General features: G+C 62.0%; 110 protein-coding genes, 1 tRNA gene, 2 rRNA genes and 3 pseudogenes (1 of these 116 cut by a window edge). 44 read left to right on the top strand and 72 right to left on the bottom strand.

Annotation, left to right across the window (positions count from 1 at the left end; genetic code table 11):
• The 3 genes from LDL32_RS15910 to LDL32_RS15920 all read left to right on the top strand — a co-directional run.
• Positions 1-1,173, top strand: a 23S ribosomal RNA gene (locus LDL32_RS15910); it begins 1,568 nt to the left of the window's first position.
• Between the two features lie 110 nt (positions 1,174-1,283).
• Positions 1,284-1,399 (top strand): 5S ribosomal RNA (gene rrf / locus LDL32_RS15915).
• A gap of 21 nt (positions 1,400-1,420) precedes the next feature.
• A tRNA-Met gene (locus LDL32_RS15920) sits at positions 1,421-1,497 on the top strand.
• Positions 1,498-2,271: 774 nt separating this feature from the next.
• On the opposite strand, the gene LDL32_RS15925 is transcribed toward LDL32_RS15920, so the two are convergent.
• Complete coding sequence (locus LDL32_RS15925) at positions 2,272-2,892, bottom strand: sterol desaturase family protein (RefSeq protein WP_233068425.1); 621 nt, start codon at positions 2,890-2,892, stop codon at positions 2,272-2,274.
• Positions 2,893-3,469: 577 nt separating this feature from the next.
• Between LDL32_RS15925 and LDL32_RS15930 the strand changes: the two genes are divergently transcribed.
• The 3 genes from LDL32_RS15930 to LDL32_RS15940 are packed head-to-tail and all read left to right on the top strand — an operon-like array spanning position 3,470 to position 7,533.
• Entirely contained in the window at positions 3,470-4,945 is a 1,476-nt protein-coding gene (locus tag LDL32_RS15930) for a beta-3-deoxy-D-manno-oct-2-ulosonic acid transferase (protein WP_233068428.1), read from the top strand.
• A 2-nt stretch (positions 4,946-4,947) separates the two neighbouring features.
• Positions 4,948-6,243 carry a capsule biosynthesis protein gene (locus LDL32_RS15935; protein ID WP_233068429.1) on the top strand — a complete coding sequence of 432 codons (1,296 nt, stop codon included), beginning with the start codon at positions 4,948-4,950 and terminating at the stop codon, positions 6,241-6,243.
• Positions 6,244-6,285: 42 nt separating this feature from the next.
• Positions 6,286-7,533, top strand: a complete 1,248-nt coding sequence (locus LDL32_RS15940; RefSeq protein WP_233068431.1) for a glycosyltransferase family 1 protein — start codon at positions 6,286-6,288, stop codon at positions 7,531-7,533.
• Between the two features lie 563 nt (positions 7,534-8,096).
• Here the strand turns inward: LDL32_RS15940 and LDL32_RS15945 are convergent.
• The gene (locus LDL32_RS15945; protein WP_233069004.1) at positions 8,097-8,321 is read right to left on the bottom strand and encodes a hypothetical protein; all 225 of its coding nucleotides are present in this window, start codon (positions 8,319-8,321) and stop codon (positions 8,097-8,099) included.
• Here LDL32_RS15945 and bcsA point away from each other — a divergent pair.
• The 3 genes and pseudogenes from bcsA to LDL32_RS15960 all read left to right on the top strand — a co-directional run.
• Positions 8,224-10,317: pseudogene (gene bcsA, locus LDL32_RS15950) on the top strand (UDP-forming cellulose synthase catalytic subunit); the annotation flags it as partial. The gene LDL32_RS15945 and the pseudogene bcsA overlap by 98 nt on opposite strands.
• An 82-nt stretch (positions 10,318-10,399) precedes the next feature.
• Positions 10,400-11,466, top strand: a protein-coding gene (locus LDL32_RS15955) for an IS630 family transposase (RefSeq protein WP_233064331.1) whose coding sequence is annotated in 2 segments (ribosomal slippage) — positions 10,400-10,886 and positions 10,886-11,466 — 1,068 coding nt in all. Because the reading frame shifts where the segments join, the coding sequence is not laid out codon by codon here.
• 70 nt (positions 11,467-11,536) lie between these two features.
• Positions 11,537-13,954 (top strand): annotated as a pseudogene (locus tag LDL32_RS15960) (cellulose biosynthesis cyclic di-GMP-binding regulatory protein BcsB); the annotation flags it as partial.
• A gap of 152 nt (positions 13,955-14,106) precedes the next feature.
• Here LDL32_RS15960 and LDL32_RS15965 read toward each other — a convergent pair.
• Entirely contained in the window at positions 14,107-14,937 is an 831-nt protein-coding gene (locus LDL32_RS15965) for an IS5 family transposase (RefSeq protein WP_233043143.1), read from the bottom strand.
• A gap of 60 nt (positions 14,938-14,997) precedes the next feature.
• Here LDL32_RS15965 and LDL32_RS15970 point away from each other — a divergent pair, with 60 nt between their 5' ends.
• The 5 genes from LDL32_RS15970 to msrQ all read left to right on the top strand — a co-directional run bounded on the left by LDL32_RS15970 (position 14,998) and on the right by msrQ (position 22,756).
• Positions 14,998-15,663 (top strand): SGNH/GDSL hydrolase family protein, encoded by a 666-nt coding sequence (locus tag LDL32_RS15970; protein ID WP_370636781.1) that lies wholly within the window; start codon positions 14,998-15,000, stop codon positions 15,661-15,663.
• A 42-nt stretch (positions 15,664-15,705) separates the two neighbouring features.
• Positions 15,706-16,866 (top strand): acyltransferase, encoded by a 1,161-nt coding sequence (locus tag LDL32_RS15975; RefSeq protein ID WP_233068433.1) that lies wholly within the window; start codon positions 15,706-15,708, stop codon positions 16,864-16,866.
• A gap of 7 nt (positions 16,867-16,873) precedes the next feature.
• Positions 16,874-20,815 carry a cellulose biosynthesis protein BcsC gene (locus tag LDL32_RS15980; protein WP_233068435.1) on the top strand — a complete coding sequence of 1,314 codons (3,942 nt, stop codon included), beginning with the start codon at positions 16,874-16,876 and terminating at the stop codon, positions 20,813-20,815.
• 358 nt (positions 20,816-21,173) lie between these two features.
• Positions 21,174-22,118 carry a protein-methionine-sulfoxide reductase catalytic subunit MsrP gene (msrP, locus tag LDL32_RS15985; protein ID WP_233068438.1) on the top strand — a complete coding sequence of 315 codons (945 nt, stop codon included), beginning with the start codon at positions 21,174-21,176 and terminating at the stop codon, positions 22,116-22,118.
• 2 nt (positions 22,119-22,120) lie between these two features.
• Positions 22,121-22,756 carry a protein-methionine-sulfoxide reductase heme-binding subunit MsrQ gene (gene msrQ, locus LDL32_RS15990; RefSeq protein ID WP_233068439.1) on the top strand — a complete coding sequence of 212 codons (636 nt, stop codon included), beginning with the start codon at positions 22,121-22,123 and terminating at the stop codon, positions 22,754-22,756.
• A gap of 35 nt (positions 22,757-22,791) precedes the next feature.
• Here msrQ and LDL32_RS15995 read toward each other — a convergent pair whose 3' ends face one another.
• Positions 22,792-23,751, bottom strand: coding sequence for a helix-turn-helix domain-containing protein (locus tag LDL32_RS15995; RefSeq protein ID WP_233068441.1), 960 nt, complete (start codon positions 23,749-23,751; stop codon positions 22,792-22,794).
• 217 nt (positions 23,752-23,968) lie between these two features.
• Between LDL32_RS15995 and LDL32_RS16000 the strand changes: the two genes are divergently transcribed.
• The 6 genes from LDL32_RS16000 to LDL32_RS16025 all read left to right on the top strand — a co-directional run bounded on the left by LDL32_RS16000 (position 23,969) and on the right by LDL32_RS16025 (position 31,628).
• A complete protein-coding gene (locus LDL32_RS16000; protein WP_233068443.1) occupies positions 23,969-24,934 on the top strand; it encodes a thiamine pyrophosphate-dependent dehydrogenase E1 component subunit alpha in 966 nt (321 codons plus the stop codon).
• Positions 24,935-24,964: 30 nt separating this feature from the next.
• Positions 24,965-25,993, top strand: coding sequence for an alpha-ketoacid dehydrogenase subunit beta (locus LDL32_RS16005; RefSeq protein ID WP_233068445.1), 1,029 nt, complete (start codon positions 24,965-24,967; stop codon positions 25,991-25,993).
• Between the two features lies 1 nt (position 25,994).
• Positions 25,995-27,137 (top strand): acetoin dehydrogenase dihydrolipoyllysine-residue acetyltransferase subunit, encoded by a 1,143-nt coding sequence (locus LDL32_RS16010; protein WP_233068446.1) that lies wholly within the window; start codon positions 25,995-25,997, stop codon positions 27,135-27,137.
• 301 nt (positions 27,138-27,438) lie between these two features.
• Positions 27,439-28,908, top strand: a complete 1,470-nt coding sequence (gene xylB / locus LDL32_RS16015) for a xylulokinase (RefSeq protein WP_233068447.1) — start codon at positions 27,439-27,441, stop codon at positions 28,906-28,908.
• A 170-nt stretch (positions 28,909-29,078) separates the two neighbouring features.
• A complete protein-coding gene (locus LDL32_RS16020) occupies positions 29,079-30,209 on the top strand; it encodes a major royal jelly family protein (RefSeq protein WP_233068448.1) in 1,131 nt (376 codons plus the stop codon).
• Positions 30,210-30,257: 48 nt separating this feature from the next.
• Complete coding sequence (locus tag LDL32_RS16025) at positions 30,258-31,628, top strand: sugar porter family MFS transporter (RefSeq protein ID WP_233068449.1); 1,371 nt, start codon at positions 30,258-30,260, stop codon at positions 31,626-31,628.
• An 81-nt stretch (positions 31,629-31,709) separates the two neighbouring features.
• Here the strand turns inward: LDL32_RS16025 and LDL32_RS16030 are convergent, their stop codons facing one another.
• Positions 31,710-33,092 (bottom strand): aminotransferase DegT, encoded by a 1,383-nt coding sequence (locus tag LDL32_RS16030; RefSeq protein ID WP_233068450.1) that lies wholly within the window; start codon positions 33,090-33,092, stop codon positions 31,710-31,712.
• A 44-nt stretch (positions 33,093-33,136) separates the two neighbouring features.
• Complete coding sequence (locus tag LDL32_RS16035) at positions 33,137-34,210, bottom strand: DegT/DnrJ/EryC1/StrS family aminotransferase (protein ID WP_233068451.1); 1,074 nt, start codon at positions 34,208-34,210, stop codon at positions 33,137-33,139.
• A gap of 530 nt (positions 34,211-34,740) precedes the next feature.
• Here LDL32_RS16035 and LDL32_RS16040 point away from each other — a divergent pair.
• Complete coding sequence (locus LDL32_RS16040) at positions 34,741-35,538, top strand: hypothetical protein (RefSeq protein WP_233068452.1); 798 nt, start codon at positions 34,741-34,743, stop codon at positions 35,536-35,538.
• A gap of 19 nt (positions 35,539-35,557) precedes the next feature.
• Here LDL32_RS16040 and rfbD read toward each other — a convergent pair whose 3' ends face one another.
• From rfbD to LDL32_RS16065, 5 genes are read right to left on the bottom strand one after another with little or no spacing between them, the layout of a single operon-like run.
• Positions 35,558-36,454: a dTDP-4-dehydrorhamnose reductase gene (gene rfbD / locus LDL32_RS16045; protein WP_233068453.1), complete on the bottom strand. Its 897-nt coding sequence runs from the start codon at positions 36,452-36,454 to the stop codon at positions 35,558-35,560.
• Positions 36,455-36,504: 50 nt separating this feature from the next.
• Positions 36,505-37,074: a dTDP-4-dehydrorhamnose 3,5-epimerase gene (gene rfbC / locus LDL32_RS16050; RefSeq protein WP_233068454.1), complete on the bottom strand. Its 570-nt coding sequence runs from the start codon at positions 37,072-37,074 to the stop codon at positions 36,505-36,507.
• A gap of 44 nt (positions 37,075-37,118) precedes the next feature.
• On the bottom strand, positions 37,119-38,141 hold the full coding sequence (locus LDL32_RS16055) for a glycoside hydrolase family 5 protein (RefSeq protein ID WP_233068455.1): 1,023 nt from the start codon (positions 38,139-38,141) through the stop codon (positions 37,119-37,121).
• The gene (locus LDL32_RS16060; RefSeq protein ID WP_233068456.1) at positions 38,138-39,502 is read right to left on the bottom strand and encodes a polysaccharide polymerase; all 1,365 of its coding nucleotides are present in this window, start codon (positions 39,500-39,502) and stop codon (positions 38,138-38,140) included. Before LDL32_RS16060 ends, LDL32_RS16055 begins: the two co-directional genes overlap by 4 nt.
• Positions 39,486-40,667, bottom strand: coding sequence for an acyltransferase (locus LDL32_RS16065; RefSeq protein ID WP_233068458.1), 1,182 nt, complete (start codon positions 40,665-40,667; stop codon positions 39,486-39,488). Before LDL32_RS16065 ends, LDL32_RS16060 begins: the two co-directional genes overlap by 17 nt.
• A gap of 311 nt (positions 40,668-40,978) precedes the next feature.
• Here LDL32_RS16065 and LDL32_RS16070 point away from each other — a divergent pair, with 311 nt between their 5' ends.
• The 15 genes from LDL32_RS16070 to rfbA all read left to right on the top strand — a co-directional run bounded on the left by LDL32_RS16070 (position 40,979) and on the right by rfbA (position 60,471).
• Complete coding sequence (locus LDL32_RS16070) at positions 40,979-42,088, top strand: polysaccharide biosynthesis protein GumK (protein WP_233068460.1); 1,110 nt, start codon at positions 40,979-40,981, stop codon at positions 42,086-42,088.
• Between the two features lie 47 nt (positions 42,089-42,135).
• The gene (locus LDL32_RS16075) at positions 42,136-43,287 is read left to right on the top strand and encodes a glycosyltransferase (protein WP_233068462.1); all 1,152 of its coding nucleotides are present in this window, start codon (positions 42,136-42,138) and stop codon (positions 43,285-43,287) included.
• Positions 43,284-44,489, top strand: a complete 1,206-nt coding sequence (locus LDL32_RS16080) for a glycosyltransferase (protein ID WP_233068464.1) — start codon at positions 43,284-43,286, stop codon at positions 44,487-44,489. The genes LDL32_RS16075 and LDL32_RS16080 overlap by 4 nt, the downstream gene beginning before the upstream one ends.
• Complete coding sequence (locus LDL32_RS16085) at positions 44,486-45,451, top strand: glycosyltransferase family 2 protein (RefSeq protein WP_233068466.1); 966 nt, start codon at positions 44,486-44,488, stop codon at positions 45,449-45,451. The genes LDL32_RS16080 and LDL32_RS16085 overlap by 4 nt, the downstream gene beginning before the upstream one ends.
• 538 nt (positions 45,452-45,989) lie before the next feature.
• Complete coding sequence (locus LDL32_RS16090) at positions 45,990-47,468, top strand: mannose-1-phosphate guanylyltransferase/mannose-6-phosphate isomerase (RefSeq protein ID WP_233068468.1); 1,479 nt, start codon at positions 45,990-45,992, stop codon at positions 47,466-47,468.
• A 368-nt stretch (positions 47,469-47,836) separates the two neighbouring features.
• Positions 47,837-49,339: an exopolysaccharide biosynthesis polyprenyl glycosylphosphotransferase gene (locus tag LDL32_RS16095; protein ID WP_233068478.1), complete on the top strand. Its 1,503-nt coding sequence runs from the start codon at positions 47,837-47,839 to the stop codon at positions 49,337-49,339.
• A 36-nt stretch (positions 49,340-49,375) separates the two neighbouring features.
• Positions 49,376-50,191 carry a WecB/TagA/CpsF family glycosyltransferase gene (locus LDL32_RS16100; protein WP_233068480.1) on the top strand — a complete coding sequence of 272 codons (816 nt, stop codon included), beginning with the start codon at positions 49,376-49,378 and terminating at the stop codon, positions 50,189-50,191.
• A gap of 41 nt (positions 50,192-50,232) precedes the next feature.
• Positions 50,233-52,407, top strand: coding sequence for a polysaccharide biosynthesis tyrosine autokinase (locus LDL32_RS16105; protein WP_233068482.1), 2,175 nt, complete (start codon positions 50,233-50,235; stop codon positions 52,405-52,407).
• Between the two features lie 16 nt (positions 52,408-52,423).
• Positions 52,424-53,575, top strand: coding sequence for a glycosyltransferase family 4 protein (locus LDL32_RS16110; RefSeq protein WP_233068486.1), 1,152 nt, complete (start codon positions 52,424-52,426; stop codon positions 53,573-53,575).
• Entirely contained in the window at positions 53,575-55,053 is a 1,479-nt protein-coding gene (locus LDL32_RS16115) for a flippase (RefSeq protein ID WP_233068487.1), read from the top strand. The genes LDL32_RS16110 and LDL32_RS16115 overlap by 1 nt, the downstream gene beginning before the upstream one ends.
• Before the next feature lie 8 nt (positions 55,054-55,061).
• On the top strand, positions 55,062-56,432 hold the full coding sequence (locus LDL32_RS16120) for an outer membrane beta-barrel protein (protein ID WP_233068489.1): 1,371 nt from the start codon (positions 55,062-55,064) through the stop codon (positions 56,430-56,432).
• 101 nt (positions 56,433-56,533) lie between these two features.
• Positions 56,534-57,085 (top strand): polysaccharide biosynthesis/export family protein, encoded by a 552-nt coding sequence (locus LDL32_RS16125; RefSeq protein ID WP_233068491.1) that lies wholly within the window; start codon positions 56,534-56,536, stop codon positions 57,083-57,085.
• A gap of 31 nt (positions 57,086-57,116) precedes the next feature.
• Positions 57,117-58,268 carry an acyltransferase gene (locus LDL32_RS16130; protein ID WP_233068496.1) on the top strand — a complete coding sequence of 384 codons (1,152 nt, stop codon included), beginning with the start codon at positions 57,117-57,119 and terminating at the stop codon, positions 58,266-58,268.
• Between the two features lie 230 nt (positions 58,269-58,498).
• Positions 58,499-59,575 carry a dTDP-glucose 4,6-dehydratase gene (gene rfbB / locus LDL32_RS16135; RefSeq protein ID WP_233068497.1) on the top strand — a complete coding sequence of 359 codons (1,077 nt, stop codon included), beginning with the start codon at positions 58,499-58,501 and terminating at the stop codon, positions 59,573-59,575.
• The gene (gene rfbA / locus LDL32_RS16140) at positions 59,572-60,471 is read left to right on the top strand and encodes a glucose-1-phosphate thymidylyltransferase RfbA (RefSeq protein ID WP_233068498.1); all 900 of its coding nucleotides are present in this window, start codon (positions 59,572-59,574) and stop codon (positions 60,469-60,471) included. Before rfbB ends, rfbA begins: the two co-directional genes overlap by 4 nt.
• A gap of 4 nt (positions 60,472-60,475) precedes the next feature.
• Here the strand turns inward: rfbA and LDL32_RS16145 are convergent, their stop codons facing one another.
• The gene (locus LDL32_RS16145) at positions 60,476-60,706 is read right to left on the bottom strand and encodes a hypothetical protein (RefSeq protein ID WP_233068499.1); all 231 of its coding nucleotides are present in this window, start codon (positions 60,704-60,706) and stop codon (positions 60,476-60,478) included.
• Between the two features lie 40 nt (positions 60,707-60,746).
• Here LDL32_RS16145 and LDL32_RS16150 point away from each other — a divergent pair, with 40 nt between their 5' ends.
• On the top strand, positions 60,747-61,517 hold the full coding sequence (locus LDL32_RS16150; RefSeq protein ID WP_233068501.1) for a glucose 1-dehydrogenase: 771 nt from the start codon (positions 60,747-60,749) through the stop codon (positions 61,515-61,517).
• A 75-nt stretch (positions 61,518-61,592) separates the two neighbouring features.
• On the opposite strand, the gene LDL32_RS16155 is transcribed toward LDL32_RS16150, so the two are convergent.
• Positions 61,593-62,570 carry a hypothetical protein gene (locus LDL32_RS16155; protein WP_233068503.1) on the bottom strand — a complete coding sequence of 326 codons (978 nt, stop codon included), beginning with the start codon at positions 62,568-62,570 and terminating at the stop codon, positions 61,593-61,595.
• A gap of 327 nt (positions 62,571-62,897) precedes the next feature.
• On the opposite strand from LDL32_RS16155, the gene LDL32_RS16160 reads away from it, so the two are divergent.
• The 3 genes from LDL32_RS16160 to LDL32_RS16170 all read left to right on the top strand — a co-directional run bounded on the left by LDL32_RS16160 (position 62,898) and on the right by LDL32_RS16170 (position 65,622).
• Entirely contained in the window at positions 62,898-63,440 is a 543-nt protein-coding gene (locus tag LDL32_RS16160; RefSeq protein WP_370636719.1) for a Dps family protein, read from the top strand.
• A gap of 263 nt (positions 63,441-63,703) precedes the next feature.
• On the top strand, positions 63,704-64,576 hold the full coding sequence (locus LDL32_RS16165) for a dimethylarginine dimethylaminohydrolase family protein (protein ID WP_233067065.1): 873 nt from the start codon (positions 63,704-63,706) through the stop codon (positions 64,574-64,576).
• Positions 64,577-64,680: 104 nt separating this feature from the next.
• A complete protein-coding gene (locus LDL32_RS16170) occupies positions 64,681-65,622 on the top strand; it encodes a glyoxylate/hydroxypyruvate reductase A (protein WP_233068507.1) in 942 nt (313 codons plus the stop codon).
• Positions 65,623-65,789: 167 nt separating this feature from the next.
• Here the strand turns inward: LDL32_RS16170 and LDL32_RS16175 are convergent, their stop codons facing one another.
• The 5 genes from LDL32_RS16175 to LDL32_RS16195 all read right to left on the bottom strand — a co-directional run bounded on the left by LDL32_RS16175 (position 65,790) and on the right by LDL32_RS16195 (position 70,728).
• Positions 65,790-66,620: a phosphoenolpyruvate hydrolase family protein gene (locus LDL32_RS16175; RefSeq protein ID WP_233068509.1), complete on the bottom strand. Its 831-nt coding sequence runs from the start codon at positions 66,618-66,620 to the stop codon at positions 65,790-65,792.
• Entirely contained in the window at positions 66,598-67,830 is a 1,233-nt protein-coding gene (locus LDL32_RS16180) for a Tm-1-like ATP-binding domain-containing protein (RefSeq protein WP_233068511.1), read from the bottom strand. The genes LDL32_RS16175 and LDL32_RS16180 overlap by 23 nt, the downstream gene beginning before the upstream one ends.
• Positions 67,827-69,020: an MFS transporter gene (locus LDL32_RS16185; RefSeq protein WP_370636720.1), complete on the bottom strand. Its 1,194-nt coding sequence runs from the start codon at positions 69,018-69,020 to the stop codon at positions 67,827-67,829. The genes LDL32_RS16180 and LDL32_RS16185 overlap by 4 nt, the downstream gene beginning before the upstream one ends.
• Entirely contained in the window at positions 68,995-69,291 is a 297-nt protein-coding gene (locus LDL32_RS16190) for a putative quinol monooxygenase (protein ID WP_233068514.1), read from the bottom strand. Before LDL32_RS16190 ends, LDL32_RS16185 begins: the two co-directional genes overlap by 26 nt.
• A gap of 75 nt (positions 69,292-69,366) precedes the next feature.
• Complete coding sequence (locus LDL32_RS16195; protein ID WP_233068515.1) at positions 69,367-70,728, bottom strand: PLP-dependent aminotransferase family protein; 1,362 nt, start codon at positions 70,726-70,728, stop codon at positions 69,367-69,369.
• A 440-nt stretch (positions 70,729-71,168) separates the two neighbouring features.
• Between LDL32_RS16195 and LDL32_RS16200 the strand changes: the two genes are divergently transcribed.
• On the top strand, positions 71,169-73,223 hold the full coding sequence (locus tag LDL32_RS16200) for a beta-N-acetylhexosaminidase (RefSeq protein WP_233068517.1): 2,055 nt from the start codon (positions 71,169-71,171) through the stop codon (positions 73,221-73,223).
• A 311-nt stretch (positions 73,224-73,534) separates the two neighbouring features.
• Here the strand turns inward: LDL32_RS16200 and LDL32_RS16205 are convergent, their stop codons facing one another.
• Together LDL32_RS16205 and LDL32_RS16210 are read right to left on the bottom strand one after the other, a co-directional pair.
• Positions 73,535-74,887 (bottom strand): cytosine permease, encoded by a 1,353-nt coding sequence (locus LDL32_RS16205; RefSeq protein WP_233068518.1) that lies wholly within the window; start codon positions 74,885-74,887, stop codon positions 73,535-73,537.
• 88 nt (positions 74,888-74,975) lie between these two features.
• Positions 74,976-75,500: a hypothetical protein gene (locus LDL32_RS16210; protein ID WP_233068519.1), complete on the bottom strand. Its 525-nt coding sequence runs from the start codon at positions 75,498-75,500 to the stop codon at positions 74,976-74,978.
• A gap of 90 nt (positions 75,501-75,590) precedes the next feature.
• Between LDL32_RS16210 and LDL32_RS16215 the strand changes: the two genes are divergently transcribed.
• Positions 75,591-76,427, top strand: a complete 837-nt coding sequence (locus LDL32_RS16215; protein ID WP_048856220.1) for an IS5 family transposase — start codon at positions 75,591-75,593, stop codon at positions 76,425-76,427.
• Positions 76,428-77,179: 752 nt separating this feature from the next.
• On the opposite strand, the gene LDL32_RS16220 is transcribed toward LDL32_RS16215, so the two are convergent.
• The 52 genes and pseudogenes from LDL32_RS16220 to LDL32_RS16475 form a co-directional block, all read right to left on the bottom strand.
• Positions 77,180-77,503, bottom strand: a complete 324-nt coding sequence (locus LDL32_RS16220; protein ID WP_233068520.1) for a hypothetical protein — start codon at positions 77,501-77,503, stop codon at positions 77,180-77,182.
• A 48-nt stretch (positions 77,504-77,551) separates the two neighbouring features.
• Positions 77,552-77,959, bottom strand: a complete 408-nt coding sequence (locus LDL32_RS16225; protein WP_233064630.1) for a hypothetical protein — start codon at positions 77,957-77,959, stop codon at positions 77,552-77,554.
• On the bottom strand, positions 77,956-78,225 hold the full coding sequence (locus LDL32_RS16230; RefSeq protein WP_233064629.1) for a hypothetical protein: 270 nt from the start codon (positions 78,223-78,225) through the stop codon (positions 77,956-77,958). Before LDL32_RS16230 ends, LDL32_RS16225 begins: the two co-directional genes overlap by 4 nt.
• Positions 78,222-78,560 (bottom strand): hypothetical protein, encoded by a 339-nt coding sequence (locus tag LDL32_RS16235; RefSeq protein ID WP_233064628.1) that lies wholly within the window; start codon positions 78,558-78,560, stop codon positions 78,222-78,224. The genes LDL32_RS16230 and LDL32_RS16235 overlap by 4 nt, the downstream gene beginning before the upstream one ends.
• Complete coding sequence (locus LDL32_RS16240; RefSeq protein ID WP_233064627.1) at positions 78,557-78,787, bottom strand: hypothetical protein; 231 nt, start codon at positions 78,785-78,787, stop codon at positions 78,557-78,559. The genes LDL32_RS16235 and LDL32_RS16240 overlap by 4 nt, the downstream gene beginning before the upstream one ends.
• Before the next feature lie 9 nt (positions 78,788-78,796).
• Entirely contained in the window at positions 78,797-80,035 is a 1,239-nt protein-coding gene (locus tag LDL32_RS16245) for a hypothetical protein (RefSeq protein WP_233064625.1), read from the bottom strand.
• Entirely contained in the window at positions 80,035-80,580 is a 546-nt protein-coding gene (locus LDL32_RS16250; protein ID WP_233064623.1) for a putative phage tail protein, read from the bottom strand. The genes LDL32_RS16245 and LDL32_RS16250 overlap by 1 nt, the downstream gene beginning before the upstream one ends.
• Entirely contained in the window at positions 80,577-81,659 is a 1,083-nt protein-coding gene (locus LDL32_RS16255; protein ID WP_233064621.1) for a baseplate J/gp47 family protein, read from the bottom strand. The genes LDL32_RS16250 and LDL32_RS16255 overlap by 4 nt, the downstream gene beginning before the upstream one ends.
• Complete coding sequence (locus LDL32_RS16260) at positions 81,659-82,144, bottom strand: phage GP46 family protein (RefSeq protein ID WP_233064619.1); 486 nt, start codon at positions 82,142-82,144, stop codon at positions 81,659-81,661. Before LDL32_RS16260 ends, LDL32_RS16255 begins: the two co-directional genes overlap by 1 nt.
• Positions 82,145-82,211: 67 nt before the next feature.
• Positions 82,212-82,775: a phage baseplate assembly protein gene (locus LDL32_RS16265; protein ID WP_233064618.1), complete on the bottom strand. Its 564-nt coding sequence runs from the start codon at positions 82,773-82,775 to the stop codon at positions 82,212-82,214.
• Complete coding sequence (locus LDL32_RS16270; protein WP_233064616.1) at positions 82,772-84,136, bottom strand: phage baseplate assembly protein; 1,365 nt, start codon at positions 84,134-84,136, stop codon at positions 82,772-82,774. Before LDL32_RS16270 ends, LDL32_RS16265 begins: the two co-directional genes overlap by 4 nt.
• Entirely contained in the window at positions 84,133-85,512 is a 1,380-nt protein-coding gene (locus tag LDL32_RS16275; RefSeq protein WP_233064613.1) for a DNA circularization N-terminal domain-containing protein, read from the bottom strand. The genes LDL32_RS16270 and LDL32_RS16275 overlap by 4 nt, the downstream gene beginning before the upstream one ends.
• Complete coding sequence (locus LDL32_RS16280; RefSeq protein ID WP_233064612.1) at positions 85,509-87,767, bottom strand: phage tail tape measure protein; 2,259 nt, start codon at positions 87,765-87,767, stop codon at positions 85,509-85,511. Before LDL32_RS16280 ends, LDL32_RS16275 begins: the two co-directional genes overlap by 4 nt.
• Before the next feature lie 164 nt (positions 87,768-87,931).
• The gene (locus tag LDL32_RS16285; protein ID WP_233064610.1) at positions 87,932-88,345 is read right to left on the bottom strand and encodes a hypothetical protein; all 414 of its coding nucleotides are present in this window, start codon (positions 88,343-88,345) and stop codon (positions 87,932-87,934) included.
• Positions 88,345-88,704, bottom strand: coding sequence for a phage tail tube protein (locus LDL32_RS16290; protein ID WP_233064608.1), 360 nt, complete (start codon positions 88,702-88,704; stop codon positions 88,345-88,347). Before LDL32_RS16290 ends, LDL32_RS16285 begins: the two co-directional genes overlap by 1 nt.
• A 6-nt stretch (positions 88,705-88,710) precedes the next feature.
• Positions 88,711-90,195, bottom strand: a complete 1,485-nt coding sequence (locus LDL32_RS18090; protein ID WP_233064607.1) for a phage tail sheath subtilisin-like domain-containing protein — start codon at positions 90,193-90,195, stop codon at positions 88,711-88,713.
• A complete protein-coding gene (locus LDL32_RS16300) occupies positions 90,192-90,446 on the bottom strand; it encodes a hypothetical protein (protein ID WP_233064606.1) in 255 nt (84 codons plus the stop codon). Before LDL32_RS16300 ends, LDL32_RS18090 begins: the two co-directional genes overlap by 4 nt.
• Positions 90,443-91,060 carry a hypothetical protein gene (locus LDL32_RS16305; RefSeq protein ID WP_233064605.1) on the bottom strand — a complete coding sequence of 206 codons (618 nt, stop codon included), beginning with the start codon at positions 91,058-91,060 and terminating at the stop codon, positions 90,443-90,445. Before LDL32_RS16305 ends, LDL32_RS16300 begins: the two co-directional genes overlap by 4 nt.
• Positions 91,060-91,482, bottom strand: coding sequence for a gp436 family protein (locus tag LDL32_RS16310; RefSeq protein ID WP_233064604.1), 423 nt, complete (start codon positions 91,480-91,482; stop codon positions 91,060-91,062). The genes LDL32_RS16305 and LDL32_RS16310 overlap by 1 nt, the downstream gene beginning before the upstream one ends.
• Positions 91,482-91,781 (bottom strand): hypothetical protein, encoded by a 300-nt coding sequence (locus LDL32_RS16315; protein WP_233064603.1) that lies wholly within the window; start codon positions 91,779-91,781, stop codon positions 91,482-91,484. Before LDL32_RS16315 ends, LDL32_RS16310 begins: the two co-directional genes overlap by 1 nt.
• A 3-nt stretch (positions 91,782-91,784) precedes the next feature.
• Entirely contained in the window at positions 91,785-92,735 is a 951-nt protein-coding gene (locus LDL32_RS16320) for a Mu-like prophage major head subunit gpT family protein (RefSeq protein ID WP_233064602.1), read from the bottom strand.
• A 9-nt stretch (positions 92,736-92,744) separates the two neighbouring features.
• Entirely contained in the window at positions 92,745-93,200 is a 456-nt protein-coding gene (locus LDL32_RS16325; protein ID WP_233064601.1) for a hypothetical protein, read from the bottom strand.
• A complete protein-coding gene (locus tag LDL32_RS16330; RefSeq protein ID WP_233064599.1) occupies positions 93,187-94,191 on the bottom strand; it encodes a phage protease in 1,005 nt (334 codons plus the stop codon). The genes LDL32_RS16325 and LDL32_RS16330 overlap by 14 nt, the downstream gene beginning before the upstream one ends.
• Positions 94,192-94,398: 207 nt before the next feature.
• On the bottom strand, positions 94,399-94,908 hold the full coding sequence (locus LDL32_RS16335; RefSeq protein WP_233064597.1) for a phage virion morphogenesis protein: 510 nt from the start codon (positions 94,906-94,908) through the stop codon (positions 94,399-94,401).
• Positions 94,909-95,044: 136 nt separating this feature from the next.
• Entirely contained in the window at positions 95,045-96,337 is a 1,293-nt protein-coding gene (locus LDL32_RS16340) for a phage minor head protein (RefSeq protein ID WP_233064596.1), read from the bottom strand.
• Positions 96,330-98,030 carry a DUF935 domain-containing protein gene (locus tag LDL32_RS16345; RefSeq protein WP_233064595.1) on the bottom strand — a complete coding sequence of 567 codons (1,701 nt, stop codon included), beginning with the start codon at positions 98,028-98,030 and terminating at the stop codon, positions 96,330-96,332. Before LDL32_RS16345 ends, LDL32_RS16340 begins: the two co-directional genes overlap by 8 nt.
• The gene (locus tag LDL32_RS16350; protein WP_233064594.1) at positions 98,030-98,275 is read right to left on the bottom strand and encodes an acyl carrier protein; all 246 of its coding nucleotides are present in this window, start codon (positions 98,273-98,275) and stop codon (positions 98,030-98,032) included. The genes LDL32_RS16345 and LDL32_RS16350 overlap by 1 nt, the downstream gene beginning before the upstream one ends.
• Positions 98,272-98,625: a hypothetical protein gene (locus tag LDL32_RS16355; protein ID WP_233064593.1), complete on the bottom strand. Its 354-nt coding sequence runs from the start codon at positions 98,623-98,625 to the stop codon at positions 98,272-98,274. The genes LDL32_RS16350 and LDL32_RS16355 overlap by 4 nt, the downstream gene beginning before the upstream one ends.
• Positions 98,622-98,852, bottom strand: coding sequence for a hypothetical protein (locus LDL32_RS16360; RefSeq protein ID WP_233064592.1), 231 nt, complete (start codon positions 98,850-98,852; stop codon positions 98,622-98,624). Before LDL32_RS16360 ends, LDL32_RS16355 begins: the two co-directional genes overlap by 4 nt.
• The gene (locus LDL32_RS16365) at positions 98,849-100,423 is read right to left on the bottom strand and encodes a hypothetical protein (protein WP_233064591.1); all 1,575 of its coding nucleotides are present in this window, start codon (positions 100,421-100,423) and stop codon (positions 98,849-98,851) included. Before LDL32_RS16365 ends, LDL32_RS16360 begins: the two co-directional genes overlap by 4 nt.
• Positions 100,420-100,995 carry a phage protein Gp27 family protein gene (locus tag LDL32_RS16370; RefSeq protein ID WP_233064590.1) on the bottom strand — a complete coding sequence of 192 codons (576 nt, stop codon included), beginning with the start codon at positions 100,993-100,995 and terminating at the stop codon, positions 100,420-100,422. The genes LDL32_RS16365 and LDL32_RS16370 overlap by 4 nt, the downstream gene beginning before the upstream one ends.
• Before the next feature lie 3 nt (positions 100,996-100,998).
• Positions 100,999-101,304 carry a hypothetical protein gene (locus LDL32_RS16375; protein WP_233064588.1) on the bottom strand — a complete coding sequence of 102 codons (306 nt, stop codon included), beginning with the start codon at positions 101,302-101,304 and terminating at the stop codon, positions 100,999-101,001.
• 2 nt (positions 101,305-101,306) lie between these two features.
• Positions 101,307-101,582, bottom strand: coding sequence for a hypothetical protein (locus LDL32_RS16380; protein WP_233068521.1), 276 nt, complete (start codon positions 101,580-101,582; stop codon positions 101,307-101,309).
• A 9-nt stretch (positions 101,583-101,591) separates the two neighbouring features.
• Positions 101,592-101,966, bottom strand: a complete 375-nt coding sequence (locus tag LDL32_RS16385; protein WP_233068522.1) for a hypothetical protein — start codon at positions 101,964-101,966, stop codon at positions 101,592-101,594.
• A 74-nt stretch (positions 101,967-102,040) separates the two neighbouring features.
• Positions 102,041-102,643, bottom strand: coding sequence for a glycosyl hydrolase 108 family protein (locus LDL32_RS16390; RefSeq protein ID WP_233068524.1), 603 nt, complete (start codon positions 102,641-102,643; stop codon positions 102,041-102,043).
• Between the two features lie 57 nt (positions 102,644-102,700).
• Complete coding sequence (locus tag LDL32_RS16395; protein ID WP_233068526.1) at positions 102,701-103,087, bottom strand: hypothetical protein; 387 nt, start codon at positions 103,085-103,087, stop codon at positions 102,701-102,703.
• Positions 103,084-103,284, bottom strand: a complete 201-nt coding sequence (locus LDL32_RS16400; protein ID WP_233068528.1) for a hypothetical protein — start codon at positions 103,282-103,284, stop codon at positions 103,084-103,086. Before LDL32_RS16400 ends, LDL32_RS16395 begins: the two co-directional genes overlap by 4 nt.
• A 200-nt stretch (positions 103,285-103,484) precedes the next feature.
• A pseudogene (locus LDL32_RS16405) lies at positions 103,485-103,616 on the bottom strand (ClpX C4-type zinc finger protein); the annotation flags it as partial.
• 2 nt (positions 103,617-103,618) lie between these two features.
• A complete protein-coding gene (locus tag LDL32_RS16410) occupies positions 103,619-104,077 on the bottom strand; it encodes a regulatory protein GemA (protein ID WP_233068530.1) in 459 nt (152 codons plus the stop codon).
• A 4-nt stretch (positions 104,078-104,081) separates the two neighbouring features.
• A complete protein-coding gene (locus LDL32_RS16415) occupies positions 104,082-104,243 on the bottom strand; it encodes a hypothetical protein (RefSeq protein WP_233068532.1) in 162 nt (53 codons plus the stop codon).
• 14 nt (positions 104,244-104,257) lie between these two features.
• A complete protein-coding gene (locus LDL32_RS16420; protein WP_233068534.1) occupies positions 104,258-104,923 on the bottom strand; it encodes a DUF3164 family protein in 666 nt (221 codons plus the stop codon).
• Positions 104,920-105,216, bottom strand: a complete 297-nt coding sequence (locus LDL32_RS16425) for a host nuclease inhibitor protein (protein WP_233068536.1) — start codon at positions 105,214-105,216, stop codon at positions 104,920-104,922. Before LDL32_RS16425 ends, LDL32_RS16420 begins: the two co-directional genes overlap by 4 nt.
• Before the next feature lies 1 nt (position 105,217).
• The gene (locus LDL32_RS16430) at positions 105,218-105,502 is read right to left on the bottom strand and encodes a hypothetical protein (protein ID WP_233068538.1); all 285 of its coding nucleotides are present in this window, start codon (positions 105,500-105,502) and stop codon (positions 105,218-105,220) included.
• Complete coding sequence (locus tag LDL32_RS16435) at positions 105,499-105,747, bottom strand: hypothetical protein (RefSeq protein ID WP_233068543.1); 249 nt, start codon at positions 105,745-105,747, stop codon at positions 105,499-105,501. The genes LDL32_RS16430 and LDL32_RS16435 overlap by 4 nt, the downstream gene beginning before the upstream one ends.
• Complete coding sequence (locus LDL32_RS16440) at positions 105,744-106,085, bottom strand: hypothetical protein (protein ID WP_233068545.1); 342 nt, start codon at positions 106,083-106,085, stop codon at positions 105,744-105,746. The genes LDL32_RS16435 and LDL32_RS16440 overlap by 4 nt, the downstream gene beginning before the upstream one ends.
• Positions 106,082-106,552 (bottom strand): hypothetical protein, encoded by a 471-nt coding sequence (locus LDL32_RS16445; protein WP_233068547.1) that lies wholly within the window; start codon positions 106,550-106,552, stop codon positions 106,082-106,084. Before LDL32_RS16445 ends, LDL32_RS16440 begins: the two co-directional genes overlap by 4 nt.
• Positions 106,553-106,575: 23 nt before the next feature.
• A complete protein-coding gene (locus LDL32_RS16450) occupies positions 106,576-107,559 on the bottom strand; it encodes an AAA family ATPase (protein ID WP_233068548.1) in 984 nt (327 codons plus the stop codon).
• 49 nt (positions 107,560-107,608) lie between these two features.
• Positions 107,609-109,600: a transposase domain-containing protein gene (locus LDL32_RS16455; RefSeq protein ID WP_370636721.1), complete on the bottom strand. Its 1,992-nt coding sequence runs from the start codon at positions 109,598-109,600 to the stop codon at positions 107,609-107,611.
• Entirely contained in the window at positions 109,600-109,932 is a 333-nt protein-coding gene (locus LDL32_RS16460; RefSeq protein WP_025813664.1) for a hypothetical protein, read from the bottom strand. Before LDL32_RS16460 ends, LDL32_RS16455 begins: the two co-directional genes overlap by 1 nt.
• Positions 109,932-110,390, bottom strand: coding sequence for a hypothetical protein (locus tag LDL32_RS16465; RefSeq protein WP_233068551.1), 459 nt, complete (start codon positions 110,388-110,390; stop codon positions 109,932-109,934). Before LDL32_RS16465 ends, LDL32_RS16460 begins: the two co-directional genes overlap by 1 nt.
• Positions 110,387-111,199, bottom strand: coding sequence for a ParB N-terminal domain-containing protein (locus tag LDL32_RS16470; RefSeq protein ID WP_233068553.1), 813 nt, complete (start codon positions 111,197-111,199; stop codon positions 110,387-110,389). The genes LDL32_RS16465 and LDL32_RS16470 overlap by 4 nt, the downstream gene beginning before the upstream one ends.
• A complete protein-coding gene (locus LDL32_RS16475; RefSeq protein ID WP_233068555.1) occupies positions 111,196-111,501 on the bottom strand; it encodes a helix-turn-helix domain-containing protein in 306 nt (101 codons plus the stop codon). Before LDL32_RS16475 ends, LDL32_RS16470 begins: the two co-directional genes overlap by 4 nt.
• 196 nt (positions 111,502-111,697) lie before the next feature.
• Here LDL32_RS16475 and LDL32_RS16480 point away from each other — a divergent pair, with 196 nt between their 5' ends.
• Positions 111,698-112,462: a helix-turn-helix transcriptional regulator gene (locus LDL32_RS16480; protein ID WP_233068556.1), complete on the top strand. Its 765-nt coding sequence runs from the start codon at positions 111,698-111,700 to the stop codon at positions 112,460-112,462.
• Positions 112,459-112,977, top strand: coding sequence for a hypothetical protein (locus tag LDL32_RS16485; RefSeq protein ID WP_233068558.1), 519 nt, complete (start codon positions 112,459-112,461; stop codon positions 112,975-112,977). Before LDL32_RS16480 ends, LDL32_RS16485 begins: the two co-directional genes overlap by 4 nt.
• Positions 112,978-113,095: the final 118 nt, after the last annotated feature.

Raw genomic sequence — 113,095 nt, forward strand, 5'->3', positions numbered from 1 at the left:
TAACTTCGGGATAAGCAAGACCCGTCAGTGGGCAACCATCGGCGGGTGGCACAGACCAGGGGGTAGCGACTGTTTAGTAAAAACACAGGGCTGTGCGAAGTCGAGAGACGACGTATACGGCCTGACGCCTGCCCGGTGCCGGAAGGTTAAGAGGAGGTGTGCAAGCACTGAATTGAAGCCCCGGTAAACGGCGGCCGTAACTATAACGGTCCTAAGGTAGCGAAATTCCTTGTCGGGTAAGTTCCGACCTGCACGAATGGCGTAACGACTTCCCCGCTGTCTCCAGCATCGGCTCAGCGAAATTGAATTCCCCGTGAAGATGCGGGGTACCCGCGGTCAGACGGAAAGACCCTATGAACCTTTACTGCAGCTTTGCAGTGGCATCAGAGACATTCTGTGTAGGATAGGTGGGAGGCTTTGAAACCGGGGCGCCAGTTCCGGTGGAGCCATCCTTGAAATACCACCCTGACTGTTTCTGATGTCTAACCGAGGCCTGTTAGCCAGGTCCGGGACCCTGCATGGTGGGCAGTTTGACTGGGGCGGTCGCCTCCCAAAGTGTAACGGAGGCGCGCGATGGTGGGCTCAGGCCGGTCGGAAACCGGCTGTCGAGTGCAATGGCATAAGCCCGCCTGACTGTGAGAGTGACAGCTCGATCAGAGACGAAAGTCGGCCATAGTGATCCGGTGGTCCCGCGTGGAAGGGCCATCGCTCAACGGATAAAAGGTACTCTAGGGATAACAGGCTGATCTCCCCCAAGAGTCCACATCGACGGGGAGGTTTGGCACCTCGATGTCGGCTCATCACATCCTGGGGCTGGAGCAGGTCCCAAGGGTTCGGCTGTTCGCCGATTAAAGTGGTACGTGAGCTGGGTTTAGAACGTCGTGAGACAGTTCGGTCCCTATCTGCCGTGGGTGTTGGAGACTTGAGAGGATTTGTCCCTAGTACGAGAGGACCGGGATGAACATACCTCTGGTGCACCGGTTGTCGCGCCAGCGGCACAGCCGGGTAGCTAAGTGTGGACGGGATAACCGCTGAAAGCATCTAAGCGGGAAACCCACCTCAAAACAAGGTCTCCCCAAGGGCCGTGATAGACCATCACGTCAATAGGCCAGGTGTGGAAGCGCAGTAATGCGTGCAGCTAACTGGTCCTAATCGCCCAATAGGCTCATTCCATAGCCCCCTTGAAAGGGCAACACACATGCACAGCAGTCATCCACTCTCAACACATGACAAAAAACACCAACCCATCCACATCCCCTCCCCATACCGGGGAGACTGGATGACCTGGTGGCAATGGCGGGGAATGATCCACCCGATCCCATCCCGAACTCGGCCGTGAAATGCCCCAGCGCCCATGATACTGTGCCTCAAGGCACGGGAAAGTCGGTCGCCGCCAGGTCTTCCAGTCTCCCCAAACAAACGCGGGGTGGAGCAGCCCGGTAGCTCGTCAGGCTCATAACCTGAAGGCCGCAGGTTCAAATCCTGCCCCCGCAACCAAAACTTATCCAATATCATCAGCATGTTAAGCCGTCCTCAAGGGCGGCTTTCTGCGTTTGGGATATACGCGCAGGATGCAAAGAAATATTGATGTGCGGTTTTATAACGACCTATCGCGCATGAGTTCGCTACCGGATCAACAACCTGTTCCCGCCCATACAACACTGGAAACTGCAGCATGGCGCAGGTCAGTCAGTTGGCAGCGCGTAATCGGCGGCGGTCTGACGGCCTGCTTTGAAGCTATATGGAATCCGCGTTGCAGAAGGGGCCAGCCCATCAGTGGCCGGACGGTCCGGCATGCGCCCGGGTAGAAAGCTTGGCTGATCGGCGCGCACCGTTTCCACCAGAGAACGAAAACACGCCCCCCAATCTGCCTGCCGATATATCTCATCCCCCAAGCTATTGGCCGCTGCGATCAAACTCCGCTGGGTTTGCGAACAGGCGCATAAGCAACGCAAGGAGGAACCGGGTTTCGATCACTTTGAGGGATGATCATGGACATACCTGTCCCGGCGCGTCCTGATGTTCATGATGACCCACGTCTTGTCCCGCTTCCAGCTACCTTACGGCAGCAGGGCAGAAAAAAAGTCACTGGCCTCCTTCCAGAGGCCAGTCTGCCAGCAATGCGACAGGCTATTTCTGATTACATCCTGCGATCACCCATCGGGAAGGCTGGCACTGTGGAAACTTTTTGTTCCAGCCTGCAAAACCGTATTTTGTCAGAGTAGTAATGGTCAGATGGAAATCCACGACTACTGCGCCGCATGGTGAAACTTATTTTGTCTTTGCGTCTGTTTTAAAAATATTATCAATAAATATACCGGTAATGGCATAATTCGCGTTATGGTCTTTATAATGGTGTTTGATGTGATGGGCTTTTAATTTCTTCAGCCATTTTGATTTCATAGGAAATTGATGGCATGAATAATGCACGATATCATAGCCAATATACCCACATATGAAACCGGTGGCGGCAGCGCTTCCGTTCCCTTTTCCCATGAACCAGACGCATCCGGCCCATATCAGTCCACCTAAAGGCAGGGATACGCTCAGGGGCATCAGATTGCGCAGTGGATGGTTCGGCTGCTCATGGTGATTGCCGTGAATGAGGAACACCATCGCTTTCACGAATACCGATGTCCCCTTCAGATGAAAGAGGAAGCGGTGCAGCAGGTACTCCGTCGGAAACCAGACAATCCAGCCGATCAGGAAACAGGCGGCAGAACCCGTTATCGAAGACGCATGGCGGAGCGCATAGAAAAGCGCGGCAAACACGATCACACCCCATATGGCCAGAAACATGGGGAAAGACAAAAGTGTCATGCGCTCAAAAACAGGATTTTTGAACAACCGGATCGGCATATTATCGGTTTCGTTCCTGCCTACCCGCCGCATGTAAGACGTCCTTGAAGTTGAATTGTGGTAATTGCACTGTGCCTTTTACTATTTGGCAGCTTTTATGAAGATGCCACATTTTCTATCATGAATCCTTGGCATAACCTACCACACAGTTTGCATGCCCCTGAATTGAGACGTGGGCACGGCATTCTTAATACACGATTATCCGGAACGCTAGCCAAATGCCTCTGCCGGATTGCACTTGACCCATGCTCCGCAGGGCGATGGTGCTGCCCATTCCGAAGGTCTGTCAGACCGGTGGAAAAAAAGATGGAGATGCATTAGGAACGGTTCCGAATATAGAGAGGAAACCGGATTGGCCTGCCCTAACCTGTTTCGTGCCCCGCCATTTCATGAAGTACGGCCGCCCCGCCTTGCCATACCATGCTTCCGGGCGGTTTCCTCCGCCATGGGTGACAGAACGGCCTGGCTGCAACACGCGGTCACGACCTGGCGGATAGGTGGGACTTTCTGGGCTCCGGCATGTCAATTGCATGGCTCATTTCCCGTTCTGGTGTGCGGTTCTGGTACGCAGGGTACAACATCCCGTGCCCTGATGCAGTTGCTTCAACACATGCTGCAAAAGTACAAGAATACCGATATTGTGCTCTTTCATCCTTCCAGGCATGGGCGGGTTGCAGCATTTGCGCGGCGACACAATATCCGCCATTTCTCCGCCCCGCTGGATCCGCATGTCCTGCTTGACCACGTCGAACAGGTTCATGAAGTCGGCAACGGAGATCTCGGGGCGCTGGCAGCCCTGCGCGGGCTTAAGGTCCTGCGCCATTCATCGCAGGGACATGGCCGGCCGCTTCCGCTGGAGGGAGAGGCCGTGGCACGCGCACTGCTATCGGACTGGGTCTATGTCGACCCATTTGATAAAACTTTAACTGATATTCATAATATAATAGAAATACTGACGCTATGGCGGCAGGTGATTGATGAAAACCGGCAGATCGGGGCATGTGTCGGCATGTCCCTGTGGAAACGGCGCAGGATTACGGATTTTCTTGCAACCCCTCCAGCCGGTCTTCGTTTTGCACGCTCTGGCCGGCGGGCGCTGAAGCTGTGCCGGGGGGATGGATCAGCAATCGCAATGTGGGCCACGCGCGTACCGCCCGGACTGGAAGAAAAGGCAAGCAGGGAAAATATTCCCCTATGGCGCGTGGAAGATGGATTTGTCCGGTCAGTTGGCCTGGGAAGCGGCCTGCAGGTCCCCGCATCCATTATTCTTGACAAGAAGGGGATATATTACGACCCCACCCAGCCCAGCGATCTTGAACATATCCTGGCAACGGCCCGCTTCGACCCGGCACTGCGTCAGCGGGCGCGTGCCCTACGGCATTATCTTGTCCACAAGGGAATTACAAAATATGGCAGGGCCGACCAGTCAGGCATGGCGGAATGGAATAACGCGGGACGCCGTACCATCCTCGTGCCGGGTCAGGTGAGTGATGACCAGTCCGTACTGCGTGGTGGCGGCCGGATCCGTGGCAACCTTGAACTGCTGATGGAGGTAAGATGCCATAATCCGGATGCTTTCATCATTTACAGGCCACATCCGGATGTTACATCAGGTCACCGTTCCGGGACATTGCGTGACGAGGACGTGCTGGCCTATGCCGACCATGTCAGTTATGGCGGTGCGATCACGGCGCTGATGGCACATGTGGACGAGATCCATACCCTGACATCCCTTGCCGGTTTCGAAGGTCTGTTGCGTGGGATCACGGTTGTCACCTATGGGGGGCCGTTCTATGCCGGCTGGGGCCTGACCCGGGACATGGGGGACGTGCCATGGGCCAGACGCGGACGCATGTTGCATATTGAGGAGCTTGTGGCAGGAGCCCTAATTCTTTACCCACGATACCTTGATCCACTGACTCGATTGCCCTGTGAGGCTGAAGTTCTTGTTAATCGTTTTGAAGAGCCGGCTTTGTGGCGTCCGACCCCGCTCATGCGCGCCAAGTTGGCGTATGGAAGGGTGAAGGTCATGGTATCGCAACATATCCGTCGGGGTGAACGGACCTGCAGGAGCCGCAGTAAATAATCATGGTACAAAACATGCAGGTACCTGCGCGGGAATCCCGCAAATTCCTTCTGTTCCAAGGATTGATGGGGCCTTTTTTCCGCCGGGTGGGCATTGCCCTGCGCAAGGCCGGATATGAAGTCTACAAGATCAACTTCAACGGGGGGGACCAGCTTTTCTGGCGCCTGCCCAACGGGTTGAATTTCACAGGCTCCAGTGCACAGTGGCCCGATTTCGTGCGCAAGGTCATTCGTGACCACGGCATTACGGATGTCATGCTGTTTGGTGACTGCCGGCCGCTGCATCGCGTGGCCATCAGCATCTGCCATGAAATGCAGGTCCGGGTCTATGTGTTCGAAGAAGGGTATATCCGCCCCGACTGGGTCACGCTGGAACTGGATGGCGTCAATGGCTATTCCCAGCTGCCCCGTGATCCGGAATGGTATGTGGAACGCGCGGCCCAGCTGCCGCCGCTTGCGCCGCATGTGCGCGTGCCGTCTTCCTTCCGGCGGCGGGCGCTGGAGGCTGTTGCCTATAACGCGGCGGATATCCTGACACGGTGGTATTTCAGCCACTGGAATGATTACCGTCCCTGGCATCCGTGGATAGAGGGGATAGGCTGGCTCAGGCGCCTTAAAAACCGTGAGGCCGCCGAGGACAGGACCAGAGCCACGATGGCCGAGGTCAGGGACAGGGCGCTGCCCTACATGCTTTTCCCGCTCCAGCTTGATGCGGATGCGCAGATCCGGCTGCACTCCGAATTCAAGGGCAACGAGGGGGCGATCGATTACGTACTCCAGTCCTTTGCCCGGCATGCGCCGCCTGACCTGTACCTGCTGGTAAAAGAGCATCCACTGGACAATGGCGTAAAGGACTGGCGCAAGCTGGTCATGCGCATTGCCCGGAAATATGGGGTCCAGGAACGGGTCCGGTATCTGGAATGCGGGGATATCGCCCTGCTGGTCAGGGAGGCGCGCGGGGTCGTGACCATCAACAGCACGACAGGTACCCTTGCCCTTGCATCCGGTGTGCCGGTCATTACGCTGGGGCAGGCGATTTACGACATTCCGGGAATTACCTATCAGAAGAATCTGAATGATTTCTGGTGCAATCCGCCGCCACCGGATGAAAAGATCTTCAATGCATTCCGCAGGGTGCTGATCGACCGCTGCCTGATTGAAGGCGGCTTTTTCTCGGAAGAAGGGCTGAGCCTGCTGGTGCGGGGCACGTTAAACCGTATCCAGTCCCCGGCACGTTCGAAGGATGGAGCGAGCTTTGTCACGTCGCAGCTGGAACGCCTGCAGGCCGTAAAGCGGTAAGCAGCCCCGCCTCCCTTGAAATGTAACAGGAACGTCTGCCGCATGTCCCCGCGTATCTTCATGGATCTGTCACGTCTGGTTGCGCGGGCGGGGGTACCTGTTCCTACGGGCATAGACCGGGTCGAGTATGAATATGCCCGGTATCTTCTGGCGCATGCGGCGCATCGGACCACTTTCGTTGTTTTCCATCCGGCAGGCCGGATCGGTGAAATTCCGTTTGAAGAGGCGCAGGATTTCATCACACGTACAGGTCAGGCATGGGAGGGGGCGGGGGGGCTCTCGTCCAGCCTGCGCTGGCAGGGGCGGCGCATGACATGGCAGGCGCTGAAGGCGGCGGATGCCGGGGCAAGCCCGTCCTCGCCCGGGATGTACCTGAATGTGTCGCACCATCATCTGACCCGCCCCCGGGCCATCGGGAATTTTCTGCATCGCTATGGTGTCGTTTTCATCTCCATGGTGCATGATCTCATCCCCATAGAATTCCCGGAATATGGGCGACCGGGGGAAAAGGAAAAGCATCTACTCAGGATGCGTACGGTCGCGCGACTGGGTGGCGGTGTCATTGTGCCTTCGCATGCGGTTGGCCGCTCCCTTGCGCCCTATCTGCAGCATCGCCCGGCCAGCGCGCATGTGGCGGTTGTGCCCCATGGCGTGCATCTGGGTGAGACCGTTCCTGAACGGAGTGTTTTCCAGAAGGACCTGATGCAGCGCGGGCGGCCGTATTTTGTCTGTCTGGGCACCATAGAGCCGCGCAAGAATCACCTTCTCCTGCTTCATGCCTGGCGCACAATGGCTGAGGACATGGGCTCGGATGTGCCCCAGCTGGTCATTGTGGGCAAGCGTGGGTGGGAAAATGAAAATGTGGTCGACATGCTGGAGCGGTGTCCGGCCCTGCGCGATTGCGTGCATGAATGCCAGGGACTGACCGACCCCGAAGTGGCCGCACTGCTGCAGGATGCAGCCGCCCTTCTGTTCCCGTCCTTCAGCGAAGGCTTCGGCCTGCCGCTGGCCGAGGCGCTGGTGCTGGATGTGCCGGTCATATGCAGTGACATTCCGGTTTTTCACGAATTTGCCGGTAGTGACGTATCCTATATCGATCCCACCGATGGTCCGGCATGGGAACGCGCCATCCGTGCGGTCTGTAAGGGCAATGTCCCGGCGGGCGATGGTCACTTCCGGGCACCCGATCTGTTCCAGTGGCCTGAACAGGTCTGCAAGGGATTGCGGGCAGCGGATGACATGATTGAAAACTACGCGCTTTCCGGTCTGATGCCTGGGTGGAAGACCTGATTGTATTCAGCACATCCAAATAAAAATACCAATCTGGGGCTGGTCGCAATATCAAGGCTGAGTCTTTAGTGAAACAGGAATATATTCCGTAAATTGTTACGATTTAGACATAAAATTATTTTTTGGAAATGATGAGGCATCAGGCAGGTATATGAAAGCAGCATCATGGTCACGATTATAAATAAAAAATACATAATCAATAAGATTAAATAAAAATAAACATCAATAACGTAAAAAAATAATTTCGCAAAAATAATAATTATTTATTTATAAATAAACTAAATTACCTAAAATATATTACCTGAAATAATGAATTATTTATGAAATATGTATGCAGGACTATAAATCTATTTCATATAACCTGATCTCAATAACCAGATTGCAGCATGAAAAATGCATTAATCGGGCGGACTTTCTTTCTTGACAAGCTGTTGAGGGAAAATTAACACTTCGTCGCTCATTCGCAGCATTAAGGCAATAAAGTGGCGTAATTGCGCTGAAATTATGTGGAAAGCAGGTCGGGCAAGCGGCTGTATGCTGACCTGGCGGGTTTGTGCGCCCGCTTATTCGCAATGCCGTTGTCCGGGGATTTCAGTCGTTTCGTGCGCGCTTTCTGTCACGTGGATTTGTGACCCCGCACCGAACGGACGTCCAATTTTTTTTGAGGTGTAGGCGTAGCTGACGGTGAGTATGGCGAAGTTGATGGCGGCGCGGATTGCCGAATTCATGGAACGAGCCGGTGCCGGCCGGGTGCCGTCATGGGTGCCCATCGTCACGGGCGTCGCCATGATGGGGTTCGTGGCTTCGGTGGCCCTGCTGCCGGACGTGCAGGGGCTGATTTCAATCGGCACCGTAACGCTTCTGCTTGTGCTCAACCGCATCAAGGGGCGCGGCATCACCATTTTCCTCATGATGCTGTCGCTGCTGGTCTCCATGCGCTACGTCGTATGGCGGCTGACCTCGACGCTGGAATTCCACGGGTGGATACAGTCCGTCCTGTCGGTCATGCTTCTGCTGGCCGAGGTCTATGCCCTTGTTACCCTGTGCCTGAGTTATTTCCAGATGGCATGGCCACTCCGGCGCAAGGAGCATCCCCTGCCCGAGGACACCTCCACCTGGCCGGAAGTGGATATCTATGTCCCTTCCTATAATGAAGAACTGTCCCTTGTCCGCTCAACCGTGCTGGGCGCGCTGGAACTGGACTGGCCGGAAGACAAGCTCAATGTCTACATCCTTGATGACGGACGACGGGTGGCCTTCCGTGACTTCGCACTGGAGGCGGGGGCCGGCTATATCATCCGCGCGCAGAACAACCACGCGAAAGCAGGCAACCTCAATCACGCGCTGCAGATAACCGACGGCAAGTTCGCCGTCATCTTCGACTGTGACCATGTGCCCACCCGCGGCTTCCTGAAAAGGACCATCGGCTGGATGGTGGCCGATCCCAAGCTTGCCCTGCTCCAGACCCCGCACCATTTCTACGCGCCCGATCCCTTTCAGCGGAATCTGGTCTCGGGTGCGCATGTTCCTCCCGAGGGGAACATGTTCTACGGCCTGGTGCAGGATGGCAATGATTTCTGGGATGCCACCTTCTTCTGTGGCTCATGCGCGGTGATCCGCCGGTCTGCCGTGCTGGGCATTGGTGGTTTCGCAACCGAAACCGTGACGGAAGACGCGCATACCGCGCTCAAGATGCAGCGCAGGGGCTGGCGTACCGCCTACCTGCGTGAACCGCTGGCAGGGGGGCTGGCAACCGAGCGGCTGATCCTGCATATCGGCCAGCGCGTGCGCTGGGCGCGTGGCATGCTGCAGATCATGCGGCTGGACAATCCCCTGCTGGGGCACGGACTGCGGTGGGAGCAGCGGCTTTGCTACCTGTCGGCCATGTCGCACTTCCTGTTCGCCATCCCGCGCGTGACGTTCCTGATCTCGCCGCTGGCATACCTGTTCCTGGGGCAGAACATCATTGCGGCCTCACCGCTGGCGATCAGTGTGTACGCGCTGCCGCACATCTTCCATTCCATCCTGACCCTGTCGCGTATCGAGAGCCGCTGGCGGTACTCGTTCTGGAGCGAGATCTACGAGACATCACTTGCGCTGTTCCTGATCAGGATCACCATCGTGACGCTCCTGCAGCCCCACAAGGGCACGTTCAACGTGACGGACAAGGGCGGCCTGCTGGAAAAAAGCTATTTCGACCTGCATGCCGTCTATCCCAACATCATCCTTGCCCTCGTTCTGTTCGTGGCACTGGTGCGGGGCCTGTTTGGCATCATATGGCAGTTCCACGACAGGCTGGCGCTGCAGTCCTTCGTGCTCAATACCCTGTGGGTGGTCATAAGCCTCATCATTGTCCTGGCCTCCATCGCGGTGGGGCGTGAAACGCGCCAGACGCGTACCGCGCCCCGCATTGACGTGGCCCTGCCGGTCAGGATTACCGACGGGGCAGGCCGTAGCTTCGCCGCGCATACGCGCGATATCTCGCTTGGCGGGGTGGGGGTTGACCTTCACTGGCCTGCGGACGTGGCGCAGCCGGACGAAGTAATGGTGGAATACAAAAACGAGCGGGACGGAATTCATGCCACCGTACCTGCAAGGGTCCTGTCCATGGGCGAACGCTCCATGCGCCTGCAATGGGTGTTGCGCAATCTGGAAGACGAAAGCCAGGTCGTTGACATGGTTTTCGGCCGGAGTGATGCGTGGGCGAACTGGGCCGATTTCCCGCCTGACCGGCCGCTGCGCAGCATTGCCATGGTGTTCAGGAGCATTGGCGGCCTCTTTAATACCAAGGGCTATTGTCTCTGACTCATCTGTGAAGTGACGCGAAGGGCCTGTTCTGATTCTGTTGTGAGAGGGAGGATCGGGAATGGCTGGTGCGATTGCTTTACGGACGGATTATACGGCTTCTGCGTTACGACGTCTGGCTTCTCGTACGCGGGATGCGAATGTTGCACGGCGCCTTTTGTCTCTGGCTGCGGTGCGCGATGGTGCCAGCCGTGGCGAAGCGGCGCGGATCGGCGGCATGGACCGGCAAACCCTGCGGGACTGGGTGCACCGGTTCAATGCTACGGGGCCGGATGGTTTGCGGGACCAATGGCGCAACGGGTCGGTCTGCCGCCTGACAGCGGACCAACTGGCAGAATTATCGGCGCTGGTCACGACAGGGCCTGACCGTGCCCGGGACGGTGTGGTGCGCTGGCGTCGGGTCGATCTTCAGCGGGTCATCGAAGAGCGTTTTGGCGTCTCCTATCACGAACGCCATGTCTCCACCCTGCTGAAGCGGCTTGGGTTCAGCCACGTCAGCGCGCGTCCGCGTCACCCCGGACAGGATCCATCCGTCATGGACGCGTTTAAAAAAACTTCCCCACGATCCTGAGCGCCCACACCGGACATCTGCCCAAGGGCAGGCGGATTGAACTCTGGTTTCAGGACGAGGCCCGCATCGGGCAGAAGAACGGCCTTGTCCGACAATGGGCGCGGCGTGGCACCCGACCACGCCAGCCGGCCGACCAGCGCTACGAGAATGCCTGGCTGTTCGGGGCGATCTGCCCGGCACTTGGCAAGGCGGCAGGCCTGGTGCTGCCGTTTACCGGCACGGCCAGCATGCAACTGCATATCGAGGAAATCTCACGCTGCGTCGCACGCGGCGCCCATGCCGTCGTCCTGCTCGATCGTGCCGGCTGGCATACGACACCCAAACTCAGACTGCCGCGCAACGTCAGCCTGGTCTTCCTGCCGTCCCGCGCGCCCGAACTGAACCCGGTCGAGAATATCTGGCAGTTCCTCCGCGCCAACTGGCTGTCCAACACCGTGTTCAGTGGCATCGAACACATCATCGAAGCCGCATGCACCGCATGGAACAACCTCACCGCCCTGCCACAGACCATCCGATCCATCGGTCTCAGAAACTGGGCTCATATAGGTCAAAGGTGATAGCCCTTGGTATAAGTGGCAGACGCGCGAGCCCCCGCGCGGTGTGGTGGATACGGAAGGATCCGCCGCGCCTGCCGTGGAAGAAAAACTGGAGAAACAAAGCCTCGTGCTGAAACCTGTTCGACGCAGTGCCCGCAATGGCGCTGCCGCATCCGCTGCCCTTTTTGTAGCCCTGACAGCCTTTGGCCCGGTAGCGATGGCCCAGGTGCGCTCTCCCGCCGCACCAGGTTCCATAACGGACCAGACGGGGGTCAGCGCCGAAACCCCGTTCGGGGACAGTAATACCGGCATCGTGCCTGATGTGGCGGTGGCCATCGACCCGGCAGCAGCGGACCGTATCAGCGATACGGAAGTGACGCGCACCCTGTCGTTCCGTAATCTCGGGGCAACGACCGGCCCGCTGACCCTGCGCGGTTATTCCCCGCTGCAGGGGCTGGATGTGATCGTACCTGCCAACCGGGTGGTCACGCATGCAAAGCTGACCATTTCCGGTGCGCTGTCTCCCTCCCTGCTGCCCGAAGCCAGCGCCGTTACGGTAACGCTGAACGAACAGTATGTCGGTACGATCAAGGTCGACCCCGAACATCCCCAGTTCGGGCCGCTCAGCTTTGATATCGACCCGCTTTACTTCACCGGCGACAACAAGCTCAATTTCCATTTCGCGGGCGAATACCGGCGCGACTGCAACGACCTTTTCAACGAGATCCTGTGGGCGCGTATCTCCGACATGTCGCAGATCACGCTCACGACCGTGCGCATCGCGCCCGAACGCAAGCTCTCGCAGCTGCCCACGCCCTTCTTTGATCCCAACCTGCGTTCAACCCTGCGGGTTCCGGTCGTGCTGCCCGACGTTGCTTCGAAAGGCAGTCTCAAGGCCGCGGGGCTGGTGGCTTCGTGGTTCGGCAAGATTGCCGATTTCCGCAAGCTGTCCTTTCCCGTTTTCACGGCCATTCCCGCTTCGGGCAATGCGGTCGAGGTGGGGGAAAACCTGCCTGTTGACGATACGGGCACGCGACCGAGCGGTCCCATGCTGGCGGAAATTGCCAATCCCAATGACCGCTGGGGCACCATTCTGGTCGTAACCGGACGGAACGCGCAGGAAGTGCAGGCAGCAGCCCGCTCGCTTGTGTTCTCGTCCGATACGCTGGGCGGTGTCACCTCCAAGGTCGTGAATGACGTGACACTGGAGACGCGCCAGCCCTATGACGCGCCTGCTTTTGTTCCGACCGACCGCGTGGTGCGCTTTGGCGAGCTTGTCGGTGCGGCGGACCTGCAGGGCGGCGGCTTTACGCCCGCGGGCATGACGCTGCCGTTCCACCTGCCGCCCGATCTCTATACCTGGCGGGGTCGTCCCTATCTCATGGACATGTGGATCCGCGCGCCCGGCGGCCCGGTGGTCGATCTGGAAACGTCGCGCGTCGATGTCAGCCTGAACAACAACTACCTGCAAAGCTATACGCTGTCGCCGCCGGGGCTGTGGCAACGATGGTCGCAGCGCCTGGTGAACCTGCATGCCGGGGCGGTGGGGCACACCACGGCGCTGCCTACGTGGCTTCTGTTCGGCCAGAACCAGTTGCAGTTCAATTTTGATGCCCGGCCGATCGACCGTGGGGCCTGCCGCCGCACCCCCGGGGATATCCGCATGAGTGTGGATTCGGATTCGACGCTGGACTTCCGCCGTGGTTACCATTTTGCCGAACTGCCCAACCTGTCCTATTTCGCCGAGGCGGCCTTTCCCTTCTCCCGCATGGCCGACCTGTCAGAGACAACGGTGGTCCTGCCTGCGCGCCCCGATGCCGGGACGGCGGGCGCCTTTCTGGACCTGATGGGCTTTTTTGGCGCCTCGACATGGTATCCTGCCACCGGTGTGCAGATCATGACGGCAGATCAGGTCGGCTCGGCGCAGCCCCGGGGGGATATCGTCGTGCTGGGCACGACGGCGCAGATGGGGGAAGCTTCCGCCCTCCTGTCCCGCTCCTCCTACGTCATCAGGGACGGGCATATCCAGGTGGGTGAGCATATGGGGCTGCAGGGCATCTGGTACCTGTTTCAGGACCGCGACCATGCGGGTCTCAAGAACGGCGTGACGGCCAGGCTCAATGCCCCGATCGTGGAAGCGGGGCTGATGCTGGCAGCCCAGTCGCCCTATGACAGCGCGCGCTCGGTCGTCGCCTTTACGGGCGATACGCCGGAGCAGATCCATGATCTGGTCCTCAGCCTGCGCAACAGGACCGACCTGCCTTCGCTGCAGGGTGATCTGGTTATCAAGAATGGCAGCCATTTTACCAGCTACCGCACGTCGCCCACCTATACGGTCGGTTCCCTGCCGATATGGGTGCGTATCGACTGGTACCTGACCCATCACCCCTTCGCCCTTTACCTGACCGGCCTGCTTGGTGCGGGTCTGGCATCACTGGGTGTATGGGGATGGTTGCGTGGGTGGTCGCGCAAGCGTATCGAAAATGACGACCTGACTGGTGAATTATGATAAAGGGAAGAAATTGAAAAAACCCACGTATTGATGGAAATCAAAATAGTCAGGATAAGCGGTTTATGTCTGATTTCCATTTGTAGAATAAATGATTTACATTATGGATAGGTAATTCATGAACGCTCTTCTTGCAGGTCTTACTGTCTGAATCAAAAAGCGACCTGATTGATTTTCCGCAGCACTCTGCGGATATGAGCGATCATAAGCCAAGCTTCAGATGAGGAGATTGTGGCTTCGACGTCCCTGGTGAGGCGGCGGCAACGTCCCAGCCAGGCGAAGCTGCGCTCGACGATCCAGCGCTTTGGCAGGACGACGAAGCCCTTGACCTGATCGGAGCGCTTGATGATCTCGATCGTCCACTGTCCGATTTGCGCCAACCCGTTTCGTAGCTTCTCACCGGCATAGCCGCCGTCGGCGATCAGGTGCCGCAACCAGGGGAACAGCGAACGGATCCGGGCTGCAACCATCAATGCCCCGTCACGATCCTGGATGTCGGCGGGATGTACGACGGCAGTCATGATATGACCCAGCGTGTCGGTGGCGATATGCCGCTTGCGTCCCTTGATTTTCTTGCCCGCGTCATAACCGCGAGGGCCGCCATTTTCAGCCGTTTTAACCGATTGGCTGTCGATAATGCCCACCGAAGGCGTGGCATCACGCCCGTCCTGCTCTCGCGACAGGATCACGAGAATATGGTTCATGGCTTCCCATCGTCCCTCGCGGATCCAACGGTAGAAATAGCCCTGCACGGTCGTGAAGGGAGGGAAGTGCCGGGGCAATTGGCGCCATTGGCAGCCGGTCGTAACAATGTACAGGATCGCCTCCATGACACGACGCAAATCGGTGCGCCGTGGCCTGCCCAGTCGCTTTCTCTCGGGCATCAGCGGCGCTATCAACGCCCATTCCCTGTCCCGCAGGTCGCTTGCATACTCCAGGTCGTCCCGGCGATACTGCGCACGGGTGATTTCAGTCCAGGCCATTTTGATCTCATCAGGTTGTCACAAACCCATGAATCATAACCTACTGAAATCACTCAACTCATTTTCGGTCAGACACTTACATTACTGATTATCGGTGATAGTCATGTAACTTTCAAAGACTCCCTTCTTTCTGTTCTGCCAGATGAATTTACCCGGCAGGGGGCAAAGGTCGTGGCTTACGGTGTCTGTTCCTCCACCGCGGCGGACTGGGTTGTTCCCAATCCCAATAACGGGTGCGGTGCCGCGCAACGCATTGACGATGCGCCAATCGGCGCACCCGACATGAAGCCTGCCGCGCCCCCGCCCATCAAGGACCTGATCGAGAAGTGGCATCCCGATGCCGTCATGGTCGTGCTGGGCGATACCATGGCGGCCTACGGTCAGAAGGCGATGTCTCCGAATTGGGTGGAGGAGCAGGTCCAGAGCCTTACCTACACGATCGGCAAGACCGCGTGCATCTGGGTCGGGCCGACCTGGGGGCAGTTCAGCCCACGTTATGGCAAGACCGACCAGCGGGCGGCGGAAATGGCGCAGTTCCTGAAAAATGAGGTGACGCCATGCACGTATATCGACGGCACGGCGCTGCTCCGGCAGGGCAGTGTCACGACGACGGATGGCATTCACGCCACCGCGCAGAGTTACCGGGACTGGGGCAATGCAATCGTGCAGGCTTCGCTGCCTGAACTGGAAAAGCTGAAGGCTGCCGCCCCCGTAGCGGGGCAATAGCCCTTTGTGCCGGATACGGGTGCCATGTGTGGAAATGTGTTGATGCCGCAGACAGAGCAGACCGTCCCGCGCGCCAGTTCGTGGCGGGACAGGATCAGGGAAGAGTTCTTCCCGCGCAATCGCCGGCGCGATATCGACGGCCTGCGCGGTCTTGCCATCACCTTTGTGGTTCTGTTCCATGCGGGGTGGCTGCAAGGCGGCTTTATCGGCGTTGATATCTTCGTGGTGATCTCTGGTTACCTGATGGGGCGTTCGGCGCTCATGCAGCATCCGTTCCAGCCGGTACGCTTCGTCTGCCGCAGGCTTTACCGCCTGCTGCCAGCGCTGACGGTCATGATCGCGGTGGTCTCGGCCAGCATGCTGTGGTGGGTGCTGCCGGGGGACCGGGCCGATATCGCGCTCAATGGCGCCTATGCCCTGACCTACCTGTCCAACATATGGGCATCCGGGCATGTCGGTTATTTCGAGGGGCAGAGCATTGCCTATCCGTTCCTGCATACATGGTCGCTTTCGCTCGAGATGCAGTTCTACGCGCTGGTCTTCATCATGGCGCTGCTGCTGCCGCTGACAAGGCACCGCAAGTTCGTGCTGTCCGCCATCTTCGCGCTATCGCTTGGTTACTGTCTGTTCAGTCATTTCAAGGGAGAGACGCAGGCTTATTACAATATATCTGATCGTATATGGCAGTTTTCACTGGGTACGCTGATCTGGATATTTCCGCGTCCGAACCTGTCCGTGCGGGCTGCCGGTCTCATCCATGCCATGGCCCTTATGGTGCTTGTCGGGGCGGGCCTGTTTTATACGCTGGCCTTCGCCTGTCCTTCCGGCATGATGGTTTTCCCCTGCGGGGCGGTGGCCGCCATCCTCATGCTGCCCGAAACATGGCTTGGCAGGCTGTGCCTGGTACCGCTCTCGCCACTGGGGGTCATGTCCTATTCGGTCTATCTCTGGCACTGGCCGGGCCTTGTCATTGCGAACTATCTCCTGCCCGCGCAGGTCTATGGGCTGACCATTGCGGCGGTGATGGGCATCGTGCTTGTGATCAGCCTGTTAAGTTACCTGTGCATTGAGCGTACCGGCCTGGATTATGAGGAGGCGGTCCCCGTTGTGGTACGCAATCGTGGCGCGGTCATGCTGGTGGGGGCAGGCATGATGCTTGCTGCAATCCTGTTCTATATTTCGTATGTATCCCGTGTTCATTAGGAAATACATGACACAAGAGTACTGTCCCGCCAGCGGGCCGCCTGATGCCCGGGCATGGCGGAACGCGCCTGCGGCATGGGTCATGATGTCCGTGCATGCATCATCGGATGCACAGCCTGCCCTGCGGCGGGCGACCGGGCTGAAGGTCATCTGTGGCATGATGGCCGGGATGATCCTGTCGGTTGATGCCGCACAGGCGGAACCGGCAACGGATACGGGCGCCACGCCCGCCAGTAACGGCACGCAGATGACCGTCACCCCGGAAACGGCGGCCAATGCCGCGATGCTCAACGCGCATCTGGCGCATGCTGCGGCCGTGCGGGAGCTGCTGCTGAACCAGGGGTATTACTGGCTGGGTCATCATAACCTGCCCAAGGCGCGCGAGACGATACAGCGTGTTCTTTCCATTGATCCGAATAATGATGAAGGTCTTTTCCTGCAGGGTCGGCTGCAACTGGCGGAAGGGCATGCGCATCTTGCTTCCGAGACGCTCAACAGGCTGATCAGCAATGGCGGGTCGCCCGGGCTGGTCGATGACCTGAAAGCCCAGATTGCGGTTGGCCAGATCGATCTGGCGGTGCTGGAGCAAGCCCGCGGCCTTGCCGCGTCGGGCAAGATGATGCCTGCCATGCTCAAATACAGGTCCCTGTTCAAGGATGGCGAGCCACCACCCGACCTGGCACTGGAATATTACAGCGTGCTGGGCGGCACGACCCTTGGTTACCAGGAAGCATGCACCAGGCTTGCCGCATGGGTGGCGCGCAACCCGCATGACCTGGATGCGAAACTCGCGCTGGACCGGGTCCTGACCTATCGCGATACCTCACGTGATGAGGGGCTGGACGGCCTGCGCAGGCTTGCCCGCTCCCAGGCCACGGCCGCGATCCGGGACAGCGCCATGAACGCATGGCGTGATGCGCTTTTGTGGGAGCCGGTCGTGGGTACCAGCATTCCACTATATGATGAATGGCTGGATCTGCATCCGGGCGATGCGGAAATCATTGAACGCCGCCACCAGGCAAACCAGGCGCAGGGCGCCATTGATGCCGGCAATTACCGTCTGCAGGGCTATGCGCTGCTCGCGCGCCACAACCTTGAGGGCGCGGCCCAGTTCTTCCACCGTGCGCTCGCCATTGATGCCCATGATGCCGATGCGCTGGGGGGCATGGGGCTGGTGGCGGGAGCGCGTCAGCAGATGGCCCTGGCCAGGCAGTATTTCCTGCAGGCCATACAGGTGGACCCGGAATCCGGCCCGCACTGGCGCGCGGTCATGAAGGCGATGGAATCGGGCGGCGGCATGGACCCGCTGGTCGCGCGTATCATACAGGCCATCAATTCCGGGCGTTATGACGCGGCACGGACGGACCTGGCAGTGCTGGGCCGCCGGGGCAACACGCTTACGCTGCTGTCGCTGCAGGGCATGCTGGAGCGCAGGCAGGGCCATCTGGCGGAAGCCGAGCGCCTTTACCGTGACATCCTGCATCGCGCGCCCGGCAATGTCGATGCGCTGTTCAATCTGGGCGGCATACTGATCGAAACCGGCCGTGCAACAGAAGCGCAGGAGATTATCGAGCACCTCAGGCATGTGCGGCCCGTCCTGGCGCAGCAACTGGAGGTTGCCGTGCTTTCGGCCCAGTCGGACCGGGCGCGAAATAATGACGAACGCCTTGCCTTGCTGAACCGTGCGCTGGCGCTGGCACCGAATGACCCGTGGGTCCGGCTCAAGCTGGCGCGCACCCTTGACGATATGGGCAACCACGCGCAGGCTCAGGCGATCATGGATGATGTGACCAGTGGGCGCACCGTTCCGGCCGATAACCTGCAGGCCGCGATCATCTATGCCATGGGTCGGCACGACATTGCCAAGGCCGAACAGTTCATGGCGCGCCTGCCCGCAAGCGGTCGCGGCCCCGGCATGGAGCGGGTTGCCGAGCAGATCGAGCTGATCCGCCGCATACAGGAACTCAATCGTCCGCCGCGTGCGCCCAATGCGCTGCTTGTCGCGCTGGCCGACCGGCCTGACCCCACGGGTGAGCGGGGCATGCGTATCGCAAATGCATTGCTGGACCGCCATGCCCCCGAGGAGGCACAGCAGGTGCTGGAAGCGGAAGAACGTCTGACCCAGCCCGCCCAGCCATCCCAGCTGCTGGCCTATGCGGGTGTATACCTGCGGTTGCAGTCCACGCTCGATACGGCCCGCTGTCTCAACGCCTTTGATGCCCTGGCCAGGGCCAGACCCAATGAGATGACGGTCGATCAGTACGCCCTGCGCAGCCAGATTGCGATCGGTCTTGCCGTGCTGACGGCAGACGGGTTCAACCGTTATGGCCAGACCGCGCAGGCCTATCAGGTACTGGCGCCGGTACTGCAGGCGCATCCCGATTCCGCCGAGGCCCATCTGGCCATGGGGCGCATATACCAGACCCGCAACATGGCCCGCCGCGCGCTGGAGGAGGACCAGATTGCCCTGCGTCTCAAGCCGCACGACATCTACGCCCTTGCCGCCGCCGCGCGTGATGCGGGCGGGCTGCACCAGATGGGGGCGGCCAGGGACTATTCCACCCGCCTGGCGCAGGAAGACCCCGATGGCCCGATGAGCTGGGAAGTCCGGTCCGATATCGAGCGCCTGGAGGGAAACACGCGCGGCCAGCTTGCCGATGTCGAACATGCGCGCCACGCTCAGTGCGCGCTTGATGGCGAAGGAACCTGCGGCGGGCATGAAAGCTTCCTGCCCGATTACCGCTGGCCGGAGATCGACAGCAACTACATCAACCTGCATGGCGCGACCCTGCCTGCAAGCTATCATTACATTCCCGAAGATGACGGGCCGGAGGCAATGGACCGCCAGATCGTCTATCTGCGTGATTCCGTATCACCCCAGATCGATGCGAATTCCTATGTCCGCAGCCGAACGGGTACCGCGGGGCTGGGCCAGCTGACCGAATTCGCCATTCCCATAACCGGCACGCTGCCGTTTGAATCATGGGAACACAGGCTGTCCTTCTCGATCGTGCCCACGCTGCTGTTTACGGGCAATCCGCTGGCCAATCCCTATTCCGCGCATGAATTCGGTACCTATGCCATCAATGGCGCGCTACCGGGTTCTTCCCATCATTATTATACGCAGGGCGTAGGGCTGAGCCTGAATTACGTCAATCACTGGTTCTCGGCCGATGTGGGGTCGTCACCGCTTGGCTTCCCCATCACCAATGTGGTGGGTGGGGTTGAATTCGCGCCACGCCTGACCCGCAACCTTGGCCTGCGGATCAGTGGTGGCCGACGCATGGTGACGGATAGCGAACTGTCCTATGCGGGTATGCGCGACCCCGGCACGGGCCGCGTATGGGGCGGGGTCACGCGCATGTTCGGCCATGGCGCGCTTGAATGGGGTGCGCCTACATGGAACCTGTATGCAGGTGGCGGCTTTGCCTATCTCAGCGGTACGCATGTCATTGACAATACGGAAGCGGAAGCCAGCGCGGGCGGGAGTGCCACGGTCTGGCAGATGAACGACCGGCAATGGCTGCGGGTCGGGCTGGATCTGATGTATTTCGGATACAAGCGAAATACGTATTCCTTTACATGGGGGCAGGGGGGTTACTTCTCGCCCCAGCAGTATTTCGGCGCCATGGTGCCGGTCGAGTGGTCGGGGCATGACAGGCGGTGGACGTGGTTCCTGCGCGGTGAGGCCGGTTTCCAGCATTATCACAGTAATGGCGCGCCCTATTACCCGACAGATTCCCGCCTTCAGGCACTCTCGGCATCGTCACCGCCCGATTATTATGGTGATGAGGGTGAAAGCGGCCTGGCGGGCAATGTGCGTGGCCGTATTGTCTACCAGTTCACCCATCGCCTGCGTGTGGGCATGGAAGGGGGCTACAGCCGGGCGGGTAACTGGTCGGAGACCAGTGGCATGTGGATGGCGCATTATACTTTTGATGGACAGTAATGTCATAAGGCATGCCTGACCGCACGGACCCGGTACCGTCGGGAAAGTGCATTGCATGAAAACATATGCGTAAGGTTTCCCGCCCGCATGCCGCGACCATGCAGGATCGCAATGGCAATGCCGTGCCGCCTGACTGAAACGTTGCCGGTGGCGGGGCACGGAGACCCGGAATGCCCGATAAAAGCGCCCTGGCTGTGCCCCGCCGGGCATCAGTCCGGCCGGGGCGGGAACATCGTGCAAAGCCATGACATGATCCGGGACGGACACGCGCGGGCGGATATCCCTCTGTCCGTGGGGCGACAGGTCGCGATGGCGTGCGTTAGTATCCTTTTACCCGGTCCCGAGCAGGAGGCATATCATGGCGCAGTGGTCCTATCCCCGGCCCCCGGCAGGCGAGATCACGCCACGTTCGGCGTGGCTTTCGCGCCGCCGGCTGCTGGCTGGCGCCGCCATGGGGGTGGCGGGCAGCCTTGTCGCGCCTGCTGGCGCCACAACATTGCAGACCCGTCCCGGCCCCTTTCAGGCCACGGAAAAGCCGACCCCGCTGTCGGATGTCACCCATTACAACAATTTCTATGAATTTGGCCTGGACAAGGGGGATCCCGCAGCCCTTTCCGCCGGTTTTGCCGCGCGGCCATGGACGCTTTCGGTCGAGGGACTGGTGGCCCATCCACGTGTATGGGACATCGACCAGCTTATCGCCGCCATGCCGATTGAGGAACGTCTCTACCGCATGCGCTGTGTCGAGGCATGGTCCATGGTCATCCCGTGGGATGGCTTTCCGCTTGCCAGCCTGCTGGCGCAGGCCGAACCGCTGAGCAGCGCGCGTTACGTGGCCTTTGAATCCATTGTACGGCCCGCGCAGATGCCCGGCCAGCGCGCGGGGCTTGATTCGCTGGAATGGCCCTATGTTGAGGGCCTGCGGCTGGATGAGGCGATGCACCCGCTGACCCTGCTGGCCGTGGGACTGTATGGGGAGATCCTGCCCAACCAGAATGGCGCACCGGTGCGGCTGGTGGTACCGTGGAAATACGGGTTCAAGGGCATCAAGTCGATCACCCGCATCCGGCTGGTGGAAAAACGGCCGCCCACCACATGGAACCGGATGAACGCGGATGAATACGGCTTCTTCGCCAACGTCAATCCCGAAGTGGACCATCCGCGCTGGAGCCAGGCATCGGAACGGGTCATTGGCGCGGGTGGCTTCTTTGGCGGGGCGCGCAGGAAAACCCAGATGTTCAACGGATATGGCGAACAGGTGGCGGCACTGTACGGCACCATGAACCTGCGGAGCAATTACTGAACATGCCCCGGCTTGCAGGCGCGGGGCGCAACCGCCAGCTTGTGCCGTGGCGGGGCGAGACATGGGTGCTGACGCTGGTGGGCCTGCTCCCGGCCATCATCTATTTCTGGTACGGCGCGCATGACGCGCTGGGGCCGGACCCGGTCAATGTATTCGAGCGGTGGCTGGGATTATGGGCGGTGCGTTTCCTGCTGGCCGCGCTGGCGGTCACACCGCTGCGGGCCCTGACCGGGCTGGGCCTGATGCGCTACCGGCGCATGCTCGGGCTGCTGGCCTTCTGGTATGCCTGCCTGCATGTGGGCGTGTATGTGGGACTGGACCAGCGCGGTGATATCGGTGTGCTGGTGCGGGATGTGACAACGCGCCCGTTTCTCATGATCGGTTTCGCGGCCTTCATGCTGCTGGTACCGCTGGCCGCCACGTCCACCAACGCGGCCATGCGCCGGCTGGGCAGGCGATGGGGCAGGCTGCACCGGCTGGTCTATGGTGTGGCGCTGCTTGTGGCCGTGCATTTCCTCATGGCGTTCAAGACCTATAATGCCACCAGCGTCACCTATGCCGGACTGCTGTGCGCCATGGTGGCGTGGCGTGTCCGGGCGGCATGGCGCAGGCCCCGGCCCGGGAAAGTGGTATCCTGAAGTCCGGCGGGTGAGGCCACAGGGCCGTTGCGGGATCAGGAAACGGAGCCTTGCGTGGCGGCCAGGTCGCGGATTTTGCGATGCAGGGTCGAACGGCTGACGCCCAGCATGCGGGCAGCTACCGCCACCTTGCCCCGCGCGCTGGCCAGCGCGGTCTGGATGGCCATGGCCTGGGCTTCCCGCAGGGGAGTGGCGGAATCGGGGGCTGTCGTGTCATTGAGCAGGCAGAGATTGACGTCCTGCGCCGGGGCAATGCCCATCTGCATGCGTGCGGCAAAGGTGGCGCCCACCACATGGCGCCCCCGGTCCAGCGCCACCATGGGTACGGAAGACCCGATGGCCGCCCCCAGCAGCATGATCGCATGGCCGCGGTAGCGGTCCATGAAGCAGGTCCGTTCGATCTGGCGGGCGGCCTGGAGCAGGGCGGAGGCAAGCAGTGCGCCCATGGTCCCCTCTGGCGTGGGGCGGAACGAACTGGCATTGAGCGATGCCGCCATCACGCCCGATGCATCGTAAACCGGGGTGGCGACACCGGCCAGCCCGTGCAGGCCGCTGCGCCAGTGCTGGTTGCGGTGCACGCTCACGCTGCGCTGTTCGGCCAGGCAGGTGCCAATGCCGTTGGTGCCCGCGTGGCGTTCATGCCATATGGCGCCGGGCCATAGATGCCACCGACGACAGCCGCGCCGTATGGGGTGTGCGGTACGGTGGTCCAGCACCACGCCTTCGGTATCGGCCAGCATGACCGTATAGCCCACGGGCTCCAGCGCCGCGTGCAGCAGGTCCATTTCCGGTGCGGCAAAATGCAGTACCCGCCCCGCACGCTGGCAGCACTGGCGCAGTTCGGCACCGGACAGCACGCTGGGCAGCACGGGGGCTGCCGGGTCCAGCCCGTACTCACGCTGGCAGCGCCGCCACGAAGCCTCCAGCCCGGTTCCGGCCGAGGGGATGGCCGCAATGGGCGGGACAGGGAACAGGAAACGGGAGCCATGCAGCATGCTGTTTCTTCAGATCCGCAATAATGGGGATGATGGCAGGTAAAGGGCGCCCACCTGTCGCAGTTTCGCGACACTTCGTACCATCCCTTTCACATGGACGTGAAACCTGTCTGCCGGCGTGTTGCTGGCAGGGTGGCAAAGCGTGTGTGCTGTCCCCGGCCCGCCGCATGCCCGTATGCATGAGGGGCGGAGGCAGAAAAGAACAGGGGAAACACCCATGCAAATAGCGCGTGAAACGCTGCTGCGCTCATACCGGGCGATGCGCACCATCCGCATGTTCGAAGAGCGGCTGCATGTTGAATTCGCAACCGGCGAGATACCGGGCTTCGTGCACCTGTACTGCGGCGAGGAAGCCTCGGCCGTGGGCGTGTGCGCCAACCTGACCGACAGCGACACCATCGCCAGCACCCATCGTGGTCATGGCCACTGCATTGCCAAGGGCGTGGGCGTGGCCGGCATGATGGCCGAGATCTATGGCCGCAGCACCGGCGTATGCCGGGGCAAGGGCGGGTCGATGCATATTGCCGACCTGACCTGCGGCATGCTGGGGGCCAACGGCATTGTGGGCGGTGGGCCACCGCTGATCTGTGGGGCCGCCCTGTCGCACAAGACGCTGGGCGATGGCGCGGTGGCCGTGGCCTTCTATGGTGATGGTGCTTCCAACGAAGGCACCACGCTGGAAAGCCTGAACCTTGCCAGCGTCTGGCAGCTGCCCGCCGTGTTCGTGGTGGAGGATAATGGCTATGGCGAGGCCACGGCCGCATCCTATGCCTGTGCCGGCACCCAGCAGGCACGCGCGGCGGCATTTGGCATGCCCTATATCGAGTGTGACGGCTCGGACTACTTTGCCGTGCATCAGGCGGCAGGCGAGGCGATTGCCCACGCACGCGGCGGCAACGGCCCGGCCATGCTGCATGTGCACCTGCAGCGCTGGTACGGCCATTTTGAAGGCGATGCCATGACCTATCGCGCCCCCAATGAGGTGGCCGAGGCCCGGCGCGACCATGACTGTCTCATGCTGTTCCGTGACCGCGTGACCCAGGCGGGCCTGTTCGAGGGCAGCGCACTGGATGAGGTGGATGCCGCCGTGGCGGATGAAATCGAGGCCGCCGTGATGCGCGCCAAGGATGACCCGCTGCCCCAGGCGCCCGACCTCATGGCCGATGTCTATGTCCGGTACTGAGCCGGCCCCGCAGCAGGAAGGAAACGTATAATGAGCAAGAAAAGCTTTCGGCAGGCAATCAATGAAGCCCTGCGGCAGGAAATGCGGCGTGACCCGACCGTCATCCTGATGGGGGAGGACGTGGCCGGTGGCCGTGGCGGTTCCGCCGGCGTTACCGATGCCTGGGGCGGTGTGCTGGGCGTGACCAAGGGGCTGTATGAGGAGTTTGGCGCAACCCGCGTGCTCGACACCCCCATTACCGAAGCCTCCTATATCGGGGCCGCGGCAGGGGCCGCCGTAACCGGCCTGCGCCCCGTGGCGGAACTGATGTTCGTGGACTTCGTGGGCTGCTGCCTTGACCAGATCATGAACCAGGCGGCCAAGTTCCGCTACATGTTTGGCGGCAAGGCGCGCACGCCGCTGGTGATCCGCGCCATGTACGGCGCGGGCTTCAATGCCGCCGCCCAGCACAGCCAGGCGCTGTACCCGCTGTTTACCCACATACCGGGGCTGAAGGTCGTCATCCCGTCCTCCCCCTATGAGGCAAAGGGCCTGCTGATCTCGGCCATACGTGATGATGACCCGGTCATCTTCCTTGAAAACAAGGTGATGTATGACGAGGAGGAGGAAGTGCCCGACGAGGCCTATACCATCCCCTTTGGCGAAGCGAACCTGACGCGTGAAGGCGATGACGTGACCATTGTCGCCTTCGGCCGCATGGTGGGGATGGCCAACCAGGCCGCCGACCGGCTGGAAAAAAAGGGGATCAGCTGCACGGTCATCGACCCGCGCACCACATCGCCCCTGGACCGCGACACGATTCTGGAATGTGTGGCCGATACCGGGCGGCTGGTGATTGTTGATGAATCCAGCCCGCGCTGCAACATGGCGACCGACATCGCGGCACTGGTGGCGGAGGAAGCGTTCGATACCCTGCGCGCGCCCATCCGCCGTGTGGTGCCGCCGCACACGCCCGTCCCCTTCGCCACGGTGCTCGAGAGCCTGTACATGCCCAATGTGGAGAAGATCGAGGCCGCCGTCACCGCCACCATGAACCATCGCGTTGCGGAGAAAGTCTGACATGGCACACGACATCACCCCCATCACCATGCCCAAATTCGGCCTTGCCATGACGGAGGGCAAGATTGCCGGCTGGCTGGTCGAACCTGGCGCCACCATCACGGCGGGCGAGGAACTGGTCGATATCGAGACCAGCAAGATCACCAACACGTTTGAAAGTCCGCTCGCGGGCACCTTCCGCCGCCAGGTCGCGGCCAATGGCGAGATGCTGCCCGTGGGCGCGCTGATCGGCGTCGTGGCCGATGCGGCGGTGGCGGATGCGGATATCGATGCGTTCGTTACCCGTTTCCAGGCCGAATTCGCCGAAAGTAACGGAACGGCGGAAGGCGGGGAGACAGCGGACGAACCGGTGACTGTCACGGTAGGGGACCATACCCTGCGCCTGCATGAACGCGGGCAGGGGGACGAGACACCACTCGTGCTCATCCATGGCTTTGGCGGTGACCTGAAAAACTGGATGTTCAACCATGCCGCCCTGGCGCAGGGGCGGCGCGTCATTGCCTTCGACCTGCCGGGCCATGGTGGTTCATCAAAGGACGTGGGACCGGGCACGCTGGAATTCTTCGCACAGGTAACCATGCAGTTACTTGAGCATCTTGACCTGCCGCGCGTGCATGTCATGGGTCATTCGCTGGGGGGAGGGATCGCGCTCACGCTTGCGCGCATGGCCCCGCAGCGTGTGGCATCCCTCGTGCTGATCGCGCCCGCCGGCATGGGGCGGCAGATCAACATGGACTTCATCAACGGCTTTATCGAAGCCGACCGGGTGCGTGCCCTGCAGGACGTGCTGAAATACCTGGTGCATGACAAGTCATTGATCGGCCGGCGCATGGCCGATGACGTACTGCGCTACAAGCGTCTGGACGGGGCAGAGGCGGCTTTGCGCACGATTGCCGCCGCCTGTTTCCCCTCGGGCCAGCAGGGTGATGACCTGCGCCCCGACATCCAGGCCGCCGACATGCCGGTCACCCTGGTATGGGGGCAGATGGATGAAGTGATTCCCGCCGCGCAGGCCGATGGCCTGCCCGCCGCCATCACGCGCCACATGCTGCCCGGCATCGGGCACATGCCCCAGCTTGAGAGTGCCACGGCCGTCAACACGATTGTGGAGGAATTCATCAAAACCAGGGTCGCCACGACTTGAGGAATGGCGGGGAATGAATAATCCATAAGTAAAAAGATCCTTTGTTCCGTCTGGGGAAAGGCCGGTCCGGCCTTTTCTTTTTTCATGAACGGGGGAACTGTTGCGGTAGTGTAATATAAAAACCGTTCCCGCCCCATGCGGCACGCACCGGCACGTCATGCCCGGCAGATGCGGTCACCAGAAGGTGTGCAGCCCGTACTTGCGCTGTTGCGGTCATTATGCGTTCACTTGAATGATACGAACGCGGCAAAGCAAGAATAGCCGGGCTGTTTACCCCAGACCCGGCACGGGAATAATAATAATGTTTGTCGGGATTGATCTGGGCACGTCAGGCCTGAAGGCCGTTCTGGTTGATGAAATGCAGCGTGTCATTGCCAGCCACACATACCCCCTGCATGTCAGTTCCCCCCATGCGGGATGGAACGAACAGGCGCCACAGGACTGGTGGACAGCACTGCTGGCCGCCATGGACGCGCTGGCCGCCAGTCATCCGCGTGAAATGGCGGTGGTCCGGGGCATCGGCCTGTCGGGGCAGCAGCACGGGGCGGTGCTGCTGGGCGAAGGGGGGCGGGTGCTGCGTCCGTGCATCCTGTGGAACGATATGCGCGCGGTGGCGCAATGTACGCAGTTCGAGCGCCGTTTCCCGGAATTCCGGCAGGTCTGCGGCAATATGGCCATGCCGGGCTTTACCGCGCCCAAGCTGATATGGGTGGCGGAGCATGAACCCGGCGTGTTCCGCGCCACCCGGCATGTCCTGTTGCCCAAGGCCTGGCTGCGCTACCGCATGACCGGGGACATGATCGAGGACATGTCGGACGCATCGGGTTCCCTGTGGCTGGATGTGGGCAGGCGCTGCTGGTCGGATGGGGCGCTGGCGGCAACGGGGCTGGAGCGCAATGCCATGCCATCACTGGTCGAAGGCACGGCGCAGGCGGGGGCGCTGCATGCCGATCTGGCACGGCGCTGGGGCATGAAGGTGCGCCCGGTGCTGGCGGGGGGCGCGGGAGACAACGCGGCGGGCGCGGTGGGGCTGGGGGCGGTCACCCCGGGCTCATCCTTCCTCTCGCTGGGTACATCGGGCGTATTGTGGATTACGACGGAATGCTTCCGGCCACACCCGCAGGGCGGCATCCATGCCTTCTGCCACGCCGTGCCGGACATGTGGCACCAGATGGGGGTCACCCTGTCGGCCGCGTCTTCGCTGGCATGGTGGGCGCGCACGACCGGCATGACGGAGGCGGCGCTGCTGGCCGAACTGCCTGATCGGATCATGCAGCCTTCCCCGGCTATTTTCCTGCCGTACCTGTCGGGTGAACGCACGCCGCATAATGATGGACGCATCCGGGGTGCCTTTGCCGGGCTGTCGCATAACACGACGCGCGCGCAGATGACGCAGGCGGTGCTGGAAGGCGTGGCCTTCTCCTTTCGTGATGTGGTGGATGCGCTGGCGGTGGCGGGTTCGGTGGTGAAGAAAGCGGATGTGATCGGCGGCGGCTCGAACAGCCGTACATGGGTTTCCATCCTGGCCAGTATAACCGGGCTGTCGCTGCACCGCCTGGCGCATGGCGAGCAGGGGGGCGCATTTGGCGCGGCCCGGCTGGCCCGGCTGGCGGTAACGGGCGAGCCGGTGGAAAGTGTATGCCTGCCACAGGCGCGTGAGGAGACACTGGCACCCGACCCGGGGCTTGCTTCCGCCTATGCCGCCCCCCTGGCGCGTTATCGCGCGCTCTATCCCGCCATGCGCGCCGCGATGGAGACATCGCCACGATAATGGTGCGCGGCAGCGTGGCGGGCCGCGGGTTTCCCATGCCAGTGCGACACCCCGCGCGTGGGCTGCCGGCACGGCCGCCGGCCCCTATCCCGACCCGGGCGAAAGGCTGATATAGCATGGAGTGGTCATATCGCCCCGTTGGGCAAGAACAGGAAGACGGATCAACCAGCATGAAAACAGGCCTCCTTTCCACAATTTTCCATCGCGGCGCATGGACGTTCGCACTGCTGTCATGTCTTGGCCCGGCTGCCGTGCGGGCCGCTGACAGCGTTGACCATGGGGCGGCGGCCACGGGCAATGTCAGCGTTGTCGCGCGCTTTGCCGACATGCAGCCCTCCGGCATTGCCGCGCTGCCCGACGGGCGGATCGTACTGGCCTTTCCGCGCAGTGCGGCCGACCACAAGGGGCCACGCCTTGGCCTGCTGCGCGATGGCAAGGTTACGCCTTTCCCCGATGAGGCGACGCAGGCCCGCCTGATCTCTCCCCTTGGCATGACGGTGGACGCCTCGGGAAGGCTGTGGATCGTGGATGAGGGAACGGTTGCCGGACAGAAAACCCCGCCCACCCCGGCACTGATCGGCATGGATGGGCATACGGGCCAGATTGTTGCGGATATCGCGCTGGGCAACGGGGCGACGCTGGCGGACAGCCATGTCAATGACGTGCGCGTGGACATGACGCATGGCGCGCAGGGCACGGCATATGTCAGTGATACCTCGCTTATGGATCACCCTGCCATCATTGTGGTGGATATTGCCACCGGCCATGCCCGCCGCGTGCTGGAAAACGCGCCCTCCACCCGTGCCGAGCCGGGCTTCGCCATGGAACTGGATGGCCGGATGCTGCGCTATGACATGGCGCATCCGGCCATGGGGCAGGGGGGGATTGACGGCGTGACGCTGAGCACGGATTCCAGCAGGCTTTACTGGCAGCCCCTGTCCAGCCGCAGGCTGTACAGCGCACCGACCGCCCTGCTGGCCAACCCGGCCACCACCCCGGCCCAGCTGCAGCGTTCCGTGCGTGATGAAGGCGAGGACGCAGTGGTGGATGGCATGGCCACCGGGCCGGACGACACCCTGTACCTGACCGATATCGAGCGCCATGCCGTACTGCGCCGCACGGCGGACGGACATCTGGATGTTGTCGCCCATGACCCGCGCCTGATCGCGCCCGACGGGCTGGCGCTGAAGGATGGCGCGCTGTGGCTGACCGTGGGCCAGTGGGGGCGGCTGCCCATATTCCACGACGGCCACGACATGGAAGAGCGCCCGTGGATCGTGGTGCGTATTCCGCTGAAGTAAAACCAGCCGGCACACATACGGACCGGCAAGCTGAAAGAACGCATAATAATGGCGCATGACAGGCATATGGCTTCCCCCGGTTCCGGTATTATCAACCTGATCGCGGGGGTGGCGGCAACGGGCGGGCTACTGTTCGGATATGATACCGGGATCATATCGGCGGCCCTGCTGCAGATCACCCCGGATTTCGCACTGGGTACGCTGGGGCAGCAGATCGTGACATCGGCCATTGTCGCCGGTGCGCTGGGGGGCTGCCTGATTGCCGCCCCGCTGTCGGACCGGCTGGGGCGGCGCTACATGATCATGTTCGCGGCCCTGGTCTTTATTGTGGGCACCCTGGTGGCATCGCTGGCGCCGGGGGTGGGGCTGCTGGTATGTGCACGTTTCATACTGGGGCTTGCGGTTGGCATGTGCTCGCAGATCGTGCCGGTCTATATTGCCGAAATTGCCCCGCGTGAAAAACGCGGCCAGATGGTCGTGCTGTTCCAGCTGGCGGTGGTGTCCGGTATCCTGATTTCGTTCATTGCGGGATATCTGTGCCGCAACCAGTCATGGCGGCTTATGTTCGGGCTGGGGATCATACCGGCGGTCATCCTGTTCGGTGGCATGTCGGTACTGCCGCGCAGCCCGCGCTGGCTGGCCATGAAGGGCAACCTTGAAGGCGCGTTCGAGGTGCTGCAACGCCTGCGGCATGACCCGCAGGCCGCCCGCATGGAACTGGATTCCATCATCGCCATGCATGATGTGCAGGCGCCGTGGTCGGCGCTGCTGCAGCCATGGGTGCGGCCTGCGGTCGTGGCGTCGGTCGGGGTCGCGCTGTTCTGCCAGATCACGGGTATCAATGCGGTGCTGTATTATGCGCCCACCATCTTTGCGGGCGTAGGGTTCGGGCAGAGTTCGGCATTGCTGACCTCCATCGCCATAGGGGTGGCCATGGTGCTGTCCACCGCCTTTGGCAGCTGGGCGGTGGATGCATGGGGGCGGCGGCGGCTGTTGCTGCGGCTCATGCCCGGTGCGGTCATATCGCTTATGGTGCTGGCCACCATGTTTGGCATCGGTTCGACACAGGGCATCAATACATGGATCACGGCGGCGGCCGTGGTGTGTTACGCCATATTCAACGTGGGCAGCCTGTCGGTTGCCATATGGCTGGTGGGGGCGGAGGTCTATCCCCTGTCATGCCGCAGCAAGGGCATGAGCCTGGTCGCCGCGACACACTGGACGGCTGACCTGCTGATTTCGCTGACCACACTGTCGCTGGTGCAGGCGCTGGGGGCGGCGGGTACGTTCTGGATGTACGCGGCCATCAATCTGGTGGCGGTTGTGTTCGTGTGGCGCTACGTGCCCGAAACGCGCGGGCGCTCGCTGGAGGATATCGAGGCCGCGCTGAAAAATGGCACCTTCAACAGATTGACCTGAAGCATGTAGAAGCACGACAGGCTGCATGCGCGGGGCGCGCGCGATGCAGCCTGTGTGAAAAAACAGTGCTACGGCAGGGGATCAGTGATGGATGCCCTGCCTGGCATTGAGGGCGGACGGAGTTGCATGGGCAAGCGGGGGCAGGGGGGCTTCCTCTGGCATGAGCTGGGAGAGGATCTTCTCCCCGATGGCGTTCTGCCATAGCCACAGGCTGTTGACCTGCCCATGGAAGCTGCTTTCCCCCCCCATCGCGCCGGAAGGACTGTAGCCCGAAGCCAGGCCCAGCCCGAACAGACCCGGAATTTCACGGCCCGACCCGTCCAGAATGCCGCAGTTCCCCCCGGTCAGGCTGCCGTCGGGGTGGTCCATGGCCAGCGCCATGGGGTGGGCATGCCGGTCCATGATCATGACACGCCGGGGGCGGTAGCCGAAGCAGGCGATGATGGCGTCGGCCCCGTCCAGAACCGCGCGTACGGCTGCATCATTCTCACCGGTAATCTGCATCGTGCGCAGCCGGGGTTCGGGCGGGGCATTGGCTATGCCCATCAACTGCATCGCAAGATCGCGCGAATCATAACGCAGGCCGCCAAAGCGGTACACGAACTGGCTGATCGGGCAGATATCGGCTGGCCCGAAATCGTTGTAGCCATCGGCAATGGCTTCCTCTGCCGTACGGTAGAACAGTTTCAGGGGGGATTTGTGCAGCAGTGTCAGGTTGCCCGGCGCAATCAGGTCTTCCATATCGCGCAGGATGACACGCGCCACGGACAGCGCACTGCTTGCGCCGCCGACTATGGCGATCTTCGGTTTCCTGCCCCCGGCGACCATGGCGCGGAGCCGGCCTATGCCGTCGGGGGCCAGCAGATCATCGGATTGCATGAGCCTGTCATGGTAATGCGGCAGCAGGGGCTGGCCGCCAACCCGTTCATCACGGAGCCGCTGTTCCGGCTGATGGGCACCCAGTGCCAGGATGACCCGCCGCGCAATGACATGCTGCGTCTGTTCACCGCAGGTGGAAACAAGATGGGCAGCCCAGCTTTCCCTGCCGCTCTGGCGCAGGCTTGCCAGCCGCCACCCGGTCAGCAGTCGTGACGCGGGATGCTTCCTGATCAGATCGGTCAGCACATGCCCCACCAGGTCCTGGAAATCCGCCACGACCCGCAGGGGGAGCGGGCGCTTGCCATGGCTGCGGATCATTTCCACCAGGGGGTGGTGCTGCAGCCGGGCCAGTTCCGGTACCGGGTTGTCGACAAGGGTGTCGACAAAGGTTTCCGATGCGCTGTCCGAGTTGATGACATAGCGCCCCAGCATGCCTGAACCGATATGGGGCGCCTGCTCAACCAGGGTGATGCCTTCATCAAGCAGGCGGGGGAGTTCCCCGATGCGTGCTGCTGCAAGCAGCAGGGCAATCCCCGCCGGGCCGCCACCGGCGATCAGGACGGGTGTCGTGGGATAGGATGGCATGGCGTATGGGTCCGTTTTCCGCAGGGTTGAGGGAGCGGGGGGGCTTACATATCGTGGGCCGCGCAGGCGTTCAGGAACTGCTGGCATACGTAATGCACCATATCGGGTGTCATTTCGTGCCATAGCGGCAGTGACACGATGGAAGATGACAGGGCGCGCGTTGCACTCAGGTCACCAGCCCTGCAATGGGTGGCGAAATAGCTCTGTTCATGCAGGTGGGGTGAAAAATAGGTGGATGTCCCGATCCGCTTCTGTTTCATGCGCTCGAGTATGGCGCCACGGTGGGGGACAAGGTGTTGGGGCAGGCGTACCGGCAGGAACTGGTAGGATGTACGCGTGCCGCGCTGGTGCTGGAATTCAAAACCGGGCAGATGATCATAATAAAGCTGTTCTATCGCACATTTTTTCCGGACCACGGCATCCAGATGCTCAAGCCCCGACAGGGCAAGCAGCGCCCCGATTTCCGGCAGTTTGGAATTGAGGCCCGGCATGGTGGCGTGGCGGACCTGCCCGAACCCGAAATTCCCCATGGCGCGCAGGGCCTCGATCATGTCGGGGTTGTTGGCGTATATGAAACCGCCTTCCCCAATTCCCATTGTTTTTGTTGCATGCAGGGAACATACGATGGCATGTGGCGAGCCACATCCAAATCCCTGCCCGCGTGCATCCTGTGCGCCCAGGGAGGCTGCGGCATCTATGACGACAGGAATGCCGGTTTTCTTCTCAAGTTCGGTATAATGCGCGATATTGGTGGCGTTGCCGAAGGTTGCGTACGGGAAGATGGCGGCAACCTGGCCTTCGTAATCTTTCAGCAGCTGGTCTTCCGCCTGGTGTGAAGCCATCCAGTCCGCCGGATCAATATCACAGAACAGTGGTGTAAAGCCTGCCCATAATACAGCATGGGCGGCCGCGGCAAAAGTAAAGGACGGCATGATGATATAAGGCGTTCTGGATGCGGTGGTGTGGCGGGTGACGTATTTAAGCGCCATCATCAGTCCGATCGTGGCGTTGCATACCGTTACGCACTGACCGACACCACCGAACATCTGCTCGATCAGGCGTTTTTCGAACTTCTGGTTGATCGGACCATAGTTTGTATAGATACCGGACTGTTCCATCGCGATAATGCCATCGGATAACTGGCTTATTTTCGGAATATTGGAACGAATGAATGATATTTCCGGATACGACATTTCTGTCATTTCTATATTCCGCTTCCTGAAATCCGATGGCCGTGCCCGGACATCTACCTGAAGCCTCGGGGAAAACACCATGCCCCGCGCAACCAACACTAAACACGGATATCGGGTACAGGTTCAATCCGAATATAAATATATTATTTACCACACGTTCATGTTACTGGCCAGTTATGTCGAAATATACAAATTTCGGGAAAAGCCAGTCCAATTCATGAAAGATGTAAATCAATGAAATTTTCGTGCTGGCGGAATATATGTAAAGCATAGTAATATAATAAATAATAAGATTCCGTTTTACACATAAATCAATCCAGCCATGTGGAGTGCCGAACGTGATCGCAGCGAAAAAATGCGCGGTTGTGATGAAGACATATGCATGGGACAGTTTTGTCCATCGTCAGCTCAGACGCCTTCAGTCCGTTTTTCCCGGTACGGATATCTTCGTATCCATGGATGAGACAAACGGCTTTGTGGGCACCATTGCGCATGATCGCGTCCTGCGCACCTGCAATGCCGACATGCTGGCCCTGGGGTTTGCCAACCGTTTTGAAAAAGGCAGCCTGATATGGTGGAACGCCGATTACACCCACTATCAGGTGCATGACCGCATCCCGGATTATGATTATTATCTGTTCGTGGAATATGACGCGTGCATCGGGGGGGATGGCAACCGCCTGCTGGCGGACATGATGGCGGATGATGCCGATTTCGTGGCCCAGCCCATTGATGCGGGACCGGGGTGGTACTGGGCACGTTTCCACGCGGCCAGCTATCCCGATACGCAGCTGCGTGCATCGCTTAACTGCATTTCGTTCTTTTCGGCCCGGGCGCTGAAGCATCTGGCGCACAGGCGGCGTGTCATGTCAGCACCCGATGGGCCACACATCCCGTTCTGGCCGCTGGGTGAGGCGTTTGTTGCATCCGAAATTGCGGCGGCCGGCATGTCATTCATGCCGCTGGCGCGATATGGGGATGTATCGCGTTATCGCTGGTTTCCACCGGTGCTGGAAACGGACCTGGTACTGCCACAGGCCGGGTGTGCCTTCATCCACCCGGTGCTCGATCGCAAGCGGTATATTGCCAGCCTGCTGCGCCATACCCATTTCGTCCGGCATTACTTCATGCGCGGTAGCGCATTGCGCCGGGAACTTGCACGTTTCCCCGGTGAAGTCTCGCGCGCCCGGCTGTATCGGGCCGCGGCCAGCCGTGCACGGGAACGCCTGCGGCTGGCCTGCGGTGGCATATAGGGCAGGCCCCTGTGTCGCGTCAGGATTGCGGCTGGGGTGCGCGGTGCGCCATCAGTTCACCCACAACCCGCCTGACTTCCGGCCGCCAGGGGCCCGGCGCACAGCCGAACACCTGCTTCAGCCGCGTGCAGTCAAGCCGCGCATCATGCGGGCGGTGCGCGGGTGTGGGCCAGTCCGCCGTGGTAATGGCTTCAATGGCTGGCCGGGGGTTGCCGTGTCGCGCTGCCATCTCGATTGCAGCGCAGGCCAGTTCGTACCAGCTCGCCTGTCCTTCCCCTGCGGCATGGTAGATCCCGGCATAGTCCGCTTTCCATCCCGTATCGCGGATGCGGGCGATGATCTTCATGATCACATCGGCCAGCGCATCCGCACTGGTCGGGTTGCCGATCTGGTCACCGACCACGCGCAGTTCCGGACGCCTTGCGGCGGCCTCGACCATCGTGCGGACGAAATTACGATTATAGGGCGAATACACCCATGCCGTGCGCAGGATGATGCTGTCGGGATGCGCGGCCAGCACGGCCTGCTCGCCCTCGGCTTTCGTGCGGCCGTAGACCGAGCGCGGGTCAACCGGGTCGGTCTCCACATAGGGGCTGCCCTTGTCGCCGCTGAAGACATAATCCGTCGAGATATGGATGAACGGAATACCCAGTTCACGGCACACGGCGGCCATGCGGGCGGGGCCGGTGTGATTGGCCCGCTCGGCACCATCCACATTGGTTTCCGCTGCATCCACGGCGGTCCAGGCGGCGGCATTGACCACGATGGCGGGCCGGTTCACCCGCAGGACGGTGTCAATCGTGTCCGGGTGGTCAAAGTCAAAATCCGGACGGCCGACCCGTATTACATCCGCATACGGCGCAAGCGCGGATGCAAGCTGGCCAGTTCCACCGGTTACAAGTATTGATGAATGCATCTTGATCTGTTTTCTTTCTCAATTTCAGTTAAAATACGGAATGGGTGCCGTCATGCATCCACCGTGTGCGTGAACCAGTCATCCACGCTGGAAAAAGCCAGTCCCTCGGCATCCTTGGCGGATACGATCGCCTCCCCGGCGGTAACAGGCCAGTTGATTGCCAGCAGCGGATCATCCCAGCGCACGGAGCGTTCGCATTCACGGTTCCAGAAGTCGGTGCATTTGTACTGCACCTCCGCATTGTCGCTCAGGGTGCAGAACCCGTGCAGGAAGCCCGCGGGGATCCAGAGCTGCGCACCGTTTTCAGCGGAAAGCGTTTCTCCCACCCATTGCCCGAATGTGGGGGAACCCGCGCGTATGTCCACACCCACGTCCCATATGCTGCCCCGGGTGCAGCGGACCAGCTTGCCCTGCGCATGCGGCGGCAACTGGCAATGCAGTCCGCGCACCACGCCGCGCTGGCGTGAAAGGCTGTGGTTGTCCTGTACGAAGGGTTCGGTAATGCCGATTTTTTTCAGGCGTGCGGCGTTATAGGTTTCCGTGAAATAGCCACGGTCATCTTCAAACCGGGGTGGCGTCAGCAGCATCATGCCTTTGATGTTGAAAGTCTTTATGTCCATGATTGGATTCCCGTATCGCGGTTGTTGATGGCGTGATCTGAAATTCAGTGCTGCCTGCCAAGGAAGGGCCGGATGGCCTGCATCTGCGGGCGGTCGGCGCCGTGGTCCGGTTCAAGCGTGAACATGTAATTGCCCCATAGTGGACCCGCCGCCCAGTACGTCCAGCCAGACCAGACATCGGCATTGTCGTGCATATGGGTAAGAAGGGGGGCGAGAAGCGCCACGCATTCGGGCTGGCGGCTGACCCCGAATTCCCCAAGGAAGCCGTGGGCCCTGTGTGCATGCAGCCAGTCGGTAAAGGATTTGATCCGGGCCAGCGCCTGGTCCTGTGGCACGCAGGCCGGCTTGGTGCCCGAGGCATCGGTGTCGAAATATTCATGCACCTCGTAGACCAGCCTGTGGGCGGGATCCACGAGTGTGCCAAGGGCCGGCCCGTTGAGGGAGGCGAAAGACTGCGCCCCGTCCCACCCGATGCCGGGAACCAGTATGACATTATGGCTGCCCGTCTTGCGGATGGCGTCAATGGCGGCCTGCACGCTGTTTTTCCAGGCTTCGGCGGAGTGCTGCTGGGGTTCGTTCATCAGCCCGAACAGCACATGGTCATTCCGGCCGAACACCTGTGCCAGCCGTGACCACAGATCGGCAAAGGCCGCATCGGGAACCGCGTCGGATCCGACTTCCTGCCCGCGGTAGCGGCCGTAGTTGTGAATGTCGAGTACCGTGCTCGCACCCTTGCCCTGTGCGTAACTGACAAACTGCTGCACGCGCTGCAGTTCCCTGTCGTCCAGCGGGCCGTTCAGGGTGGGTTGCAGGCGCTCCCACAGCACGGACAGGCGGAATGTGTTCATGCCAGCCTGGGTAAAGTAATCCACCTCGGCAGGTTTGGGGTAAAGATAGTCATACCCGTAACGCCCTGGCAGCTTGGATGATGAATAGCCGGCCCCCGCCAGGTTTACACCCCGCCAGGTCTGCGCGGTAGCGGGATGAAGGGCGGGCAGCACAAGGGCCGCCCCCGCAACACAGCCTGTGAGCCAGTTGCGGACACGGCGGGAAAAGGGTCGTTTCATGCAGTGTGCTCCGGTGAGGGGGAAAGCCTGCTGAAGCGCAGCGACTTCACGCGTTCGGCCATGCCCGTCGTGGCCGCAAGCGCATCCGATGGCGTGATGACACTGTTGGTCGTGCCATACAGGAACCACAGCAGGGCCGACGTCTTGATGGTGAAGACCGAGGCGCCGATGCACAGCGAGGTCGCGAAATACAGCGAGATCATCGCCTTCATGGACACGGCGGCTTCCGTGCGGGCGGGATGCATGGTGAACAGCGCCACCAGGAATAATGTCAGCGGCAGTCCAAGGTTGTTGATGATGTAGGCGTAACCGGTATCGGCCGTATAGACCTGTGATGGCGCCATGGCGAACCATTGCGGCAGGTTCCAGTAATCCAGCAGCCGCCCGGAAAACAGCAGCCGCCCCGAAAAATCGTCACCAATGATGGAAGGCAGGATGCCCGGCATTTCATGGTTGGCCCCCTGCAGCATGAGCCCCATCATGACCGTGACCGGCATGGCGAAGACCACGAAGCGCGAGCGGTAGAGGGGGGTCATGCGCAACAGGATCATGGCCATGGCGCAGCCGGAAGCAAAACGGGAATCCGCCAGCACGAAGCACAGCGCCGACAGGAAGAACAGGAACGCATGGCGCAGGCGGGAGCCGACACGGGTGCTCAGGCACCACGCAAAGCCGATGGCGGAGAAGTTGCCCAGTGAGTCCGGTTCCAGAAACAGGGAGGACACGCGGTGCGAACCGAATATCGACTGGAAAAAGGTGCGTGACGCCGCGGCACCGCGGTTGCCGCTGATGAACAGGTTGGTATTGCTGTAATTGACCGTGCCGCTGCTGATCACGCCCTTGTTGACATAATAGGTCCAGACATCGAACACCGTGCCGAACAGGTTGGTGAACAGCAGTTCGAAAAACCCGATGAACAGGATCATCGCCATGAGCGTCCACATGGTCCGCTCACCCGAGCGCAGGGTGGACCGCGTGCCAAGCTGGTAGAACAGGTAGGCGATGGCAAGATCGTGCAGGATCTTCAGATCAAGGCGGGGATTGATGAACTTGGCCCCGATCTCGAAACACAGCATGACCGCCGTGATCCGGACCACGGCGGGGGAGATGGTGTTGCGCACTTCCAGAAAGGCCAGGAAGATGATGCCCAGTTCACACAGGGCGATTTCGGAACTGTGCACCGTGATGACATGCCGCGTGTTGATGAAGCACAGGACAAGATTGAACACGGCTCCTGCCACCACCAGCCACGAAATGCCATCGGCGCGTGACAGGGCGGGCGCGCGGGTGGCGGGCTGGATGGCGGCGCGTGCGGGACGCGGCGCGTACACGAAAGGTGTGGTGTCAGACGCGAGAGACATGCGTGTCCGTTCCCTCTCCTGCGGTAATCGGGCGGATGCTGGCGGCCGCCGGGCTGAGTATGGCGCGCCCCAGCCTGCGCCCCATGTTGTGCAGCGGCAGTTCCAGCACCGTATAGGTCAGCGCCGCCAGTGTGGTTGTGAGCACGACTGTCACCATTCCCAGCCCGAACTGTGTAAGCGAGGGGTGGGAGAGCAGGGTGGGTGCGCCCATCATGCGTCCCGCCAGGCTGAACACGATCAGCATGACCGGCAGGTGCAGAAGGTAGATGCCATAGGACAGTTCGCCCACCGCAATGACCGGTTTGCTGAGCAGGAAACGGTACTGCCGCCCCGACGCATACAGGTCGCGGATGACGACAAAGGCGGCTGCCGTTTCGATCATGTCGGGGATGCGTTCGGGCAGGTTGAGCGGGGCAAGGGCGTAGCGGTCATATAAAAGTACGGCCACCGCCAGCAGCGCATACAGCCCGTGGTGGCGCGGCAGGGTCGTGGGCAGCAGCGGAATCAGCGCGCCCAGCCCGAAGCACAGGGCAAAGACCGTGCCCGTCTCATGCGGCAGGGGCAGCAGGGCGATGGCGGCCAGTGCGGCCAGTGTCAGTACCCGCAGCCGGGGCGCACGGACCAGCACGAACAGCAGCGGGAACACCACGGAATACATGAGTTCGACACGCAGCGACCACATCGGCCCGTTATAGCGGGTGAACAGGCCGGATACCGATGCAAGGGTATTGCGGATGGAAACCGGCGTCTGCAGGTTGCGTGACAGCCAGCCCACGAACACCCCGTCCGCCACCCAGCCACGTGCAATGACCATGCTGGCAATGGCAAGCGCTATGGAAAACCACAGCAGCGGATAGATCCGGAACAGGCGCTTTACATAAAAGCTGCCGACAATACGCCCGGTCATGTGCGTGTATTTGCGCAGAGACAGTGAAAGTACGCAGCCGCTCAGTACAAAAAACAGCACGACCGCCGCTTCCGCGTTGAAGGCATAGGTCACCAGATCATGCACGACCGCCAGACCCGGGGGCCGCGTGGGCTGGCTGTAGCGAAAGACCTGTATGGCATGACCGAACAGCACGACCAGGCAGGCAACACCGCGCAGGGAGGTCAACTGGTGCAGATAATTTCGTTCCGTTCCCGAATTTTCCGTCACGGATGACATTATTCAGTTCCCCCGGTGTATGAATGACGTGTTTGTGGTGATGGCATGTCTATGCAATGGCGGGCAGAGCGTAACAGAATATAAATGTATAAAACACGTAAAATATGCCAACACAATTCTTTGTCCCATCGCCTCTGTCAGGGCACGAACTTGTCATCATCCTGCCTTAATCCCGGCGTGGATTCAGGCGTTCCACAAGATCAGGGTGCTGTGGCCCTGCCACGACCACGCACATGCGGCAGAACCGAGCGCCGCCCGCCTTCGCATGCATATGGCGCAGGTGGGGGCGCAAAACAGGAGCAACTTTTTCCATGACGCGGTCCCTGTTCATTTCCGTTCATGATTTCCGCAGTTTACGCAAGGCAAGTATTCATTTCATTGCGACAGAGATGGCACGCAGGGGGCCTGTCGCATTCCTTTCCATCGGGCTCAGTACGCTCTCGTTACGGCGGGGTGACACGCGCGCAAGCCTGGTCGAACGCGCCAACCGGGTCGAGATGGTCGATGGGGTGGAATGCTACCTCTGGCGCATGCCCTGGCATCCGTTCAACATGCGCCGTGCCGCACTTGCGCCGGTGGAGCGTGGATTGTTCTGGCTTTACAGGAAGATGCTGCCCACCATCGCCCGCAGATGGATCCGAAGCGCGGACACGGTTTTTATTGAATCCGGCATGGCGCCAATATTTATTTCCGATGTGCGGAAACTTAATCCGACGGCGCGCATTATTTATCTGATGTCCGATGACCTGGAAGTGGTGGGCTGTGCGGATACCATCAAGAATGATTTCGTACGTAACTTTGACATGATCGATACGGTCCGGATGCCATCGCGTTATCTGCTTGAGCGTCTGCCCCATGCACGCTCCGCCGTTTTCGCGCCGCATGGCATCGACCGCAGCATTGCCGACAGGACGTACCCCAATCCCTATCGGGAAGGGCGCACAAGCTGTGTCTCGATCGGTTCGATGCTGTTCGACAGGACATTTTTCGAGCTTGCCGCCAGGCTGCGCCCCGACATCGATTTTCATATCATTGGCGCGGGCCATGCCACCGACGGGTTGGACGCGCCCAACATCATCATCCATCCCGAAATGGCATTCGAGCGCACGCTGGCCTATCTCCAGCATGCCAGTTTTGGCGTGGCGCCCTATCGTGACGCCAATACGCCACGCTACCTGCTTGATACATCGCTCAAGCTGCGGCAGTTCGCGCTGTTTGGCATTCCCGCCGTCTGTCCGGACTTTGCGCTCAATGACACGCCCGGCCGGTACGGTTACCGCCCCGGCAATGCGCAGTCCATTGGCCAGGCGATCGAAGCGGCCCTGCATTCCACCGAGACAATCGAACTCGATGCCCATAGCTGGCCCGAAATCGTGCAGCGCATCCTGACGCCACAAGATTATCCCGACACACGTGTATGACCCTCCGCAGGCCATGCCTGCGCCGGGGAGAGGAAAGAGCAAGACCCATGAGCGAGGAAGGTAACAGAACAGACGGGCCCGGCATTTCGGTTGTCATGGCAACATACAATGGCGCGACCCATATCCGTGAACAGCTTGACAGCCTGGCCGCGCAGACCTGCCTGCCCGTTGAGCTGATCATAACGGATGACGGATCAACCGACGCGACACTGGACATCGCGGCGGATTTCGCGCGTACCGCTCCCTTTCCGGTCCGGATTCACCGCAATCCGGTACGGCTGGGCTACAAGGGCAATTTCATGCATGCCGTCAGCCTGGCATCAGGGGATCTGATTTCCTTCTGTGATCAGGATGATTTCTGGAAGCCCGACAATCTGGCAAAGGTGCGCGATGCCTTTGCCAATGATCCCGACGTGATGATGGTCTTTCACAACGCACGTCTGGTGGATGAACGGCGCAGGCCCATCTCCACCTTCTACGCCACGCCGCCCACACCCGCCGTCTCCCGTCCGCTGACATTGCAGCCATGGAGCTTTTCTTACGGGTTCATGCAGACATTCCGCGCGGTGCTCAGGCCCGCATCGGTATACTGGCCGCGCATGCGCGATCATTACAATCCGGGCAAGGAAATGGGGCATGACCTGTATTTCTTCCTTGTCGCATCCGGCGTTGGCAGCATTGTCTACCTTGATGACGAACTGGCCGAATACCGTATCCATGGTGGCAACACGGTCGGTTCGGGCAAGCGTACCAAGCCCACGTTCATCGACCGCTGGCGCTACCGGCTGGAAGACCGGGCCGATACGTATCGCTACCTTGCCCGCATGACCGTGCAGGACAGTGCCCTTTTTGCCGATCTGGCGCGCGACCCGGCGCTGCCCGAGGCGCTGCGGACCCGCGCGCGCGCGGCTGCCGCGGCATGGAGTTCGCTGGAGCCGCTGTACAGCGCCCGCGCGGAGGTCTGTTCCGCCAGCCTGCCACGGCGGATCGCGGCCTTTGTCCGGCTGGTACGCGCCGGAGGTTACAGCGAGCGTTCATTCTGGACGTTTGGTGGCCGGGCAATGAAAAAGGATGCCGTGCTGGGTGTCCTGCTTGCCCCGCTGGTGCGGCGGTTCGGCCATGAATCATCGCGCACGGACCGGGCCTGCCACCGGGGCAATGCCTCTGCCGTGGCCAGCCCGCGGGCCCTGGCAGCATGAACACCCCGGTACCGACGGGGGCGGGTACATCCCGGTCCGGCGCATCCAGCCCCTGTGTTGCTGTCTACCGTACCCAGATCCTGCCCATTTCGGAAACATTCGTCCGCGACCAGGCCCGTGCGCTGCGGCGCTGGCGGCCTGTTCTGATCGGTGAGCGTACGATCGGACAGCTTCCGCTTGATGGCATGATGGTCCGGGCGCTGCATGACGGACCACCCACCCTGTTCCAGCGCCTGGTCGGCATGGGGTCGCGTTATCTGGAGCGCCCCGTGCCCGGCATGCTCCGGCTGGCGCGCAGTGTGGCGCCGGCACTGGTGCATGCCCATTTCGGCTTTGACGGGGTGGAGGCATGGCCGGTGGCGCGCGCTCTGGGCGTGCCCCTGCTGGTTACGCTGCACGGGTCCGATATCACGACGCACATGCACTGGTTCGCATCTGGTGGCGGGGGGCGGCGGTGGCGTGCCTATCCGCGCCGGCTTGAACGTCTGGCTGCAGAACCGCAGGTCGGTTTTATCGCTGTTTCCCACAGTATCCGCGAGGCCGCGATCCGCGCTGGCCTGCCCCCGCAGCGCATCCATGTCTGTCCCATCGGCATTGACGTGCAGCGCTTCCGGCATACAGGCCGGCCGGTGGCGGCACGTGACCCGGTCATCCTGTTCGCGGGGCGACTGGTGGAAAAGAAGGGTTGCCGCTACCTGATCGAGGCCTTCCGCACCGTACGCGCACAGATGCCCGATGCGCGGCTGGTCATTGCGGGCGATGGCCCCGAGCGCGGGATGCTGACCTCCATGGCGGCGGATATCGGGGGCATCACGTTCCACGGCCGGTATGCCGCCGCACAGATGCAGCCGCTGCTGGAGGAAGCCCGCGTGTTCTGCCTGCCCAGTGTCACGGCACGCAATGGTGATGCGGAAGGCATGGGACTGGTACTGCTGGAAGCCCAGGCCTGCGGGGTGCCGGTTGTCACCTCGGCGCGCGGGGGTGCGACCGAGGGCATCATCGACGGGGAAACCGGTTTCGCCTTTGCGGAGGGGGATGTCGCGGCGCTCAGCGCCCACCTGCTCGCCATCCTGCGCGATGATGCCCTGGCCGCACGCATGTCCGAAGCGGGGCCGGCCTTCGTGGCCGCGCGGCATGACCTGTCGCGCTGGGCCACCACACTTGAAGATATCTACGACAGTATGACAGGACGCATGCCATGAACGCTCCCATGTCCGTCAGCCTCATCATTACCACGTATAATGCGCAGGCTTTCATCATGCGGGCCATCAGTTCCGCATTGGAACAGACACGGCCACCGCTGGAAATCATCGTGGTTGATGACTGCTCCACGGATGGTACGCCCGAACTTCTCCACCGGCTGGAGCGCGGGCATGACAGTATCCGCGTCCTCTCCACGCCGTATAATGGCGGTCCGTCGCTTGCGCGCAATGTGGGGCTGGCCGAAGCGCGGGGCGACTGGGTGGCCTTCCTTGATGCCGATGACGCCTTTGCCCCCGAAAGGCTGGAGGTGATCATGGCGCGCGCGGCACAGGGTGACTGTGATTGCGTGGCCGATGACCTGGCCTACTATGACGCCGTGGCGGGACAGGTAACGGGCCGGGCGATGGGTGCGGGCAGGGTGCCCGCCACGCCTGTCAGCCTGCGTGACTATATCGGCCACAACCTGTCAGGCGGGAACGGTTTTGACTGGGGGCTGCTCAAGCCGGTCTTCCGGCGGGAATTCATGCAGGCCCATGCCATACGTTATGACCCCGTGGTGCGCCATGGGGAGGATTTCCTGCTCATGATCACCTTCCTCATGGCGGGGGGGCGGTTTTACCTGACGGACCATGCGACCTATCTCTATACCCAGCGGCAGGGGAGCGTGAGTGGACGGGCATCCGGCATGTCGCGCACGACCATTGCCTATCGGGACATGCGTGACACGGCGCTGGAACTGGCGCGTGATGCGCGCATCCGTGACAATCCGGAACTGGTCGACCTGCTGCACCAGCGTGCGGCGGGACTGCAGCGGCTGGATGACTCCCATTTCGTATCCGTGGCACTGCGTTCGGGCGCGGTAGGGGCGATCATGCAGCGGATCATGAGACGGCCTGCTTTCCTGCCCGCCATGATCCGCCAGATAGCAATGGCGCTCAGGCGCAGGTTCTGCCATTCCTGAGCACGGGCATCCCCCCCCCGCCGTGTTCTTTACGCTGGCTGCATCGATACATGCCGGCATTTGGGCCAGAAGGCGGAATCTGGCGGTTTTTATTGTCAATCTGAAAAATTTATTCTGCGCCACTGAACCCGGGCATGCCCTGCATGACCCGGGTTCAGTGCGTCAGGTGCGCACATCGTGGCCGGTATCCCGGTTCCCGGCTGGCCGTCAACGATCCGGTCGGGCAGCGTGAATGCGGTTTTTCCCGGTCATATCTCGCGACCTGTTGTCCGGAACCGGCCCGAACCGAAAGCTGCCAGAGGCGTTTGAATGGAACCCGCAGTAATGATGGGAGCGCGTTCCGCAATGCGGACTGTGTCATGCAGATGCCACACAGGGGCACGATAACGACCGAAATATGTTTGCACACCACATTCTTGACAAAAAAAATCGGCTTAAGTTCCGCTTCTGACACGGATGGCCGACATGACCGCTGCCGCTTCGAGGCCGGAGCCGCGGATGCGCACACCATGAAACATGCAGCACGGAGTTGCGATCCATGACGTTTATGACAGCAACGGATGTACCCATACCCCCAGGCCAGGCCCGGAGCCACACCATAACGCCCGTCATCCTGTCCGGCGGGACAGGAACACGGTTATGGCCTGTTTCACGCGCAAGTCACCCCAAGCAGTTCTGGGCGCTGGCGTCACGGCGCACCATGATTGGCGAGACGCTGCAGCGCGCGGCGGGGGAGGCATTTGCTCCCCCGATTGTCGTATGCAACCAGGATCATCGTTTCCTTGTTGCCGAACAGCTACGCGAAAACGGGTGCGAGGACGGACGCATCGTGCTGGAGCCCGCCGGGCGAAACACCGCTGCCGCCATTGCCGCTGCCGCCCTGCTGGCTGCGCAGGATGACCCCGGAACCCTTTTGTGGATCATGGCGGCGGATGCGTCCTTCCAGCATCCCGAACGTCTGGCGGAGGTGCTGGAAAAAGGGGCGCAGGTGGCGCGCGAAGGGTATATCGTGACATTCGGCATGAAGCCCACCGCGCCTGAAACCGGATATGGCTACATCCGCGCCGGTGCCCCCCTGCACCCCGATGGCGGCAGGGATGACGCGCACCGCGTGGCGCGCTTTGTTGAAAAGCCCGACCGCCTGCGCGCGACCGAAATGCTGAATGAAGGCGGATATCTGTGGAATTCCGGCATGTTCATGGCCCCGGCATCGGTCATGCTGGAGGAACTTGAACGCCATGAACCTGCCGTGCTGGATGCCGTGCGCACGGCCATGGCCCATAGCCAGAGCGACCTGACCTTCCTCAGGCTGGAGCGTGACTCATTCATGCGCAGCCCCAGTGTCAGCATTGATTATGCGGTCATGGAGCGTACCGAACGTGCGGTTGTCATTCCGGCGGATCTGGGCTGGGCGGATGTCGGCAACTGGAATTCATTGTGGGAACTGGGTGACAAGGACGCCTGCGGGAACGTGGTGACGGGGGATGTGGTACTGGAACAGTCCCATAACTGCTACGTGCGCAGCGAGGGGATGCTGGCCGCGGTGGCGGGACTGACGGATGTGGTGCTGGTTGTCACATCCGATGCCGTACTCGCCATTCACCGTGATTATGCGCAGGATGTCTCGGCCCTGGTGGCGCAGCTCAAGGCCACAAGCAGGCCGGAGGCCGAAATCCACAACCGCTGTTACCGGCCTTGGGGCTTTTATGAAGGACTGATCCAGGGGGAGCGGTTCCAGGTCAAGCGGATCGTGGTGTACCCTGGGCAGAAGCTGTCGTTGCAGAAGCATTTCCATCGCGCGGAACACTGGGTGGTTGTCAGCGGCACGGCCAGCGTGACACGCGATGATGAAAATCTTCTGCTGCAGGAAAACGAAAGTGTCTATCTGCCGTTAGGTTGTATGCACCGGCTGGAAAACCCCGGTCGTATTCCCCTGACCCTGATCGAGGTCCAGTCCGGGCCTTATCTGGGAGAGGACGATATCGTCCGTTTCGAGGATACATACGGCCGGCAGTAGGTGGAAATGCGCCCCCGTCATGGACCGTAACGGGTTTTATGGCGGGGAATGGCACCGTTGACTTCGGGACGACGGTAATGGAAATGGCAGCGTAATTCGTTGCTATATAATAACGGCTTGAAAAGTTGGTTAATTTTTTATGAATAAGATGTGAAGGGATGGTTTATATTTTGGTATTTACTGCGTGACATATTTTTGCCCTAAAATACACAGAGTATAGACAAACCGGTCCGGGTGATTCCGAGTCCGGAATAACAACAATAAAGTGGGAGTTTTTTTTCGCACATGATTGTGCAGTGCGGAAAATGACGGGCAGAGCCTTAACCCGGCGTCAGGTCGTATTCCGCGTCGACAGGAGATGTTTCAAAATGAGCGAGGCACTCAGGCAGTTGAAAAATGGCGAACCCGACCTGTCGCTATCCGCGATAGGCGAAAGCAAGGTCCACCGCCCTTACAGGAACCGCCCGGTGGATGATGGCGGCTTTTCCTACCGTCATCCCGTGTTGCCACAGGTGGTGGTCCTGTCGGATGCGCTCTGTGTCTGCCTTGCGGTCGTGGCCTGCATTGCCTGGCAGGGTGTCCATGACATGTCCTATGGACTGTCCGGTGCGCTCCTGCTTGCCAATATCATGGCGGCGGGGGCGTTCATCCTGTTTCCCAGGAATGTCCCGCTCCTTGACATCCCCGATGTCACGCGGCTTTCCGCACAGCTGCGCTACCTGCTGCCGCCCGTCATCTTCGGGGCGGCAGTTTTCTGTATTGTCCTTCTCATGCTGTCCTGGCCCGTCGCGGCCACGTTGCGCATGGGGGCGGACTGGCTGGTGTTCGTGGCGATCATGCTTGTGGTGGAGCGTACCATCGGCACATATGTCCTGAACACGGATGCCATGGCCCACCGGCTGGTGCGCCGGGTCGCCATTATCGGTTCCGGCATGGAAGCCACGCAGATGGCCACGCGCATCAATACGCGCATGACACGCGTGTTCCGTCTTGCCGGTATCTTTGATGATAAGGGCAGCAATGTTGACGGCACGATAGAAGACCTGGTCCAGCGTGCGCGTGAAGACGGGATTGATGCCGTCATCATGAGCTTTTCCCCCGAAGAAGGGGGGCAGCAGCATGTCATGGATGAACTGTGGCGGCTGCGCGGCATGCTGGCGGATGTCTATGTCGTGCCGACCCTGATGACCGAGGACTGCCACGGCTGGCCGGTCGAACGCTTCGGGCCGTTCTCGCTGACCGTGCTGCAGCGCCGCCCCCTGAACGAGTGGGACATGATGCAGAAGCGTGCCTTTGACCTTACGGTCGGCGCGCTGCTGCTGTTTGCGCTCTCTCCGGTCCTGCTGCTGGTGGCGCTGGCGATCAAGCTGGACTCCCGCGGGCCGGTCCTGTTCTGCCAGCCGCGGCAGGGGTTCAATAACCTTTACTTCAATGTATTCAAGTTCCGCTCCATGTATACCGACATGTCGGACCGTGACGCGGCGCGGCAGACATCGCGCACCGACCCGCGGGTCACGCGCGTGGGGCGGTGGATCCGCCGGCTGAGCATTGATGAACTGCCCCAGCTTCTCAACGTGCTGCGTGGCGAGATGTCGCTTGTCGGGCCACGCCCCCATGCACCGCAGACACGCGCCGGCGGCCAGCTGCTGCATGAGGCGATGGAAGAATATGTCGCCCGCCACCGGGTGCAGCCAGGCATTACCGGCTGGGCGCAGATCAACGGCTCACGCGGCGAACTGGTCACGCGCGACGACCTGCGCCGCCGTGTCGTGCTGGATCTTGAATACATCCGCGCCTGGTCGATCTGGCTGGATATCAAGATCATTTTCCTGACCATCAAGCGCGAGATTTTCAGTCGGAACGCATTCTGAATTTCAATTTCTCCTGATGATGAACGGTGTATTCAAATGAACGCAAATACTGAAATCGTGGTGGATGACACGGTTGTCGATGTCATGGGGCTTCCTCTCAACGACATATCAAGGGAAGAAATAGTCGAGCGCGTGATCGACGCCGTGCGGGCGCGCAGGAAAATGGTCATCGTCAACGCCAATGCCCATATGGCGGTGGTGTCGCAACGGCAGACCTGGCTGCGTTCCCTTTTCCGCCGGGCCGATATCGCGTTCTGTGACGGGGCGGGGGTGCAGCTTGCCGGCATGGTGCTGACGGGCCGCCACCTGCCGCGTACCACCCCGCCGGAATGGATCGGCCCCGTGCTGTCGCGGCTGGGGCCGGAGGCATCGGTTTTCTGGATTGGCGGCAAGCCCGGCGTGGTGGAAAAGGCCGCCCAGGCGTTTTCCGCGCGTTATGGCGTGCGCACGGCGGGCACCCAGCACGGCTTTTTTGACCAGACCCCCGGATCGCGTGAATCTACACAACTGCTTGAGCGCGTGCTGAAAACCCGGCCCGACATCATCCTGCTGACCATGGGCATGCCGCGCCAGGAAAGCTGGCTGCGTGACAATATGGACCAGATCCCCACGGGCGTGATGCTGACGGCGGGGGCGCTGGTCGATCATGCGGCGGGGCATGTGCACCGCCCGCCCCGATGGGTGGCGGACATGGGAATGGAGTGGCTGGTGCGGCTTGTGCGCGAACCGCGCAGGCTGTGGCGGCGTTATCTGTTGGGGCTGCCGGTGTTCGGCTTTTACGTGCTGCTTTACCTGCAGCGCAGGGCGCGTGGCAGACCCGTATCATCCATCTCGCGGAAACTCGCCGGGTAATCAGCATGAATTATGTTTCCATACAGGGACGGGCCACTTCAATGTCATGGACAGCGCAGGATGTGGGCCTTGTCATTCGCCAGACGGTCCGGGCCTTTCTGAGGCACCGGCTCCTCTTTGTGCTGACGGTGCTTGGCGTGCTGGTCGCGGGTAGCGCGGTCATGCTGACGCTCAAGCCACGCTATACCGCCACGGCCACGGTCGTGGTGTCGGGGCGTGCGCAGCAGGACCCGCTGGCCCCCAATGGCCAGCAGCAGAACCAGGCCCCGCCGGATGACTCGCTGGTCCAGACCGAGGCGGCGATGATCCATTCGCGTGACGTGGCCGCCGCCGTCCTGGCCCAGCTGCCGCCACCGGCGGCAGCCCCGCATGTCGGCCTGCGCGACCGGCTGTGCCACATGGGTATTGGCTTCCTGTGCCACGCGGCGCAGGCGGTTGATCCGGTGGCCCAGCGCGTGCGTGATGAGGATGCCTTCCTCAACAACCTGACCGTAACGCCCGAGGCGCATACCCAGATACTCGACATCAACGTGGTGGATGGCGATGCCGCCCGCGCCGCCGCCCTGGCGGATGCGGTGGTCACGAACTACCAGCGCCTGGCCCTTGCGCGGCAGACGGCGGATATCAACCGCGTGGCCGCCTGGCTGGACAGCCGCACGGCGGAACTGCGCCAGCGCTGGATGGATGCGGTGGAAAAGGCCAATGCCTTTGACAACGCCCACGGGCTGACCAATACGGGCGAGGGCGGCACCGCCAGCCCCCTGATCGAACGCCAGATTGCCGATACGTCCGCCAATCTCAGCCAGGCGCAGGGCAGGCTGGCCGCGGCCCAGGCGCGTGCCGATGCGCTGCGTGACGCAGCATCACGCGGGGATGCACGGGCGGCGGTCGCCCTGTCACAGGAGCCGATCCTTGTCGCCACCGCCAATGCGCTCATGCAGTTGCAGAGCACCCGGCAGGAGGAGGCTGCAACCTACGGCCCGCAGCATCCGCGCCTGCGCGCGCTGGACCAGCAGATCGCAACCACGCGCGCCAGCCTGTCGGCCGAGACGCAGGCCGCGCTGAACTCCATCCGCGAAGACCAGATTTCCGCCAAGGCGGAGGTGGACCGTCTGAGCGAGAACCTCGATATCCTGCGCCAGAAGGCAGGCGGCCAGAGCGCGCCCCAAGCCGAATACCGCACGCTGGACCAGGAAGCGCAGAGCGCGCGCACGGTGTATGAAACCTTCCTGGAGCATGCAAAGGAAGTGGTGGACCGCGCGGCCCTGTTGCAGCCGCCCATCGCCCTGGTGTCGCACGCTTCCGCGCCGGAGGTCCCCAGCTTCCCCAACCGCAAGAAGATCGGCATGGGCCTGGTTGCGGTGGCCCTTGCCGCGGGGGCGGGTATCGTGCTGCTGCGTGATTACTTTACCGCGGGCTTTACCGAAATCGAGCGCCTGCGCGCCGCCGTGCCGCTGCCGCTTATGGCCGTGGTGCCCCGGGTGCGCGCACGCACCGAACAGGGTGTGCGCCGCCACGTGATCGACCATCCCTATTCCCGCGCCACGGAAGCGGTGCGCAGCCTGGTCATGCAGTTGTCCATGCGGGTGCATGACGGGGGCCAGCCGCTCTGCCTTGCCATTACCTCGGCCGGGCCGGAGGAAGGCAAGAGCACGCTGGCACTGTGGATGGCAACCATTGCCCGCCGGGGTGGGCAGAAGGTGCTGGTGATCGATGCCGACCACCGGCGCGGGATGCTTGACCAGTATCTGACCGATGTCACGTCGGGCCGTCCCTCGCTGGGCATGAGCGATCTTGTGACCACCGGCGCGCGGGTGGAAGATGTCATCCGCACCGACCCCGATACCGGCTTTGACTACATTCCCGCCGGCCGCACGATGGAGCATGCCTTCAGTCCCGTCGAGATCCGCCGCCTGCGCGCCATACTGGCGGAACTGAAGCGGTCGTATGAACTGATCATCATCGACTGCCCGCCGCTGCTGGGGCTGAGTGATGCGCTGGTGCATGCGAACATGTCCGATCAGGTGATTTTCGTGTGCCGGTGGAAGAGCACGGCGCAGCGTGCCGTCATGGCCTGCCTGGAACGACTGGAAGCCAGTGGCGCGCCGCTGGCCGGGGTGGTCGCGACCATGGTGGAGGACAATGCCATGGACGTGATGGGCTACAGCTACGGCAACCGGGACATCAAGATCCTGAGCCGGTTCGATGATAAATGAACGAGGGGACGAAACATTGAAAATCCTGCATATTTGCCGTCAGTTCAGTCCCTCTGTTGGTGGATTGGAAGATTCGCTGCTCAACCTTGCACGCAGCCAGCGCCAGAAGCTTGGACTGGATGCCCAGGTACTGACGCTCGACAGCGTGTTCGGCCGCCCCGGGAAGCTGCCGCATAGCGATGTGGTGGACGGCGTGCCCGTCACCCGCATCGCATGGCGCGGTTCCACACGGTACCCGCTTGCGCCCGGCGTGCTGCGCCATATCCGCTCGTTCGACCTGCTGCATGTCCATGCAATCGACTTCTTCTTCGATTTCCTTGCATGGACATGGCCGCTGCATCGCAAGGTCATGATCGCCTCCACCCATGGGGGCTTTTTTCATACCGGGGCGCTGCGGCGCCTGAAGGAAATCTGGTTCCGCACCATCACCCCCGTTTCCGTCCGTGCCTATGCGCGCATCGTGGCGTGCAGCTACAGTGATGCCGACATGTTCCGCACCGTGGCGAAGGGACGCCTGCAGACAATCGAGAACGGCATCAACCAGACCCGCTTCCGTGATGCGGCTGCCCGCACGCCCAATCACACCATCCTTGCCTTCGGGCGGTTCGCGGTTCACAAACGATTGAACCTGCTGTTTGAACTTGTCGCCCGCCTGCGCCGTGACAACCCGCAATGGAAGCTGATCGTGGCGGGGCAGGATTCCAACCTGACCGCCGATGACCTGCGCCAGCAGGCCCGTGCCTGCGGGATCGGGGACAGCATGCGCATCGTGCCCGGCCCAAGCGATGCGGCGCTGCGCGACCTGATGGGGGAGGCCAGCTTCTTTGGCTGCCTGTCCGCGCATGAAGGCTTTGGCCTTGCCGCGGTGGAAGCCATGTCCGCCGGTCTTGTGCCGATCCTTAGCAATATCACGCCCTTTGTCCGGCTCATGCAGCAGGGTGCCGCGGGCGTGATGGTCGACCCTGCCGATATGGCCGCCGGCGCACGGGATGTCGAATCGCTCGCCACCACCCTGCCGGAGACGGCGGATGCCCTGCGCGCACGCAACATGGACGTGGCCAGCCGGTACGACTGGAACAGCGTGGCGCGGGAATATGCAACTGTATACCAGCAGGTTCTTGGCGGTTCCGGTTCCCGGTCCGCCATGGTGACAGCAGGGGCGGAGTAATGGCACAAAGCAAGTTCTCCACCAATTTCCTTTTCAACGTATTCGGTTCCATCTTTCCCATTATCGTCTCGCTGGGCACGGTTCCGTTCTATCTGCGGATGATCGGCACGGACCGGTACGGCATTGTCGCGATATCATGGATATTGCTGGGGTATCTCGGGTTTCTCGACTTTGGTCTGTCCCGTGCTTCGGCCAATGCGCTGGCGCAGCTTGGCCATGCCACGTCGCGCGAGCGCTCGCCCGTGCTGATGACGGCCTTTTACAGCAATCTGGGCCTGGGTGCGCTGGGTGGGCTGATCCTGTACCCCATTGGCGACGTGGTGCTGATGCATTTCGTCCGCATACCGCCAGACCTGCTGACGGAAACACGCCATGCCTATCCATGGATGGCGGTCATGCTGCCGCTGGGCATGATCAATGGCGTGGCCACTGGTGCGCTGGAATCCCGGGAACGTTTCCTGCTTTCCAACATGCTCAATTCCAGTACCACCATGGCAGGACAGATCATCCCGCTGATCTGCATCTATCTGTGGGGGCCACAACTTACGGTTGTCCTGCCCGCCATCGTGCTGTCACGGCTGGGGATGATCATGCTGTCCTACTGCGTGGTCATTGCGCTGGAATGGCCGATCCGCCCGCTGGATTACGACGTGGTATGGCTCAAGCGCCTGCTGGGCTACGGGTCATGGGTCAGCATTTCCAGCCTGATCAACCCGCTGCTTGATACCTCCAACCAGCTGATCATCGGTGCCACGCTGGGGGTGACATCGGTGGGGCAGTATACGGTGCCCATGAACCTGGCCATGCGCTCGCAGGTGGTGGCCACGGCGCTTGCGCGCACGCTGTTCCCCCGCCTGTCGCGCGCGGACCGGGCAGAGGCGGTTGACCTGACCCGCCGAGCCACGGCCTCGCTTACCTATGGGTTCGGCATGATCTGCGCGCCGGGCATCCTGTTTTCGGGTGCGTTCCTGCATCTGTGGGTAGGGGGCAATTTTGCTGATGTCTCCCGCCCCGTGGCCGAGATCCTGATGTTTGGCGCGTGGACCAACGGGATCGCCTTCCTGCCTTACGGACTGATTCAGGGGCAGGGGCGGCCGCACATCACGGCCAAGGTGTCGATGGTGGAGATCCTGCCCTTCTTCTGCGTGCTGTGGCTGTTCATAAAATGGTGGGGGCTGCCCGGTGCCGCGGCCGCCTGGACCCTGCGGGTCACGATTAACCTGATTGCCCTCTATCTTCTGGCGGATTGCCGCTCCAGGCAGACTTGGCGGCTTGTGCCGGGAATGGTAATCATGACAGGGGCACTTATCCTGAGTCTGCTGGTACCCATGAACCTTGTGGTTTCTGCCTGTGCGGCCACGGTAGCGGGACTTGCCATGGCTTTTGCTGCATACCGGTTGGACCCGGGCTTGCGTGATGTCGTGCACCGGTTTGTCCAGCGTGCGGGAGGTAACTCCCGTGTTACGATCACAGGTTAGGATGCGGTATGAAGGTCAGGCGGTTGCGGCGCGGGGGCACAATGGGGCGGTGCCTGTCGTGGGGGCCGGTCAGTATCATGGTGCTGGGAATGGGGCTGCATGCCAGCAAGGCGCATGCGCAGCTGATTCAGCAGCTTTTTCCATCGGATGTACCAGGGTACGCCACCGATATGACCGGTTCGGTCGTGACGCGCCAGATGATGGGCCAGCAGAGCGACGGGATCGGGCTGGGCAGCTGGCTGTTGCGGCCCACGGCATCTGAAAACGTGGGCTACAACACCAACACGCTGGGTATTCCCGGTTCGGGCAGCCCGGCGGTGCAGACATCGGCCAATGTCAGCGCCAATTCACGCTGGCGCCGGCATGCGCTGGGGGCGTCGGTCGGGATGGATGATCACCGTTACCCCACGCAGTCCATTGCCAGCTATACCAACTGGCATGGCAGCATCGGTGGTTCGCTCAACCTGGGCCATGACACGCTCAGCGCCGCTTTCTCGCATTATCAGTATCACCTTTCCGCGACCAATCTGGGCGTGTACGGGGTGGTCTACCCCGTACCCTACCAGGTCAATGACGGGCGGCTGACCTATACCAAGACGTTCGGGCGCTTCAGTCTGATCCCGGCCTTTGATTATCAGGACTTCTCCTTCGGGACGGCACCGGGGCCGATTTCCATCGATTACGGCACCATCAGCCACAAGGTGGAAACGGGGTCGCTGACTTCGCGCTTTGCGTTCTCGCCGGGTAATTCGGCGGTTGCCGTCCTGCGTGGTTCGGCGGCGCAGTACGATGCCGCCATTCAGGCATCAACCAACAATTATGCCGACGGGGCCGGGTTTGTCGGGGTGGACTTCCGCAGCGGGCAGGTGTGGCAGTACCGCCTGCTGGTGGGCGGTGAGACGCGCAGCTTTGCCAACGGTTACAGCCCGTCGGTCAGCACGCCCACGTTCGAGGTCAACGTATCGTGGATGCCGCGCAGGATCGACACGGTCAACCTGACGGCAGGCCGCCACCTGAGCGACCCCGAAACCCCCTTTGCCCGCAATCAGGTCATTACCGACGTGCGGCTGCAATGGGATCATGAACTCCGCCACAACGTGTTCCTGCGCGCCTATGGCGAGTTCGGGGAGAGTGATTCCCAGTCCGGGATGCAGGTTACGGGCGCGACCGCCACGCTTGGGGGCAACCGGTTGCAGAAGCAGATCCATTTCGGGGGGTCTGTTTTCTGGAATATCGACCGCCATGTCCGCGCGTCCCTTACCTACAACTATGTCAATAACGCCACATCGGGCGGAAACGTGAATTATCTGAACATCCCGGGACGCCTTTCGACGTTTACAAGCAATACCGTACTATTGGGCTTTTCCTTCTCCGGTTAGCGAGAGGCCCTTTGGGCCATCAGAATGGGGAAAGTCGCATTTATAATGATTTGGGAGTGGCCATGTTTGCAATGATACGGAGTACGTGTCGGCCTGGAGTGATGCAGGCAGTCGCCGCTACAGCCCTGCTGACACTGGGTTCATGTGCGTCGGCGCGGGAACAGTCTTTTGAAGCGGTTGATACCAGTACCTATCATCTTGGTCCGGGTGACCAGGTGCGTGTCATTACCTATAACGACCCGCAGTTGAGCAATACCTTTACCGTAAGTGACAACGGAAATATCGACTTTCCGCTGCTGGGCGTGGTGCCTGCGGCAGGGGCTGCGCCACGGGATCTGGCGCAGCGCATTTCCTCCAGTCTGGAAAGCAAGGGCATCCTGTTCCAGCCCAGTGTTTCGGTGGAAATAGCGCAGTACCGGCCCATCTACATACTGGGTGAGGTCAATCATCCCGGGCAGTATCCCTACCAGCCGGGCATGACCATGCTTACGGCCGTGGCACTGGCGGGCGGGTTTACCTATCGCGCCATAACCACGCATGCGACCGATGTGCGCCACGAAAACCTGACCACACCTGCGCATGAAGGCCGCATTACACGTGCGACCGAACTGCTGCCCGGTGACGTCGTAACGATAGATGAAAGATTTTTCTAAAGCCTGAACCAACATGCAATAAGGGGATAACATGCCAAGGGCCCGTTCCATCCCCAGCCTGACCGGTGTGCGCGGTGTTGCGGCGTTGTGGGTCTTCATGACCCACTTCTACGGTCTGGCTGCCGACATGCTTCATCAGCCATGGATGCTGAATTCACTGTTTCTGTTCAACGGTTTTCGCGGCGTTGACCTGTTTTTCGTGCTGTCGGGCTTCATCCTCATGCATGTGCATGAAGGGCAGTTCGTGCAGTTGCGCTGGCATGTCATCCGTGACTTTTTCATTATCCGTTTCTTCCGTGTCTATCCGCTCAATACCTTTATCCTGCTTGCGCTGGTTCCGCTTGTACTGTTCGCCCCCGGTTACGTTGCCATGCAGCGTCATTATACCGATCCGGCCTTTGCCTACCGCGCGCATAACCTGTCCGTTGCCGGTTTTGTCCAGACCCTGCTGCTGGTACAGACCTGGACAGTGCTGAAACTGGGGGAGTGGAACATCGTATCATGGACACTGAGTGCTGAAGTGCTGGGCTACATCCTGTTCCCGCTGCTGGCCATGGCGGCCATGCGCATTGCCAGCCTGCGCAGTGCCGTGGCGGTATGCGCGGCAAGCCTGGTCACACTGGTGGCCATCCTGTTTGTCTGCCACCATGCCAATAACAATCCGACCGGTACGTTTGGCGCCATCCGCATGTTCTTCTGCTTTACTGCGGGGATTGTACTGTACCGTGTCTATAATTTGGCCCCTGCGGGTACGGAGCGGCACGGGGCGGCGATTACAATGGGGGCGGTTGCATTCATTGCCCTTACCCTGTTCTTTCCGGTTGTTCCGGTATGTGATGTATTTGGTTTTACGGCCCTTATATTTGGTCTGGCCTATCAGCGCGGGGTGATCAATACGTTCCTGTCATCTGCGCCGGTCATGTGGCTGGGGCGGATATCGTTTTCGTTCTATCTGGCGCATTACCTGATTATCGGCATCCTGTCGTGGGCCATGGGCCAATGGCTGCGTAATCTTGGTTCTGTCGGAAGCATGACGGCAACAGTTGCAATATTCGCCCTGTGCCTGCTGGTTGGCGTGGTGTGTTACCATCTGATTGAACGGCCATCACAGCGGCTGGGCCGCCGTGTCATGCAATGGGTCGAGGCGCGTGATGCCCGCGCGGGTGTGCAACGGATTGCATGAACATTTTATTGATAAAATCCCGTTACCACCTTCATGCGTTACCATTTTCAATGATCGGGGGTATGAGGCACACATTTCTGACACACACGACATATTACAGTCACACGATGCTCTTATATTACAGTTCTGTCTGTCGTTATCCGGTTGGATCCTGATCAGTAATGCTCCCGCCTTCTGTCATGGTCGGGTGGGGCAACGTGTAACGACACAGGGGAGGAAGGAAGCAAGGAATGCGTATACTGATAACGGGCGGGTGTGGATTCATCGGCTCGGCGGTCGTGCGGCATCTGATCAGCCAGACCACGCATGAAGTCCTGAACGTGGATGCCCTGACCTATGCGGCCAGCGAGCAGGCCACGCAGGCCGCGGCAGAGAGTGGCCGCTACCGGCTGGAAGTCGCCAACATCATCGATGCCGGTGCCATGGACCGGGTCTTTGCCGAATTCCAGCCCGATGCCGTCATGCATCTGGCTGCGGAAAGTCATGTTGACCGGTCGATTGATGGCCCTGGTACTTTTGTCAGTACAAACATCGTCGGTACCTATACATTGCTCGAAGCTGCGCGGCGCTGGTGGTCCGGACTGGATACAGCGCGGCAGAAGGCCTTCCGTTTCCATCACATTTCCACCGATGAAGTATTTGGCGCACTGCAGCCGGGTGATCCGCCCTTTACCGAACAGACACCCTATGACCCGCGCAGTCCCTATTCGGCCAGCAAGGCATCATCCGATCATCTGGTGCGGGCATGGTACCATACCTATGGACTGCCCACCTTCGTCACCAATACCACAAACAATTATGGTCCGTGGCACTTCCCGGAAAAGCTGATCCCTCTTGTCACCATCAACGCGATTGAAGGGCAGGAACTGCCCGTCTATGGCGCGGGGCAAAATGTGCGCGACTGGCTGTTCGTGGAAGATCACGCCGAAGCGCTGGTGCGCGCGGTGGAGCGCGGCCAGCCGGGCGAGACCTACGCCATCGGTGCACGCCAGCCCCGTACCAACATGGAAGTGGTTCAGGCGATCTGTTCCATTCTTGATGAATTGCGGCCCGACCCGGCTGGCCCGCATGCACGCCTGATCCGCCATGTGACGGACCGGCCGGGGCACGATTTCCGTTACGAAATCGATCCGTCCCATGCCGAGCGTGCGCTGGACTGGCACGCGAAGCATGATTTCGAACATGGCATCCGTCGCACGGTGCAGTGGTATCTTGATAACCGCGAATGGTGGGAAGCCATCCGCGCCGCACGCTATGGCGGGCAGCGCCTTGGGCAGGCAGGAAAGACGATGGGAACAGCAGCATGAGTAAAGACGCACACCAGAAGCCGACCAAGGGTATACTGCTTGCGGGCGGGTCGGGAACCCGCCTGCACCCGATGACACTGGCGGTCAGCAAGCAGCTGCTGCCGGTTTATGACAAGCCGATGATCTTCTATCCGCTCTCCACCCTTATGCTGGCGGGCATACGCGATATCATGATCATTTCCACCCCGGCGGACCTGCCGCAGTTCAAGCGCCTGCTGGGTGACGGGTCGGATATGGGTGTTACCTTCACCTACCGTGAACAGCCGTCACCCGATGGCATTGCCCAGGCCTTTGTCATAGCCGATGACTGGCTGGATGATGCGCCCTGCGGGCTGGTGCTGGGGGATAACCTGATTTTTGCCGACCATCTGGGCAAGCAGATGCGTGCGGCGGCCACGCGCCCGGTCGGGGCCACGGTCTTTGCCTATCAGGTGCGTGATCCCGAACGTTATGGCGTGGTCAGTTTTGGTGAAGACGGCCACGCACACGACATTGTTGAAAAACCCCAGGAGCCGGAATCGAACTGGGCCGTAACGGGCCTGTATTTCTATGATGGCAACGTGCGTGAATATGCGCGCAACCTCAAGCCATCGGCACGCGGGGAACTGGAAATTACCGACCTTAACCGGATCTACCTGCAAAAGGGCCAACTGCATGTCCAGCGCCTGGGGCGTGGCTGCGCATGGCTGGATGCCGGCATGCCTGACAGCCTGATGGAGGCAGGCCAGTTCGTGCATACGATCCAGTCCCGGCAGGGACTTCTGGTCGGTTCCCCGCACGAGATCGCCTTCCGCATGGGCTTCATAGATGCGGACCAGCTGAAGGCCTATGCCCAGCGCATGATCAAGACCGAACTGGGGCGGATCCTCATGGAAATAGCCCAGGGCGAATCCTGAACCGTCAGCCCGTCCCGCAGTCCTTGATGGCGCTGCGGGCAGGCAGGCTGCCGTTGCGCCTGTTGCCTGTCATGTCATGACGGAGCATGGCGGCAGACGGGGGGGGGGCAGGCCAGTTCCCTGCCTGCCTGGCTGCCGCCAGACCCGGTCGCTGTGCAAGGATTGCGGTACCATCAAAAAGCCGTGTGGCCGGGAATGGATCAGTGCCGCCAAGTCCATGGTGGTGCAGGTTCATCCGGTTGTTTTTGCAAGACTGATATAGTCAGGAGACTGTTATGGGACGGGTATCGGGGAAAGTGGCGCTGGTGACCGGGGCCGCGCTGGGCATTGGCAAGGCGACGGCCCTGCTGCTGGCGCGTGAAGGGGCCAGGGTTGTCGTGGCCGACATGAAGGAGCAGGAAGGTCACGCCGTCGTGGCGGAAATCGAGGCGGCGGGCGGAGAGGCCCTGTTCGTGTCCCTCAACGTGACGGTGGAGGAAGACTGGAGCCAGGCAATGGCCGCGATCGAAAAGCAGTTCGGGCGGCTGGATATCGCGGTCAACAATGCAGGCATCGCCTATACCGGCACGGTGGAATCAACCAGCCTGGCGGACTGGCGGCGGGTGCAGGCGGTCAACCTTGACGGCGTCTTCCTGGGTACCCGTCATGCCGTGGAGGCCATGAAGCCACATGGCGGGGGATCAATCGTCAATCTTTCCTCCATCGAGGGGCTGGTGGGCGATCCCACGCTGGCTGCCTATAATGCAAGCAAGGGCGGCGTGCGGCTGTTCACCAAGTCCGCTGCCCTGCACTGCGCGCGTTCGGGCTACAAGATCCGGGTCAACTCGGTCCATCCCGGCTATATCTGGACCCCCATGGTGCAGGGGCTGACAGCCGAAACACCCGACCAGGTGGCGGCGCGGCAGAAACTGATTGACCTGCACCCACTTGGTCATCTGGGCGAGCCGGATGACATTGCTTACGGCATCCTGTTCCTGGCATCCGATGAATCCCGCTTCATGACCGGAAGCGAGCTGGTGATCGACGGCGGGTATACCGCACAATAAAGCCGCGACATGACATGAAACGGACCTGTCCCCCGGCATGCCCGGGCGGACAGACCCGTATGTACCCGATGGCCATCAGGGGCAGCGGCGCGGCACGTAGGACACCACGCGGTCAAGCAGCGTGTTCATTTCGGGCCGTGTCACGGGGTCCAGGCAGGTGGCGACGTAGGCGCGGGCGCGCTGCTTGATCATGTTGGCGGAGCGCAGATTTATGGCCAGCATGTCACTTTCCGCAACCAGGTCGGCCACTGTCATGTGGCGGTGGAAGGCCGTGCGCGTGATATCAAAGGCCAGGTGGTCCACCACCGTCTTCATCTCCGCCTTGCCAAAGGCGGAGTGGCAGTTCAGCAGTTGTGTATGTGCCTGCGCGTAAAGCCTGATCTGGGGCAGATGTCCGCTGCGATGGAAATGCCGCTGGTGCCACGCCCGTGCCCATATGTGTTCGCGGTGGGCGGTCTCGTATTCATGCATGTCGGCATTGTCATCGCAGATCAGGGCATGCACCGCGTGCGCCGCCAGCCATGCGGATGCAAAATCCGGATAGGCCTGCCCGTTCCATAATGGCTCCGCATTGCCGGAACTGGTGGCAAAGCGGAAATTACGCTGCCCATCCACACCATACAGGATGCAGATACCCTGTGTCGTGGTGGTATCACGACCCAGTACAAGGATATGCCCCCCGTCACCTGCATGCATGTGGCGCTGCAGGGTGAACAGGTCGAACAGGGTCTCGTCATCAGCCGATCGTCCGGTATGGGCCTTTACATAGGTCAGGAAGAGCGGATTGTGCACGCCGGTCACGCCACGGGGGCAGAAATCAAACCGCCACCAGCGTGACATCTTGACCAGATGGAACGCCAGTGCGTTACGCAGCCGGGTCAGTTCCGGCGGGTGGGTACCCGCTTCGCACAGGGCCTGTACATCACGGAACCGTCCGGCCAATGTGTTGATCTGCCGGGCAAAGGGGCGATTGGGGTCAAGATAGCCGAGAAACCGGTCGGGGGCGGAATGTTCAAGGTGCCAGTCGGCCGTGCATCCTGTGCTTTCACTCATGATTGACATGATCCCTGCATGAAAAAAAGAAGTGCGGCATCACCGCATGACGGCGATGCCGCATAAGGTTTCACGGCCTGGTGCTGGGAAATCGACGGTTGGGAAAACTGTCCTGGAATGCCGTGAGTGTTTTTCTGATATTGCAAACGAATATCAATTGCAAATAAAAAAATGACATGTCCCGCATGCCCGTATCGTGACGGGCGGGGCACTGGGTGCCGTATGGGAACCATTCAGGGAACTTGTGGGCAGGCGGGCGCTTAAGGGGGCGCAGCCGGGTGACCGGCGCCTGCGTGCTTTGCAGGTAGATCGCAGAAAGTGGAGATGATGATGACAACCAAGGCAGCTGAAGCCGGCAAGGCTCATGTCCGGACCTATCTCGGCACTCCGACGGACCTGGAGCACGACGCGGTGCATGAAATCGCAGCCGGGCTGAAGACGGTGCTGGCAGATGTGTTTGCGCTCTATATCAAGACCAAGAACTTCCACTGGCATATGAGTGGCCGCCATTTTCGTGACTATCACCTGCTGCTGGATGAACAGGGTGACCAGATCTTTGCCATGACCGACCCCATGGCGGAACGGGCGCGCAAGATTGGTGGCAATACGCTGCATTCCGTGGGCGAGATCGCACGGCTGACCGGTGTGGCTGACAATGATGCCGACTATGTCACGCCCGAGGACATGCTGGCCGAGCTGCGTGAGGACAACCTTGCCCTGACCGCCCGCATGCGCGCGGTCCATGCCGTATGTGATGAAGGCAATGATGTCGCCACCGCAAGCCTGCTGGAAACCTGGATTGACGAGACCGAGCGGCGCACATGGTTCCTGTTCGAAGCCACCCGTCCGGCCTTTGGCAGTAATAACTGAACCAGCATTCCCTCCGCAGGGGTAAAAGGGCGGCAACCCGCCCTTTTTTCATATCCGGGCCATGCGCAGGGCATCCGTGTCCGCAGGGTCCGGCCGCATGGGCTGCGGAAATATCCGCCCCGCCTGCGGCCCGTCGCGCATAAGCCTGCGCCGCATATGGCGGGGCGTGCATGGTCATGCCCTGTGCGGGCGGGCGGTCCCTTGCCTCATCCCATATATCCGCTATCGTAACGTTTCCAACCGGGCAGGGACATGACGGGACCATGGGAACGAACCGCTGGTTTGTGGACAGTGAAACCGGGGAACTGGCGGACGTGCTGCTGTGCCCGCCGGACCATTATGCCTGGATTCCCAGCAACGACATCGCCATCCAGAGCATGGCATCGGGTGCGACCATCGACCGCGCGGCGCTGCGGGCGCAGTTTGACGGGCTGGTCGCCACCCTGCGTGAAGCCGGGGTCAGCTGCCATTTCCTGACCCCGCATGAAGGCATGCCCTACGAGGTCTATACCCGCGACAGTTCCCAGACCACGCCGTTCGGCACCGTCGTCACCCGCCTGTCACGCCCCGAACGCCGGGCGGAGATCGGGCCGGTGCATGATTTCTATGGCCGCGACGCGATCTGGAAGACCTGCACGAAGGGGCATATCGAAGGCGGTGACATCCACATCATCCGCCCCGGCCTGCTGGCGGTGGGTGTAAGCGGTGGCCGCACGGACGCCGCGGGTGCGGCCGAGTTCATGGGCTGGTTCGAGGATGCGGGCTGGACATGCCGGATGATCCGTTTTCCCGAACATTTCCTGCATCTCGACGTGATCTTCACCATGGTGGCGGAGAACCTTGCCATCGCGGCGGTGGACGTGCTGTCCGATGCGGATCTGGACTGGTTCCGCACGCAGGGCATCCGCCTGCTGCCGGTCAGCTACCGCGAGGCCATGCGCGACATGGGCTGCAACGTGCTGGCGCTGGGGCGCGGGCGCGTGATCAGCCCGCGGCACTGCACGCGCATCAACCAGATGCTGCGCGCGGAGGGGCTGGACGTGCTGGACCCCGAACTCGACCAGTTCTCGCAGGGCGGTGGCAGCATCCACTGCATGACCATGCCCCTGCGCCGCCGCTCGCTCCTGCCGGGATAGGCCGCCGGTGGCGGGGGCTCTGGCTGGGCAGGGACGGGGTCAGCCGGTAGCATGGACCCGGGATGTCCGCGCCGGTGCGCGGGGTGAAGCAGGGAGAAGGTTTGATGGTAAGGCTTGTCATCAGTTCGGATGGTCCCGCCGCCGTGGGGGGCTGGCGCGCTGCGTTCCGTGCGGTTGCTCCGCATCTGCAGACCTGTTCATGGTACGACCCGGCATACCGGCCGGGGCCGGATGATTATGCGCTGGTATGGCATCCGTCCTCGGCTGATCTGGCGCGCATGGGGGGATTGCGGGGCATCATATGCACGGGTGCAGGGGTCAATCAGTTGCTGGGCGACCCGGCATTCCCCCACCACGTGCCACTGGTGCGCATGGGTGGCGCGCAGACGGCGGCGCTGATGGCGGATTACGTGCTGTGGGCGGTGCTGGGTCTGCTGCGCGATGCACGGACATGGGCCATCCAGCAGGATGCCCGGATATGGCGTGAAAACCATGTCTCACGTACCAGCGCGGAAACGCGGGTGGGTGTCATGGGCATGGGGCATCTGGGTGCGCATGTGGCGGGACACCTGCGGCATGCCGGTTTCATGGTATCGGGCTGGCGGCGTTCGACGCAGGATGTGCCGGGCATCAGGGTTTTCGCAGGAAGGGAGGCGCTGCCTGAATTCCTGGCCAACGTGGATATTCTGGTCAATCTGCTGCCCAGTACGCCACAGACACGTGGCATGATCGATCATGCCCTGCTGGCGCGGCTGCCGCGCGGGGCAGGGCTGGTCAATGTCGGGCGCGGAGATCATGTCGTGCAGGATGACCTGCTGCGCGCGCTGGATGACGGAATGCTGGGTGGGGCGGTGCTGGATGTCACGACGCCCGAACCCCTGCCACCCGATCACCCGCTATGGCGGCATGAACGGGTAACGCTGACCCCGCATGTGGCGTCCTGGGCCTCGCAGGAGGCACAGGCGCGTTACGTGGTGGAGGTGATCGACCAGATGGAACACAATGAGCGCCCCGCCCTGCTTTATGAACCGGCGCGCGGCTACTGACGGGAGACCGCGCCGGGCCACGTGCCCGTGCATGGATGGCTGCGCTTTCCGCCATGGCGCGGGCGGTCCGTGCCTGTAACATGCGGCACGCACCGTGGCTTACGGGTTCGTGCCCCGGACAGGGCACGCCGTGTCCTGTCTGTGCCCCGTGCGCCAGAATCCTGCCGTCAGCGTGTCAGGGCCTTGAAACTGCGGGTCTGTTCGGTCAGTGCCCCTTCGACAGGCAGGCGCTCCATGCTGGATGCGCCATAGAAGCCATGGCAGTCCGGGCAGGCCGAGAGTACTTTCTGCGCATCCGCGGGCATGGCGATCGGGCCGCCATGGCACAGGATGATGATATCGGACCGGACAGCGCGCGCCGCCTGTGTAATCTCGTTGATGCGTTCAATCGAGTCCTCCAGCGTGAAGGCGGTTTCCGCGCCGATGGCCCCGCCGGTGGTCAGCCCCATATGCGCCACCAGCACGTCCGCTCCCGCCTTGGCCATGTCCACCGCCTCGGCCGCGTTGAACACATAGGGCGTGGTCAGCAGGTCCTTGTGGCGCGCGCGGGCCACGACATCGACCTCCATGCTGTAGCTCATGCCGGTTTCCTCAAGGTTCTTGCGGAAGGTGCCGTCAATCAGCCCTACGGTCGGAAAGTTCTGGATACCTGAAAAGCCGACCCGCTTCACATCATCCAGAAACACGTCAAAATCCACGAACGGGTCCGTGCCGTTCACCCCCGCCAGCACCGGGGTATGTGGCACCACGGGCAGGACTTCACGCGCCATTTCCATCACGATCTGGTTGGCGTTGCCATAGGCCAGCAGTCCGGCCAGCGAACCACGCCCCGCCATGCGGTAACGGCCGGAATTGTAGATCACGATCAGGTCGATCCCGCCCGCCGCCTCGCACTTGGCGGACAGGCCGGTGCCCGCGCCACCACCCACAATGGGCGTGCGTGCTGCGATCATGCTGCGGAACCGGGCAAGGATATCACTGCGGGGGATGCTGGGCATTATCTGTATTCTCCTTGAATATGCTTGAAAATTCATGCGCCAGCGCATCGGCGAAGGCCGGGTCGTTCAGCGCATGCGGCAGGCGGATCAGCCTGCGGCGCGGTGTCTGGTCCAGTGTTTCGGACAGGGCCGCCAGGAAGGCTTCATCCGCGTCGGGGTCGTAAAAAGGGGCCCCCGGCTGGTCGAGCAGGGAAAAACCGCCCTCGGGATAGAGAAAACGCACTTCTCCCGTGCACCGGTTCAACTGGTGGCCGATCATGTGGCCCATGGCCCGGCATTCCGCCGCGCTGGTACGCATGAGGGTGATCTGCGGATTATGCTCGACAAAGGTGCGGCCGGCATAGCGTTCGGGCACGCTGGCGCGCGCGCCGAAATTGACCATGTCCAGGCCGCCGCAACTGCCGACATAGGGCAGCCCGCTGCGGATGACAGCACCAAGCCGGTCGCTGTCGCACGGGAATATGCCCCCTGCCACCCGGTCACAGAACTCGGTCAGGGTCACGTCGATGAAGCCGCGCAGCATGCCTTCATCCGCCAGCCGTTCCATGGCGCGGCCACCCGTGCCGGTGGCGTGGAAGACAAGGCAGTCGAACCGCGTGTCCATCTGCCGCACGATATGGTCCACGCATGGCGTGGTCACGCCAAACATGGTCAGCCCGATGGCAGGACGCGGGTCGGGCGCGGGCAGGCAGGGCGTGCGCACCATGCCCGCCATGGCATGGGCGGCATTGCACAGGATAAGGCGTGACAGGCGGTTCAGCCCTTCCATGTCGGTCACGGAATACAGCATCGCGATGTCCGATCCACCGACATAGGGCGCGGTATTGCCCGATGCCACAGTGGAGACAACCAGCTTGGGCAGGCCAAGCGGCAGGGCCTGCAATGCCGGGGCCACCAGTGCCGTCCCCCCCGAACCGCCAATGGCCAGCACGCCCAGCATGTTCCTGCGCGTGGACAGGTAATGACGCAGCGCCTCCGCCATGGCGGCAATGGAGCGCCCCCTGTCGCCACTGAAGACATGGGCTTCACCGCGTGGATGGAAACCGGCCACCGTACGGGCGCTGACATCGGCCTGCCCCGCGTGGTCACGCGTGCTGACATCCACGATCCGCGCGTCGATCCCGCCTTCGTGCAGGATCTGGCGGATATAGGCCAGTTCGGCCAGCTTGGTGTCGCATGTGCCGACAATATGGACGTAACCCGCCGTCATCCCGCCCGTGCCTCCCTTTTGCGCGCGTTCAGCAGTCCAAGGACGATGCCCACGCCACCCGTGGCGCACAGGCCGCCCAGCAGGAACACGATGTCATAGCCAAAACGGTCCGCCAGCAGTCCGGCCACCGGGCCGGTCGCGCCATAGGCCAGATCCTGAAAGGCGGCGAACCCGCCCAGCGCCGTGCCGCGCATGTTGGGCGGGACCAGGCGCACCACCTCCACCCCGAGGGAGGGATAGACCATGGAGCACCCGGCCCCCGTCAGCACCGCCCCCGCAAAGGCCAGCAGCGGGGAGGACGCACACCACAGCAGGTACTGCCCCGCCGCCTCGATCATGAGCGAGAACAGCGCAACCTTCAGCCCGCCGATGCGGTCGGGCAGGTGCCCGCATGTCAGACGCCCGGCAACGAACGCCACCCCGAAGCATGTCAGCCCCAGCCCGGCATGGGACCAATGCGCATGGATGAAACGCAGCGGCAGGAACGCGCCCAGTGCGCCAAAGCCCACGCCCTGCAGCGTTACCCCCATGCCCTGCCAGCGGATGGTGCCCAGAATGCGCCAGAACGGCGGTCTGGCACCGGCATGCGGGGTGGAAGCGGGTACGCCCTGCACCAGCGCCAGCCCCATCAGTGGCAGCAGGGCCGATACCAGCATGACTGTCGCGATCCCGCCATGTTCATACAGGCTCAGCCCGATCGGGCCACCTGCGGCAAAGGCGCCGTACATGGCCGCCCCCGTCCAGGCCAGCACGCGGCCCGCGCGTTCATGCCCCATAAGCCCGATACCCCAGCCGAGCATGCCGACAATGGTCAGGCTCTCGCCTACGCCCAGCAGGAGCCTGCCCGCGATCAGTATGGTGTAACGGGCGGCAGGGGGGAGCATGGACAGGCCGGCCAGCGCACAGATCAGGCTTGCCGCGGCATACAGCGCCAGGCCCGCGCGCATGCATGGCCGCCCGCCCCGTATGTCGGCATAGGCGCCGGAGTGGTTGCGGCTGAGGATGGTGGAGAAAAACGCAATGCCCACCGCCAGCCCCGCCAGCCCGTTGCCATAGCCCGGCCAGTGCAGGACCGCGACCGGCAGGGCCGCCAGCGGCAGCGCCACCGCCATGTAGGACAGGAACAGGGCAATGGCCAGTCTTGCCACCAGCCGGGGGGCCGGATCAGATTTCACGCGTGATCCGTACATGCAGCGGTTCGGCCAGCGCGGTGCGGAATACTTCCGCCATGGCGCGGAAATGTGGCGTGGTTTCATGTTCCGCCAGTGCGGCGGGACTGGCCCAGCGTTCGACAAACACGAATATGTCCCCATCACCGATGTCGCGGTGGCACTGATAGGAAATATTGGTCTTTTCCAGCCGTGATTGCGCAACGCAGTGGCGGATGGCGTCCAGCGCCGCCCGTTCATGACCGGGGCGGATGCGGATGGTGGCGATGACCGTAATGGGCTGTTCTGTCATGGGCGTATCTACCGGATGCTGTGACTGTGCGGGCATGATAGGCGGCTGTGACACTTTTCTGCCATGGGGAAAGTGTCACGTGACACTTTTGCCCTTTCCCGCGCACAATGCATGCAGGCGGTGCAGGGCTTCCGTCAGGTCCGGCAGGCTGGCGGGGCCAAGGCACAGGCGTATGCCCGCCCTGCCCGGGGAGTGCGGGCTGGCCATGAAGGGACGCAGCGGTGTCACTTTTACGTCGTGCAGCGCGGCTTCGGCCTCGAAGCGCATGGCCTGTTCCACCGGCATGGGCATCCAGGCATGGAAGGCGTCATACGATGGCGGGACAAGATGCGGGCCAAGGCGCTGCATGGCCAGTTCCCTGCGCCGCCGGGCTTCCGCACGCAGGGCCTGCCGCACGGAAGCCGCGGTGCCATCCAGCATCCATTGCGCCATCATGGCGTAGGACAGCGGCGCGATCATGAGTGATGAATTGAGCAGCGCCTCCCGCGCCGCCGCCATGAAGCGCTGCGGGGGCGCCAGCGCGCCGATGCGGAGACCGGGGCTTAATGTCTTGGACAGGCTGCTGACATAAAAAGTCCGCTCCGGCGCCAGCGTGACCAGCGGGGGTAGCCTGTCATCGGCTGCGCAGTCATACACGTCATCCTCTATGATTAGGGCATCATGGGCGCGGCACAGGCGTACGATGTCCTGCCTGCGGGCACGGTCCATGGTGGCGGTGGTGGGGTTGTGCATGGTGGGCGTGACGTACAGCACGCACTGTCCCGGCGCGTTGTCGCGCAGCGCGCCTTCCAGGGCCGTGGGCATCAGGCCGGACTCATCCATCTCCAGCCCGCGTGGGGCCAGTCCCGCCTGGCGCAGCAGGGTCAGCATGCCGGGATAGGTCAGTTCCTCGGTCAGGATGACACGGGCTTCGCGCGTACTGGCGGCCAGCGCCACGCCCAGCGCCTGCTGTGCGCCACTGGCCAGCAGCAGTCCCTCGGGCGCGATGTCCACACCCAGTTCCGCCAGCCAATGGCCCATGATCCGGCGGTGTTCGATATGCCCGGCAATGGGGGGATAGACATTGAACAGCGTCGGGTCGACCGTGCGTGCCAGGCGGGAAAGCGTGCGGGCCAGCGCGCGGTCACTGAACATGGGTGGCGGCATGTTGGCGGACAGGTCGATGACGCAGCCCCTGCCACCGGGGTGCGAGGCCACGAAGGTGCCGCGGCCACGCACGCTGCGTACCAGCCCGCGGCGTTCAAGCATGCCATAGGCACGTGTGACGCTGCCAATGCCGATATCCAGCCGCCATGCCAGGTCACGATGGGCGGGCAGGCGGTCGCCCGCGTTCAGTTTTTCGCCCAGTATGTCGCCTGCCAGCGCATCGGCCAGACGTTCGGCAGGGGAGGTATCGCCCGCGGGCAGATGGGGATGCCATGGGGAATGCAGGCGCATCGGGCCAGCCTGTCCTGTTGAGGGATGCGGCAAGCCATAGCAGGTCGGGGGCCGGGGTGGAATGTGGGGTGATGCAACAGGGTGCGGCGCATTGCGGCCATGATCCCTGCATCCGAACGGTCTGTCATTATCGCACGTTTTGTATTTTATATATGGATCGTGCGCATGGTTCCCGGGTCGTACCCCACGGATCTGGCGCTGCCGGCGGCCGATCCGTGGGGTACGAATGGGGCCTGGTCCTGCTCGGGCGGTAGATGATCGGGCCGGTCCGGATACGGGCTTGGGGCGGGCGGCATAATGGGGCAGCATGGCTTCCTGTCCCCAGTCATGGAAAACCCATGCCCATGTTTCCTGTCCGCCGCGCCCGCTTTTGCCTGTCACTGCTATTTACGCTGGGGGTGTTTGGACCCATGGCCCATGGGGCCGCGGCACCAGCCCTCATGCCGCAACCCCTGACCTATCAGCCGCAGGGTGACGCGCTTGCGCTGGATGGCGGCGTAAGGGTGGAATGGCAGGGCATGCGTTCGGCCATGCTGGACAGGGCGGTGGTGCGTTTTGCGTCGCGGCTGGCAATCCTGTCCGGCCGGGATGCGGCGCCGGGCGGGCAGGGCGGTCTGATCCTGCGGATTGATTGCGCCAGTCCTGATCCGGGCCTGCTGTCGGTCCATATGCGCGAGCATTACCGCCTGCGGACCGGGCCGGAGGGGGCAACGCTGGTGGCGGACGGCCCGGCTGGCGTGCTGCGTGGCCTGAGCACGCTGCTGCAACTGGTGGAACAGCCTGACACGGGGCCGGTTCTGGACGGCGCCATTATCGATGACGGCCCCCGTTTTGCATGGCGGGGCCTGCTGGTCGATGTCAGCCGCCATTTCATGTCGGTTACGGCGCTGGAGCGGCAACTCGACATGATGGAACTGACCCGGCTCAATGTCCTGCACCTGCATCTGTCGGACGGGCAGGGATTCCGGGTGGAAAGCAGGCTGTTCCCGCGTCTTCAGCAGGTTGCCGGGCCGGGGCGCTACTATACCCGGCAGCAGGTGCGTGCCCTTGTGGACTATGCATCGGACCGGGGAATCCGCATCGTGCCGGAGTTTGATGCACCGGGTCACAGCTACGCCATGCTGCGTGCCTATCCGCAATATGCCGCCCGGCCCGTGACCACGCCCATGGACCCGAAGCGGGTGGTGCGGGCCGCGCTCGATCCGTCCAACCCGCAGGTCTATGTGTTTCTGGCGCAACTCTATCATGAAATGGCCGGACTGTTCCCTGATGCCTGCTTCCATGTTGGCGGGGACGAGGTCCGGCCGGATGAATGGACGACGAACCCGAAGATAAGCGCCTTCATGAAGCAGCATGGCTATGCTGATGCACCTGCCCTGCAGGCGGCTTTCACGCAGCGGGTACAGGCCATCCTGGCGCATGAAGGCAAGACCATGATGGGGTGGGATGAACTGATCCAGGCCCCGGTGCCGGCTTCCATCGTGATCGAACCCTGGCGGGGGTCGCGCTATACGGCGCAGGCCACGGCGGCGGGGCATCCGGTCGTGGTTTCGGCCGGGTACTATCTCGACCTGCTGCTGCCCGCGGTGGAACATTACCGTGTTGACCCGCTGGACCCGCAGGGCAACGGCCTGCCGCCAGAACAGGTGGCCCAGGCGCATGCGCCCTTCCTGGAAGCCTTTGCCCTTGATCCCACAGCCCGTATGACTCCGGCGCAGGACCGGCTTGTCATGGGCGCGGAAGCCGCGTTGTGGACGGAAATCGTGACGGAGGAGATGCTCGATGGCCGCCTGTGGCCACGTGCGGCGGCCCTGGCGGAACGGTTCTGGTCGCCTGCTTCCGTGCGGGATGAAAACAGTCTTGCCGCCCGCCTGCCCATGATCCAGTCGGAACTGGAGAAACTGGGGAACCGCGCCACGGCCGACCGCCAGCACATGATGGAGCGGCTTGCCCCCCATGGTAAGGCCCCGCTTGCCACGCTGCTGTCCGTGACCAGTCCCGTGCGCAATTACGCCCTTAACCACGTGTTCGGCCCCGGCCGCGTAACCCCGACCGAGAACCCGCCCCCCTTGGACCGGGTGGCGGATATTGCAACGCCCGACAGTTTCGTGGCGGCGGCCTTCGTGCGCGATGTGCGGGCCTATCTGGCGGGCCGGCATGATCTGGCCGCAGGCCTGCGCGCCCGGCTGGAAGACTGGCGCGATAATGACGCCCGCCTGCGGCAGGTGGCGCAGGTCGATGCGGGTGTGAATGATGCATTGCCCGCATCCGCCCTGCTGGCGCAACTGGCACAGGCGGGGCTGGATACGCTGGATGGCACACGAACCGCATGGCCTGCGGGGGGACCGGCGGCGCTTGCTACGGCACAGAACCAGTTTGCGGCCAGCCGTTCCATTCTGGCGGTCAGGAGCACGCCCCAGCCCGCAGGTGACCTGCTGCAGGATATCACACCCGGTATTGTTGCGCTGGTTCAGGCAGGCAGGGGCGGCAGGTAGTCCGGCCTGTCCACCACCACATACGACTTTGATCCCTGCCTGCGCCTGCCCCGTCATATCCGGTGCGGGGGCTGCTTTCCGCCATCAGGATCAGGCGTAATGCCCGGCTGTCGGAAATGGTTGCTGTCGGCCCCGTCCTGCGGCCGGAGGCGACACGCAGCGTGGCATGCAGGTCAGGTGCCGGTGCCCGGATGCCGCCTGTCTCCATTCAGCGATGCGAGTGCTGGCAGGCTGCTGACCGGGGCGGGTGGAAGCCCGTTTGGCCGGTTCCGTGCCGTCGGGCTGACGAGGCATGCGCATGTCGCGGCCCCTCACGTCTGTCCGCGCTGCCGGGCGGTCAGGAGATAGACCATCGTGGTCACGACCAGCCCCACGATCCATGACACGTCCACCCCATGCAGCATGTGCGCGAACATGCCGGTATGGAACCCGTTGTGCATGAAGGGCAATTCAGCCGCTGCCCCGATGGCATAAGCGCCAAGGGCAGGGATATTGCAATATCCGTACACGCCCCCATCCCGGCGGAAGAAGGACGGCACATCATATATGCCCCGGCGCAGCAGGTAGTAATCCGCCAGATTGATGGCGGTCCATGGCACCATGACCGCCATGAGCAGATCCAGGAAGGCGGCATAGGATTGCATGAAACTGCCCGCCATGCCCAGCGCCATGACCAGTGCCACCCCGACCAGCAGCAATGTGGCCAGCATGCGATCGCGCAATGCCGCCCGCCAGTCCGGCACAAAGGTCTGGACCACGGTCATGGCGGACAGCGCGCCACCATACAGGCTTATGGCATTGCCCAGCGCGATGGAAAGTGTCAGCACGACCAGTACGGGTGTCGCCCACGCGCCTGCCAGATGGGCCAGTACGGTTGCGACCGATGCGGCGGAAGTCTGCAGGGCAATCATGCTGCCCAGGATCATGGGCAGCACGGTGCCGGTGACCGTACCGATATAGGTGGTCAGGAAAGCCGCGTGGCTTCCCGCCGCATTGGCCGGAAGATAGCGTGACGAATCCGAAACATAGGGTGCATAGGCAATCTGCCACAGCGCAGCGGCGGTAAACATGCTGCAGAACCCGGCAGGCGTGCCATGTGTGTCCGCCATCGTACCCGGCGGAAAGGCCCGGTAGCCCAGCCACAGGCAATATACGATCACACCACCTGCCACCCAGCTGATCAGCCGGGACAATGCGTGAATGGTCCGGTAGCCCATGCAGCACGGGACAAGGGTCAGCAGTACGATCAGCCCGATTGCGCCGGTTCGCCCCATGGCGGGCAGGGCCGCATGCAGCGCATCACCGCCGACCACGAAGTTGGATGCCACAAAGCCGATATACATCAGCACGACCAGGCAGATGATGGGCATCGCCCCGAAGGTTCCGAACTGCCCCCGGCTCTGCACCATCTGCGGCACGCCCAGCATCGGCCCCTGTGCCGCATGCAGCGCCATGACAACGGCCCCCACCACATTGCCCAGCACGATTGCAATGACCGACAGCAAAAAGGACAGCCCGAACAGGCCGGTACCCAGCGCCCCGGTCACAACGGTCAGCAGCGTCAGGTTCGTGCTGAACCATACGGCAAACAGGTCACGTATGCGTCCATGCCGCTGGTCATGGGGAATCTGGTAGATGGTATGGTTTTCAACAGCGCCGCTCATCAGGGTTATATGCCTGATGGCGCGCGGCATGGATATGTTCTTCCGCAGTGCCGGACCCGCCATGTGGCCTGCCACCCTGCACGGGTGGTTACTGGAACGGGCTGGCGGAATAGGAAGGTGATGTTGTATAGCCCGCCGCCGGTACCGGCATGCTGGGTGCGGGATAGGCGGCAGGACGGCTGGCCGGTGCCGTGTAACCGGGCATGGACAGTTTCTGCTGTGCTACGGAGGAATGGGCCGTAATGCCGCCAGTGCCAGTGCCAGTGCCAGTGCCAGTGCCAGTGCCAGTGCCAGTGCCAGTGCCAGTTAGGCCAGTAATGCCGGTTCTGGTCGTGATGGCGGGCCGGATGCTGCCCGAATCTGGCATGGTTCCCGCCACCGGGGCGGGGCTCGCGCCCTGGACCCGGTCCGGATATACCACGCCACTGCTGTCATAATCCGATGCGTTATAGCGGCCCACGCAGTTCTTGCCGCGCTGGGCCGTATGGACCGCTTCCAGCTCACCTTTCATCAGGCCGGGTGACCTGCCTGCCGCATATCGGGTTCCATCCGTGGAAAGGGCGCGTGTGTCCGTCTCGTCCATCTGGGCCAGTTCGGCGCAGGTCTGGCGCATGAGGGGTTCGGGGTTCAGAGCCCGATCCGAAAGTTTTTGAACAATACCAGCCTGTTGTGATTCATCCGTCTTTGCAGAGAGATGGAGTGAATGGTGACATGGACTGGTATTGCCCGGCGCGAGTATAGCCGGGAAAGATTGCGATATCCATCGGACATGACGGACGGGGAGTGGACTTTGATCATGCCATTTGTGCCCCCGGCGAAACGGGGCGGTCGTCCGCGCACGACGGATATGCGCGAGGTGGTCAATGCGATGCTCTACATAGCCTCGGCCGGGTGTGCGTGGCGTCTGCTGCCGAAATGCTTTCCGCCGGTCTCGACCATCAGGCGCTATTTTTACGCCTGGCGTGATGCCGGAGTGTTCGAGGTCATGAATACGGTGCTGGTCATGAGCCTGCGCGAGATCGAGGGACGTGACGCCTCTCCGAGCGCGGGCGTGATTGACAGCCAGTCGGTGAAAACCACGGAAAGCGGCGGGATTTCGGGCTATGACGCGGGGAAGAAGGTCAAGGGCCGCAAGCGCCATATCGTGACGGATACCTGCGGCTTCCTGATCTTTCTCCTCGTTCATGCCGCTGATATCCAGGACCGTGATGGGGCCGTTGATGTTCTGGCAGCGATACGCAGGCGCTTTCCCTGGCTGCGCCACATCTTCGCTGATGGCGGCTATGCTGGCGACAAATTGCGATCCGCGCTCGCCTCCATGGGAAAATGGACCCTCGAAATCATCAGGCGGTCCGATACGGTGAAGGGTTTTCAGATCCTGCCGCGTCGCTGGGTGGTGGAACGGACATTCGCATGGCTGGGACGATGCAGGCGGCTCGCCAAAGATTGGGAACAATCCATTGCTTCCTCAACCGCATGGACATTGATCGCCTCAATCCGAATGCTCACACGACGGACAGCAAGGCATTGTCAGGGTTGAAAAACTTTCGGATCGGGCTCTCACATATCGCGCATTTGTTTCCGAAGGGTGCGCGGCACAACCCGCCATGCCCAGCATACCCAGGCACAGGATCATCTTCTTCATGGTCTTCCTGTCATGTGATCAATGTCACGTTGCTGTATTGAATAACGGACGGAATGCATGGATATATTGTAAGGGTAGGGTGTTTTAATATTCATTAACGACAGGAAGCAGAAATATAATTCATAAAAATTATGGATTATATGGATGATACATCTGTTCATGAAGAAATCACGAACAGGAACTTTCCATTTTCCTGTCTTCATGACAGTCCCCTGGCATTCCCGATTGCAGGGACATAACGTATCTGCACAAGACCGGTTGCGCAGCGGAAGCGGGGAGCGGGCCGGAAGAACACGGTTGGATACGGCAGCGTGTCATCCGGACAGGGATGGAAACCGCCCTGATTCCCTGTGGCGTTGCCACCCGTCTTCCCGCCCGCAGCAGGGCGGCCGGGATAGCCGGCCGGTCAGGCATCCACCGGTCTGGCCGGCGGACAGTTTCTTGATTCCGTCAGTCGGGAGGGGGGTGGATGACTCCCGCCGCAGTGGTTGTTCTGCGCGACGCTGCGGGATCGATGGACGCGCCACACGTCCCGCAATCCTGCCCATGGCATGAGCAGGTCATTCCTGGTGCCAGGGTGACCGGAATGCTTTATCCCGCCCTGCTGACAGGACAGGGCAGAGAATAAAGCATATCGTGTCTGGTCATCAGATCGGCGTTTTTTGCCAGAACAGCTTGAATTTTCTTTTTCTGGTTTGTTCCGTTCTGGTTTGTTCCAGGGGCTGCCAGTATGATTGGGGGATGGGAATGCCAAGACGGTCAAGGGCATTCAGTTCATCTTCGACGAAGGGCCGGGCCGCTTCAACAAGGTTTTGCGGAATATTGATCACCGGCCCCTGGTTGACGACGGAAGTCAGCATGTCCGGTTCGTAATTGAAATTATAAATTCCAAGAAAATCTTCTACTTTCATTAAAGATTTGTGCGGATTTTCACGATGTAGCGCGCCAACAGGTTTGGAACTGCGGGACACATGATTTGGAACCCCACAGAATGCTCTTAGAGGGGTATAAGAGGTCGATCAGACCTCTTTTTTTATGCCCTGTGGGTCAGGCATAGGGGCCACAGGTTCGACTGGCGGGGCAGGATAGGATGGGAGCGGTTCAAACTGCCGTGGCGGCCGTCCTTCGCTGGCATCCAGTTCATGCACCAGCAGTCGGGCCGCGATAGCCTGGGCATAGACTTCCTGTATCACGTCATCACGCGCCCATAGCTGGCGCGTCAGCACGTCGATGCGCCGGATGTAGTCTGCAAGCATCTCGCGGGTCTGTGCCACCAGCGCCAGCGCCTGCTGTCCGGCTGATAGCTGTTCCTGCTTCTGGGCCAGCCTGTTCTTGGCCACGTTGCCATACCAGCCACCGACCAGACCCAGCGCAGGCTCGATCAGGCCGGACCAGGCATTCGCCACCTCGAACACATGCCCGATCATGGAGCGGAAACCGTGCCGACCTGCCTGCCATTGGCCAGCAGGTTGCCGTTGGCATCCACCACGACCAGGGCAACACCACCGAAGGCCGCCGCGATCTGCTGGGCACACGGCACCGGCTCCAGGACCGTGCCATCGGACAGGGTGACGGTCAGGTTGCCCACGCCATCAAACGCCACGGACGTGATCGACAGCGGTCTGGTCGCGGCATTGCCGGGCGCGATCTCGACCACCTGCGGCTGGTTGGTCAGGGGCATGAGGGTGGTCATGCGGCATTCTCCGTGGCAGGCAGCGTCACGCCCGCGACGACGGTAACGGCAAACGTATTGCTGGACTGGACGGTGCCATCGGGCCAGACGGTGCGCAGATCGCCCCGGTAGCGCCCGACCGGCCATGCGCCGGTATTGCCGTCATAGGTGACCTGGATGATTCCCGTCCGGCCGGGAACGGCCTGGACAGAAAGATCAGCCAGACTGTTGCCCAGCACGTCGCGCAGCTGGCTGGTGAATGTGCAGCCGGTCAGGTCCAGCGGCCTGCCGTCAAACGTACGGATCAGGGCAGCCAGTCGAAACGTGTTGCCCTGCTTGATGACAAAGCCACTCACGATACCGCTGCGGCCGTATCTGTCGTGGTCGCGCTCACGGTCGGCGTATAGATGCTGCCCGCAGGGTATTTCCCCGCCGTATCCAGCGCATAGGCAAAGCCCGTTGCAGCCCCGGTCGCCTGTTCCGCCGTCAGCTGCATGGCGGCGATTACATAGCCGACCGCCTGCCACCCGGATGCGGCCGTCCGGTACAGGATGTAATTCTGGATGGTGTCAGATGTGGACATGTCTTAGCCTCATTCGGTCGGGATGAAGAAGTAGGACAGTTTGGCGCGCTGGCTCACCCAGCCCGTCGTGGCCGTGTTGGCCGTGTATCGAAGGGTGATGGTATGCGTGCCAGCCCCGACCAGCTGGGGGACGTCCTCATGCGTGGCGCTGCGCACGTTGTCGTCATACACGCTGGTGCCGTCCAGGATCAGGTTGACATCCGATCCCGTATTTGTGGAACTGCCGTTGCTGGGCTGCGCGCTGAACGGGTAGACGCCAGCCGACATCATCAGCAGGCCGCCGGATGCGCAGGTGAACGTCAGGGTAAGGTCCGTGGTGGTGCTGGCGGAAGGCGTCCACACATCCCACGTCTGGCCATACTGCACCCCACCCTTCGGGACATAACCGGAGAGATCGTTATAGGTGGCCAGCCCGATGACCTGCTGGCTGTTGCTGGCATCGTTGTAGAAGACCTGCGGGCGCGCACCGCCGCCGAAAGTCAGGTTGTAGGTCATGCCCAGAACCTGTCCGGCGCCTGTACCGTTGGCCCATACGCCGGATACAAGCTGGGCATCGGCGTTCGCACGTGCCGTCGCTTCGGCGCTATCGCCACTGGCACGTGCCGACTGCTCCGCCGTCACGTCGGAATACAGGGGCAGCGTGCCGCCGGAATACTGGTTGCCGCTATCGTCCTGATAGAAGAACTGCGGGCGGGCTGCACTGATCAGGTAGGTCAGGCCGGTGACCTGATAGGCGGTCGTTCCTTTTGCCCAGATACCGGAAACAAGAACTGCATCCGCATTTGCGCGGGCTGTTGCCTCGGCCGTGTCTCCACTCACACGGGCCGACTGCTCCACTGTGACATCGGAATACAGGGCCAGCGTGCCGCCCGGCTGCTGCGCGCCCGTTGCATCCTGATAGAAATACTGCGGCCGCTGTGCGCTGATCAGGTAGGTCATGCCCAGCACCCGTAACGCCGCCGTGCCCAGTTCCCACTCGCCACTTACCGGGGCAAAGTCCAGCGATCCGTCGACGCCGGGCAGCGCCGCCCTGATCATGGCTTCAACCGCTGCCCAGACCTGACTGTCATCGTTCGGGTTGGGCACGATCTGAACGGCCTGGATCAGATACATCAGCCCGTTCAGGATCGCATTGCGATCCGCGGCCACCAGCGATGTGCCCTTGACCCCATTCAGCAGGTCACGATCCTGATACTGCCTGCGGCCCTGCGCATCAGTGACGTATCCGGTGGCGCTTGTGTAATCCATCAGGCAGCATCCGTATAATTGAAGACCAGCGCCGTATCCGGCGGACAGAACCGCTGGATGGGGCATTCAAGCCCGGTGTTTTTATTGGGCAGGTTGATGATCCAGATCAGGCGATCCGTGTCCTGGCTGCACACATCCACGCCGCAGACCGCTTCACCGCAGATTGCGGGTTCGGGGTAGTCGATGGTGATGGTCACGCCAGCCGCCTGGGCAAGGTCGATGAAGAACTGCTCGGACTGACCACCGCCGCCAACCCAGCGCGAATTCAGCAGCGCCTGCATCTCGGCCGTGGTCAGGTCCAGCAGGTCGCGGCCACATGGGTCAGGCCCCAGCACTTGCGCGTAATCCGCCAGAAGCAGGGTCGATTTCGCCGGGCTGATCTCATTGCGCAGGGCGTCGATATCCGCCTCGAACTGCGCCGCCATGATGGCGAACGGTGTCAGTAGCGCGGCCATGTTGGCCTGCGTGCTTTTCGGCCATGCCCAGCCGCTGGGCATCAACTGGATCAGCAGTTCATCGCGTATTTCGGCAGCCGTGCGGCTCATGATGACGCCTGCCATGTGATGGTGCCCAGTGTGGCAATCTGGTTGCTGGCCAACTGCACATCCGCCGTGGGGGCTGACAGGATGTAGCTGGTCACGGACGTGACGGATGCTATGGCCGCGTCAATCCGCGCCACCAACAGCTTCGCCGCAATGCTGGTGGTCGCGTAATAGGCGGCAATCGCGGTCTGCACCTGGTCGCGGTTCTGCTGGGTATCGGGCGTGATCGAAAGCGTCAGGTTTTGCGGCGCGAGCTGCGCGGGCACGACATACGCATTCGCCCGCACGGGCCTGCGGGTCGGATCATCAATGTATGACTGGATCGCCGCGACCTCGGCCGATGTCGGCACGCTGGGGCCAGTCATGGCCACGATGATGCCGACGGTGCCCAGACCGACCCAGTCGCGCACGATATTGACGTACGCAGCCCCGGCATCCTCGGCCCATCCCTCGTAATCACTCACGCTGCCGCCTGCGGGCGGATTGCGGATTTTCTCGATGATGCGTGCGCGCCAGCTTTCCTGCCCCTCAATGGCGGCACCACCGGCCAGCCCGTCGCTGTCGGTCACAACGGACGTGACGCCCGCAATGGGCGATACCAGCGTCAGCGTGATGCCACCGCCCACATTGCCGGTGGTGCCGGTGGCCGTCGCCTGCACGGGAATGGACCCGGATGCGCCTGCGGCGATATTGCCTTCGGCCGTGGTCGCCCACTGGATGGACCCGTCCACCGTCAGTAGCGTGCCAATGGGAATGACCTCGGCCTGTGAACAGGTCACCACCACGTTGCCGATGGCAGCCGTGGCCGGATTGCGCGGGACACCCCATTCCGTTCCGTGGTCGGGCAGCAGGCCATCCACCGTGGCCGTGGTGACCATCAGTTCCAGCAGCCAGTCGCGCATGTAGCGATACTGTTCAGCGCCCGCCAGACCCGCCACGATGGACAGGACCTGTTCCAGGCTGCCCGGCGCATTGGCGTCCAGCACCACCTGCGTCCCGTCGCTGGCGGTAAAGCTGATCGTAGCCAGGCCGGACGCAAAACGCTGGGCAAGCTGTGCCGGTGTCGGGATCGCGGCGGGCATCAGCTACCCACCACGGTGGCGACGGACGTGGCGCTTTCCTGCGCGGTGATCTGGATGGTGTCATCCGTCAGCCACGCGGCCCCGGTCGTGATGTCGGTGCCATGGTAATCAGCAATCGGCTCCACGCTTTCCGCCGTGTATCCGGCCAGACGGGCGCGGGTTTCTTCCGTGGCCTTGCCGCGTGCTTCCAGCCACGCCCGCGTGCCCAGCCGCTGGCCTTCAGGCAGGCAGACATCGCCCACCCAGCCACGCATCGCCAGCAGCCCGGCCGACTGCGCGGGCAGGCCCGTCACATCATCGGGCAGTGTGTCGTCAGGTTCCGCGCGGCGATCCGTGCCCAGCGCGATCAGCAGCGCCGTGGCCGCCGTGCCGTCAATGGCAATGCGGCCACGACCGTTGCCGGTGGGCTGGATTACCAGATCGCAGGCCATGACACGGGGTGACCAGGCCATGGCGATCTGGGAAAAGGGGATGACTGCTGGCATGCGCGCAGTATCCGCGCGCGCGTGGCATCATATCACGGACGACTTGTCGCCCGTCACTGGAACCCGGTCATTGGGGTTTGCCGGTCGTGCCCGGCGCATCCGTCACCGGATGGTCATGGTTGGTCAGGCTGATGCTACCCGCCTTCACATCGCCCCGGGCTGCAATGTCGCCCGTGGCGGTGATCCCGCCCTTGACCGCCAGCGGCACATTCAGCGTGGCCTGCCTGGCCGTCAGGTCAAGGATCGGGCTGCCGCCTATTGTCACCAGCATTTCCGATGTGCAGTCAAGGCGGACAATCCTGCCATTCTGGATATAGATACGCTGGCCACAGGCGTCATACAGCACGCTGTCGCCTTCACCCAGCTTGCCAAACCGCGCCCTGGACGGATTGGCGGGCGGCAGCGCCATCAGGTCGGCATGGTCGCCACCTACCGCCACAACCGGGGCCACGGCACCATCCAGAGGGGCGTGGGATGCGAAGCCGAAAGGCTGGTGTACCGGCACGCGTGAGCGCACGCGCCCGTAATGGGGCTGGACCGTCAGCATCTGCTCGCCCCCCGTGTCGTCAATGGATCGCACCACGGCACGGACAAACAGGCCACGCACGGCCATGAACAGCCGGTCGATCATCGCGCCATCCCGTCACGGGCCACGATGCGCCCGGCACGCCGCGCGCCATTATGGCCGTGATCCATGTCGCCCGTCAGGTCATAGGCGTCGCGTTCCACCACGGATATGCGGGTCACCTCGCCATCGGGCGCGTCCACATAGGTCACGGCCCCGATCAGCATGTCGCGGTCAATGCCCGCATACAGGTCACGGACATACACCAGGGCGTTGGGCAGCCACATATCCCCCGTTTCACCCCGGTATCCCGGCACGGTATAGACCCGTGCCGTGGCCTGTGCCTTTGTCGAGCGCATGCGCCAGTCGGCCTGGTCCTGCAATCCCCATGGGCTGCCATCCGTGCGCGGCTTCGTGCGCTGGCGTCTCGACCGCCGGGTGCCCGCATGATACGCGGCCGGTGCTGGTCCAGGGTCTGCGGTCAGACCGCTGGCGGCGCTGTCCAGCGGCGGGTTCGTCGTGGCCTGCGTGGAAACTGACCCACCACTCTGGGTGGCGGACAGCCAGACACGGGGCCTGTAGCGCCCGACGCCCGGGTCAACACTGTGCCCATACCGCACGATGGCAGCGGCTTCCGTCTCCGTGGCGCTGGGTGCGCTGGGGGCATCTTCCGGCGTTTCCGAAAGCGGCTCCGCGTCCATGCTCAGGGTGGCATTAGCGGGTCGTAAGAGGCTTCTGAACTGCCCCTTGACCCACACATCCGAATACCGGCCGCGTGCGGATACCCGTGATTCCATGCGGTACACGTTGCCCGGCAATGTCAGCTTCCCCGGCGCGCGCGTGCTGCCCGCCTGCGTCAGGACAATCCCGCCCACGCCATCAGACGTGACCAGAACCCCGCGCTGGCGCGACAGCTTTTCGATGCTGGACATGGCGGGTTCGGCCGGATCGACCGCGACCAGGGTAAATGGATCACCCGTATCCACGTCGGCCGACACTGCCAGCCCGAACGGGCCGGTAAGGTTTCCGATGACATCCACAAGATGAACGGCACGATATTCTCCCGGTCCTGTCGGGTTGGCGGAACAGTCCACCAGATCGCCGGTCCTGTCCCGGCCGGAAATGGTGGCGCGGATTTCGCCGTCCGCCATTTCAAGCTGAATGTCATCCACATGCCCCAGCAGGCGGGTGACGCCATGGATGCGGATTTCCACCGGGTCGTTCTCGCGGATCATGGCCCATTCCGGCAGGTCGCCACCCAGCGCCTGATTGGCCCGCACCACGTCCAGGTATTCGACATGGAACGCCCCGCAGATGTCCGCCAGATCACGCCCGCATTCCGCCATGGTGTAGGTCTTCAGGGTGCGGCCATTCACGATCACGGTCATGCCGCGCGCGGTGACCGTGGCGCTGGTGGTGCCGCTCATGACGATGTTTCCAGAACGTCCACGCTGCCGGGGCCTGCCAGCGCGGGGTGGGTCAGGCCATTGCGGCTGACCAGATCATCCCACACGGCCGCCACGTTCGCGGGTGTGTCCCCCGCCACGGCATAGGCCACCAGCCAGGCACTGATCTGGCGTGGCACCGGCACCGCGACCGCCCTGGGCAAGCGTCCCAGGCGTGACGAAATATCCGCCACCACAGCCGCGCGGGCATCGCGGATCGCGCCCGACATGGCCGCTGTCGGGACTTCCGCCCCGGCAAGGATCACATTGGTCAGGTCGCTGGCCAGCGCATCCAGCGCCGCCGTCATGGCGTCACGGGACGCAATGGCGTCCGACTGGCTGACATGGGTAATGGCCGACTGCGCCGCCATGGCCTGCGCCACGGTCCCGGCACGCGCCACCAGCCCGATCACCAGTACATCAGCCGGGGCAAGCGATTTGACAGACAGCGCCTGTGCCTGCGCGCCGATCTGCGTGGCACCATCCAGCAGCAGCGTCGTCGCCTGCGCCGGGTCCACGGTGGTCTGGCTGCCGTCCGCCACCTGCGTCGCGGGCGCAATGGCGGATGTCGTGCCGGTCGATACCACGCCCGCGATGGCGGCCGGGACATTGACCAGCAGGTCCGTCACCCCGTCGGCATAGGTGGTGTCCGTGTTGCTTGCCGGTGCCACGATGCCGGTCTGCAACGCCGCCAGCGATGCCTGTGTGGCGGACTGGACGGGTTCCGGGGCCGATGCCGTGGCGGCACTCCACACATTGCCTGCCACCGTGACCGTGCTGCTGACGGCACTCGCCAGGGCAAGCGGGATCACGGCAGGCGACAGCAGGCCGCGCATGGCCAGAACGCCCTGGTCAACCAGCGCATCGCCACATTCCAGTACATTGGTCAGGGTGTCGGTGATGTTCGAGAACAGGCCGCTGGACACCGATGCGGGCGGCTTGCGGACAAACGTGGCCTCGAAGCGGGCCAGACGGATTTCATTGTCCGAAAACTCGATCTGCCCGGCCTGCAACAGGTAGCACCGCAGCGCACCCCACCACGGATGCACCAGCGTTGCCGGTCCCTTGGCCAGCAGGGCTGCACGCATCCGGTCGGCGCGCAGGACGTAATCATCGCCCACCAGAATGCCGCGCACCTGTATCGGGCCGTCGAACTGCCCGAAATCCTGCACGCGGAAATCGTCGCGGCCGGGGAAATACATCTGCATGACCCGACGCCCCGCAGCCTCGCGGGAATTGGGCATGTAGAAATTGACGCCGCGCCAGCTTGCCACCGACAGGATGGATGACAGCGGCGATGCCGCAAGCCCACCTGTCAGGCCAAGCTGGCTGCCAAGGAATCCCGCTCCGATGCTCATGGCTGCGCCACCATCCTTCCGCGATCCGGCGTGATGCGCACGGCTCCGCGCGGTCCCGCCGTCTGGCGCGCCTTCAGGGCGGGGTCATGCGTGATATGGACCACGGCCGCGCCGCCATCCTGCGCGGGACGTGCAGGCGGGGCCGCCGGAATCGCGGGCGCGGGTTGTACGCCACGGCCCATCAGCGATTCCACATGCCGCCCCACCCACGAATTGCTGAATGCCTGATCCAGGGCAGCGAACTGCGCCCTGACGTACTGGAACATGGCGACAAGCGGGACACTGAATATCCGCGCCAGCCCCGTGACGATGTTGTGCAGCTTGGTACCGATCCCGCCGCCCCAGCTATCCAGCCATGTGGTGAAGTCGTTGAACACCATCTTCGCCACGTTCCATGTGCCTTTCAGTGCCCCGGTGATCCCGCTGCCGCCCGCATCAAAAGCATGGGAAATCCGCGTCAGGTTGCGCGAGACATACAGCGCCGCCGCCACGACACCGACCGTCAGCGCCGCAAGACCGGCCACCACGCCCAGCGTTGCCAGACTGACGCCGCCCAGCAACGCCCCGACAGGTGCAAGAACAGCCCGGAACAGGGCAAATCCAGCCTTTAACGGCCCCGCCACAGCACCAACCGCGCCCATTGCAGTCGCCAGAGCCAGCATTGCGCCTACAGTGCCGATGATGGCCGTAGTGGCCCCCGGCACATGCTGGTCCAGCCAGTCGAAGCGGGTAGTCAGCCCATGCAGTCCGATAGTGGCAGCCTTCAGGATTGGCACGAACCCATGCCCGATGCGGCGCTCAAGCTGGGACAGGGCCTCCTCAAATGCCTGCAATACGATCTTGGTGGACTCAAGGCCCGTGGTGAAATCCTCATCCACCATGGCGGGATCGGCACCGCCCACCTTTTTCCGGATGGCGAAATAGCCCTGCTGGCCATCAAGGTGATGCAGCAGGGCATTTACGAAGCCACGATCCTGTTCGTTGTTGAACAGCGTTCCTACAGCCCGCAGGTCATTTCCGCCGCGCGTAATCCGGTTGACCTGCTGAAGGACCGCCATCATCGGGTCCACACCGCTGGCGCGGGCGTTTTTGAGCACTCCAAACAGGTCAACACCATATTGCCGGAACCGCTTGGCTGTATGACTGGACGTGATGGTTTGCAGGAAGGCGCGCATATCAGTTACGGCCTCGCCTTCCGTGCCGGTGTTCTTGCGCATGACCGCCAGCGCGGCTGCCATGTCGTTCAGGCCATCACGCCCGTGCACGCCCAGCGCGCCCGCCTGGGCCGCAACCTGCGGGAACAGCGGGGCCAGCTTCTCGAATGGCAGGTCAGCCGACTTCCCGGCTAGCGCCATGGCCGACAGCGCGCCGGGCATCTCTGCGGCAGAAATGCCCAGGTTCTCCTGCATGGCGAATGTGGTTTTCGCCACGCCATCCGGTGCTGCGTTGTAGGCCGTGCCAATACGCGCCACGGTCGGCATGACCGCCCTGATCTGGTCAAGCGTGTAGCCTTCGCGCGAGAAATACCCCGCCGCTGCGGCAAGGTCTGTCCCGCGCTGTCCGGTGTCACGCGCCAGCCGGTCGATGTCGCGGCCGAACGTCGCGGCAAACCGGGTATTGTCCGCGCCATGCAGGTTCAGCCCGATCCCGATATGGGTCAGGTCGTTGTCATATTCCGCCGCCGCCCTGACCGGCATCACGATCCCGAAGCCGGTAGCGGCCGCCCCGAAGGCACTTCCGACACCTTCCTGAATGGACTGCCCGAACCCGCGCACCGCGCCACCGACGTTGCGCGCGTATCCCAGACCACCACTGCCCAGCGCCGACGCCGCCGTCCGGATGCGCCCCAGCGCGGATACGCTGCGCTCGGCGGCTTCCTCAGCTTCGGTGCCGATGCGGTTCATGCCGCCTGCCGCCTCGGCCGCAGCGCCCCTGGTTGCCCCCAGCACATCATCCAGCCCGGTCACGGCAGCGGTCGCGGCCTCGATGCCTGCGGCGGCTTCGCCAATGGTGCCGACAGCTTCCGCCGCTTCCGCACCGACCGCGCCGGTCTCGGACAGGACTTCGTTCAGCCCGGTCACACCCTCGGTCGCGCGGGCGACGGGCTGCTGCATTTCATCGAATGGATTGGCCGCGCGGGCCAGTTCCTTCAGTGATCCATTGACCTCTGAAAGGATCGTGCGCAGCGCCTCAAGCGGCTCTGAACCGACCGTAAAATCGAGACGGAAGGCCGCCGTCATGTTGTTACCGGACAACGGGGCCTCCCTGTCAGTCCATCAGGTCATCTGCTGCTCGATTGCCGCGCGCCGCCGTTCGGCCAGTTGCCCCAGGGCTGCGGACCAGAAGCGGATGCGGTGCAGCGGCATGTCCAGCAGTTCAGCTTCGGAAAAGCTGGTCTCGTGGGCGAGCGCGGCCAGGATTACCGGCCAGTCTTCGCCCCACTCTTCAAAAAAGTGCTGGCGACCTGCGACAGGGTAAGGAAGTCCTCCCCATCCATTTCGCCCAGCAGGGCATCGGCCTTCGGGCCGGTCATGCCTGCGGATGCTTCCAGCATGGCGAGGATGCGGTTGCCTTCGCCCTCGGCATTCAGCATCTCGGTGATGCCGCGCCCCTTCAGCCGGTTAAGCACGATGGTGCTCACCAGATCGGTCTGCACCGTGCCATTGACGCTGGACTTCTGTTCCACCGGATACAGCAACGTCACCTTGACCGACCCATCAGCCTGATATTCCGCACCTTCGGGCAGTTTGGGCCGGTCGGGACGCACAACCGGCGCGCTGGTGGCCGGAGTGGTTGCGGGGGTAGTGGCGCCGTTCACGACGGGAGCGTTCATTACAGCAGTTCCTTGCAGGTGTTCATGTTGAAGGTCAGCGGCATATTGCCGCCGCTATCGGCCAGTTCCGGCGCGTCCATGATGTAGGCGTCGGGGAAAACCCACTGCTGGCCGGTATCAGCCATGACCTGAAGCTCCCCTTCATCGCCCGGCTGGAAGGCTGCAAGGCTCGCGCCACGCGGCAGCACGGGCGTGCAGCGGAACTGCCCGACCTGATACTGCTGGTAGCGAAAGCCGGTGCCGCCCGCTTCCTCGGTCTTGTTCTGGTTTCCGGGCAGGCGCAGCGACGCCCCCGGCTTGATCTCGATCTTCTGGCCCTTCCACCAGGCCCTGAAGATACCAACGGTTGAACCTGCCATGTGCCCTTACGCCTGTAGCTGGATGGAATTGGCCATGACGATCAGCGATCCCATCACACGGATGGGCAGGGCCGCGTCACAGCGGTTACGGTCGGTCGGGTTGATGGTGAACGCCGCCTGCTGCGCCAGCGCGTCGGTGTCCGTAAGCCAGCCCTCGACCGTCTCATACAGTTCGGACTGCGCGGCCCAGCTTCCCTTCAGCGCGCCCGGCGTCACCACGCCTGTTGCGATCCCGACCATGCGCGACGCATCATCGGCCAGCTTGGCGCGGGGATAGGTCGCGCTGATATAAGTGTTCCACTCATAGCGCACGCGGCTGACGGTCTTGGGCACCATGATGTTGCGCCATGCCGTGGTGGGATTTTCTTCCGCGTCGGTCTGGTTGTTCGTCACCATGCGCTCGATGCGCACGGTGCCGTCCTGGTCAACGGTGAAGGTGGACAGGCCCGATTGCAGCAGCACGTTGCGCATCGCATCCGTGAACAGGTCGGCATCATCTGGGGCCAGACCAGTCAGGCCGGTCAGTTCCAGCGCGCGCAGCTGCCGCGACGGGTCATTGTTCAGCGCCTGTGCCGCGATGGCACCGGCAATGCCCGCCATGATCCACGGTGCCCAGCGCGGGTTCTGTGCCGGAACACAGGTCATGAACCGGCTGTTTAGCGTCTCCGCCAGCGCCAGCGCCTGCCCGTAGGTGCCCCGGTAGCCGTAATAGACATGCGTGTCTTTCTTGACCATCGCGCCATACCGGCGTTCGGCTTCCGTCGCCAGCGCGGTCAGGTTGGCCGCGTCATTCAGGCAGGACACGATATCGGTGAACCAGACGTTGGACACCAGCGCGAGTGCTGCCGACAGGTCCACCGTGCCCGCGCCGCCGGTCATGGCCGTAACGGCCACGCTCATGCCCGGCACCAGGTCGGCCGTAAGCGAACTCATGCGCACGTCGATGTCGTTCACGAAGCTGCCGGTTTCCGCACTGGTCAGCGTCAGCACGCCCAGGGCCACCGTGGCGTTAAGGCCGGTCTGTACCGACACGTCAGCGGTGAATGCGGCAGCGGCAGCAGCGGCCATGTCGGTCGCGGCCATGCCGCTGGTCACCACGAACGGCACCCGCACGCCATTGGCTTCAATCGCCGCCGTGCCGTTGGCCGTGGCCGGGCCGGTGAATGTCAGGGTAGCGGCCCCGGCGGTGCCCCCGGTCGGGGCATCCACCATTACCATGTCCACCGCAACATACGGGGCGGCTGCAACCACGGCGGCCACGGTGGCCGCCAGCGCGGATGCAGGGCCCGCCAGGGCAGCCGCCTGCGCGGGCGAGATATTCTGGTAGCGCACCAGCGACGTGCCCGTGCCGCCGCCCCGCTGGCCCAGCACCAGCAGGCGCAGCGGCATGTCGGTCACATCGTTACCGCTGGGGACGGTCGTGACCTCGCCATAGCTGCCCGGAACGGCCCAGCCTGCGGGGATTTCACTGAAGGAGATGGTCTCGCTCACTTCGTGGCACTCCCGCTGGCGGCCTGTGTCGTGGCCGGGGTTGCGGCGGTGGTCGCCTTTGCCGGGGTGGCGGATGCGGCGGCAGCCTGCGCGGGCACGTCACCTGCCGTCAGGTCACCATTGCGCAGCAGCGCGGCCCAGAACGGATCTCGTTCGTTCACGTTAAAGCCCGTATCGGGCAGCCTGCGCGTCCTGTTTCCGGCCGGGATTTTCACCACCCGGCCGGGCGTCACATGCACCAGCGTGGTCATGCGGTTTCTCCTGTTTGGGGTGGGGGCGCGACCAGCGTGTCGCCCTCGGCGTCCTGCCACGTCTCACGCAGGCCCTTGAAGTCATCAAGCTGCTGAGCCAACGCCGAACCATCGAACGACACGTTGGGAACGGTCACTTCCAGCGATATCAGGCCAACATCATCCGCAAGCCAGTCCGCTGTGGGCGGCAGCGCGACCAGGCGAACCATGGGGGTGCCCAGTTCACCTGGCAGCGGGCGTGAATGCAGGAAGGCAGCCGCCGCTCCGGCAGCACCCATCGCCCCCATGCCGCGCAGACTTCCGGGAACACCGACATATAGCCGACCGGGGTCCGTGTGCTGGACGGCGATGAACACGGCAAAAACCAGATCGCCCCGGAATGTTGCGCCACAATCGCCATGCGGCTTCCATGCATTCCATGCCAGCCCGATGGCAGGCTTTGTGGTCAGGAGCCTTTCCCACGTTGCGCGCTTGGCATTGGGCGGCACGATTATGTGCCGGAAAATGTCTGGCGGGAACGCTTCATGCAGGCGCTGGCGCAGCGCCATGAATGCCTCCACGATCGGTCCGCCATGCAGCAGCAGGCGCGGATACTGGTTTTCAGGCAGTTCCATCAGTACAGCTTTCCGGGATAGAAGCTTGGGGCACGCATCTGGATGCGCGAAAAGGTCTCGGTCGTGTTGGCCGGGATCGCGCCATCCAGCGTGGCGTGCTCGTTATTGATGTCCTTCAGCCACGCAATCGCGTCCTTGTAATCGGCACGCATCTGGTCACTGGGATTGCTGTTGCCGCCCGAATGCAGAAGGTAGCGGGCAACCGCGCAGCAATACTGGGTCAGCACCGGCGGCGGATTGGCCACCGGCACCAGGTAACGGCGGCGCAGGTAGCTGTCCATCCGGCTTGATGCCTGATCCAGTGCCGCCTGCACCTTGCCCTGGTCAATCGTGTCCAGTGGCGTGTCCAGGTCGGTGGTGGCGGCGATCAGTTCGGCGTTGCCATACTTCGTCAGCATGTCAGCCAGGGCGGCGTAAGCCATCAGCCGACCCCGATCACTTCCAGCGCGGGTTCACCCGCCATGGCGCGAAGCTGGCCATCGTCCAGTTCGCCCGGCGCGTAGACATGCAGCGGGGGGTGGTTGATGCCGCCGCGTCGCAGGCCGGGGTCACGGCACACCACAATGACGTGACCGGGGGCAACTTCCAGCGGGCCATCCTTTTGAAGAATGAAAGTGCTGCGGGTAAAAGCAGCGCGGGCATCCGCCCTGTCCTTCAGCGCAAGGGTGGTATCGGCACCGCCCTGGTCGGGTTCTTCCGGTTTTTCAGACTTGCGGGTCATTCATCAGCCTCCATTGCTCTGGGACAGGCGCGGGCAGACCATCAGCTTCGCGTCGTTCTTGTAGGGGTTGGACGTGGAGGCCGCTGCCGTGGACCCGGAAATCAGCGTCGGCACAAAATCCGCGTTCAGCAGGTATTTCCCCTGCGTTTCCAGGTTGGACGGCACCAGCAGGTGCGTGGGCACCAGGCCGTAGGGCGCGCCGTCCTTCCGGCGCAGGCTGGCGAACGACGCCTTGACCGCAGCCCAGGTATCCACGTTCAGCGGACGGGTGGAGCGGATGGCGAGCTGCCACAGCCCAAGCCCGGCATTGCACCGCCCGTCCACGCCCCACATGAAGCGGTTCTTGACGAACACGACACCATCCTGAAGCGACGTCTTCGCGGTGATCACGAAGGGGCGGCGCGTCTGGAAAATCATCGGCTTGAGCGGGCGGTCGCATACCAGCGCATACCACGCCGGTCCCGCGCTCTCGCCCTGCTGCGGCGTGTGCAGGTTGGAATAGGACGTGAGCTTCCCGCCCTCGTCATAGTTCCGGTGTTCGGGATCGAAGTAATACTGGTTGTCCCAGCCCTTTTTCGTGGTTCCCGCCTGGAAGGTGTCGAACACCAGTTCATCGGGCAGCGTCGCGGCGTTGTAGCCAAGCTGCTGGATGGCGGGGGTCAGCACATGGAACTGATCGTCCTCAAGGTCTTCGCGCCGGACGGAGAAGGTCTCCTCGAACGTGCGGTTGCGGATTTCAAAGCCGTTGGCTTCGAGTTCATGCACCACACGGTCGCCCACCCATTCCCGGATGCCGGGGATTTCCGCCATGCGGGGATAGACGTTCGAGCCAGCCGACGATGGCACGATGATGGAGAATTCCTGATACATGGGCGGGGCCACGGTCAGAAACTTGTTGAAGGCGGTATTCACGCGCGCGGTCAGCGCGTTCATGTTGCCGATATTGATTTCCATGGGTCTGCCTTACGGGATCAGGACATAGGGGGTGCCGTCGGCCTCAAGGCCCGCCAGCGTGCCAACCTGGAGCCGGTTGACGGGGGCCGCTTCGGTTCCGGCATTTTCGGTCAGGGTCACGGTCTCATCATCGACCGCGTAGACAGGCGCGTTCACGTTCGCCCATGTCGGGGCCACGTCGAACGGCAGCGCCCAGCAGCCTTTCCTGATCCACACGTCGGGCGCGGTATCAATGTCAGGCACCAGTCCTGCCGCGCCGGTATTGTCGTACTGCGCGGTGGCCATGCCGACGATGGCCACCAGTGGCGATGGCGTGTTGGCGCTGCCAGCGGGCACGACCGTGCCATCGGCGCACACGGCGGTGATGGAATTGCGGAACAGGCGGAAGCCCGCCGCCACCATGTGCGGAAACTCCGGCCCCGGCGCGATCTTGCGTTCGGGGATGACGCGATCAGCGGCGAGCATTGGACGCCTCCCACTTCTTCACTTCGTCTTCCGTGACGCCGAGGTCTGCGTCCATGGCGGTGATTTCAGCGGCATTTCCGCCAGCACTGGGCACCGTGCGCGTATGCAGGTTCAGTCCGCTGGTCGGCACATCCTGCAAGCCGGTGATGATGCGCTCGGCCGCCTGCGGGCTGGTCGTGTGCAGCGTGATCAGATCGGCCTTCGTCTCGGCGGAAATGACCTTGGTGCGCGCGGCCTGCTCAATGGCGTGGGTGGACGCCGCCAGCGCACCAGCCGCCTTCAGTTCCGCGATCTGGCCGGTCAGCGCCTCGATCTGCTGCCGGGAATGGGTGCTGACATCGGACAGTTTCGCGCGCAGGCCCGTTACCAGGGCTTCGGGGGAAACGCTGGCGTCCAGTCCCGCCAGCGGGGCAAGCTGGGAGTGCATGCTCATGCACCCCTTCATTTCCTTCAGATGCGCAATGACCTGTTCCTTCGTCGTCGTGGCCGGAAGGCCAAGCGCCTTCAGGACATCTTCAAGCGGCAGCATGGCCGGTTCCTTCTGCGTGGTGTGGAGGGTGTTGATTTTCAGGTTGGGCGCATTGGTCAGGGACGCGCGCGCAATCCGGGTCACGACGCCGCCGGGGGTGGCAAAGGCGGGGGAAATCCCGCGATAGGCGTGGTCGGCAACCATGGCGCGGCCGGATTTGGTCCAGTCCACGCGCCCCCAGATGCCATCCGCACGCGCCTGTAGTTCGATGATCCAGCCCACTGCGGGGGCCGGACCGCCGGATATCAGGGCACGGTCGGTGGCATGGTTTTCGTCGATGGGCAGCTTGCCGCCCTCGGCTTCCATGGAATGGGTGATCAGCGCCGCAGCATCTTCCACCCGGTACGGGCCGCGCCCGTCCACGCCGGAGAACGCACCGACCGGCAGCAGGTGGACCCAGTCCGGCACCTTGCCATTATCTGTCGTCGGCAGTGCGGTGTGGTAATGGAGCGTCGTGTTCATTGCCCGCAGCATGACGGGCTTTCGAACGGGCCGTCACGGACGCCAAGTCGCCCCTATGGCGGGGCAAATGGGGCGATGCGGATTTTTCGCCCTACAGGCGCGTGCGACGATGATGGACGCTCAATCGGACGCGGGACACGCAAAAACGCATCCTACCCCCTCTTAAACCCTCTTACGGGTCTCTTAAAACCAAAAGGCCGATGCGCACTAGCGCCCGCGCATCGCAATGGACAGGAATTCGTCCAGCCGGTCGATGATGACGGCCTCGTCGCCCACGCCCAGACCAAGGTAGGGGCGCGCGGGTATATGCACGTTATCGACGTGGAACAGTTCGCCGCCCATGACGAAGGATAGCTGCAAGGCGCTCCGGGGCTGGATGATGCCACCAAACTGGTGGATGGCACCGTAAATCAGGTTCGTTCCGACCAGTAGGGCATTCCCCTCGACTTCGGGATGGATGCTGTCCCGCAGGTCGCCACTCTCGATCAGGATGTGGTCAGTCTTCTTGTCCAGCTCATAGAGCGGATTAAGCGCCGCGTAACTCTCCCATCGAATGCCATCGGGATCGACACCCTGTTCCATCCGCCGCACGGTTCTGTCGCGCAATTCGCCCCCGATGGCGTCCAGCACGGCCTGCGGGCGCGTGCCGATGGCGGCAATGGCGTCCAGCGCAGACTGGATGGGATCGGTGTTACCGGAGATGGAAATGAACGCCATGGTGGAAATCTTCCTTCAACGCAGCTATATTCAGTCTGCGGCGCGCAGGGACACGGTGTAATTCAGCCTGCCGTAGGGCGGCCTTTCGGGGTCGTACCGCTTGTGGGGTTTGTGGCTGGCCCCATGCTGCGCGCCGTTACTTCTCCTCCACATCCTCGATCCGGCCATGCAGGATATCCAGCTTGAGCAGCGCCTTGTGCGCGGCTTCGGGGTTGGTGCGGTGGAAGGACATCACGTAATTTTCGCTGCCATCCAGCGTGGTCTTGATTGCCGCGCGATACAGCCTGCCCATCCAGTGGAACAGCAGGATGCGCCGGTCGGCCTGGCGCGCCACGACGGTCGGGTTGGCCAGCACTTCGGGCAGAGCAAGGTAATCCTGTGCTGTCAGGTCCGGGTGATGGCTGCGCTGCTTCTCCACCGTCTCGCCAGACAGCAGCACGCCATCTTCCCTGCCACCCAGTTCCAGGCGCACATGATCGGGCAGCGTTCCGGCTTCCACGCTGCCGACCGGTTTGTGCAGCAGCTGTACCACGGCATCCTGCTGCGCCTTCTGGCGCTTCGGAACATCGGGCACGGGTTCGGGTGCAACAGGTTTGGGTGCTGGCGCAACGCCCGGCAGTTCGGGCACCACGACAGGTGCAACGGGGCGCGCCGGGACAGGACGCGCCGGTCCCGCATCCTGCGCGGGCGGCAGCATGGGGCGCAGCTTTGGCGTGGGTTCGGTCACCACCCGCGCGCCTTCGTTCATCAGCCACGCCTTGCCGGGGTTGTAGGCAAAGCCGGGGTCGATGCCGACGGGGACATGCAGGATTTCGCCCGTGTGCGGGTTGCGCCATGGGCGCGTCTCGATCACCGGACTGTCAGATACTTCCCACCCGTTGCGGTCCAGCATGCGCTGCGACACCACTTCCACCGTGCAGTGGCAGCGCCAGCCATTGGGCGGGTAATGGGTGTTCCAGAACGGGTCATCAGCACGCAGGATCATGCCATCCCACGCCACATGCTGCGGGCGCGGATGCTGGCAGGTGTGGTGCCGGTAGCGCCAGTAGGGATATAGCGCCAGTGATTCCGGCGTGGTCATGCGCCGGTAGCGCCCCGCCGCATAGGCCGTGGTGACGTTGGTGTCGTAGATGATGGACGCGCGCCAGCCCGGCGTGCCGGTATGCTCCCAGCCATACCGCTTTACGATGGGATCGAATTCCTTGAGGAACTCGCGCCGCGTGCCGCCCGCCTCCATCGTGCGGATCACGGCATTCTGGAAATCCTGCGCGATGGCTTTTGACGTGGCCCCAGCCACAGCGAACGACACGTCATGCGCCTCATGCCACAAATCGGTCCAGGTCGCAGCGGGCACGGGCACCTTCTGGCGCAGGAAGGCCAGCGCATCACGGGGCGGCAGCTTGGCGGCGCTGACGGCCGTGTCAGCCATTGGCCGCCATTTCGTCCAGCACCATAGCCTCACCAGCCAGTTCCGACACCATCAGCGCCACCTGCATGGCCTGCTGGAACTGGTCATGGGGCAGGTCCATCCCCGCCAGCGTCTTTTCCAGCCCGGCCATGGTGCCCGCCTTTTCCACCTCGGCCCGCACCGCGTCCGTCATCTGCGCAAGGCCCGCTTCCGCATCGCGCGCCAGGCGCTGGGTCATGAGGTTGATGATATGCGTGCCATCGGCGCGCACATGTCGGCTCAACAGCTTTCCCAGCCGGGTATGCAGGGTGATTTCCTGCTGGTCCGCCGCCTGCGGGCTGGCGGGCGTGGGGTTGGGGTCACGCGGGGGCATGACCTGCGCGGGCCTGTCCTGGGCAGGCAGGACGTGCGCGGGCTGCACCGGCTGCGCCTGGGCAACCATGCCGAACACGCTGTCGCCTTCCTGCGGGGCTTCCATGCCCATCCGGTCATAGAAAGGCTGCGCCGGGAACTTCAGGCCCTGCGGCCCCGCAAACTGCACGACCTTGATCAGGGTATCGAGCGGCACCTCGTCCGGCCTGCCGATGCGCAGTTTTGGGTATTCGTCCTGCGGGCCAAAGCTGAAGGCCACCATGCGCGCCACGATCTGCTGGCTTATGGTGGCCGATAGCAGGCTGGCGTCGGCGCGCTCAATGTCTTCCTGCACCTCGCGGTGGATCGCGCCGGATGCGTGGGCACCCTGCTTGCTGTCCGTCGTGCCGGTCTGCCCCAGCACGGCCTTGCTGATCTCGCTGTTCAGGAACTCCGCGCGCAGCATGTGCAGTTCATGGCCGCCCGATGATTTCGGTTCCACCAGTTCGAAATCCATACCCTTGGGCATCATCGCCGCCAACGCGCCGCCAAAGTCGGTCAGCGCCTGGAACATCACGTTGCGGTCTTCTTCGGATGCATCGGGTCCATACCGGCCGATCCGGGCGGGCAGGCCGTAATTCTGCACGAACACGCCCCAGTCGCGCATGGTAAACATCTTGGCCAGCAGTGCCCAGCACACCGCCCGCGTCAGCCCCGCGCGCAGGGTCAGGCCCGACCATGACGGATGGCGGTGGATCACGAACGCATTCGGGTCCAGCGCGGTATAGCCTTCCTGAAGGATGCCGCCAGGTGCTGATGGCGGGGCCGTGCAGCCGGGATCGTCGCGCAGCATGATTGTCTCGCCATCCTGATAGGACACTTCAAAGAACCGGGGCGGACGGAAGGCCAGTTCCTCGGGGTAATAGTTCCCGGCCTCGGCATGCCAGACGATTTCATGGACCGACCAGCCCTTGCCCACCGCGTCCATCATGTCGAACAGGGATTTTTCCAGCACGCCACGGTCCAGCCAGGCGCTGACGAAATCCGCATGCTTCTTGTGCGCATCATCATCGCTGGCCGGGGTTACGGTAATCGGCAACTGTGCAATGGTGCGCTTGCGGGTGTTCAGCACGCCCAGGTAATGCAGATCACGCCGCTCAAGCTCTTCCGCGCATTCCAGCCACGCCAGGCTGTCGCCCGTATCGGCGGCGTTCAGCAGGGCCGCAAGGGTCGCAGGCGTCAGGCCGCCAATGGGCGTGGTGATGATGGCGGGGCGCTGCCCCAGCATCGTCGGCCCGGAAACCTGCCGTGTCAGGTCCGATGTGCGGACCGGCTTCCCATACTGGTCAAGTAGCTGCGCCATTACCGGCACTCCCCATAGATCACGGCATTACGGCAGGCGTCGATTACGTCGCCTACTGTCCGCCAGTCCCCTTCACCTTCCACGAAAGCGCCGGTGGCGTTCTGGCACGCCACCACGATTTCCAGACGGTCCAGCATGTCCAGGCCAAGCCCGTCGTCCAGCAGCACATGCCGCAGCACGGTCTGGCGCGGGCGCATGGCAACCGCCGCCACGATGCGCCGCACCTTGCGTGATGTGCGGCTCATGGCCCGACAGGGGCCGTGCGTGCCTTTGCGAGACATGCCCGGTCCTCATCACGCATGCCCAGCCAGTTACGGACAACATCATGCGTGACCGGCATGTCGGGATGCGCCTTCAGTTCGGCTTCAAGAGCCTTCTCATCACCCGCTGAGTAGGCTTTCAGAGGGATGCAGACCGGGCGCATCGCAGGGTGCGCGCAGCCCGCCAGAGCCAGAACAGCCAGGGCAGAAATCGTAATGGCCAGTATTGCCGCGCCAAGGCGCGGATCACGAGGCGGGCGAGGCTTCTGGAGGCGTGCCAGATCATTGAGCACCAGGTCCGACAGTCTGGGGTAATGGGGCTGGGGATCGGTCATGCCGTCCCCGCATCCAGCCGGGCGTCCAGCGCCCTGTCGGTGGTGGGCGCGTCCGCACCGGCCTGCGCCATGGCGGCCACAACGGTGGTCGTATCCTGCGCGGTGGCGACGGCGCTGCTTTCGTCCGTGCCTTTCTGGGCTTTCTTCGCGTCATTGCGGATCAGCAGGAAGCTGATGAAGGCGATGATGGCAATCACGCCTGCCGCAATCCATGGGGCGTAGGTCATAGCTGCACGCTTCCTCTCAAACCAAAATTGGCCATGCGGATACCGCCGCGATCTGCCGCGATCTCGTCCTCAATGGGCCAGCGGTCGGGGTCAGAAGACAGGCCGCCTGGCGCAAAAGGGGACGGGACGGCGCGGTAGCCGTATTCCTCGGGTTCGGCGCGGCTGGCGGCATAGGCCAGCGCACCGGCCACGGCGGCGTCGCCATGGCGCTTGCTGCCATCCTTGCTGGTCGCACGCTGGTCAGGCACGCGGATCACGCCGCGCACCACCTTCAGGGCGCGGATGTCATCATGGATTTCCCGATCAGCCGGAACGGTAATGCGCGCGTCCTCGAACGCCGCCTTGAAGGCGGGCATGTTGTCGCGGTACCAGCCCTCGGACATCTTCACGGCCTCAATCCGGCTGCCGTATCGCTGGACCGTCACTTCGCCCAGCCACTGTCCATTGCCGGTCGCGTCCATCTTGCCCGCGCGCAGGCGCGGCAGGCGGTCAAGGATGAACCACAGGATCTGTTTCTGCTGCTCGAACGGCACGTTGCGCAGTTCCACGATGAAGGGCGTGCGGCGCAGCAGGGAACGTTCCACCGCCATGGGCCAGATCACCGTCAGGTCACCAGAACGGGCGAAATCCTCGCCAAAGACATGCGGCGTCTTCGGGTCCAGTGCAGCCAGCAGGGGCAGCAGTTCGCTTTCGCAGAACCGCTGGGTTTCACTGGCGCGCACCGCATCGGGGGCAAGGGCAAATTCCGCCTTGCACGACCAGCGGACCACGGGGATGTTCTCCACCGTCCGCGCCTCGATCAGCGCAAGCGGGATGGCGCTGCCGGTGCTGGGTGACGGGATGCAGAACAGTTCTTCCTCGGCGTCATCGCCGTAATACTGGACAATCTCCTGCCGCCACGCCGCCTCTTTCTCCGCGCTCCATTCCTCCCCGGATTTCTGGCATATCTTGCGATACAGGCCGTCGCGCAGGGCGTCATCGAACGTAATGCGCAGCAGGCGGTAAGGATTGCGGCCAGCACGGATGCCCTGGACCAGCGTGTTGAACGGGTTGGTATCGCCGTCATGCGTGCTGATGATCAGCACCTTGCCGCCCCACATCAGCAGCGCCAGGGCGGCCTTCAGCAGTTCGTCCAGGTCATCATGGAAGGCTGCTTCATCAATAATGACCAGCCCCTGCATGCCACGCAGGGCGCGCGGCACGGATGGCAGGGCCAGTATCTTGCTGCCCGATCCCATATCCATGCGGAAAACCTTGATGTCCTTTTCAGGGTTTCCCGGATCACGGAAGAACGATTCATTGACCGAATTGGCGACGACCTGAAGCATCGTCGCGTGCTCCGCGCAGTAATCAATGAACTCGCGGGCCATTTCCAGATTATAGCCCATGTAGAACACATCCATGCCGCCAGCGGCAGGGTCCATGCCCGCCACAAGGTCGGCAATGAACGACGCAGCCCACGACAGGCCGGTGCGGCGGGACTTTTCCACCACCACCACGCGGTTGTTCATGACCGCCTCCATGGTGGCGGACTGGTATTGCAGGAAGATCGGGCTGGTGGTTGCGGTCATTTCTTTACCCCGAATGCACCATCCAGCATCGCGGCCACGCTTTCGGCGGACAGGCCCTGGCGTCTGGCGTTGGCAGTGACGGTCTGTTCCACCTGCCTGCGCAGGCGCGCTTCGTGCTGTTCCTCGATTTTCGCCACGAATTCCGTGTCCGTCTTGCTGGCCTTGGCCAGGTGGTCCAGCGTCTTGGCAAGGAACATCAGCCCTTCGGGATCACCATTCAGGGCTTCGGCACCCTTCTTGCTGGCGGTCCCGTCCGGGCTTTCCGCTGCCAAAAACAGGTTGAGCATGACGCCATGCAGCATCTCGACATTGGCCCGCATGTGGCGCGATACGTTTGCGTCGCCCATCTGGCGCGCAAGGGCTTCGGCCACCATGCGCGACTGGCGCGCCTTGGCACCCAGCTTATCCAGCTTCTGGCAATGGCGGCCCATGGCGGACCGGCTGAAATCCTTGCCGTAGCCTTCACGCAGAAGGGCAAGGATTTCGTCGATCGTCATGCCGTGCGCGCGGGCCTTCGCGATTTCCTCGCGGATTTCCTCGTCTTCGCGCTCGATGGATGAAGGACGCGCCATGGGTCAGAACATCAGGTTGCGGGCGACACCATGCAGGCGCTGCACGCCAGATGCCACGCGCGCGCCCTTGTCGGTCATGTTCACCACCCACAGGTCGCCATGCATGCGGGGCAGCTTCTCGATGGCGACGCAGCCCTGATGCTGAAGGAATGTCAGGTCGGCACGCAGGGTGTCGATGTCGATGGACTGGCCGCTTGCGGCAATCATGCGCACAAGCACGTCCTCGTTCAGGCGGCGGTCCTGCATTTCCTCAAGGGATTTCAGGATGCGCAGGCGGCGGTCTTCAATCAGGGCTTCGGCGGCGCTCATGGTTATTTCCTGCTGGCGGACTCAATGGTTCCGCGAATGATGGTGCGGAGCAATTCCGCGTTGTGTTTCCCGTCCTGGCTGATTTCCAGCAGTTGGGCGGATACCGTGGTCATGGTGGCCTTGAGCGTGCCGACATCCTGCGCCAGCGCCTCGTGGCGGATGGCAAGGTTGCGGTGGCGTGACATGACCAGGACAAAGCCAAGGGTGATGATGACCCCGACCAGCATCAGGACGATCAGCACAGCGGGCGTTACGCCTGGCGCGGCCGGGGTCATCATCTGCACGGATCAGGCCGCAGCGGTGGGGGCTACGGTGGTGGCCTGTGCCGGGGTGTCCTGCGGCACCAGAATGCCGGACAGGTCGGCCACGGCGGCCTTGACGTGCGTGGTCACGACATCGAGGTCAGGGACCGTGACGCCAAGGCCGCGCAGCAGGCTGACGGTGCCCTTGATGGCTTCCTGCGCCACCGGGTTCGCGTCTTCCCACTTGGTGAACGCGGCCTGAAGGTGGTCAACGCCACCATCCACCTTGGTCACGGCGGACTTGACCGCCGTAACGGCGGCAGCGTTGTAGGTAGCCAGCTTGTTGCCAGCCGCCGCACTGCCGATATTGCCCAGGACCGAAAACAGGCCCGGCAGGATCGCACTCCATTTGATGGACATGGATTTTCCCGAAATTGGCGCTGCGTCCTCGCCGGAATGAAAACGGCCATGCGCGCCCGCATGACCGTATCGGATCATGCGGCGGCGGTGCGCGCGGCTTTTTGCGCCAGCGCATTGGCCAGCGCCTCGCGACCGATGGTGCGGTCCAGCCATGCTTCGCCACACACGTTGAACAGGCGGCAGTTCCGGTAATACGCGGCCTGCATGTCGGTCAGCGTGCCGATCATGCGCGGGCCAGCGGGGCCAGCCATGGCATCCAGCACAGCGGACAGGGTGCGCGGGCCGATATCGCCATCCACATCCGCGCCTTTCAGCCCGGCGGCGGCCTGCAACTGGCGCGCGGCCACGCGGATGCCTGCATTGAAGCCAAAGTCGAACACCATGGCGTCCAGACCTGCGGGCAGCAGGTCGCAGTTCAGCGGACGCCAGTAAAAGGCGCGGGCAATGGCGCGGAAGGTCGGCACGTCAATGGACTGCATGACCTTGGCCGTGATGTTCCCCGGCTTTGCGCCCGTCCAGCGCAGCATGGTGGGCGCTGAAATGCCCCGCATGGTGCCGACAAGGAACCCGTGCCCTACCGCGCCGCCGGTCCAGTTACCGCCGTCGTCCCTGCGACATTGGTACAGACCCTCTTCGCCAAGGGTAAATTCTGTGATTGTGAGGAAGTTGGTCTGCATGCCGCCACGTTACGCGCGACAGGCAGGGGGCATCACGTTCGACTAGACGGACACACCCTAAAGCAGGGGAATCTGCGCCGGGTCATTGCGCCAGTTCTGGCGGGGCGGCGGCGGAATATAGGGGCCGCGGCTCAACACCTTGCTGACCCATGACCGGTCCGCACCCGCGCGGTTGGCAATATCATCAACACACAGGCCCATCATCCGATACATCTGGATGCGCCACGCGCGGCAGATCGGTATTTTTATGTATTCGCCGCCAAAATGGTTGGCCAGGCAGCGGGCGATATCGTCACCATATGTCATGGCAAGGTCGGAGCCTTCCCATTTCCGGGGCACCCACAGACGCCGCCCGCATGCGCTTTCAACAAAAGACAGCGCCATGTCTTCCCCGACATCGGCAACAATCCAGTCAATCTGTGCGGGTGGGCGAATATTGGTCATGTCACCTCTTTACCATCATGCTTTGCCAGAAGGGCGACAATATCCAGCATTATCGTGCTTTCACTTGCCGCGACCATCTGGTCCTGAATGCGCGCCGCGTCCTCGCCACTGGTGGCGTGCCGCCCGGCAATTACGGACTGACGGACAACGGAGCGGATTTTGTCGCGCAGGGCGTTCAGATCATCATCAGTAATCATTAAGCGAAATCGTCCCTTTTATAAACAGGCATCCAGTATTGTCTGTAAACGAAAAAACCGCCCCAGATAGGGGCGGCTTCATGTAATGCGTGCGTGGATTGCTATGTTCGTCTCGGCCTCAAGCATCGTCCGATCCGGTTGCGCCACCGGATGACAGTGGTAGCGATCCGCCGTGACAGGCTTTCTATGCTTCTATCGTCCAATATATCCGTGCAAAGGTGAATGCATTCATCGCAGATATATACCTTCGGCCCAGCGATTATCATCTTCACCTCATGCTGCGATTTTCCACAGAACGAACAGTATACCGTCGGTTTTTCTGTCTTGCTCATCGCTATTTCAAACCCTTCTCAAGCCGCGCTTTCCACCGTTTCAGACCCTCAATCACCTTCCGTCCCTGCACGCCATCAAGGAATTCGGGCGCGGTGATGCCACCGGGATGGTCTGCCGTCATGGTCTGGCGCTGGACGTAGGCGCGCAGGGCTTCGCGCGTGCCGCCGCTGTCCAGCATTGGGCCCATGTCCTTCCAGATCGCATAGATCATGCGGACATGCGGCTTGTCGCTGGTGGACAGGCTGCCTTTCTTCGGCTTCCAGCCCAGCGTGCGGAAATGGGCCAGCACCTTTTCCAGTGCCGATGTGGTGGCGTCCTTCGCGCTGGTATGGCCGGTCATGCGGTGCAGGATGTCGCGGTAGGCTTCATCCGGCAGTGCCAGTTCCTTGCGGGCGATGTGCAGCTTGGCGTAGATCGCGCCGCGTGCCGGGCTGGCCCTACGGGCCTGCGTGGTGGTCATGTCGCTATTTCCCTGTGCCGAGGATGTGCATCTTGCAGTCGTATCGGGCGTGCCCGCGCCTGATGCAGGCGGCGTAGCCGGGGTTATCGAAATCGGGGTCGCGGGGCAGGCCGAAATACAGCAGGCCCGCGAACGAAAGGACCAGGATGGCCAGCATGCCGACCATGGCCCACGCATCCCTCATAGTGCCGAGAATTGCAGGCTGATCGCGCGCCATTTTTCATCCGGCCTGTCGCGCTCGTAAAACCGAAGGTAGGACTGCGACCCCGTGACGCGGACACTATCCTCAATCGCCGCGCAGGCATCGGGCCATTTGGGATGGGGGATATCGACCTTCTTCAGCTTTTGCAGGTTCTCCACATTAATTTTTCCGGTCTTCTCGTCCCGGTTGAAGGCGCTATCCAGCAGGTCACGTATCCACGGATCAATCTGCCCCATCAGATCGTTCAGTACTTCGGCCACCAGTGCCTGGGCTGCAACAATCGCACCATCAACGGCACGGTAATCACTGACGGAAAACTCGGCCTTCATCAGGTCGTCATACGATGTGATGGTAAAGCCGCCCCTGCGCCCGGTCGGATTGGCGTTATAGATCGCCATCATGGACCGGACATACAGTTCGCCATCCGCTGCAAGCTGGCGTTTCTGTTCCGCGATCAGGTCGCGCAGGGCGCGTGCGCCTTCAACCATCTTCACCGTAATGTCGTTCTGCAGAAGGCAGCGCACCTGCACATGCTGACGCAGGTTTTCGCCGCCGCGTGCATTGCGGATCGTGCCTTCGCGGGGCGGCTGATACACGTCCTGTCCTGCTTCAAGAGCAGCAGCAATGCGTGTGGTGGCGTTCATGAGCGGGTTCCTTTCGGGGATTTCATCGGCCAGCGGCGCAGGCTGGCGTTGCGGGTGAGGACTGTGGCGGTGAAGTGCATGAGCGCGGAAAATGCTTCATGGTCGCTGGTGGCTTCGGGGATGCCGGGCACCAACAGACGTTTGCCTTTGCGGGAATGACGGGCGAGGACTTCCACTACGCCCCGGATCACGCCAGGCTTGCCGTAGGCGATGGGCAGTGTGCCGTCGGGGAAATGGAGACCATCGGCAAAGCCGATGATCCCGTTCCTGTCGCAATGTGCGGTGCAGGTCATATCAATGAACTCCCGGCACGATGGGGTGCATGCGGGTTGCAAGCACGCGCAGTCCTGCTGACAGCACGAGTGCAGCCGCCACTGCGCGCTCTGCCTGATTGGCTGCCTCCCATATGTTTCCGGCATGAGCCGCATCGACAGAGCAGTTCAGGGCATCAACGACCGATTTGGTGAGTTCATTCGGCCCCTTGTTGACCCATGCCGCATGCTCCCGCTCAAGCAGATCAATGGCTCTTGCTGCCACCTCGACCAAGAGGCGGGCATTGACGGTCATGGGCTCCGTCATGCCCCGATCTCCCGGCATTCGCCCTCGATCACGACGCTGCCCAGATGCGGCAGGTGTCCGGCAAGGGCTGCGGCGCCGATGGCCCCGTCAATCTCGATGCACTGGCGCATGAGCCAGTCGCCAAGATCATGCAGGTCAGCAGCGGTCAGGGTGCGGTCGCCTTTAATTTCGCGCATGCGGATTGCGGTTTCCCGCATGCTGCCTGTGCTGTGGCGCAGCTGCGCCAGCGGGGTCATATGGGTCATGCGCGTGTCTCCAGGCCGGTCAGGATTTCACCGGCGGTCAGGTGGGTGGGGATCAGCAGTTCAAAGAAGCGGATCATCACGTCGCGGCGTTCTTCGCGGCCCGCGATTTGGTTCATGGGGTGCCCCACCACCATCAGGCATTCATAAATGCCCGCATCGGGGTGGAAGCCATCCAGAAGGTCCATAAGATCGCGGTAAAGCGCATCGAACCGGTCGGGCTGGTCCAGCGGCGTACCTGCCGTAACATCGTGCAGGGCATCCATGACGGCAGTGGGAGCAATGATTGTGCCAACGCCCCGGACGTGTCTCTGGATGGGAATTACGGAGTGCATGTTCATGCCTTTTCCTCTCCTTCACGCAGGGCCGCACGCGCAATCGCGCGGAAATTGCGGGCGTCATAAATTGATGGTGGGGCGTTGATGATGTGCGACAGCGCATCGGTCAGGCGGTCGATGGTCCGATACAGGGCGTGCTGATGGCGCTCCAGTTCCCGGATCACCACTGCGTCACTGTCACGAATAGCGTCCAGATCGCTGCGGCGGACCACATCAGTCCATTCGCCGTCAGGAAGGAGTGCCGTATTAAGCATCCCGCAATCCGGCGCGCCGTCGATGGATCGAATGTGCGCAGCCGTTTCCACATCCTTGATCACACGAACGGGCCGCCCCAACGCAATGATGATGCTCTCAATCATGCATTCCGGCTTTTCGCCCTGCGCCACAACCATCACGCTGTAGCCGTTGGCTGCGCAGGCGCGCTTGATCTTCTCTGCTGTAATGGTGGCCGGGATCAGGTATCCGGCCACGGTTTTCGTGTTGTCTGACATAATCATCCCCCAACCCGACTGAAGATCGGCATCTTCCCGGTCATATGCTCTGCCCAGGCATGTTTCAGGTCATCGCCCGTGATGTGGCTGTTCCCGCTGATGCGGGCGATACGCATGGCGCTGCGCAGCACCTTGGTCATGGAGCGCAGGCCGCCCGGCTTCTGGGCAATGCCCTTGGCGCGGTTCTTCACCTCATCATCCTGAATGTTCCATTCGGCCAGAATGGCGCACATATCGCGCTCCATCGGGCACTGGATGTAACGGCGCAGGCCGATGCGACTGAATAGCTGCGCATGCTCCTTGCTGCGGCCAAGCCCATCAATCTTGTTGTTCAGCGGCGCATTACCCGCGATCACGACGCCAATTTCCGCCAGATCATGCAGGGAGCGGATTTCTTCCAGCGCCTGAATGCTCAGGTGATGGGCTTCGTCCACAATCAGCAGGCCGCCCGTATCCGCCATCCGCTCAATGATGGCCTCGTCCAGGCCGGAGCCGCGCTCGCGCACCCCCAACTCCTTGGCGATGCGCGTCAGGATCGCAGTGGGTGACTTCATGGCCGGGCGGGCCGTCACCATCCACACGTTGTTGTTGCGGCGCTGGTAGGCTTTCAGCGCTACCGTCTTGCCTACACCAGCATCTCCCGCGATCATGGCCATGTCCGGGCCAAACTTCGCGCCATCAAGCATGGCGAAAATGCGCGTTGCCGTCGCGGTCATGATGAACCCCGGAACCGTCGGGGTCATGTCGCGCTCTTTCTTCCGCGCATCCAGAGATTTCAGCCATTTTTCCACGGCGTCATCAATCTTGGCGTTGTTGCCCGCGTAACTGTTGTTCAGCCACGCGCTGTAGGTGGAATAGGCAACGCCCATCGTATCGGCTGCCTGTCGGTTAGAAAGTCCATGCTGTTCCTGCGCCAGGCGGGCATGGTTGCGCAGGCTGTCCGTATCAACGGGCACAGGGGTAGCGTTCGCGGTTTCTTTAACCATCGTTCCGTGTTCTTTTCTGTTGTGTAAAGGCAGTATTTAGTGCGGACGCTCAGTATTCGTCCGGGTCAACAAGCCGTAATTCAGCCCGTTCGGCACGTTCCATTTCCATGGCCCGCACCATGTAGTCTTCCGCGTCTTCATCCTGATGGTGCTGGATAGCCAGCGCGGCATTGCCGGATGTCAGTGCGGCGGGGCGGAACGGGCGCACCACCTTGGCCTCCATGGGCGTTTCTTCCGCCGCATCGGGATCGGGGGCGTAAATGTCCTGCAATTCCGCGATGGACATGCGGTTCTGCGCTTTTTCCATATCCTTCTGCGCCTTGATCCACGCCTTGCGTGCCCGGTTATGGGACTGGGCAGCGCCCTTGTCGGCAAAGCCCGCCGCTGCAAGGCACGGCGCTTCACACACGAAAGTGCCGTCCAGACGGTAAACGAACACCGATCCCTGCAACGCCTGCGGGTCAAACCGCACCACAAGCTGCTGCCCGCGCAACGCGGTCAGTTCCTCAGCCCAGAAGCGGTTGCCTTCCAGCTTGAATTCACCCGTGGTCTTGTCCGCCCGGATGGCTTCCGCCGCCAGCAGCCACAGCCGACGCTGCTCCGGCGTGGCCTTGGTGATGGGAGCGGTAGCATAAGATGCCTCGAAAGCCTGTTTGAAGCTAAGTTTTCCACCGCATACCTTGCTGCGCCGCCCTATGCGCTCGTTGTGCTCCTGAATGCCTTCCGCCACCACCTTGATGAACAACTCCAGGGGCACGGACTGGCTGCCGTAGTTCTCTGGCTTGTTCATCGGGTTATTCCCGGCATACGCCCCCTCGAACAGCGGATGCTTGGCCAGCCCCTGCGCCAGATCGCGCCAGGCGCGCTCAATCGGCTTCGACTGCCCGCTATAGGGATTAACAAACCGCACATCCACCCCAAGCTGGGGCATGATCCCCTGCGGTTCATCATCCTTCAACTTGAAGCGGTAGCGGTTTTCGACCCCGCCGGTCAGCCACTTGCTGGCGAAGGCGCGCCCGTTATCCAGATAGCATTTCTGCGGGATACCATAGCGCTCCACCATGTCACCAAACGCCAGACGGACCATCTCCTTATTTTCGGAAATATCCAGACGCCATGACAGGATCATGCCGGTAAACAGATCCTGAAAGGCCACTAAAACAGGTCTTACAGGCTTCTGAATGCCCGGATAATCAACGAACACGTCAAAGACATGGCCATCGACATTCACTGCCTCCATGGCGTGGAAGATGGACCGGTCACGTTCCTGCGCGGGGAACATGCGGCGCAGGGCGTCGTTACCTTCCCGGCACAGGGTCAGCAGCGCCGGTCCCAGTGCGTCCATGCGCCGCTTGAGCGTCTTTGCTGATGGCAACTTCCATCCCTCCTTTTTGGCTTGCCCCTGCAAGCGCCGGTAGCAGTCATTGAAGGTCGGGCCAGACAGGCGCAGGTAATCGGCCTTCAGGATTTCCCATGCCTCACGCGGACACTCCGCGCGCGACTTGGCCGTGGCGTAATGCGGTGCCAGGGCGGCCAGCCAGTCGCATCGGTTCAACCCACGCACGTCCCGATACCAGTTGTATATCGTGGTCGTTCCTACGCCGCGCAGGGCCGCAATCTGTATGATCGCGCAATTCTTGCGCACCCCGTGCTGGATCAGCGTCTCGACTGCATCCAGTATCTGGTACGCCCGGCGGGCTTCCGCCTTTCTATTCTCCGGCATGGCATCAAAGCGCCACCACAAGTCTTCACGTTCGCGCCTCGTGCGGTCTGCGTCCGGCTTCTGTGCTGCCGGATTGGCGGCCTGCATCCGCATGACCAGGGCGGCCTGTGCTGGAAGCGGGAGGGAATACATGGTGAATTCGTATCCACCACCCCGGCCGCTGCGTTCACGCCATGTCTGACCCTTAAGTTCAGGGTTCAACCATCCTTCCGCGTTGCATCTTTCACGCATATTTCGTTCGGTAGCAGGGAGAGCGGGAAGCGCCATTGCCGCCAGTTCGGTTAGCGAAAACCACTGCTGCTGTGCAATTCCCGCCATCACTTCGTCTCGCTACCCGATGAAGAATTCGCATAGCGCATAGTCCGGACGCGCGAAGCTGCCGCCCGATAACCTTCCAGCCAGGAATTGACCTCATGCGGGGCGGCTGCATCCTTGCCCGGTGCCTGCAAGGCAAACAACGCGAGCTGTGCAAGAAAGCTGAATTCTTCCCCGCCAATGGTAATGGTTCCATCCTTTTCCAGGGCGGCCCCGGCAATGTAAGGGTCATTCCGCCCATGAACGATGGCAATCGAACCGATTTCCAATGTCCGTTCAGGACGCTCTATGGTTCCGGTGTTTTTATAAACCACCTTAAATGGCCGCTTGCTCATCACCAGCTACCCCCACGCATGGCCTGCCGCCGCAGGGCATTTTCCCGCCGCGTAAGCTCCTTTTTGTGTTCAGAAACCGCCGCCAGTTCGATGGCGGGCAGGTAACGCCGCTCGATCACCGCCCACCCAAATGGTTCCGCCATGAATTCCAGCAGCCGCCGGTCCCGCGTGGCAGAAATCAGCGCATCAAACCGGGGCACGCTGATCTGGTGGCCCTCACGCTGCACGCTCGCGTAGGCATTCAGCATGTTGATGCTGATGGGCCGTTCCAGCATCGCAGACATTTCTTCCGCGATCTGCTCCCGCGACCGTCCGCACGTCTCCAGCGATACGGAAATGGCGCGCGAAAGGCGGGATGTGAACTGATTGGCGCGGATCAGGCGCGGGTCAAACCGCACCACCGGATTGGGCGGAACCCAGTCCAGCAGGGAAAGCTGCTCGGGTGCATTCCGGGTCATGCTGCTGCCCTTTCTTCTGGCTGATAACCGGGAAGGTGCGGCGCGAAGAACTCAATGATCTGCTTGCGCTCTGCAGGGGACGCCTTGCGCCAGATACCCGCAACCTTCTCAATCACACCCGGCGGCGTGGGCTTGGGGCGACCGGCAAGCTGACGCACAATCTCGGACACCTTCCGCACGCCCGGCCATTGGGACACGAAATCCGCGATCTGGCGCTGCATGTCCGGCTCCTGCTTGGCCAGTTCATCAAGCTGTGCGCCGCTATCGGCCAGCCAGGTGCCCGTGATTTTTTCGCGGACATCCGGCATGATGTGAGTGTAACGGGCAATGGACCGGCGGATGGTGCTGGCATCAATGCCCAGCTTTTCGCCCGTGCTTTTAGTGAAGGAAGGGATCAAGTGTGCAAGGTTGCACTCTTGATCTGACTTCCGGTCGCCACCGTGCTTCGTTCCCGGGTGCAGTTCCTCATAAACCGCCTTGCGTTCGGCCAGAAACGTGGCCTTGTCCAACGGGCTCAACTCCCGGCGGCACAGGTTTTCATCAATTTCCAGCAGCTTCGCTTCCAGATCGGAAGCCTTCACGATGATGGCAGCGGCATGGTCAATGCCCGCCAGCTTCATCGCAGCCAGACGGTGGCCGCCAGAAATCAGCGCATACTTGCCAGACCGGCCAAGCTTGCGGACCTCAATGGGTGCCCGCTGGCCGTTCTCCTGCATGGAGGCGGCAATTAGTGCCGACCAGTCTGGATCAACCGCCCGCAGGCGCTCGCCAACCTCGATGTCAGCTACAGGTATCTGTTCGATGTTCATGCCGCCACTCCGTTTTGACGGTGCGCGTCATGCGGCAGGGCGGTAGGTGTCCTGATAACGGTCATGGAAACAGGAGACCCGTCATTATGGTAGCGACCCGGCCAGATATTCTGCGGCTCACGCCCCAGCACCCTGGCAATCTCGCGCTCGATCGGAACCGAATACCCCACGGTTCCGATGGTCTTGCTCACAGCACGGCTGTCGCGGCCAATCAGGGTGGAAAACTTCGCAAGCGAGCCGTATCGCTTCCGAAGCTCCGCCTTGATGTCCTCGGCGTGCATTCCTCTAGGCTTCTGTGCCATATATATAGCTCCTGAGATTCGGGGCGGTGCCAGCCGCCCCTTTCTTCAACCCCGTCACAGCGACTTTACGTCGCTGTCCTTCGTCGCGAGGTGTGCCGTGATATTACCGCTTCCGAGTTTGCCTTCAAGCTCTAAAAAGGCACATCCGAGTTGTTTTATGTGGAAAACCTGTGCGTAAGCACCGGAAGTGATTGAAATGACTACAAAAAATAACTCTAATACGGTTGATGAGCACAACATCCGAGTTCCGAGTGTAAACTCGGATGTGACTTCCTCTGATCCGGTGGTTGAAAAACTGCGTGAAGCGATAAGAAGCGCTGGAGGCAATAAGCGGGTATCGGCGCTATCAGGGGTGCCTCTCGGATCTCTTACAAACTATCTTGGTGGTCGCCAGATGCCTTTCGGTGCCGCCTTAAAGATCGCCCGCGCCTGCGCCGTGTCTCTTGAGTGGCTGGCTGGTCGTGAGGATACGCCAAGGCAGGAAGCCCGCGTTCTGTCTGCACCGATGCAGGACGACGACGATCTAACCTACATCGACTATTACAATATCGCTGCGTCCGCAGGCTTCGGCCTGTGCGCCGATGAGGCAGAAAAACCGGAGAAAGTAGCCATTTCGAAGCGCTTCCTGCGGCAAGACCTTGGCCTGGAACCAAACCGCGCCCTCATGCTGGAAACCCGTGGTGACAGCATGGAGCCTGCATTGCACGCGGGGGACCGGCTGGTAGTCGATACCCGCCAGCAGCACATCCTTGATGGCATCCACGTTCTGGTCGTGAATGGCGGCCTGCTGGTCAAACGCCTGTCAGCGGAACTGGATGGCAAGGTGCGGATCGCATCTGATAACCCCCTCTACCCGCCACTTTTTGCAGATATGGCCCGCGTGCGCTGGGGAAAGCCAGATGGAGACAGCACAATCACCGTAATCGGTCGCGTCGCCTACAGACTACAGGCAATGTCATGATGGGCGAAAGCACTGAACTGCAATCGTTTTATTTGGCGCTGGGTAGGTTTGTATATCAGTTTTCTGTTGCTGAAGATGCCTTGCGCCTTCTGTATCTGAAAGACGCCTATTATCGAGAAGGAAAAGTATCAGAAAAACTTGATAAAACGCCACTAAGCGCCCTTATACGCGAACTGATTGAAGAACGGGGCAATGATTATAGTGGCAGGGTGTTGCCCCATTTCCTAACGATCATAGAACTTAGAAACGAAGTCCTCCATAAGCCGGTAAAAATGCATAAAAATGGGGATTTTATATCCGGTTTATCATCTGTATCTGGCGCGGATTCCGTCGATATACCATGTTCCCCTGATGATCTGCTTGCGGCAACGGTAGATATTCAGATCATACTTGCCTACTTGGCATCGCAATTTCACGCGGTCACTGCTGGCTCAAGACTTCGCAGCCCTGAAATGGATCGGATGATGTCCCTAGCTGCCGCTTTTACGGACCTTCCCTGGCAGTACAATCGTTGACCCGCCCACCTCACGCTGATTGTGGGCTTTTACCTCTGGGTCAAGCTCGGCACGCCTGACACGTTCCATGGCGGCATATATCCCCGCCATGCGGCCTCCCATACTCCAATCTGGATAT

The sequence above is a fragment of the Komagataeibacter sp. FNDCF1 genome (genome assembly GCF_021295335.1).
Lineage (GTDB): Bacteria > Pseudomonadota > Alphaproteobacteria > Acetobacterales > Acetobacteraceae > Komagataeibacter.

Coding starts and splice junctions, on each gene's coding strand:
- LDL32_RS15925 (WP_233068425.1), bottom strand. CDS start 2,892: ATGCGGCGGGTAGGCAGGAACGAAACCGATAATATGCCGATCCGGTTG.
- LDL32_RS15930 (WP_233068428.1), top strand. CDS start 3,470: ATGCTGCAAAAGTACAAGAATACCGATATTGTGCTCTTTCATCCTTCC.
- LDL32_RS15935 (WP_233068429.1), top strand. CDS start 4,948: ATGGTACAAAACATGCAGGTACCTGCGCGGGAATCCCGCAAATTCCTT.
- LDL32_RS15940 (WP_233068431.1), top strand. CDS start 6,286: ATGTCCCCGCGTATCTTCATGGATCTGTCACGTCTGGTTGCGCGGGCG.
- LDL32_RS15945 (WP_233069004.1), bottom strand. CDS start 8,321: ATGGCGACGCCCGTGACGATGGGCACCCATGACGGCACCCGGCCGGCA.
- LDL32_RS15965 (WP_233043143.1), bottom strand. CDS start 14,937: ATGGCCTGGACTGAAATCACCCGTGCGCAGTATCGCCGGGACGACCTG.
- LDL32_RS15975 (WP_233068433.1), top strand. CDS start 15,706: ATGCCGCAGACAGAGCAGACCGTCCCGCGCGCCAGTTCGTGGCGGGAC.
- LDL32_RS15980 (WP_233068435.1), top strand. CDS start 16,874: ATGACACAAGAGTACTGTCCCGCCAGCGGGCCGCCTGATGCCCGGGCA.
- msrP (WP_233068438.1), top strand. CDS start 21,174: ATGGCGCAGTGGTCCTATCCCCGGCCCCCGGCAGGCGAGATCACGCCA.
- msrQ (WP_233068439.1), top strand. CDS start 22,121: ATGCCCCGGCTTGCAGGCGCGGGGCGCAACCGCCAGCTTGTGCCGTGG.
- LDL32_RS15995 (WP_233068441.1), bottom strand. CDS start 23,751: ATGCTGCATGGCTCCCGTTTCCTGTTCCCTGTCCCGCCCATTGCGGCC.
- LDL32_RS16000 (WP_233068443.1), top strand. CDS start 23,969: ATGCAAATAGCGCGTGAAACGCTGCTGCGCTCATACCGGGCGATGCGC.
- LDL32_RS16005 (WP_233068445.1), top strand. CDS start 24,965: ATGAGCAAGAAAAGCTTTCGGCAGGCAATCAATGAAGCCCTGCGGCAG.
- LDL32_RS16010 (WP_233068446.1), top strand. CDS start 25,995: ATGGCACACGACATCACCCCCATCACCATGCCCAAATTCGGCCTTGCC.
- xylB (WP_233068447.1), top strand. CDS start 27,439: ATGTTTGTCGGGATTGATCTGGGCACGTCAGGCCTGAAGGCCGTTCTG.
- LDL32_RS16020 (WP_233068448.1), top strand. CDS start 29,079: ATGAAAACAGGCCTCCTTTCCACAATTTTCCATCGCGGCGCATGGACG.
- LDL32_RS16025 (WP_233068449.1), top strand. CDS start 30,258: ATGGCGCATGACAGGCATATGGCTTCCCCCGGTTCCGGTATTATCAAC.
- LDL32_RS16030 (WP_233068450.1), bottom strand. CDS start 33,092: ATGCCATCCTATCCCACGACACCCGTCCTGATCGCCGGTGGCGGCCCG.
- LDL32_RS16035 (WP_233068451.1), bottom strand. CDS start 34,210: ATGGAACAGTCCGGTATCTATACAAACTATGGTCCGATCAACCAGAAG.
- LDL32_RS16040 (WP_233068452.1), top strand. CDS start 34,741: ATGGATGAGACAAACGGCTTTGTGGGCACCATTGCGCATGATCGCGTC.
- rfbD (WP_233068453.1), bottom strand. CDS start 36,454: ATGCATTCATCAATACTTGTAACCGGTGGAACTGGCCAGCTTGCATCC.
- rfbC (WP_233068454.1), bottom strand. CDS start 37,074: ATGGACATAAAGACTTTCAACATCAAAGGCATGATGCTGCTGACGCCA.
- LDL32_RS16055 (WP_233068455.1), bottom strand. CDS start 38,141: ATGAAACGACCCTTTTCCCGCCGTGTCCGCAACTGGCTCACAGGCTGT.
- LDL32_RS16060 (WP_233068456.1), bottom strand. CDS start 39,502: ATGTCTCTCGCGTCTGACACCACACCTTTCGTGTACGCGCCGCGTCCC.
- LDL32_RS16065 (WP_233068458.1), bottom strand. CDS start 40,667: ATGTCATCCGTGACGGAAAATTCGGGAACGGAACGAAATTATCTGCAC.
- LDL32_RS16070 (WP_233068460.1), top strand. CDS start 40,979: ATGACGCGGTCCCTGTTCATTTCCGTTCATGATTTCCGCAGTTTACGC.
- LDL32_RS16075 (WP_233068462.1), top strand. CDS start 42,136: ATGAGCGAGGAAGGTAACAGAACAGACGGGCCCGGCATTTCGGTTGTC.
- LDL32_RS16080 (WP_233068464.1), top strand. CDS start 43,284: ATGAACACCCCGGTACCGACGGGGGCGGGTACATCCCGGTCCGGCGCA.
- LDL32_RS16085 (WP_233068466.1), top strand. CDS start 44,486: ATGAACGCTCCCATGTCCGTCAGCCTCATCATTACCACGTATAATGCG.
- LDL32_RS16090 (WP_233068468.1), top strand. CDS start 45,990: ATGACGTTTATGACAGCAACGGATGTACCCATACCCCCAGGCCAGGCC.
- LDL32_RS16095 (WP_233068478.1), top strand. CDS start 47,837: ATGAGCGAGGCACTCAGGCAGTTGAAAAATGGCGAACCCGACCTGTCG.
- LDL32_RS16100 (WP_233068480.1), top strand. CDS start 49,376: ATGAACGCAAATACTGAAATCGTGGTGGATGACACGGTTGTCGATGTC.
- LDL32_RS16105 (WP_233068482.1), top strand. CDS start 50,233: ATGTCATGGACAGCGCAGGATGTGGGCCTTGTCATTCGCCAGACGGTC.
- LDL32_RS16115 (WP_233068487.1), top strand. CDS start 53,575: ATGGCACAAAGCAAGTTCTCCACCAATTTCCTTTTCAACGTATTCGGT.
- LDL32_RS16120 (WP_233068489.1), top strand. CDS start 55,062: ATGAAGGTCAGGCGGTTGCGGCGCGGGGGCACAATGGGGCGGTGCCTG.
- LDL32_RS16125 (WP_233068491.1), top strand. CDS start 56,534: ATGCAGGCAGTCGCCGCTACAGCCCTGCTGACACTGGGTTCATGTGCG.
- LDL32_RS16130 (WP_233068496.1), top strand. CDS start 57,117: ATGCCAAGGGCCCGTTCCATCCCCAGCCTGACCGGTGTGCGCGGTGTT.
- rfbB (WP_233068497.1), top strand. CDS start 58,499: ATGCGTATACTGATAACGGGCGGGTGTGGATTCATCGGCTCGGCGGTC.
- rfbA (WP_233068498.1), top strand. CDS start 59,572: ATGAGTAAAGACGCACACCAGAAGCCGACCAAGGGTATACTGCTTGCG.
- LDL32_RS16145 (WP_233068499.1), bottom strand. CDS start 60,706: ATGAACCTGCACCACCATGGACTTGGCGGCACTGATCCATTCCCGGCC.
- LDL32_RS16150 (WP_233068501.1), top strand. CDS start 60,747: ATGGGACGGGTATCGGGGAAAGTGGCGCTGGTGACCGGGGCCGCGCTG.
- LDL32_RS16155 (WP_233068503.1), bottom strand. CDS start 62,570: ATGAGTGAAAGCACAGGATGCACGGCCGACTGGCACCTTGAACATTCC.
- LDL32_RS16160 (WP_370636719.1), top strand. CDS start 62,898: ATGATGACAACCAAGGCAGCTGAAGCCGGCAAGGCTCATGTCCGGACC.
- LDL32_RS16165 (WP_233067065.1), top strand. CDS start 63,704: ATGGGAACGAACCGCTGGTTTGTGGACAGTGAAACCGGGGAACTGGCG.
- LDL32_RS16170 (WP_233068507.1), top strand. CDS start 64,681: ATGGTAAGGCTTGTCATCAGTTCGGATGGTCCCGCCGCCGTGGGGGGC.
- LDL32_RS16175 (WP_233068509.1), bottom strand. CDS start 66,620: ATGCCCAGCATCCCCCGCAGTGATATCCTTGCCCGGTTCCGCAGCATG.
- LDL32_RS16180 (WP_233068511.1), bottom strand. CDS start 67,830: ATGACGGCGGGTTACGTCCATATTGTCGGCACATGCGACACCAAGCTG.
- LDL32_RS16185 (WP_370636720.1), bottom strand. CDS start 69,020: ATGTACGGATCACGCGTGAAATCTGATCCGGCCCCCCGGCTGGTGGCA.
- LDL32_RS16190 (WP_233068514.1), bottom strand. CDS start 69,291: ATGACAGAACAGCCCATTACGGTCATCGCCACCATCCGCATCCGCCCC.
- LDL32_RS16195 (WP_233068515.1), bottom strand. CDS start 70,728: ATGCGCCTGCATTCCCCATGGCATCCCCATCTGCCCGCGGGCGATACC.
- LDL32_RS16200 (WP_233068517.1), top strand. CDS start 71,169: ATGCCGCAACCCCTGACCTATCAGCCGCAGGGTGACGCGCTTGCGCTG.
- LDL32_RS16205 (WP_233068518.1), bottom strand. CDS start 74,887: ATGAGCGGCGCTGTTGAAAACCATACCATCTACCAGATTCCCCATGAC.
- LDL32_RS16210 (WP_233068519.1), bottom strand. CDS start 75,500: ATGCGCCAGACCTGCGCCGAACTGGCCCAGATGGACGAGACGGACACA.
- LDL32_RS16215 (WP_048856220.1), top strand. CDS start 75,591: ATGGTGACATGGACTGGTATTGCCCGGCGCGAGTATAGCCGGGAAAGA.
- LDL32_RS16225 (WP_233064630.1), bottom strand. CDS start 77,959: ATGATCGGGCATGTGTTCGAGGTGGCGAATGCCTGGTCCGGCCTGATC.
- LDL32_RS16230 (WP_233064629.1), bottom strand. CDS start 78,225: ATGACCACCCTCATGCCCCTGACCAACCAGCCGCAGGTGGTCGAGATC.
- LDL32_RS16240 (WP_233064627.1), bottom strand. CDS start 78,787: ATGTCCACATCTGACACCATCCAGAATTACATCCTGTACCGGACGGCC.
- LDL32_RS16245 (WP_233064625.1), bottom strand. CDS start 80,035: ATGGATTACACAAGCGCCACCGGATACGTCACTGATGCGCAGGGCCGC.
- LDL32_RS16250 (WP_233064623.1), bottom strand. CDS start 80,580: ATGAGCCGCACGGCTGCCGAAATACGCGATGAACTGCTGATCCAGTTG.
- LDL32_RS16255 (WP_233064621.1), bottom strand. CDS start 81,659: ATGCCCGCCGCGATCCCGACACCGGCACAGCTTGCCCAGCGTTTTGCG.
- LDL32_RS16260 (WP_233064619.1), bottom strand. CDS start 82,144: ATGCCAGCAGTCATCCCCTTTTCCCAGATCGCCATGGCCTGGTCACCC.
- LDL32_RS16265 (WP_233064618.1), bottom strand. CDS start 82,775: ATGATCGACCGGCTGTTCATGGCCGTGCGTGGCCTGTTTGTCCGTGCC.
- LDL32_RS16270 (WP_233064616.1), bottom strand. CDS start 84,136: ATGAGCGGCACCACCAGCGCCACGGTCACCGCGCGCGGCATGACCGTG.
- LDL32_RS16275 (WP_233064613.1), bottom strand. CDS start 85,512: ATGAGCATCGGAGCGGGATTCCTTGGCAGCCAGCTTGGCCTGACAGGT.
- LDL32_RS16285 (WP_233064610.1), bottom strand. CDS start 88,345: ATGAACGCTCCCGTCGTGAACGGCGCCACTACCCCCGCAACCACTCCG.
- LDL32_RS16290 (WP_233064608.1), bottom strand. CDS start 88,704: ATGGCAGGTTCAACCGTTGGTATCTTCAGGGCCTGGTGGAAGGGCCAG.
- LDL32_RS16300 (WP_233064606.1), bottom strand. CDS start 90,446: ATGACCACGCTGGTGCATGTGACGCCCGGCCGGGTGGTGAAAATCCCG.
- LDL32_RS16305 (WP_233064605.1), bottom strand. CDS start 91,060: ATGGAACTGCCTGAAAACCAGTATCCGCGCCTGCTGCTGCATGGCGGA.
- LDL32_RS16310 (WP_233064604.1), bottom strand. CDS start 91,482: ATGGCTTACGCCGCCCTGGCTGACATGCTGACGAAGTATGGCAACGCC.
- LDL32_RS16315 (WP_233064603.1), bottom strand. CDS start 91,781: ATGACCCGCAAGTCTGAAAAACCGGAAGAACCCGACCAGGGCGGTGCC.
- LDL32_RS16320 (WP_233064602.1), bottom strand. CDS start 92,735: ATGGAAATCAATATCGGCAACATGAACGCGCTGACCGCGCGCGTGAAT.
- LDL32_RS16325 (WP_233064601.1), bottom strand. CDS start 93,200: ATGCTCGCCGCTGATCGCGTCATCCCCGAACGCAAGATCGCGCCGGGG.
- LDL32_RS16330 (WP_233064599.1), bottom strand. CDS start 94,191: ATGAACACGACGCTCCATTACCACACCGCACTGCCGACGACAGATAAT.
- LDL32_RS16335 (WP_233064597.1), bottom strand. CDS start 94,908: ATGGCGTTCATTTCCATCTCCGGTAACACCGATCCCATCCAGTCTGCG.
- LDL32_RS16340 (WP_233064596.1), bottom strand. CDS start 96,337: ATGGCTGACACGGCCGTCAGCGCCGCCAAGCTGCCGCCCCGTGATGCG.
- LDL32_RS16345 (WP_233064595.1), bottom strand. CDS start 98,030: ATGGCGCAGCTACTTGACCAGTATGGGAAGCCGGTCCGCACATCGGAC.
- LDL32_RS16350 (WP_233064594.1), bottom strand. CDS start 98,275: ATGAGCCGCACATCACGCAAGGTGCGGCGCATCGTGGCGGCGGTTGCC.
- LDL32_RS16355 (WP_233064593.1), bottom strand. CDS start 98,625: ATGACCGATCCCCAGCCCCATTACCCCAGACTGTCGGACCTGGTGCTC.
- LDL32_RS16360 (WP_233064592.1), bottom strand. CDS start 98,852: ATGACCTACGCCCCATGGATTGCGGCAGGCGTGATTGCCATCATCGCC.
- LDL32_RS16365 (WP_233064591.1), bottom strand. CDS start 100,423: ATGACCGCAACCACCAGCCCGATCTTCCTGCAATACCAGTCCGCCACC.
- LDL32_RS16370 (WP_233064590.1), bottom strand. CDS start 100,995: ATGGCGCGTCCTTCATCCATCGAGCGCGAAGACGAGGAAATCCGCGAG.
- LDL32_RS16375 (WP_233064588.1), bottom strand. CDS start 101,304: ATGAGCGCCGCCGAAGCCCTGATTGAAGACCGCCGCCTGCGCATCCTG.
- LDL32_RS16380 (WP_233068521.1), bottom strand. CDS start 101,582: ATGATGACCCCGGCCGCGCCAGGCGTAACGCCCGCTGTGCTGATCGTC.
- LDL32_RS16385 (WP_233068522.1), bottom strand. CDS start 101,966: ATGTCCATCAAATGGAGTGCGATCCTGCCGGGCCTGTTTTCGGTCCTG.
- LDL32_RS16390 (WP_233068524.1), bottom strand. CDS start 102,643: ATGCAGACCAACTTCCTCACAATCACAGAATTTACCCTTGGCGAAGAG.
- LDL32_RS16395 (WP_233068526.1), bottom strand. CDS start 103,087: ATGACCAATATTCGCCCACCCGCACAGATTGACTGGATTGTTGCCGAT.
- LDL32_RS16400 (WP_233068528.1), bottom strand. CDS start 103,284: ATGATTACTGATGATGATCTGAACGCCCTGCGCGACAAAATCCGCTCC.
- LDL32_RS16410 (WP_233068530.1), bottom strand. CDS start 104,077: ATGACCACCACGCAGGCCCGTAGGGCCAGCCCGGCACGCGGCGCGATC.
- LDL32_RS16415 (WP_233068532.1), bottom strand. CDS start 104,243: ATGGTCGGCATGCTGGCCATCCTGGTCCTTTCGTTCGCGGGCCTGCTG.
- LDL32_RS16420 (WP_233068534.1), bottom strand. CDS start 104,923: ATGAACGCCACCACACGCATTGCTGCTGCTCTTGAAGCAGGACAGGAC.
- LDL32_RS16425 (WP_233068536.1), bottom strand. CDS start 105,216: ATGACCTGCACCGCACATTGCGACAGGAACGGGATCATCGGCTTTGCC.
- LDL32_RS16430 (WP_233068538.1), bottom strand. CDS start 105,502: ATGACGGAGCCCATGACCGTCAATGCCCGCCTCTTGGTCGAGGTGGCA.
- LDL32_RS16435 (WP_233068543.1), bottom strand. CDS start 105,747: ATGACCCATATGACCCCGCTGGCGCAGCTGCGCCACAGCACAGGCAGC.
- LDL32_RS16440 (WP_233068545.1), bottom strand. CDS start 106,085: ATGAACATGCACTCCGTAATTCCCATCCAGAGACACGTCCGGGGCGTT.
- LDL32_RS16450 (WP_233068548.1), bottom strand. CDS start 107,559: ATGGTTAAAGAAACCGCGAACGCTACCCCTGTGCCCGTTGATACGGAC.
- LDL32_RS16455 (WP_370636721.1), bottom strand. CDS start 109,600: ATGGCGGGAATTGCACAGCAGCAGTGGTTTTCGCTAACCGAACTGGCG.
- LDL32_RS16460 (WP_025813664.1), bottom strand. CDS start 109,932: ATGAGCAAGCGGCCATTTAAGGTGGTTTATAAAAACACCGGAACCATA.
- LDL32_RS16465 (WP_233068551.1), bottom strand. CDS start 110,390: ATGACCCGGAATGCACCCGAGCAGCTTTCCCTGCTGGACTGGGTTCCG.
- LDL32_RS16470 (WP_233068553.1), bottom strand. CDS start 111,199: ATGAACATCGAACAGATACCTGTAGCTGACATCGAGGTTGGCGAGCGC.
- LDL32_RS16475 (WP_233068555.1), bottom strand. CDS start 111,501: ATGGCACAGAAGCCTAGAGGAATGCACGCCGAGGACATCAAGGCGGAG.
- LDL32_RS16480 (WP_233068556.1), top strand. CDS start 111,698: ATGACTACAAAAAATAACTCTAATACGGTTGATGAGCACAACATCCGA.
- LDL32_RS16485 (WP_233068558.1), top strand. CDS start 112,459: ATGATGGGCGAAAGCACTGAACTGCAATCGTTTTATTTGGCGCTGGGT.